Origin of the sequence: Metabacillus arenae, from assembly GCF_014773385.1 — a bacterium.
In the GTDB taxonomy this organism is placed as follows: Bacteria; Bacillota; Bacilli; order Bacillales; family Bacillaceae; genus Metabacillus_D; species Metabacillus_D arenae.
Genome location: NZ_JACXAI010000011.1, coordinates 1 through 115,343 on the forward strand (window position 1 = coordinate 1; position 115,343 = coordinate 115,343).

Consider the following 115,343-nt stretch of genomic DNA (forward strand, 5'->3'; position numbering starts at 1 on the left):
TATCCATTATAAAGGACTTTTTCTTTGCACAAAATAATAAAATTGAACATTTTGAGTATTCTTAATAGTGAAAATTAATTAATGCAACACTAGTGACGAAAAATATAAAAAGAAAAAGTTAATTTTTACAAAGGAAGTGATGGAAATGGTTGAAAATAACCGTGAGGAAATTGATCAAATTGAACAAAAAGCCAAAGAGGAAGATAACAATGCAAAGAATGCATCCGAAATTGTAAATCATTCAATCTCCAATATGAATCCACAAAGACAATATAATCAAGATAACTCTCAAAATAAACGTTAAAAAAAAATAATTTCATAAAAATAAGCAAGCACATACGCCCATCTAATAAGCTTGCTTATTTTTTTAATTGGTTTCATTTAAATGATTGAACAAAACAGAACGAGAAGTTCAGAGCGCTAGTCCTTTGGCAACACGCACAAGGCGAGTCAGCATGAAGGTTGTTCTTTAACCTTCTTGGGCGAATTGACCCTGAGACCTAAGGGTCGATGGCGCCCTGTGCTGGACAATGATATCACTCTTTATCACGTTAATACTTTAATTAACTTAGACTTTCTTAACTGGTAAAAAGTAGGCTGAACGAATTTATTCGCCCAGCCTTAACTTCCTATTGAATTCCTAGTGCAATTTTTGCATAACGAGACATTTTGTCTTTTGTCCATGGCGGATTCCATACGATGTTGACTTCTGTCTCTTTTACTTCTGGAATGTCAGATAGTGCAGTCTTTACTTGCTCAACAATTGTTCCTGCCAAAGGGCAGCCCATGGAAGTGAGTGTCATCGTCACCTCAGCTTTACCCTCTTCATCAAGTTTCACATCATAAACAAGACCTAAGTTCACGATGTCTACTCCAAGCTCAGGGTCAACAACCTGTTCTAAAGCACCCATGATGTTTTCTTTCAATACCTCTTCCATTCTTATCAGCTCCTAATGAGTTTGTCTGTTTCCTTAGTATAACTTATTCATTGTGCGATCTAAACCAATACACCTTACAGGTAGGCTGTAAACCACGCTATTGTCTCTTTAAGTCCTTCCCTTGAAACCTTGTGGTCTGCCTGTTCATCAACAATAAACTTTAATAGCTCAGGAGTTTGTTCATAGTCTGGCTTAATTTCTTGAAAAAATTGATATGTTGGCTGAAACGGAACAACAGGATCCTTTTTTCCATGCCAAAATAAAAGCGGCCTGCCACTTAGTTTTTCTCTATGTAAGCTTAAATCAAACATTCGTAAATGCTCAATTTGCTTTTCAATTTCTTCTTCAGTTATAGGAAGAATGAGACCTTTATTCTTCATATAATCGAGCTGGTTTCTTAAAAAACCTTCATAGTAAGGACTCCCCATCAGGCTGACTGCTGTCTTTATCCAATCATATTGAGTAAGGGCGCCTAGCGTTGTAATTCCGCCCATGGAGGTTCCGGCTGCTCCAATTCGATCTGGATCAATCAATTGTTGCTCGTCAAAATATTGTTTAATAATATTTAACTCCTGAATTTCATTAATAACAATTTTCCAAAAGTTAACATTCAAATTCATTATTAATGACATATTTTCTTCACGTTCGCCATGGTAAATCGCTTCAGGCAATACAACCCTGAATCCTTCCTCAGCCAGTAAATATGCATAATGCAGGTTATGCTCCTTAGCACTTGTAAAACCATGAATAAACAAAATAAAAGGAGTTTTTTCATTTTTAAGCTCATCTTTTACTACATGTAATAAAGGAATCTGGCTTACATTTAAATGTTCGACAATAACCATTGCATTAACTCCTCCTTTACATTTTCCCACGAAAATAAGTGTAACATGTAGACAATAAAGATGGAAAAAAGATACACTAAGAATACATCTTGTTAAATGGCTCTTTTCAAAGAATGTTGCTTTTGAAATATAGGGATGATTTAATAAAGGCAATCGGTGGATCGGTGATGGCTTCATGCCTCACATATAACCTTAGAAAAATTATAAGATGATTCCCTTTGTTTCAGATTGAAGCAACCATGGAAAACAGCCTAATCAATAACGACAAAAGGAGATCTTATGGAAAACAAACCTTATTTAATTGCTTTGGATTTAGATGGGACTCTTTTAAAAGATGACAAAACCATTTCCCCTTCCTCAAAGGAAGTCATTCAAAAGGCTAGGGATGCTGGTCACATCGTTTGTATCTCAACAGGAAGACCTTTCCGGTCAAGTTCAATGTATTATGAGGAAATCGGCTTAGATACACCAATTGTTAATTTTAATGGAGCGTTTGTGCACCATCCTAAGGATGACAGCTGGGGCGCATACCATACAACCCTCGACCTGAAAGTAGTAAAAGAAATAATCAACGTTTGTGATAAACACGAAGTACATAATATATTAGCCGAAGTTATTGATGACGTGTATTTTCATTACCATGACGAAAAGCTTCTTGATGTTTTTAGTATGGGAAATCCAACCATTAAGATCGGCGATATCCGCGAAAATTTGGGAGAAGATGTGACAAGTATTTTAATCCATGCGGCTGAAAACGAAGTGGAACAAATAAGAAGCTATTTATCTGATGTCCACGCTGAGGTTGTCGATCACCGCCGTTGGGCTGCCCCTTGGCATGTAATTGAGATCATCAAAAAAGGGATGAACAAGTCCGTAGGCCTAGAAAGGATCGCAAAACATTATGACATTCCAAAACACCGAATCATTGCATTTGGCGATGAAGATAACGACTACGAAATGATCGAATACGCAGGCGTCGGAGTTGCAATGGGAAACGCCATAAACGGCTTAAAAAGCAAAGCAAACCACATAACAAAAACAAACGAACAAGACGGAATAGCCCACTTCCTCAAGAACTACCTAGCCCTATAAACAGGTCAAGCACAAAGTTTCCCCACTAACGGTGCCTGGCACGCATTTCAGTGCCTGGCACCTTTTTGATCGTGTCTCCTACTAACTAGGTGCCTGGCACCATGTTGATCCTTCCTCCTACTAACGGTGCCTGGCACGCTTTTCAGTGCCTGGCACCTTTTCGATCCTTCCTCCTGCTAACTGGTGCCTTAACTGGTGCCTGGCACCCTTTTCGATCGTCTCACCTGCCAAACCCAGTGTGTGATCCTTTTTCGATCTTTCACCAAAATAATTTCCACCTATAATCCCATCCCATTCGGCAAAACTAAAATTGACACTGCAGAGTGTCATTAAATCTTTGAGGGGGCCTGCTTCGATGGGTAAACGAAATAAATCTAAACGATTTGTACAGCAAGGTAAAGACTCTGTTTCAAAGCATGATGAACGTATTCCATATCATATGACAATGTCTGAAGCAGAACAAATCGACCGCAAGGCTGAACAGGCTGAAAACACGTCGCTTGGGGGAATATAAATGGGAAACCAATTATTTCGGATCGCCCGGAACTCAGTTGACGAAGCGCTGCAAGCTGGCGGGAGTTCCCGACAAGAAGCTTTAATGAAAGCAAGAAATGCCTTATCTTCTGCCTATGCGAATTCAACTGATGCTGAAAGAGCCCAATTGCATAGTATGCAAGAAGAATTAAATCAGCTTCAAAATTCTAGAAGTTAGATGTCAGAGGCTAGAATCGATAAAATCGGCGCAAGAACCGATTTTTTGCCTTCCAAAGAACACCTAATTAGCTGATAAATAAAGGTAGTCATATTATCCTGATTCCACACCTCTCACAATTTTCAACCTTAGAAAAAGCCGTAAAAAAGTGCCGGGTTACCTTTAGCATTCCGGCACTTCTTCTAATTTAACACCTTTTTTATAAGCTTCTTTTGGGTTCTTTTCATTCAATAGTAAGATTAATGGCCGAGCGTTTTTCACTTTTACTTTGTCTAATTAAAAATAAAAAGGAACCCATTTATGTTTAACATCCTCAGGTGCTATACGTAAATTTTTTTGGTTGTTTTTACTTCACCAATATATTTCCTTAAATGTACATTTTTAAACGCAGGATGGGGTTTAGGGCACCTCAAAGGTGTCTTTTGCGGTTAATGTATTCATATTCACACCTTCTATTTTTCCCATAAATGTAGCTTGAACAGTGTAAGTTCCAGCCTGAACTCTTGAACCATTTTCTTGATTCTTATAATCCCATGCTTCTTTATATGTTTGTTTTTCACCGGGAGCAAGCTGTTGGTTTTGAATCGCCTGGGTAAACATTCTCCCTTTTGAGTAACGATAAACCTCCTTGCCGCTCTCATTTAATACTCTAATCTCATATTTTTGACCTGATCTAAATTCCATATTTATTTGCTCTTCTGTATTATTCAAAATCTTCATGTCAAAATCAACGTACTCTGAACTTTCTTTTGCATTAACCGAAAATTGCACTTCCTTTTTTGTCACGTCTCCTGACACCTCTTTCGCTTCTTCTTCACTTTGTCCACAGCCGAACAAGAACAAAAAGCTTGCAAACAAAAACCATTTTTTCATCCCAACACCTCTTTACTCTTTTCGGAAGAAACCGAATATCCCCGTTGTTTGGACGATATTAGTAAATGCCTTCGGATCGACTTCCTTAATGATTTTCTCTAAATCGTAAAGCTCATACCTGGTAATAACCATTATCATCATGTCTTTTTCTTCGTTTGTAAAAGCTCCTTTTGCCGGCATTAATGTAATACCTCTTACCAGTTTGGAATGAATGGCATATTTTAATTCATCCGCCTTTTTCGTCACGATCATAACGGTCAATTTCTCATGTCTTGTGTGAATGGCATCAATTACACGGGTAGAGGCATAAAGTGTAACAAGTGTGTATAAAGCTTTCTCCCAACCATACAAAATTCCTGCTGTTAAAATGATAATTGCGTTTAAAGTAAAAAAATAAGGGCCGATAGGTTTATCTTTCATACGTGATAAAACCATGGCGATTATATCCAACCCCCCTGTAGAAGCCCCCCATTTTAAAGTAAACCCTACTCCTATAGCTAAAATAACGCCTCCAAACACTGCGTTTAGTAAAATATCCTGTGATATATGACTCACAGGTAAAACAGCTAAAAAGATAGAGGTGAGGACGACACTTAAAAAACTATAAAGGGTAAATGATCTCCCAACTTTTTTCCATCCTAAATATGCTACTGGAATATTTAAAACGAATAATAATACACCAGTAGATAGGTAAAACGGGGTATATTCAGCAATCACACTAGATAACAACTGTGCAACTCCAGTAAATCCGCTTGAATAGACATTTGCCGGGATTAAAAATAAATTAAGCGCGATTGCATTCAGGAAAGCTCCCAGCAGGACGACTACTGTTTTCTTTGTTTGTTCTAAAACCATTCGATTCATTCCTCCGTTTAAAAAAATCCATTATTCATGGTTTACCCCGTTTCCGTCATTTTGAATACTTTTATTCTTTAAGAAACAAAACTAACATATATAAGGAGCCGTTTGACAATTGTTTTTGGGAAAAAAGAATCAGACTGTGATAAAATCAAGAGAAAGAACTAGGTATTTTAGTTTTAAAGGGGTGTTAAAATGACGGTTCAAATATTAGCTGACAGTGCCAGTGATCTCCCTAAAGAATATTTCGATGAGAAAAACATCATTCTTTTTCCGCTTAGAGTTCATTTAGAAAATCAAGATTTTGAAGATCAAGTTACCATTAGCTCGAAAAAAATTTTTGAGGCAATGCGGGATGGAAAATCTCCAAAGACATCTCAAGTTTCTCCGCAAACCTTTAAAGAGACATTTACTGAACTAGCTAAGCAAGAGAAATCATGCCTATACGTTGCCTTTTCATCCGAACTTTCCGGTACATACCAAACTGCAGTCATGATGGCAAACGAGGTAAAAGAGGAGTACCCAAATTTCCATCTTTCCATATTGGATTCAAAATGTGCTTCCTTAGGTTATGGACTGGCAGTTATGCAAGCAGTAAAATTAGCCAATAGCGGCAATGCATTACTGGAAATAGAAGAATCTGTAAAAGAGTATTCCAGCCATATTGAACATATTTTCACCGTTGATAATCTTGAATATTTAGCAAGAGGCGGCAGAATTAGTAAGGCATCCGCTTTTGTAGGCGGCCTTTTGAACATTAAGCCGCTACTTCATGTTGAAGATGGGAAGCTCATTCCTTTAGAAAAAATCCGCGGGAAAAAGAAAGTACACAAAAGAATTATTGAATTGATTGAAGAACGAAGCAAAGGGGTGCAGCATGAAATTATTGCCATAAGCCATGGCGATGATGAACAAACTGCAACGGTTATTAAAGAAATGATTCAAGAGAAATTCAATCCCAAGAATATCTACATGAATATGATCGGATCAGCGGTCGGTTCCCACTCAGGGCCAGGCACATTAGCGATCTTCTTTCTAAACAAACAAGACTAATACATACAGAATCGTCACTGCGGCATACTAAGCAAAATGGAAATTGGAAGGAGCTCTCTTATGCCCCATACTAGTGATAACGATAAAAAAGCAAAAGATAACAATGCAAAGCGCCACGAAAAAAACATGATGAGAGAAAAGAACCGCCAAAACGGAGAAAGACAATATTCTAAAAAAACAGACCATCAATGAACATGAGGTTAAAGGCGGAAATCGGTAATGAGCCGATTTCTTTTTTCTAACTCAAATAAAAGAAATACGGGATTTTATATTATCCGTTAATACTTGAGAACATAAAGCACAGAGTGCTAATCCTTCGGCGACAAGCACAAGGCGAGCCGCCCAAGAAGGTTGTTATTTAACCTTCTCGGGCGGAATTGACCCTGAGACCTAAGGGCCAATGGCGCTCCGCCGGCAAAGGCGTCACGTCCTTATGCCTGCCGGCACTAGGACGTCCTGTCCGCCTGTGCTGGACAATGATACCCCTCTTTATCACGTTAATACTATCATTTACTTAACCTTTAATCTCCTCTTTATGCTGGGCATTTGAGCCAGATTTGATGTTTACGTGCCAAATGATGTCCAGTTCTTCAAAAAATCCGTTTAAAAACGTTTGTCTCCATACGCAAAAATAGTACATTATTAAGGTTTGTAGCAGATCAAAATTTCATACTTTTCTTACAAATGAACGAAAAGCGCAAGGCGCCCGCCTATCGGCGACAAGCATAAGACGAGCCGGCATGAAGGTTGTTCTTTAACCTTCTTGACGGATTGGCTTATGACCTCGAGCCGATGGCGCCTGGAGCTAGACAACGACAACACTCTTTAACACGTTAATACTTTAATTAAATTAAACTTTCTGATCTTATCAAAAAACCGCCGAGTTTCCCCGGCGGCTCTAATACCCAATGTTCATTATTCTTCTTTTTTAAAATAGGTCCAGCCATTTTCTTGATAGACTTTTCCATGCTTCATTAAGTTACCGAGAGCACGCTTGAATGCTGCCTTACTTAAACCAAAGCGTTCTTTTATATCATCTGGGCTGCTTTTGTCCCAATAAGGCATGGCTCCTCCCCTCGACTCCATATATATTAAAATTTCTCTTGCGTCAGGTTCAATTGCTTCCTGTTTACGCGGCAGGAGGGAAACATTCAATGTTCCATCTTCCTTGACATCAATAACCCGTCCTTGAATTTTTTCCCCTAAACGGGGCTCTTGTTTACGCTCAGATTTGTGGATAAAGCCCTTATACCCATCTTCTGTGATTAAAAAGGAGCCTTCTACAATTAAGCGATAAACAGTACCTGTAATATCTTTGTTAAGCAGCGCCGGCTCTGCTTTGATCACAAGCTGCCTTACTTTTTCTTCTTTTAAAGGTTCTGCAAAATACTTGCCGTTTTTACTTATCCGCATTGTGCACAGGAGCTTGTCCCCCGGCTGCGGCCAGAGCTGACGAAACAATGGCAGATGATCAGAAGCGATCAGCGCATCCTTTGACAAGCCAATGTTCACAAAAGCACCCAAATGGTCTACTACTTCCACAACCTCGACCCAATTATGATGGTCTTCATCAATGATTGGCTTACGCATAGTGGCGGCCATGCGTTCTTCATGATCGATGTAAATGAATACATCCACTGTTTCGTTTCCTTCTATATTTTCTGTTACTTCACTATTGTGGAGCAAAATTCTATTTTCACCATCTGTTAAAAAATAGCCATAATCCGCTCTTTCATCAATCGTTAGCGTTTGAATCGTACCAACTTTCACAATATCGTTCCTTCCTGTCAGTTGACAAAAGTTGTTTGAATTAGTTAATTCTACTATAATCTATAATTAATATAAACAATTTGGAGGTTAATTATGGCTAAAGAAAGTTCATTTGATATTGTTTCCCAGGTTGACATGCCAGAGGTTCAAAACGCAGTTAGCATTGCTTTAAAAGAAATTCAAAACCGATATGATTTTAAAGGGAGCAAAAGCGGCATCACTCTTGATAAGGAAGAGCTTGTTCTCGTTTCCGATGACGAATATAAAATGGAGCAGCTCAAGGATGTTTTAGTCTCGAAATTAATCAAGCGAAATGTTCCTACAAAAAATATTCAGTACGGGAAGCTCGAAAATGCTTCAGGTGGAACGGTTCGTCAGCGAGGAAAGCTTGTTCAAGGTATTGATAAAGAAAATGCGAAAAAAATGAACACCATTATTAAAAACAGCGGCCTTAAAGTAAAAAGCCAGATTCAAGATGACCAGCTCCGTGTAACAGCAAAAAGCAAAGATGATTTGCAGAAAATAATGGCTGCCATTCATGAAGCAGACCTTTCGATTGATGTTCAATTCGTTAATTATCGGTGAAAAAATCTCAGGATGAGAGCTGACCCCTTGGACAGCTCTTTCTTATTTTGAAATAATGATTCTTCATCGCTCAACTAAATTGGGAGGATAACCCAATAAAATGCAAGAGTTATTAATTAAATTCATAGGCTGTAAAATCAATTTCACCCAATTATGACAAGCTTGTGAACTCATCTCCCTTGATTCTCATATAGTATAAATAGTATTTAATTAGTTTCGAACTTATCAATGAAACCTTAATTATCCGTTATATCATTTTTACCAATTTTATTTTACTGTTGAAACTTTTCTTAAAATTAGGTAAATTAGTACTAACACATTTTTTCAGAAGGAATTTCACATACAACATCATATCTCTTTCTTATCAAGAGAGGTGGAGGGAATTGGCCCTTTGAAGCCTCGGCAGCAGATTCTTAAGGTTCTTAGAGAAAACTGTGCCAAATCCAACGAGCTTTTCGCTTGATAGATAAGAAGAAAGACCAAGCGATCATAAAGTCTTCTTCTTAGAAGACTTTTTTCAATTAAGTGAAAAGCAAAGAGCAGCTTTTTATTTTTATAGAGGAAAAGACAAATGGATCAGGAGGATTTTTCAATGAATTTTCTAGAAGAAATTCAATCTCGTATTTTAATAGCTGACGGAGCAATGGGGACTTTATTATATTCACATGGGATTGACCGTTGCTTTGAGGAATTAAACCTCTCTCAGCCTGAACAAATAAAAAGTATTCATGAAGCGTATATTAAAGCGGGCAGCGATGTTATTCAAACGAATACGTATGGTGCAAATTATTTAAAGCTCTCTCGCTATGGCTTGGAAGATGACATTAAAAAGATCAATGAAACAGCTGTTCATTTAGCAAAACAAGCCGCTGCCGACAATAGGTTTGTCTTCGGGACAATTGGCGGTATTAGATCTTTCAAAAAGAGTGCCTATTCAATTGAAGATTTAAAAAGAAATTTTAGAGAACAGCTATATCTTCTTTTAAACTCAAATGTAGACGGCATTCTATTAGAAACCTATTACGACTTTGAAGAAATAACAAATGTCTTAAAGATTGCTAGAAAAGAAACGAACAAACCGATCATCGCGAACGTTTCCCTACATGAAACAGGCGTGCTTCAGGACGGAACTTCACTTAAAAGCGGTCTTGGACATTTGGCGGATTTGGGGGCAGATGTTGTTGGGATCAACTGCAGACTCGGTCCCTATCATATGATCCAATCTTTAGAAAAGGTGCCGCTGCTTGATAACGCCTATCTTTCAGTTTATCCTAATGGAAGCTTACCTGGTCTTGAAGAAGGTCAAGTCACATACGCGGCAGATGTATCCTATTTTACCCAAAGTGCACTTGAATTCAGAAAGCAAGGGGCAAGCTTAATTGGCGGGTGCTGCGGTACAACACCAAAGCATATTGAGGCCATTTCTAAAGCGGTCGCTCACCTTCCGCCAATAACAGAAAAGCAAGTGAAAAATGAACGGGAAGTCATCCCAGTCCTTGATAGAGAACAAAGAAAATACGAACCGCTCCAATCAATCGTAAAAGAAAAACGCTCTATTATCGTAGAATTAGATCCGCCAAAAAAATTAGGCATTAAAAAATTTATGCAAGGAGCAGAAGCGTTAAAAAACGTAGGAATAGATGCCTTAACTCTTGCTGATAATTCCCTTGCAAGTCCGCGTATCAGTAATGTTGCATGCGGGTCACTAGTAAAAGATAAAATAGACTTAAGAAGCTTAATTCATATCACATGCCGGGATCGAAATTTGATTGGCCTTCAATCCCATTTGATGGGCTTGCATACGCTTGGATTAACGGATGTACTAGCAGTTACAGGTGATCCTTCAAAGATCGGTGATTTTCCAGGAGCCACTTCTGTCTATGATTTGTCCTCCTTCGATTTAATTAGTTTGATTAAGCAATTCAATGAAGGGCTTTCCTATTCCGGCAAGCCTCTTGGTGAAAAAACTGACTTTTCAGTGGCTGCTGCTTTTAACCCAAATGTCAGACACTTGGACAAAGCGGTAAAAAGACTAGAGAAAAAAATTGCATGCGGAGCAGATTATTTTATTTCCCAGCCAATATATTCAGAAGAGCAAATCTATCAGGTATATAAAGAAACAAAAAATTTGGAGGCTCCTTTATATATCGGAATTATGCCGCTGACAGGCACCCGTAACGCTGAATTTATTCATAATGAAATACCAGGCATTAAGCTGTCTGACTCGATTAGAGCTGCCATGTTAAAAGCTGGAGAGGATAAAGAAAAGGCTCGCAGCGAAGGATTAGCCATTGCCAAAAGTTTGATTGATGCAGCCTATGATTTATTTAATGGAATTTATTTAATAACACCGTTTCTGCAGTATGAATTAACGGTTGAATTATCCACCTATATACAGCAAAAAGAGAGGAATGTCACACATGCATAACATTCATGAACAGCTCAAGAAAAGAATACTCATCATAGACGGCGCAATGGGGACGATGATTCAAGACGCTAATTTGACAGCAGAGGATTTCGGAGGAGAGGAATATGAAGGCTGTAACGAATATTTAAGCCTTACCTCTCCCCATACAATTGAACGGATTCATGAGGCATATTTGGAAGCAGACGCTGATATTATCGAAACAAATACTTTTGGGGCAACAAGCGTTGTTCTTGATGAATATGATCTGGGACATTTAGCACTGGAAATCAATATCGAATCTGCCAAACTAGCCAAAAAAGCAGTTGAGAAATTTTCCACACCTGAATGGCCTCGCTATGTAGCGGGCTCTATGGGTCCCACTACGAAAACACTGTCGGTCACAGGCGGAATGACCTTTGAGGAGCTTATTCAAAACTATGAAGAACAAGCAAGAGGCTTAATATTGGGTGGAGTGGACCTTCTCTTATTAGAAACCAGTCAGGATTTGCTTAATGTTAAAGCTGGATTTCTTGGAATCTCAAAAGCATTTGAAGCATTAGGCAAAAAGGTTCCGCTAATGGTGTCAGGAACAATTGAACCAATGGGAACGACTCTTGCTGGACAAGACATTGAATCCTTCTATATATCCTTGCAGCATATGAATCCTATTTCAGTCGGTCTTAACTGTGCTACAGGTCCTGAATTTATGACAGACCATATTCGTACACTATCAGGCCTAGCAAACAATGCTGTTAGCTGTTATCCGAATGCTGGCCTGCCTGATGAAGAAGGAAATTACCATGAATCCCCCCACTCTCTTGCTCAGAAAATTAAAGGATTTGCAGAGCAAGGATGGCTTAATATTGTAGGGGGCTGCTGCGGCACGACACCTGCTCATATTAAAGCCATGGCAGATACAATGAAAGAGATTACTCCCCGTTCATTAGAAGAAAAACAGCTGCCGCATACAGTATCAGGCATTGAGCCATTAATCTATGACGACAGCATGCGCCCTTTGTTTGTTGGAGAACGAACAAATGTTATTGGATCACGCAAATTTAAACGACTTATTGCCGAGCAAAAGTTTGAAGAAGCATCTGAAATTGCACGTGCTCAAGTAAAGAACGGAGCACACGTCATTGATATTTGTCTAGCAGATCCGGACCGTGATGAAGCAGAAGATATGGAGCTTTTCATTAAGGAAATTACGAAAAAAGTAAAAGCCCCCCTTGTCATTGACTCGACTGATGAAAAGGTAATAGAAATCGCGTTAAAATATTCCCAAGGGAAAGCGATCATCAATTCAATAAATCTTGAAGATGGGGAAGAACGGTTCGAGGCTGTAGTCCCGATTATTAAAAAATATGGAGCTGCGATCGTTGTAGGAACCATTGATGAAATTGGAATGGCCTTAACCGCTGAGAAGAAACTGGAAGTGGCTAAACGGTCGTACGATCTTTTGGTCAATAAATACGGTTTAAAAGGCAGTGATCTCATTTTTGATCCCCTTGTTTTTCCTGTTGGTACAGGTGATGAACAATATATCGGATCTGCCAACGAAACGGTTAAAGGAATTCAATTAATTAAAGAACACCTGCCTGAATGCTTGACAATACTAGGAATCAGTAATGTTTCATTCGGTCTTCCGCCTGTTGGCCGTGAAATTCTAAATGCTGTTTATTTATATCATTGCACTCAAGCCGGCCTAGATTATGCGATTGTTAATACAGAGAAATTGGAACGATTTGCTTCCATACCTCAGGAGGAAATAAAGCTTGCTGAAGAGCTTTTATTCAATACAAATGATCAAACGCTCGCACGGTTTACAGAGTTTTACCGCGGTAAGAAAAAGGAAAATAAAAAACCGGTTCAATCCTTGCCATTAGATGAAAGATTAGCCCAATATATTATCGAAGGAACAAAGGAAGGCTTGCTGCCTGACCTTGAAAAAGCATTAGCTAAATATCCTGACCCTCTTTCGGTCATTAATGGACCGCTCATGACAGGAATGGCAGAAGTAGGAAGACTTTTTAATGACAACCAGCTAATTGTTGCTGAGGTGCTGCAAAGTGCGGAAGTGATGAAAGCCTCTGTTTCCTTCTTAGAACAATATATGGAGAAAAAGGATGACGGAGGCAAAGGAAAAATCATCCTGGCAACAGTAAAAGGGGATGTACACGATATTGGGAAAAACCTAGTGGACATCATTCTTAGTAATAATGGGTTTAAAGTGGTTGATTTGGGAATCAAAGTCACGCCTCAGGATTTAATTACGGCTGTCCGGAAGGAAAAGCCTGATATTATTGGATTATCAGGTCTGCTCGTCAAGTCAGCCCAGCAAATGGTCATTACCGCACAAGACTTGCAGGATGCGGAAATATCAACACCCATAATGGTCGGCGGTGCAGCGTTATCAAGGAAATTTACAGATATGAAGATCTCTGCAAGCTACAAAGGAACAGTATTATATGCAAAGGATGCCATGGACGGCCTTTCCCTTGCAAACAAGCTGAGAACAGATCCTGCACAATTTGTGAAAGTTGAACGAAAGGTTACAGAGGCTGTTCCTAAAAAACAACCTTCCCAAGCAGCTGTTCAATTACTTGAAAAACGGGCAACGATAACAGAAGCCCCTATTTTCCAGCCGGAGGATTGTAAAAAGCACTATTTAAAAAATATTGATATTGCTCAAATCCTCCCTTATGTGAATTTACAAATGCTGCTGGGTCACCACCTTGGCTTAAAAGGGAAGATTAAAAAAATGCTTGCCGAAAAAAATGAGAAAGCAATCGCCCTTAAAGAAGTGATTGATTCCCTCATTGCAGAAGGAACAAAGAAACAATGGTTTCAGCCAGCTGCCGTTTATCAATTTTTCCCTGCCTACAGTGAGGGAGATAAGCTTCATATATTGGACCCGGAAAATCGAAATACGATTCTTGAAACGTTTGAGTTTCCAAGACAAAGTACTTTGCCTTACCGGTGTATTTCAGACTATGTTAGACCAAAGGGTGAGATTGATTATGTTTCATTCTTTGCCGTTACAGCTGGAAAACACGTCCGAAAGGTAGCGCAGGAATTTAAAGCTCAAGGAGACTATTTAAAAAGTCATGCTGTCCAGGCGTTAGCGCTTGAATTAGCAGAAGGGCTTGCTGAAAGAACGCATCAGTTAATCCGGGACCGCTGGGGCTTTCCAGACCCGGCTAACTTTACAATGGAGCAGCGATTCTCTGCCAAATATCAAGGACAGCGCTTTTCATTCGGGTATCCAGCTTGCCCGAATCTGGAGGATCAAGAACCATTATTCAATCTTATTCAGCCGGAATCAATCGGCATTCATTTAACAGACGGATTCATGATGGAGCCTGAAGCATCAGTGTCTGCGATCGTCGTGTCGCACCCTGAAGCAAGATATTTTAATGTGATGAACTGAAACTTTCATGTTTCGGTTCTTTTTTTTCGGGAAAACTCAAATTAGATAACACATAGAAAATTCCAAATTATTCATACTAACAAAATACGGAGGCGATACAAATGAGCAACCAAAAAAACAACCAAAATCAAACAATGCCGGCGCAGCATCAAAACCAACAGCCTGGCCATGAAAATGAAATGCATCCAAGACCTGATTTTGACGACAAAACTTATCAAGGAAGTGGAAAACTCACTGACAAAGTAGCCATTATCACCGGTGGAGACAGCGGAATTGGACGAGCTGTAGCCGTTTTCTATGCCAAAGAAGGAGCAGACGTTGTTATCTCTTATCTTGATGAGCATGAAGATGCGAATGAAACAAAACGGTTAATTGAAAAGGAAGGCAGACAATGCTTATTAATGGCGGGAGATATCGGAGAAGAATCATTTTGCGAACAAATTATCTCTGAAACGATAAATCGCTATGGAAAACTGGATATTCTAGTGAATAATGCGGCCGAACAGCATCCGCAAGATGGAATAGAAAAGATTTCAAAGGAACAGCTTGAACGAACATTTAAAACAAATATTTTCTCTTTCTTCTTTCTCACAAAAGCAGCAATGCCCCATTTAAAGCAAGGGTGCTCAATCATTAACACATCATCTGTTACGGCCTACGCTGGCAATGAACAGCTTATTGATTATTCTTCCACAAAGGGAGCCATAACGACATTCACACGCTCACTTTCAATGTCTCTTGCTAAAAAGGGGATTAGAGTTAATGGTGTAGCTCCAGGTCCTATCTGGACACCGCTCATTCCATCAACGTTTCCTGCGGACAAAGTGGCTACATTTGGCGCGGATACACCAATGGGCAGACCCGGACAACCAGAAGAGCTCGCCCCAAGCTATGTCTACTTGGCCAGCGATGATTCTTCCTATGTGACCGGCCAAATGATCCATGTTAACGGCGGGAAAATTGTCAACGGGTAAAGACATCGTTCATGAAGTTTAGGCATGAAAACGGCCTGATTATTAGCTGGAGTCATTTGAAAAGGGTTTTGCACATTCCGAAATAAAGTGATAGAAAATAGCACATTATATCTGTTTACTTCTTTTTTGTAAGTGAAATAGAGTATCTGATATAATGTGCTTTTTCAAATTAGCGTACCCAATTCAGCATCTGCGGCAACTTAACCCCCACCTACCTTTTGGATGCCGCTAAGACCTGGGTTTTAGAGAAAAATTATGCTCTAATATTAAAAGGAAGGCTGATCCGGAAAGTAGTCCCCTTATTCAGCCTGCTTTTTACGTTTATTTCTCCTTCTAATAATAAAACAAGGTGCTTGACAATTGATAAACCTAAACCTGTGCTTCCGATTCTATTCGACCGAGATTTATCTGCTTTATAAAATCTTTCAAATATGTATGGGAGGTCTTCTTTAGGTATGCCCATACCTGTATCTTCTATTAAAAAATGAACTTTATTCTTTTCTGCCCATCCTATTAGTTTTACATGTCCATTTACGTTGTTGAAACGAATAGCATTTTCTAATAGATTCATGATGATTTGTTCTAAACGACCTCCATCCGTATAAATGAAAGGGATATTGTGATCTAATTCCTTATGAAGATCGATTCCCTTCTGCTTTGCTTTTAATGCGGCTTTAGTTAGACAGTTTTCAACCAATTCATAAATATTAATCCATTTAAGTTGGAGGTCTACTTGGCCGCCTTCAATCTTTGATAACTCAAATAAGTCATTGATTAAAAAATTCATTTGGTTGGCTTCTTTAAGAATAATTGATAAATAGCTGTCTTTTTCTTTTTCATCCTTATATAATCTATCATGTAAAACCTGAGTATAGCCTTTTATATAGGATATAGGTGTTCTTAAATCATGAGAAACATTTGCAAAGAATTCCTTCTGTCGGTTTCTATATCTTTCCAGCTCTTGGCCTAAATCATTGATTGCTAGAGCCAAAGAACCCATTTCATCACTTGCAGATATGTTTACTTTACTAAAATACTTTCCTTGAGCAACATCCCTTGTTACTTTTTCCATTTGTAATAAAGGGGAAGCAAGCTTTTTAGACGCAATATACGTAATACCCAAAGCTATACATAATGCGCCAAGCATAGAGACCAAAAGCAATAGCTCAACATGGTGAACGGAATCCTTAATTTTTTTTTCATTAGTAAAGACTAATAACCTGCCATCCGCTATGGCAGATAAATTTAATGGTTTTGTTGAAACCAGATAATCACTATTGTTTATTGAACTATGATATTCGCTCTTAACGTTACTCTCTGAATTAATATTTTTTAATAGCTCGCTATCAATTTGAGTATCTTTACGGAATAGTTTTTCGCTGGAAGTAAATATAATTCTTCCATTTTGGTCAATTATACACATTTCAGTCTTTGTGATGTTTGCAACTGTCTTTAACGCATGAATATCCTCTTGATTAGATAAAACTGTAGAATATTTGGCGGCTATTTCATCAATTTGATGGTGAGCTTCACTTATGTAAAATCTCGCAAACAGTTGATCAATGGTATAAATTAATGGTAAGAGTATGCTTATTAAAATAATGAATATAGTAGCTCCTATTTTGAAAACAATGCTGTTCCATCTCATAGTTCCCCATCCACCGGATTAAATTTGTAGCCTACCCCCCATACTGTTTGAATTGGGTTATATGTAGGTACTTTCTCCTTTGCTTTGATCCGTAAGTTCTTAACATGTGAATCTACAGTCCTATGATCCCTCATTCCTTGTATTCCCCAAAGGACATCTAGCAATAAATCTCTTGTAAAAACACGTTGAGGCTGATTCGCCAGTAAATAAAGTAACTCATACTCCTTAGGAGTTAAATCTAATTTTTCTCCTTTTACCAGCACTCTTCTGCTTTCTGTTTCGATAATGATTAACTGGTCGCCAAACATAAGGACATTTTCTTTATGGTTATCATTCATTAGTGATCGCCTCAATAAGGCTTTAATTCGAGCAACTAGCTCTTCTGGCTCAAACGGCTTTCCTAAATAATCATCTGCTCCAATATCTAGTCCATAAATCTTATCTTTTACCTCATTGCGTGCCGTCAGCATTAGGATAGGAGTCTGCTTTTCTCTTCTAATCTCCTTGCAAATCTGCCACCCATCTTGACTCGGAAGCATAATGTCCAGAATAATTAAATCAAAATGGACAGAGGAGATGAATGATAAAGCTTGGCTGCCATTTTCCGCCTCCATAACTTGATATTCCTCCTCTAGATAAATCTTTAATAAGTTCCTCATCTTCCATTCATCATCAATCACTAGTATCTTCTTCCTCATTGATATCCCCCCAATGATGTTCTTTAGTTTCTCTTTTCTCATAACCAATGAGGCTGCCAATTTTTATTTCCTCTTTCTATCACTCTATATTTTAATTAAAAACATAGATTTTATTTTCTTCTCTACACTTTAAACTATTATTTTTCAAGAAAATATAGATAATGATATCTATTTTTGAAGTTATTAATTACTTTTTGAAAGTTAGGTAAAAAGAAGGAAAATTAGAAAACTGCACACTTTCTTCAAATTTAATCTTTAATTTGTTTACCAACAACAAATTAATCCATTTAGGGAGGAGAAGGTTGAATGAGTGCTCTTACAAAAATCATGAAGTATAATGAAGGCTTTGTTAATGAAGGGAATTATCAGGAATTTGAAACGACCAAATACCCCGATCAGAAAATTGTAATTCTTACGTGTATGGACACTCGTTTATTAGAGTTGCTTCAGAAGGCAATTGGCCTCAAAAACGGGGATGCAAAGATCATAAGAAACGCTGGGGCCGTGATTGCAAACCCTTTTGATAGTGTGATGCGAAGTATTCTAATCTCTATTCATGAATTTGAAACGAAGGAAGTATTTATCATTGGACATCATGAATGCGGTATGGCCAGCCTTCAAGCAGAAGCAATTCTTGAAAAGATTAAAGGTCAAGGAATTGATGAGAAATGTATTGACACAATTATTCAATCAGGGATTTCTCTATCGGATTGGCTCACAGGTTTTGGATGTGTTGAGAAAAGTGTCAGCCAAAGTGTCAATATTGTTAAAAATCACCCATTAGTCCCTAATAATGTAGTCGTTCACGGATTGGTCATCCATCCCCAGACAGGACAATTGGAGCTTGTGATCGATGGAAATGAGAATAAACAGGAATCTTCTATAGAGGAGGGTATCTATGTTTAGGACAAATCGTTACAAAAATTACAACTTAAATTATCTGCAGAAAGATATGGTTTCTGGATTAGTCGTCGGTATTGTAGCAATTCCTCTAGCAATGGCTTTTGCTATTGCTTCTGGGGTAAGACCAGAATATGGGCTTTACACTTCGATAATTGCTGGAGTTATTGTTTCCCTTTTAGGAGGGTCGAGGTTTCAAATTGCAGGTCCAACTGGAGCATTTGTTCCAGTCTTATTAGGGATCGTCATGCAGTTCGGCTATGAAAAGCTGCTGATTGCAGGCTTCATGGCAGGAATCATGATTCTCCTTATGGGTGTGTTCAAACTAGGGAGATTTATCAAATTTATTCCTCGTCCTGTTATGATTGGCTTTACTGCAGGAATAGCTGTCATTATTTTTTCTGGCCAGATAGCCAATTTCCTGGGACTCAGTAACTTAGAAAAAGAAGAAGCATTCCTTTTAAATATGAGAGAAATTTTACTGAATTTAAATACAGTAAATGGTTACAGTGTACTCGTAGCGGCTATAAGCTTAGCCATTGTTATATTGACGCCAAAGTATTTGCCAAAAATCCCCGGCGCCCTGCTAGGATTACTTGTGTCAACCTTAGTCGCAGCCTTTTTCTTTCCAAATCAAGTGGAAACAATTGGATCAGCTTATGGAGAGATTCCTCGTGAATTACCGTCCTTTGTGTTTCCCGAAATTACAGTGAGCCTGGTGATTGAACTCCTGCCTGCTGCTTTAGTTATCGCTATGCTTGGCGGAATTGAATCGTTACTATCTGCAATGGTCGCAGACGGAATGACGAAAACAAAGCATGAAAGCAATAAGGAACTGATTGGACAAGGAATAGCTAATATGGTCACACCATTATTCGGTGGAATTCCAGCTACAGGCGCTATTGCGAGGACGGCAACGAATATTAAAAACGGTGCTGTTTCCCCAATATCAGGTGTCATACATGGGCTTGTCGTATTACTAGTGTTAGTCATATTAGCGCCATATGCTTCAGCAATTCCTTTAGCTAGTATGGCTCCTATTCTTATGTTCGTCGCATGGAACATGAGTGAACGCAAGGAGTTTGCCCATATCTTTAAAACGAAAACGATGGATTCTCTCGTTTTAATCGTTACTTTCTCATTAACCGTTTTAATCGACCTGACAACAGGTGTGGGAGTCGGCTTGCTCTTAGCTGTACTGGCTTTTGTTATACGAATGAGCAGTACATTTAAAATTTCAATGGTTTTACCTGACCCAGCTGATAAATTAGTGAAACCAGAAATGGTACAGAAAGGATCTAACTGTCCACAGATTAAAATTTATACCGTTGAAGGACCTTTATTCTTCGGTTCAACTGAGCGGTTTGAAAAAGAGATCGAAAAAATTATTCGTTCTAAACCAAAGGTTCTCCTCTTAAGAATGGGGAATGTATCATTTATTGACACATCTGGTGAAGCATTATTAACAAGCATTGTGAAAGAGTTCAAGGATAAAAATCAAAAAGTAATCATTTCCGGTGCAAAGCAACAGCCAAAGGAATTTTTTGAAAACACCGGCTTCCATCAAATGCTGGGAAAGGAGAATTTCTTTTCTAAAACGGGTGATGCAATTAATCATGCCCTAATGGAATTAGATGTTGATCGCTGCATTGGGTGCAAACAGTTTGCTTTTGCTGAATGTGCAGCACTCTCACAAAAATCTCAAAAAACAGCAAAAATAAAAAGAAAACAGGAGCTGGGTCTGACTTAAAAAATAGAACATTTCTCCAATTTCTAGCTGGCTAATTAAAAGGTAAATATCGGAAATAAACAAGGTTGCCTTTTGGCAACCTTATTGTTTATGGTAAACTTTTCTCTGTTGGATTTACTGTTTAATTGATGTTTCAGGCAGCCGTTGGATGACTTCATGTCCTTGTGTGAGCAATCTTATGCACAGTCTCTCCTCTATGCACGAGTTCTGTTGGTCTATGCACGAGATTGCCCTCTCTATGAACGACTTTGGCGATTCTATGCCTAGCTCTCCTCTATGTATGAGGGTCTCCTCTCTATGAACGACTTTCCCGGTTCAATGCACCAGTTTCCTCACTCTATGATCGATTTTTCCACTTCTATGAACGACCTCCACTCTCCCCGCAAGTTCAAAAAAACCTGGCAGATTCGCCAGGCTCTTCCTTATTCATTTTCCTTTTTATATTCCGAAGACGATTGTCTTATGACGATTTTATGAGGAATGATAATTCGTTTTACAGGCTCGGGCGGTTCTTCAATTTTTAAAATCATGTGCTTTGCAGCCTCATAGCCCAGCTGGAAAATGTTAATGTCTACAGTAGTCAGCGGCGGGCGGGATATTTGCGATAATAATATATTATTAAAGGATACAACCGACACGTCACGAGGAACATGGATGTTCATGGCATCAAGCTTGTTTAGAACACCCAGTGCCATTAAATCATCTGTTACGAATAAAGCAGTTGGAGGTTCTTCTAAAGAAAATAATTCATTTACTGCTTCTTGTCCGCCTTCTTTCAGAAACTCCTCATGAATAACATAATCATCTCTAAAGTTCAATCCAGCATTGCGGATCGCTTTTTCATATCCTTGCAGGCGGTCAACCGTGACGGCTAGCTTTAGGCTTCCCCCAATAAATGCTATCCGCTTATGTCCTTGATTAATAAGATATTCTGTTACTTCTTTTGCCGCTTTGTAATTATCATTATCAACATGTGTAATTTCTTCTATTGCATTAAAAGGCTTTCCGACCATGACAAACGGGACCTTATTTTGTCTTAAATAATTTGTTAACATATCATCCACTCTTGAATACAGCAGAATCAGTCCGTCAACCCTCTTCCCTTCAATCATTTGAACAACACCTTCGAAGATTTCCTCTTCTGTGTCACCTGTTGACATATGAATACCATATTGCTTCTGATGTGCACCTTTGCTAATTCCTCTTATGACCTCCGGAAAGAAAGGATTCTGGAATGCTTTATCTGCTGAACTAGGCATCACGACACCAATCGTCTGGGTCGATTTATTTGCTAAACTTCTTGCAATAAAATTTGGGTGATAACAAAGCTCCTGCATGGCCTCTCTTACACGTTGTTTCGTTTTCTCACTAATACGAGGGTTATTGGCAATTACTCGTGAAACAGTTGATGGTGCCACTTTTGCCCGTTTAGCTACATCCTTAATCGTTGCCATTATCTTTCTCCCTCTTTCACACAGACTTTAGACGGTGATTTTCTATTTTGCCGTTAATCATGTTAATAATTTAATTTAATTAATCGGCGTTTAGCTGCTTATTCCTGAAGCTTTTTTCCTTTTTTATTTGCCAGATAAATAAATATAATGAATAAAATCGGGATTGTTATAAATACGCTTATTAATGGAATATTTAAGCCTGTTTTCTCGGAAATATTATATACATCTGCACTCTCACGATCTAGTACAATTTCATATTTCCCATTTGTTTCCTGCCAAATGTCACCACTTAACAACCCTGTTAATTGCTGCTTCTGGCCAATCTCGGCCGGATCCAGCTCTACTTTTTGTGATTTTGACGTATTGTTTATCGCGATAAACGTTGTTTCCTCTTCGAATTGTCTTTTGAAAACTGCCATTCCATCTTGATCATAGAGAAGCTCCATATTTCCATTCGTTAACGATTTAAAATTCCTTCGAATTTCGGAGAGCTTTTCAATGTGCTTTACTAAGACATCATCTGTTCTGAAGTTCATTAACCGGCGGTTGTCGGGATCTTCACCGCCATCGAGGGCAATTTCGGTTCCATAATAGACGATAGGTATTCCAGGTGCCGTGTATAAGTAGGTTAGGGCAAGCTTTAACCTCGTACCTGGATGCTGCTGGTTTTGGATTGCTTGCCTGGTAAACCTGACATTGTCATGGTTATCAAGAAACGTTCCCAAAAGATTTGGTGATTGATATAACGCTGCATTTCGATTCCACACATTATATAAGGATGTAAGCGGTCTGTCAGGCTCTGAAAAAACAGTGGTTAACTCTTCATAGAGTGGATAGTCTACAAAAGAATCAATGTTTGTTTTTTCATAGGATGCAATATAGCGCGGGTCTTTATCCCACACTTCTCCAATTAGAAAGAAATCTTCTTTAACAGATTTAACCTCTCGTGTAAACTCAGTCCAAAAATCTTTTGGCACATGTTTTACAGTATCAAGTCTGTATCCATCAATATCCGTTTCTTCAATCCACCATTTAGCCGTTTCTAAAAGGTACTCACGTACTTCTGGATTCCCTTGGTTCAAATCAGGTAAACCAGACAGCCGCCCATTTTCTACTTCTTCTTGATTGCTCCAGTTTTTAATCTCTTTTTGCGCATGAAACCAATCCTTTTTCGAGGGATCATTAAGCCATTCATGCTGATATCCAGTATGGTTTACCACAAAGTCCAAAATAACTTTCATATTACGTTTATGGGCTTCGTTTACAAGCTCTTTAAGATCCTTTAACGTGCCAAAGTGTTCTTCTATTTTTTTGAAATCGGAGATCCAATAACCGTGGTAGCCCTCTTGTTCATTTTCAAAAATAGGAGTTAGCCAAATTGTTGTAAAACCCATATCTTTTATATAATCAAGCTTTTTTGTTATCCCTTTTAAATCTCCACCTTGATAAGCCTTTGGATTATTAATATCCACTTCATAATCGTTGGAAGTGTCCCCATTGTTAAACCGGTCGACCATAATAAAGTAAATCATTTCATCCTGCCTATTTCGCTCTTCTTTTTCCACAGCACTTACAGGTAAGGCGTAAAAAAGAAGAAACGGGATTAGAAACAGTCTGAAAACAGCACGTCTCATCTCCGCTCCCCCTTTTGGCTATTTCAATCGCTCAAACAGCCAATCGTTGCTCATGCCTTTAAGATTACCCTTTTGTACCTCCAGCCGTCAATCCTGAAACAAAGAAACGCTGGAAGGATAGGAAAAGAATCGCGATTGGAATGGCAATTAATACTGAACCCGCCGCAAACGTTGTAAACTCTGCTCCGAATTGTTTTGCGACCATATTGTAAAGGCCAACTGCTAAGGTGTATTTCTGCTCTGTTCTTAATAGAATGCTTGCAATAATAAAATCTGCAAACGGTGCGATAAATGAGAACAAAGCTACAACCGCAATAATTGGTTTGGCAAGCGGCATAACAATTTGTATGAATATTCTCATATGGCCGGCACCATCAATTTTCGCAGATTCATCAAGCTCTTTCGGAATTGTATCAAGGTATCCTTTCATGAGCCATGTATTCATCGGAATTTGACCACCTACATAGACAAGAATCAGACCCAAATGTGTATCAATTAACCCTGTTAATAATGCAAGGATAAAAATCGCAATTAAAGCTGCAAAGTTAGGGATCATTTGTAAAATTAAGAACGTAAGCAAACCATTTTTTCGTCCGACAAATCGATAACGAGAAAAGGTGTATGCTGTAAAACTGACAAGGATGACGGTCAACGCCATTGTAGCTAAACTAATTTTCAATGAATTCCAATACCAATACAAATAATCACTTTGCTTTAAGTCGAACAATTCTTGATAGTGAGCAAGTGTGGCATTTTCAGGAATGATTTGAGAGCCGGATAAACTTTGCCCTGGGTTAAATGAGCTGCCAATTATCCATAATACAGGGTATAGAATGATCGCAAACATGATCGCAATAACTAAATAGGACAATGTTAAGCGGATGAGTTTCTGTCTTTTGATATTCATATTTACATCATATCCTCTTCTTGGAATGACTTCGTTCTCTTAAACTGCCAAAGTGCTACAGTTATAACGATGATAGAGAGCAGCAATGTGATAGCTGCCGCCTTTGAATACTGGGCAGATGTCATTGTTAAACGATAGATCCATGAGATCAAAATGTCAGTACCTCCAGCATTTTGATCAGCAATGGCAGGTCCGCCGCCATTGAATAAGTAAATGACATTAAAGTTATTAAAGTTAAACGTATACTGTGTAATGAGAATAGGGGCAGTTGCAAACAGAACAAGCGGCAATGTAATGCTTTTAAACTTTTGAAAAGCTGATGCACCGTCGACTGTCGCTGCTTCATAAAGCTCATTTGGTATAGACTGGAGAACACCGGTTGTCATCGCAAAAATGAAAGGGAATCCAAGCCAGGTTTGAATAAGAATTAAGGCAATTCGCGAATAAAGCGGATTTGTCATCCAGGGTATGTTATCAATTCCAAATGCCGCTAGTATATCCCGGTTTATTGCGCCAAACGACTCATTAAACATTCCTGCAAACACAAGAATCGAAACAAAAGCAGGTATTGCCCATGGTAAAATGAAAACCGTACGGATAATAGCTTTTCCTCTTATATCTTTTTGGTTAACAATGACCGCAAGAAAGATCCCTAAAGCAACCTGCAGGGTTGTTGCTCCAAATGTCCAAACTAGTGTCCAAGCAAGTACCGCAAAAAATGTATCACGCCATATATCAATCTTGAAGATATCAGTAAAGTTTTGAATGCCTACCCAGTCTACTAATTTTGCCGGTGGAGAATGGTATAGATCATAGTTTGTAAAAGCAAGTAAAATAACAAAGATAATCGGGAATATGACAACGAATACCAATAACATAAAACCTGGTGAAATCATTAAGTATGGAAAACCGTTATCCATTAAATTTTTATATTGGTCTTTTAAAGAGCTTAGTTCTAAACCTAGGTCACGCTGGACACCTGTTTTATAAGCGTCCCTTAAATTTAAAAGATAAAAACCGATGCCAAATACGAGCACAATCAAAGAAAGAATTCCATAAATAAGCAGGAAAATGGAGTGATCACGAGGCGTCTGTGTTCCTAGTGTAGCAAGTCCCCACAGCCCGATATCAAGCAAATCCCAGAATACATATAAAAAGGATACAGTAAATACTAGAAAGAAACCGCCTTTTAAGTATTGTTTGTTATAAAGCTGCCCTAAACCCGGAATAACGGATAGGGCAAGTGCTGTTTTTCGATGTTTGGATTGATAGGTTAAGTCTTCCATTTTATATTCCCCTTTCATAAAGGTAAAAGCTTGGAGGTAAGGAAGCGGGATTTCTAGTCACTTTAGGAAACTTGAGACAAGTTCTTATGAAGAATTAAACATTTAGCTATCAATGCTTCATAAAAGCTTGTCAGACTTCCAAAGACTAGTACATGAACAGTTTTTTAATCGATAAGAAAATGATAAGCAGCATCTGAGTATAAGATACTGCTTATCAGAAGTGATTATTTTCCGCCGTGGTTGGCTTCAATATTTTTGTTAATCGAATTGACAGCACTGTCAAGCGCAGACTTTGCATCGGCTTTCCCGGTCACTAATGTTTGTAAGCTGTCAGCCATTGGTTTCCAAACCTCGGCCATTTCTGGAATGTTCGGCATTGGAACTGCCACTTGGGATTGTTCAGCTACTGCTTTTGCTCCTTCGTTCTCAGCAATTGCCGGTTCCTCTACTAAAGCAACGTTTGTTGGAACCTCTGAAGTTTGTTCATAACGGTATAATGCATTTTCATCGTTTGTCATGTACTCAATAAATGTGGACGCCCATTCTTGATTTTTAGAAAAAGCTGATACATGCCATCCTTTTACACCCATGAATGTTTTCATCGGCTCTCCACTTTCAAATTTAGGAAGTGGGGCAACACCAATGTCAATACCTGCATCTTTATAAGGCTGAAATGCCCAAGGACCGTTCATGACATAAGCTACTTTCCCTTCATTAAATAAACCGTCTAAAGCAGAACCGCCATTTTCACCAATAATTCCTTTAGGGAATAATCCTTCTTCATACCATTTTTGAATGTATTCAGCACCCTTTACAGCGCCTTCGTTATTTAAACCAACATCCTTAGGATCTAACACGCCTTCGTTTTCCTGGAATACATATCCACCCATACCGCCGATTACAGAATGGGCGAAGTAATAGTTATCAAATAATGCTAAAAACCCGTATTGCTCCCCTGATGTAAGCTCTTTAGCTTTTTCATATAACTCCTCCATTGTTGCAGGCACTTCGTCTGCAAGAGCTTTGTTGTAGATGAGTACAGGAGTTTCAGAAGCCTTTGGTAAACCATATAATTTGCCATCGTAGGTTTCTGCTAAAATAGAAGATTCAGAGAAACGGTCCTTTACTTCTTGCTCAACGTTTAATTCAGCTATCAAACCTTCCGTTACAACCTGGCCAACCTGGTCATGCGGGAGTGTTACAATATCTGGTCCTGTTCCGGCAGGACCGTCTAAGCGAAGAGAATCACGCATTTTAGTAGCCATCTCTACTTCTTTCACTTCAATTTTAATTCCATGCTCTTTTTCAAAATCAGCTGCAACTTTATCTAACCAGCCTGCTTTCTTTTCATCTTCCCAAACAACTAATTTTTCAGGCTTAGCAGCCTCTTCCCCTTTTGTATCACCTTCGCTGCTTCCACCTGTTTCTTTTTGTGCGTCAGGACCGCATGCAGCAAGTACGCCTAAAACAAGAAGCAGCATCATAAACAGTGATAAGATTTTTTTCACATTGACCCCTCCTAAAATATGAATCTTGCTTATTCATTTGCACAAACGTTTGCACATTTAGTAAAAAATTTTTATTAAAGTTAAGCGATTACACTTAGAAGTGAAAACGATTGCACAACCTAATTTAATTATAGCGCCTATTTTTGTTTTGACAAGCATTTTTTGCAAACGCTTTAAACATCTTTAAATTAAGTATATTTTAATAGAATGAACAATATCCTTCTTTTTTTCGTATTAATTGCTAATTGACTTTAACAGCGCTTTCAAATAATCTTTAATAAGAATCATTTTTTAGAGCAAACGATTGCATTACTATAGGAGGAGAAAAAAGTGATAAAACAAGCAATCTACCACAGACCTAAAAATCAATACGCCTATGCCTATGATAAAGAAACATTGCACATTCAGCTTCGGACAGGGAGGAATGATGCAGAAGCTGTACAGCTCATTCATGGAGATCCTTATTTCTGGATTGAAAAAAGCTGGCAAGTTCAAAGAGCAGCAATGAAAAAAGTAGCGCAGGATGACCTGTTTGATTATTGGTTTATTGCAATAAAGCCTCCATTTCGGCGTCTTCGGTACGGATTTGAACTTTCAAACAAACAAGAAACAATTATTTATACAGAAAAAGGATTTTACGAGAAAGCACCTTTAGACGATACCGCTTATTATTTTTGTTTTCCTTTTATAAATGAAATGGATGTATTTGAGGCACCGGAATGGGTGAAAGATACAATTTGGTATCAAATCTTTCCTGAAAGGTTTGCAAATGGAAACAAGGACAATGATCCTGAAGGTGTTTTAGAATGGGGGACTGCAAAACCATCGAGCTCTAACTTTTTTGGAGGGGATCTTAAAGGTGTTATTGATCACCTTGATTACCTCTGTGATCTAGGGATTAGCGGCATTTATTTCACCCCTATTTTTAAAGCATATTCAAACCATAAATATGACACGATTGATTACATGGAGATTGATCCTCAGTTCGGCGATAAAAAAACATTTAAACGACTGGTGGAGGAATGTCATAAGCGTGGAATAAAAGTCATGCTGGATGCGGTATTTAATCACAGCGGGTATTTCTTCCCTCCTTTTCAAGATGTCTTAAAAAACCAAGAGAATTCCCGTTATAAAAATTGGTTTCATATTCGTGAATTCCCGATTGTAACAGAGCCTTATCCTAACTATGATACATTCGCATTTGCTAAAAGTATGCCTAAATTAAATACGGAAAACCATGAAGTTAAAGAGTATTTATTAGAGGTGGGGCGCTATTGGGTACGTGAATTCAATATAGATGGATGGCGGCTTGATGTAGCCAATGAAATCGACCATACTTTTTGGAGGGAATTTAGAAAAGCTGTAAAAGAAGTGAAAAAAGATGTCTATATATTAGGGGAAATTTGGCATGACTCCATGCCATGGCTGCATGGGGACCAATTTGATGCCGTTATGAATTATCCGTTCACTACCGGGGCTCTTCAATATTTTGCAAAAGATGAAATCAATGCTGAGGAATTTTCCCACATTATTCAAAAAGTCCTGCAATCCTATCCGAAAAATGTAAACGAAGTAGCTTTTAACTTGCTGGGAAGTCATGATACTCCGAGAATTTTAACGATTGCAAATGGGGAAAAACAAAAAATAAAACTGCTGCTCGCTTTTCAACTAAGCTTCATTGGTACCCCTTGTATATATTATGGAGATGAAATTGGTTTAACAGGAGATCAGGATCCAGAATGCCGGAAATGTATGGAATGGATTGAAGACAAACAAGACCGTGACCTGTATAACCATGTTCAAAAGCTTATTAGTTTAAGGAAAAATTTTCGTGTTTTTGGAAACCATGGACAATTTAACTTTGTTGAAGCAAACAAGGATACGAATCACATCGTTTATACAAAAGAGAATGCTGACCACCTATTCATTTCAGCCATGAATCATTCAGATCAAGAGATTGAAATTACACTTCCTTTTGAATTAAAAGACAAAACGATTAGGGATCTTTGGACAAATGAAGAATTTTCTGTGAAGGAAAGCAATCTTTCTATTACATTAGAAGCTTATGGATTTAGGTTTTTATTAATTCAAAAATAACCAATAAATAAACCTGAGGGTATTATCTGCCATCAGGTTATTTTCATTTAAAGGATTTTTCATAAATTTATTACAATTATTTATAAAAACTAGAATGTATAAAAGAAGTCACTGGATTTTTTGGGAACTTTCTGTTCATTTTATCGTATAGAAAATTAGAACTAACATTTAAGGAGTGAGTTCGATGATGCTTCCAGAGTGTACGAATTGCAAACAAAGCCTGAACTATAAAGAGACATTTCTAAACTCATTTAAACTAAAACCGAGATGTCGTAAGTGCGGCAGCAGACTGTACTTAACAACTAAATCCAGACAAAAGCAATCCTTTATTAGTGTTATTACACTGATAATGTGGGGCGTCATGACAGGTCTCTTTCCGCATAATCTTATATTTAATATTCTTTTCATCTTAATACTAGCTATTCTAATATTTCTAATAACGCCTTTTTATACCGAATACTCAAATGAAGAAGAGCCGATGTTTTAATGGTTGAAAAAGGTTTGTTAGAAGCAAACTTAATGTCATCTATAGAATATCACTTAAAATCTTCAGATAAATAAGTTCTGCCTCCTTCATGTTCTCCCCATAGTGAGTCAATCATTCTATTTTCTCGAATGTTATTTGCCCATGCAAAATAGCTTAATAGTATTTTTAATAGTGGTCAAATCCAAGCAAGCCCTAATTTAAAAATTTGGTTGATCTGCAGCAAGATCTGCTGCTTCCTAAATTCATCTCCTTTCTAGCTTTATAATTTTTAGAAAATTCATAAATATTATTGATTTTTCTCATAATCCATGGTTAAATGAAAGGGAAGTTAAGTGGTTGGGTCACTCAACCAAAGATCCGTTGGGAGGGATTTTTCATGAGTTATGACATGAATGTCGCAACGAAGTCAAACAGCGAAGATAGACAGAGCACTGCCGCTCACAAGTTTCTGATCCACAATAAAGGGGATCATGTAGGAGTTGCTACTTCTGACATGAAAGCCGGGGAAAGAGTTGTAGGCGTTTACATGGATGATGGGTCAACAGTGGAGGTAGTGTCTAAAGGTGATGTTCCATTAGGTCACAAAATTGCCTTGATCCAATTAGAGGAAAATGAACCTGTGTTCAAGTATGGCATACAAATAGGTTTGACGACTTGTAAATGGGAAATCGGGGATTATGTACACACTCACAACATTAAAACGGCGAGGTGGTAAACATGGAACAACAATTGTATGGTTATCGCAGAGAAAACGGTCAAGTTGGTATTCGTAATCATGTCATTATTTTACCTGTAGATGATATTTCAAATGCAGCGTGCGAAGCTGTAGCAAGCCATGTAAAAGGAACTCTCGCCCTTCCTCATGCGTATGGAAGACTTCAATACGGCGAGGATTTAGAATTGCATTTTCGAACAATGATTGGGACTGGAGCTAATGCAAATGTGGCTGCAGTAATCGTCATCGGAATTGAGGAGAATTGGTCGAAGAAGATTGCAGGTGGGATTGCCAAGACCGGCAAACCAGTCTCCTATTTCTCAATAGAAGGAAACGGAGATTTTGAAACAGTCCGCAAGGCTTCTTGGAAAGCGAAGGAATATGTTCAGTGGGCTTCAGAGCTGCAGAAGGAACCTGTAGACCTAAACGAATTGGTCATTAGCATTAAATGCGGAGAGTCTGATACAACGACAGGGCTTGGTTCATGCCCAACCGTTTCACAGGCAGTTGACCGTACAATCGAAGCCGGGGGAACGGTGTTCTTTGGTGAAACATCTGAATTGACTGGTGGAGAACATTTGATCATGGATCGCATGGCTACTCCTGAGCTAAAAGAGAAATTCACTGCAATTTACAACGACTATGTTGGTGAAATTGAATCAAAAGGCGTTGATTTGCTGGGAAGCCAGCCAACACAGGGAAATATTGCAGGAGGATTATCTACCATCGAGGAAAAAGCATTAGGCAATATCGCCAAGACAGGTACAAAAGAAGTGATTGGTGTACTAGACCCAGCAGAAGCGCCTGAAAATGGAAAAGGTCTATATTTTATGGATACATCTTCTGCTGCAGCTGAGTGTATTACATTAATGGCTGCGGGCGGGGCTGTTCTTCACCTCTTCCCTACAGGCCAAGGCAATATTATTGGAAATCCGATCGTACCGGTTATTAAAATCACTGCTAACCCTAACACAGCAAGTTCTATGAGTGAGCACATTGATGTAGATGTCAAAGGACTGCTTTCTCGCGAAATGAACTTAAAAGAAGCCGGTGATTCGTTAATGAATTACATATATCGGGTAGTTAATGGGAGACTAACATGTGCCGAAGCCCTTGGACACAGAGAGTTTGTCATGACTAAACTTTATCGGAGTGCTTAAAAATGGGCTGATTCAAGAGGAGAAAGGGCTTGTAAACCTGATCTGGCCGTAGTGAAGATTATGTTTAGCCGCCTATACTCCCTGAGTCAGCTCTCTTTCTTGATGAGAAAAGGAAGCAGAAAGACCCGAAGTAATTAGCCATTCACCGAATGATATGATTTGAACATCACTTATCAATCAAATACAGCAATCTATTTAAAAAGGATCTAAATCTATTTGGGTGAGGTGAACAATTTGAAAGTGCTGGTGACAGAAGTAATGTGGGAAAAAGGGCTGCAGGAATTAAAAGAGTTCGGCCTTGAAGTTGTCTATAATGAGAGCTTATGGAAAGATCGAGAAGAGCTGTTAAACACTCTTCACCTATATGATGGGTTAATTGTCAGAAATCAAACAAAAGTAGATCAGGAGCTTTTATCTGCAGCACTTCATTTAAAGGTAATTGGACGCTTGGGGGTTGGCCTTGACAATATTGATGTAAAAGCAGCAAAAAATCATGGAGCTAAGGTCGTCTATGCAAGAAACGCGAATGCTACCTCTGTTGCCGAATATGTGATGACAGCTATTTTATCGGCAAGCCGCCCACTGCTTTTAGCAGATCAGGATATTCGTGAGGGAGGTTGGGATCGAAAAAGATTTACAGGTGAGGAAATTTCCAATAAAACAATTGGTCTGATCGGATTGGGAGAAATCGCTCACCGTGTAGCAAAAAGAGCGAATTCCTTCGGTATGAAAGTGATTGGCTTTGATCCATTTATGACTGATTATGAACACATTATTTCTGAAACAGGAGTAGAAAAATATTCTTCATTAAAGGAAGTATTGCATCAATCCGATTTTATATCCATTCATGTCCCTTTAACGGCTGACACGAAGCATCTGATTTCACATAAGGAGCTTGATTCAATGAAAGCAAATTCCTATCTTCTTAACACATCAAGAGGAGGTATTATTGACGAATCAGCTTTAACCGATGCTTTGGTCGCAAATAAAATTGCCGGGGCTTATATAGATGTCTTGGAAGAAGAGCCGATAAATCCGTCTCACCCGCTTTTGCAATGCAAAAATGCCATTTTGACTCCGCATATTGCTGGTCTTACAAATGAGTCCCAAACAAGAACCTCGTTATTAATTGCACAAGAAGTAGGAAAATTATTAAAGGGCGGTCATTCCTTATGCTTAGTTTAAATTTCGATTTATTGCTGAGACCCTTTTAAAAAATAACGGCAATCGGTGAACCGCGATTGCTTCTAGTCTCGCCTTTAACCTCCCGCCTCGGGAAATACTGTAACATTTAAATGATAGACTTAAATTACAATAACAACTAATTAAGCAAAAATTCACAAAGTAAGAATGGAGCGAAGCAGCATGAAGCTTTCTTTTGATCGTAAAGGGATTTCAGAACAGGTAGCAGATCATATTAAACAAGTCATTCAAGACGGAAAATATAAAGTTGGAGAAAAAATTCCCGGCGAAAGAGAAATGGCTGCAGAACTTGAAGTAAGCCGCAATACTGTGAGAGAAGCATATAAAATTTTAGAAGCGTATGGCTATGTGATTGCAAGACACGGCACAGGAGTGTTTGTAGCATCTGAGGAAGAACAAATTCGGAAAATGACAGGTTCCTTTTTTGTCACTTCAGATCAAGTAAAGGATCTTTTTGCTGTCAGAAAAATTTTGGAGGACAGCACTGTAGAATGGGCCATTTTAAATTCGTCCGAGCAGGAAATTGAAGAGCTCAGCAGGATTGTTTTCCAGGCAAAAAACGCGGCAAATGCTGCAGTAGTGGATTTCCAGCAGCTCTCTGAACTTGACCATAAGTTTCATCTTGTCCTGGCAAAGATGGCTCAGAATTCGGTATTGAACCGGATTATGCATAACTTGATTGATTTGCTCGGCAAATCAAGAATGCAGTCCATTCAAATCCCTGGAAGAGCCATCCAATCAATTGAAGAGCATGAAGAGATTGTGAAAGCGATTAAAACGAAAAACATTTCAGACGCAAAAAAACATATGACTCATCACCTTGAGAGTGTGGAAGAATCCATCACAAACAGTTTAAAAAGAAAGGATGAGTAAAGCTTGAGAACATATCAAGCAAAAGATCTGAAAAAGTTTTGTACAAACATTCTCTTAAAAATGAACGTTCCCAAAGAAGATGCTGCTGTTACAGCAGAAGCATTAGTTCAAGCAAATCTTGAAGGAGTTGACAGCCACGGAATCAGCAGGCTGTCCATTTACTCGGAGCGGGTCATGGAGGGCAGGATTAACCCGAACCCCAGAATGGAAATAAAGCAAAAAAGCCACTCCGTATTAGTCGTAAATGGGGATAATGGATTAGGGCAGGCAGTAGCCTATCACTCTCTCAAAAAAGGGATTAAGCTAGCTAAAGACTCTGGAATTTGCGCCATCGGCATTAACAATAGTAACCATTTTGGAACCGCTTCTTACTATTGCCAGTTAGCATGCAAAGAAAATCTCGGTATGATTGGATTTACAAACTCCCCTCCAGGGATCGCACCGTGGGGCGGAAAAAAAGCTTTTTTTGGAACAAACCCGATTGCCTTTGGTTTTCCAAGAAAAGATCAGCCGCCAGTAGTGATTGACTTGTCAACTAGTATTGTAGCAAGAGGAAAGATAATTTTAGCCGCTAAGCAAGGGGAGGCGATTCCTGATGGCTGGGCTATGGACGAAAATGGAGAGGAAACAAATGATCCGGTGAAGGCTCTCAAAGGAGCCGTATTGCCATTAGGCGGAGCGAAGGGATCTGCTCTGGCCCTCGCTGTCGAAATATTAACAGGAGTATTGTCTGGTGCTGCTTTTGGTCCCCATATTCAAAACATTTATGATGATCAAGCTGACGCCCCAGCAAATGTAGGTCATTTTTTTATTCTGATAGATATTGAAAAATTTATGCCTTACGAGCAATTTGAGCATTATTTGAGTATGCTTCTTGATGAAATGAAACATATTGCGACTGTACCGGGCGTAGAAGAAATTCGGTATCCCGGTGAAAGAAGAGCTAGAGAATATAGCATTAAGAAGGAACAAGGAATTGCTCTTTCTTCTCAAGTTGAACAGGAGCTATCCTCTCTAGCAAATGAACTAGACGTCATCTTCCCTACCTCTAATCAACAAAATGAGTTTGCCTAAAAGAAAGATTACGATAAAAGTAGAAAGAGTTTATTCAAGTTTAAAATGAGGAAGTGTCTTCATGCAGGCTGAAAAAGTGAATAGTAATACTTCCTTTCCCCATCAAAAAGTAAAACTAGACGGCCTACCTAAATATAAAGGGTATCTTCAGGGTTTATTTTTAACAAGCATGATAGCCTTTATATCGACACAGCTTGTTCAATTTCCTGTTTTATCTGTTATGGGGTCAATGATCATTGCTATTTTAATCGGCATGGGTTGGAAGGTACTATTAAATTATGAAACGAGCGCCGAAAAAGGGATTACCTTCAGCAGTAAAATTCTGCTTAGGGCAGGAATTATTTTACTTGGCGTCCGGTTAGAATTAACTCAAATTATTAAAGAAGGACCAATGATTCTTTTGATAGATGTTTCTGTTGTGGCTATTACGATGGCAGTCATGCTGGGAATAGGAAAACTGTTAAAAATGGATCGACACCTCTCAGCTCTTATTTCTGTCGGAACAGCTGTTTGCGGAGCTGCTGCGATCATGGCTGTGGCCCCGGTCATTCATTGCAGAAAAGAATATAATGCCTTGGCCGTCGCTTATATTGCGATTTTTGGCACAATTGGAGCTTTACTCTATATCTTCTTCTTTCAGCTCACAGATGCCGATCCATACTTATACGGAATTTTCTCCGGGGCTACACTGCATGAGCTTGCTCACGTTATAGCTGCAAGTACCCCAGGAGGAAACATATCCATTGACTCAGCGATGATGGTCAAATTGGGAAGAGTAGCATTATTAGTCCCAGTAGCTCTCCTTTTAGGACATTTCTTTTCACCTATGAATAAAACAAAAAAATCATTCCGCGACCTCCCTATTCCATGGTTTATTTTCGGATTTTTGTTCATGAGTATCATTGGAACGGCAGGAGTGATTCCTTCCTTTTTAATCGAACCTATCACATACTTAAGTACATTTCTATTAACGATGGCAATGGCCGGACTTGGCTTAAGCACCAAATTCAGTGAATTTAAAAAGGCTGGCTGGAGACCTAGTATTCTTGGATTTATTGGGTTTAGTACACTGGTAGGACTAGGATTCATTTTGCTGTTGTTCCTATAGAATGATAACTTAAAGCAAAGCATTGTTGCTATACGAGCACAATGCTTTTTTGAATTTAACTGTGGAAAGTTAATTTAAATCCAACATTTAATAACTTATCCTTAAATAAAAAAGAGCCGTTAAATAGTCTCTAATTTTACTAGACTTTTTAATGGCTCTTTTAATGAATTAATTTAGATTTTCATAATACCACCAGTGCTGGCAGATGTAACAAGCTTAGAGTAACGAGCTAAATAGCCTGTTTTGATTTTTGGTTCAAAGCCTTTCCAGTTTGCTTTTCGTTGCTCCCATTCTTCCTCAGGAACTTTAACATCCATTGTCCGCTTTTCAATGTCAATAACAATATGATCCCCTTTTTGAACAAATGCAAGCGGTCCGCCTTCTGCTGCTTCTGGTGAGACATGACCGATAGATAGACCACGAGAAGCACCTGAGAAACGTCCGTCTGTTACAAGGGCTACCTTTGCTCCTAAGCCCATACCGACAATTTGGGAAGTTGGTGCTAACATTTCCGGCATACCAGGTCCGCCTTTTGGTCCCTCATAGCGAATGATGACAACATGTCCCTCTTTAATTTGTCCACCAGCAATACCTGCTAAAGCCTCATCTTGTGAATCAAAGACAATGGCTGGTCCCTCGTGGAAAGTAATTCCGTCTTGGCCCCCCCCTGTTTTAATAATTGCACCATCTGGGGCAATGTTACCAAATAATACTGCAAGTCCTCCCTTTTCTGAGAACGGATTATCGATTGAATGAATCACATTGTTGTCTTTCACATCGCAACCGGCGATGTTTTCCCCAAGTGTTTTTCCTGTCACTGTTATGACATCAAGATGAAGTGCATCCTCTTTTTTGGATAATTCATTTAATGCAGCGGATACTCCCCCAGCTTCATGCAAATCTTCAATATGAACGTCTGATGCTGGCGCAAGCTTTGAAAGATGCGGCACACGCGCTGCTACCTCATTGATTCGTTTAAGCGGATAGTCTATACCTGCTTCGTTTGCAAGGGCAAGCGTGTGTAAAACCGTATTCGTTGATCCACCGAGTGCCATATCAAGGGCAAATGCTTTATCAATTGCTTTCTCTGTCACGATATCACGCGGCTTTAAATCCAAATCAATTAATTTCATTAACTGACTAGCTGAGCGTTTAACAAATTCTTTACGCTCCGGTGCCACTGCTAAAATGGTTCCGTTTCCTGGCAGAGCTAGTCCAAGTGCCTCTGCCAAGCAGTTCATAGAGTTAGCAGTGAACATTCCGGAACAAGAGCCACATGTTGGACATCCAAACTGCTCAAGCTCTAGAAGACCTTCTCCATCAAGGTTTCCTGCCTGATAAGCACCTACTCCTTCAAATACAGAAGAAAGGGAGATTTTCCGGCCATCCTTTGTACGACCGGCTGCCATTGGACCACCACTAACAAAAACCGACGGAATATTTAAGCGCATAGCAGCCATCATCATACCCCTCAACAAGTATTTCTTTATACTACTATTTGACACCAACTAATTTCTATTTTACTCTCACTACAACCTTGTCAAAAACATAGATATCTCCGGAATATAAGTAATGATCATTAAATCAAAAGCCAGCAGAAAAATAAACGGGATAACAGCTTTGATAAGCTTATCAAATGAAACATTTGCCACTCCTTGTATGATAAACAAATCAAGTCCCACAGGTGGGGTGATTAGCCCTATCGCTAAATTGACTACCATGACAACTCCAAGAAACACAGGATCAATTCCCACGCTGACTGCTATTGGAAGAAGTAAAGGTGTCAGGATCGTGATGGCTGCAGAAGCGTTTAAAAAACATCCAGCTATAAATAAGATCACGTTAATCATGAGCAAAATGAGAATCTGGTTGTCCGTTATCCCGACAACAAGCGAGGTCAGCATTTGTGGAATTTGTTCAGCTGTAATAAACCAGCCGAACAGGTTAGCGGCAGCAATAATAAACATCACCATCGCTGTCATTTTTCCTGCTCTTAGGAAGGTGCCAGGCACCTCTTTCCAGTCAAGATCTTTATAGATAAACTTACTGACTAGAAAGGCGTAAGCTGCAGCTACTGCACCTGCTTCAGTCGGAGTAAAAATACCTCCTCTAATCCCGAAAATGATGATAAATGGTAAAAATAAGGCTAGAAGTCCTTCTTTAAATGCTTTTCGAAACGTAATCAGCTCGAACTTTGTACTTTTTTCACTATAGGCTTTTTTACTTGTCAGCCAATAATTCATGATCATAATTGAAATTCCTATAATGATTCCCGGTATGATCCCTGCAGTAAATAAATCTCCAATTGATACTCCTGCGGTAACTCCGTAAACAATCATCGGTATACTTGGCGGGATGACAACAGCAATTGTACCTGCTGTTGCAATTGTTGCGGCAGAAAAGCCTTTGTCATAGCCCTTTTCCTCCATCATCGGGATCATCATTTTCCCCACAGCGGCCGTATCAGCAGCACCTGAGCCTGATATGCCTGCAAAAAACATGCTTGTTAAAGTAGACACCTGGGCTAATCCTGATTTAATCCAGCCAACACACGCAAAAGCAAAAGCTGCAATCCTTTTTGCCATACTGCCCGCCATCATAAATTCGCCTGCAAGCATAAAAAATGGAATTGCCAATAGCGAAAAGGAATCAACAGCTGTGAATAACCGTTGAGGAACTACCTCTAATGGAATGAAGTAAATACTCGTCAAGATTCCCGCAATTGATGCAATTGACAGTGAAATAGCAATCGGAACTCCGATAATCATCAGAATAAGCAGAACAGAAAAAATAATTAAAATCATATTTTTCCTCCTTTTTATGTCGTCACATTTTTGGAAATCATTTTTTCTTCTGTTAACGGCTTAGGGACTTTATAATCGGAAACCCATGCTGCGAAATGGGCGGCTGAATGAACTAGACAAATAAGGGAACAAAAGAATATAGACATATAAACGGTTGTCATGTTGATATTCAAAGAAGGGGATACTTGTAAACTAGTAGTTTTTAATATAGCAGCACCAAGATATATGAGAAGGATAAAGAAAGAAGCATTGATACATTCAATGATAAAAATAAGCCGTTTTTGCCAAACCTTTGGCAAATAGAGTAACAATAACTCTACATGGGCATGGCCTTTTTCTTTATAAACTGTACCGATTCCAAGAAAGACGATCCATACAAATAAATACCTAATTAACTCTTCAATCCAAGTAAAATTAAATAATCCGAAATCTACTGCCGGGAGAACCTGCGCTAAAAAAGGACTGTTAATGATATACCTCGAGAACACCTGATAGACTGTAGCGAGAAATGCAACGATAAAAAAAGCGATCATCAAATAACAGGAAAACTTATTTATTGTTCGGCTCATCTTTTGAACAAAAATCAAATTAATCAGCCCCTTCGCTTTTATCTTTAATTCTTTCAATTAAATCCTTGCCAATTGATGCTTCGAATTGCTTATATACTGGTTCAACCGCTTTTTTAAATGATTTAATATCAGGATTTTCTTCTACTTGCATCCCAGCCTCTTTAAGGTCGTTTAAATATGTAGCCTCCTCTTTTTTGGAAAACTCACGCTCAAAGTCTGTCGCTTCACGTGAAGCTTCCAAGACAACGGTTTGCAAATCACCAGGCATTTTTTCAAAAATTGTTTTACTCATTAAAAATACAGCAGCATCATAATTATGTGCAGTCAAAGTAAGATATGGCTGCACTTCATCAAATTTGTTTAGTGATATTTGTGCAAGAGGATTTTCCTGCCCATCTACAACTCCCTGTTCTAAAGCTGTATACAACTCGCCAAAGGGAATAGGAACAGCATTTGAATCTAATGCTTTTACAAATGCCAAATAAGGCGGTGATTCCTGCACACGAATTTTCAAACCTTTCGCATCACTAGCTGTTTTTATCGGCCTAACGTTGTTTGTCATGTGCCTCCAGCCATTTTCCATGAAAGCGAGATTTATGATTCCTGCCTTATCCAAATCTTTGGAAATCTCTTCTCCTATCTCACCATCAAGAACTTTTATCGCGTGTTCCCTGCTTTCAAAAAGATAAGGCATATTCAATACGTTAAACTTCGGAGCAAAATTGGTAATCGGTGCAACTGAACCAATGTGAAAATGAATAGATCCTAATTGAATCCCTTCTACCTGATCCCGCCCATTTCCTAATTGACTGCTTGGAAAAATGTCTACGCGAATACTTCCATCTGATTCTTCTTCAACTAACTTTTTGAATTTTAACGCTCCTTGATGATAAGGATGTGTTTCCCCTTGCAGGTGTCCTAAACGCAGAACAAATTCTGCATCAGTTGCGGAAGTTATTTTACTTTCTGAAAGTTTTGCACAGCCGCTTACCACGAAAAGTACGAATGTGGATAAAATACATATCCACTTTTTCATGTACGCTCCCCCCTTAGATTTTTTGAAAGCCCTTTCATTTTATATTGGCCTAGTGACCCAACCACAAAGTGCTCAATAGTTATTAAACCATAAAATAAAGCGAAAATCAAACGAATTTTCAGATTATTGAAACTACTAAAACGTATAGTAAAATCCAATGCTGCCCCCTTTATAGCAAAAAGGTCCTTAACAGAAGTTAAGGACCTTTGGTTTTCCAATCGGTCAAATGAAATATAAGTATTGTATTCACTCATATTATACATTATTCCTATCATTTTACAAGGAATTATACTATAAAAAAGAGCAAACTAACTAATAACGATTTAACGGGTTCACTTGAACTGGATTTTTGACGAATCAGCCATCTAAAGCTGATGATCATAGAAATATATAAGAGCCCGGCAAAACCATACCAGCTATTTCTGCAAACTAGTTTGCAGAAACAGCTGAGACTGGAAGCAATCGGTGGTTACCGACTGCTTTTCATTTTGTTCATTGTATTCATCTCTTAGTTTAGAATTTTATTAAAAGATTTTGTCCCAAGCCTTTCCCACTCTTCTCTTAGAACCCCATACCTCATAGAATCATAATGTTTTCCCTGGTATAGTCGGCACTTTCTAAGCCTGCCTTCAAGTGTGAAACCAAGCTTTTCTGCACATTTCATCATCCTCGCGTTACCTGACCATGTTGTTAGGCCCACCCTGACAAGCGGCAGATTATCGAATAAATAAGAAATCCATAAAGTTAGTGCCTCTGTTCCATACCCTTCGCTCCAATAGGAGGGATCATATATCGCAATCCCCGACTCTAACCAATAGGATGGTTGGTGTTCCCAATAAAATGAGACGATACCAATTACCTTTCCTTTTACTTCTATGGCTGTTCTGCTAGGAATTTGATTAATCGGTTGAATATACATTTCATATTGATCACAAAAATCACGATAGCTTAGTTTGCCGAGCGGAAAATACGGAGCATCCCACTTTTTCCATTCAGGGTTCTCTACTCCATAAATATAGTGATAAAGGCCAGGTAAATCTTCCTTTTTGATTGAACGAATCGTTACCCTGTTTCCTGTTTTTATCATAATAAGCTCCTTTATCGATTTCTTCGATTAACTATTTTCCTATATTCTAACGGAGAAATTCCTTCAAGTCTCTTAAAGAGTTTTGAAAAATAAGTGGAATCTGAAATGCCTACCTCTGAAGAAATCGATGCCATCTTGTAATCAGTTGTAACTAAAAGGCGCTTTGATTGCGTAATCCTGTATTTATTTAAATAGGAATTTGGCGTCATTCCAATTGTTTTTTGCATACATCTCGTAATGTAGTCTTGATGAAAATGAAGCTCTCTTGCCAGGTCTTCCATTTTTATATCAGATTGATAGTTTTTGCGAATGTAATTAATAGTGGCCTCTACTACTTTTTCTGCAGCAGATGGAATTTGGAGGGCTTCTTTCTGAATATGCAGCAGGAGCTCTTCAAAGTCCATTTGTTGTCTCAAAGGCGCATCAGGGGTCTGTTGAGAGATATACACTAGATTTTCAAGCAATTTTTCAAAAAACTCTACATGTTTAATCTCTCCAAATCGTGGGATTTTGAATTGGAATACAGTCGGACTTTCAAACGTCCCTTCCCTGATTTTCACATCACCCCAATGTTCATTTCCTTCTTCAACTAATTGATAATCCTTTTGAATTGAAAAATGAAGCCAAAATGTTTCCGTATTTTCCTTGGATTCATTATGTCCATAATGTTCTAACCCTGGAACTAAAATGATATATTGACCTGCTTTAACCGAATAGGGTACTTTATTTTCTGTCATAAACAATTCACCTGATCGGACATAAAGCATATCAAAAACGGTAAATGTCCGCTTAAAATGTCTGGTTCCTTTTTTATGCACATATTCTCCAGCTTTAATATAGGCTGGAAAAGGCGGAATATTAAATGAAATATAACCCATTTTTCTCCCCTATCTTTCAAGTCGTATTTTTCCAAAAATAATCGGATTCTTCTCTTTTTATTCTATAGCAATCATTATACACTAATAGACGTTTGAATTGACTTTATGTGAAGGGGCGAGAAAAATGAAGAAAGACATTTCAAATCGTAAATTGACATTATTCGCTCTTACTTGGCCTATTTTTATCGAACTATTTCTTCATATGTTAATGGGAAATGCGGATACATTAATGTTAAGCCAATACTCAGATGACTCGGTAGCAGCTGTAGGGGTAGCAAATCAGATTCTGAATTTAATCATTGTCATGTTTGGTTTTATTGCAACAGGAACAACTATTTTAATTGCACAAAGTCTTGGTGCGAATCAAAAGAAAGAAGCGATTGAAATTTCCTATATGTCCATTGCTGCAAACTTTATAAGCGGATTATTTATAGGGATAATCGTATTTTTATCTAGTAATCAAATTCTGAAAATGATGGATCTTCCAATTGAATTAATACCAGATGGATCCATTTATTTAAAAATTGTCGGAGGCCTTTCTGTTGTTCAGGCATTAATTATGACGATTGGTGCCGTTATAAGAAGCTATGGATTTACAAGGGATACGATGTACGTCACAATAGGAATGAATATTATAAATGTGATTGGTAATTATCTATTTATTTTTGGTCCATTTGGTTTTCCGGTATTAGGGGTACAAGGAGTGGCTATTTCTACAGTCGTTTCAAGGGTTATCGGTTTAATCGTGATCACGCTGATCTTAGTAAAAAGAGTAGACCTGTCCTTAAGGTTAAAAAAGCTATTTACTGTCCCGATCTATCATTTGAAAAACTTATTAAAGATTGGTATTCCCTCTGCTGGAGAACACCTTTCATATAATACTTCACAAATGGTCATTACATTTTTTGTAACAATGCTTGGTGCAGAAGCTCTCACGACAAAAGTTTACGCCCAAAATTTAATGATGTTTATCTTTTTGTTCAGTATGGCAATAAGTCAGGGAACCCAAATCTTAATTGGCCACCACATTGGAGCCAGAGATTATGACAGTGCTTATAAGAGATGTATGAGAAGCCTTTATTTCGCCATTGCACTCTCAATTGGAATGGGCATTGTTTTTAGCTTCTTTTCCGAACAGCTCTTCTCTATTTTCACAGATAGCCAAAGTATTATTTCAGTAGGCTCCATATTAATTCTGCTGACTATTATTCTTGAGCCTGGCCGTGCATTCAATATGGTGATTATAAATTCTTTACGGGCAGCAGGGGATGTAAAGTTTCCTGTCTATGTAGGAATATTATCAATGTGGGGTGTAGGTGTGCCAATCGCCTATTATTTTGGCATACATTTAGGCTATGGCCTGGTCGGAGTGTGGCTCTCTTTTATTGCAGATGAGTGGTTAAGAGGCATTCTCATGTATTTTCGCTGGAAATCAAAGGTTTGGGTAAATAAAGGATTTGTCCATGCAAAATCTCAGGCTTCAATAGAAAAACGCAAGACATCTCTACAAGCATAAAGCAAACCGGCTGCTACTAAAACATTACTATATAAATCACATGAACTAAAATTACAACGAAAGGTCTGAATCTACTTTAAGATTCAGACCTTTTCATTTATTCATCAATATCGATTCTGTATGTTTCAAACCAAACATGAATTTGAGCTAAATGGGCAAGTAGTTGCGGTCCATTCATGAGCTGACCAAACCATGGTACCTGAAAGGCACTGCCATCCGTTGCTAGCAGCTCATCAAGCTCTTTTTTATTCAGAAAAGTATGCAAAGCAGAATCCTTTTGCCGAAGAAGGGTTTGCAGCCATTGTTTTACAAGCTTTGTATATTCAGGGTTGTGTGTCTTTGGATATGGACTTTTTTTACGGTACAAAACGTCATTTGGAAGAACCTTTTCAAGGGCTTTACGCAAAATCCCCTTCTCCCTGTTATTATGCATTTTCATTTCCCATGGAATATTCCACACATATTCTACTAATCGATGATCTGCAAAAGGAACCCTTACCTCAAGACTTGCTCCCATGCTCATTCTGTCCTTTCGATCAAGCAATGTTGTCATAAACCAAATCATATTTAAATAGAATAATTGTCTTCTTCTTGTTTCTGTTTCTGATTCTCCATCTAATAAGGGAGTTTCCTGAATCGTTTCCAGATATCGAGATTTCACATACTCTTTAAGATTTAATTTCTTTTGCCACTCTTCTGTTAAAAGACCAATTCTGGCATCTGTTGACCTCATCCATGGAAAGGCCTCGGCTGCAAGGTCTTCAGGACGATGGAACCATGGATAGCCTCCAAATATTTCGTCGGCACACTCACCTGAGAGTCCAACTACAAAATCCCTTTTAATTTCCCGGCAAAACCATAGCAAAGAAGAATCAATGTCTGCCATTCCAGGCAAATCACGAACATGGACGGCTTCAGTCAAATAATCAGCTAGATTCTTTTGAGAGATAACCGAACGATGATGGATGGTGCCGAACGTATCGCTCATTAAATTGATGAAATAGCCATCAGAGTTAGGTTGAAATTCATTTTCTTTGAAAAACTTATCATTATCCTCATAGTCGATGGAAAATGTATAAAGAGGGCCTTTTCCTTGCTTATCGAATTCTTTTGAAGCGATGGCAGTTATCGCACTTGAATCTACCCCTCCGGACAAAAATGTACAGACCGGAACATCTGAAACAAGCTGGCGGATAACTGCATCCTCGAATAAGAAACGAACCTTTTCAACTGTCTCATCAAACGTATCCTGATGATTTTCACTCTTTACATTCCAATATCTCCAGATCTTTGTTCCTTCTTTCGAAAACTTCATGCCATGTGAAGGCCTTAATTCTTTTAATCCTTTAAAAACTCCTGTACCAGGGGTTCTGGATGGTCCTAGACCAAAAATTTCTGCTAATCCCTCTCGATTAACAACGGCCTCTGTTTCAGGATGCTTTAGGATCGCTTTTAGCTCTGAAGCAAAAAGGAGAGATCCATTTTCCTCCATGAAAAATAAGGGTTTTACTCCTAGCCGGTCACGCGCAAGAAATAGGGTTTCTTTCTTTGAATCCCAAATTCCAAAAGCGAAAATTCCATTTAAATAGTCTAGACACCCCTCTCCCCACTCCATATAGGAACTAAGCAGAACCTCTGTATCAGAATGTCCTTGGAAAGAGTATCCGCGCTTTAACAGCTCTTTCCGAATATCTTCTGTATTGTAAAGCTCTCCATTGTAACAAATGGTGTATTGTGCACCGCTTTTTGTCCTGGACATTGGCTGCTTTCCACAGACAGGATCTACCACTACCAACCGCTTATGGCCAAATAAGACATTCCCTTCTCCCCACACGTTCGTATCATCAGGCCCGCGTTTCGAGAGAGTTTCTGTCATATCTTTCATGATGTCCATCTCGTTTTGCAAGTTCTTCTTAAAATCGACCCAGCCTGCAATCCCACACATGAATGATCAACCCCTTTTATTATTTAATCGGACTTCCAAGGCAATCTCACACCAGCAATTTGCAATTGACCAGTCCTGCTAATGATTGGAGCGATTCAGTCCATTCATTCTAAAAATTCTCCTCTGTATCCTGCCAATTTCCGTGCTAATTCAACCAATTCTCAGGTTTATCCAGCCAATTTCTGTACTAATTCAACCAATTCTCCAGTTTATCCGGCCAATCCCTGTGTTAATTCACCCAAGCTCCCCAGTTTATACGGCCAATTCCTGTTCTAATTCACCAAAGCCCCCAGTTTATCCGGTCTATTCTGCTAATCCTCCAGCTTCGCCTTCAAGTCATTCTTCTTTGTAAGCTGTATCTATTGTATGCAAGCTTCAAAAATAGTTGTTATGTCCATCTGCATAAAGTAGGCTCGATTTGGTTAAAACGAAGACTACAACCAGTTTGAGGAGGAGCATTATGCAATCACAGATACGCAAAAAGGTTTTACAAGATCAAGAACGCAGCTATCAAGCTGGAAAGGTTTTGCATAAAGATAATCAATATTTGTTTTATGATGATGTACTAGATGATGTTCAATTATTGGAGTATGTTGTTGAAGAAGAAATGGAGATCCTCGTTAATTTAGAGTGGCAAAAGGGGATGTGGAAGGGTGCTGGTAAGGTTCATCTTCCTTTTGGGAACTATGATCTTAAAGAGGGAGATTTCATTCGCTTAAAAAAAGACCTTCCTTATGCTTTGAATAAAATGCTTGAAGCCATTCCTGATGAGACCTTTTTAAAATTGGTGCAGCAGCTAAACTCATGGGGGTTTTCAGTATATGACTGTATTTACAACTACAATCAACTTCTTTTTATGGAGAAAAAAACGTTCAAAAAAGGAGTATCATTTTACCAGTTTGACAATGAAGAAAGTGTTTGTGCTCTGCAGCACCATTTTGAACGAGGCATGAGGAATAAGGACCGTTTTGAATTTACGACGAGTCGCGGCAAACAATCGGTCATTTCAGTTTTTTACTGAATTAGGTGGTACCAGGTAATTTCGGTACCTGGTACCGTTCAAAAATTAAAAAAATTGGAAACCTAACGGCAATCTAAAGCCAAGTAAGAGCGTCAATATTAGAACGATAACAAATTGGATCCAGAAAGCTTTCGTAGACTTTCCTTTTTTGTTGCGAACAAGTATCAATTCCATCATCACAACAGTCCACAAGCCGAAAACGATTTTACCAATATATTCTCCACTGATTTGAAACAAACCAAGGACAATCTGAACGCCTGTGACAATGATTAAAATATATAGGACTCTTAAAATCATGTGCAAAATTTTAGCAGGCTTTTCTTTACCGGCATTCATCATGGCATTTGTTACAAAAAATAAGATGATCGCAAGCAGCCAAGAGGTAATATGGGCATGTGTCATTCGAAAATTTCCTCCTCTATCAGTCAGTGATTGACAACCCTATCTTACCATGATTTATTTGGAAGCAGAAATGAAAAAACTGTGTCTATTGTATTCTTTTCACTTGTAAGCTATTATTGTAGTATTTAGATTGAAAATTATTAATACTTTTACTCTTTCTATGGAGGGATACGATGACAAAGACAGCATCTATTATTAAACAAACTGAGAAATTTGGAGCGAATAACTATCATCCGCTGCCAATTGTCATTTCAAAAGCAGAAGGTGTTTGGGTAGAGGACCCTGAAGGCAATCGATTCATGGATATGCTAAGTAGCTATTCAGCCGTTAACCAAGGCCACAGACATCCTAAAATTATTGCAGCTTTAAAGGAACAAGCGGACAGGATCACATTAACATCCAGAGCGTTTCATAATGACCAGCTGGGACCTTGGTATGAAAGGGTAGCAAAGCTTACTGGAAAAGATATGGTTCTTCCGATGAATACAGGAGCCGAAGCAGTCGAAACGGCTGTTAAAACCGTGCGCCGCTGGGCATACCAAGTAAAAGGTGTACCTGAAAATCAAGCAGAAATTATCGTTTGTGAAGATAATTTTCACGGCCGGACTATGACAGCGGTTTCCATGTCCTCAAGCGATGAATACAAAGAGGGTTTCGGTCCGATGCTCCCTGGCATTAAAGTGATTTCATTCGGAGATCTTCAAGCACTAAAGGACGCCATTACACCTAACACTGCTGCTTTTATCTTTGAGCCGATTCAAGGAGAAGCTGGAATTAATATACCTTATGATGGATTCCTGCAAGAAGCCTACGATTTGTGTAAGGAACAAAACGTCCTCTATGTTGCTGATGAAATTCAAGCAGGGCTTGGCCGCTCAGGAAAATTGTTTGCCTGTGACTGGGAAAACGTCTCCCCTGATATGTACATTTTAGGGAAAGCACTTGGAGGCGGTGTATTTCCAATTTCATGCGTTGCGGCAAACAAAGACATCCTTGGCGTATTCACCCCAGGTTCTCACGGCTCTACGTTCGGCGGAAATCCATTAGCATGTGCAGTGTCCATTGCAGCTTTAGACGTCCTTCTCGACGAAAAGCTTTCAGAACGATCATTAGAGCTAGGCAATTACATGCAAGAACGACTTCGTGAAATCAATAACCCTGTCATTAAAGAAGTCCGCGGAAAAGGGCTATTCATTGGAGTAGAGCTTCAGGAGTCAGCCCGCTCTTATTGTGAAAAACTGAAAGAAGAAGGACTGCTTTGCAAAGAAACACACGAAACCGTCATTCGTTTTGCCCCACCACTAGTTATTTCTAAAGAGGATTTAGATTGGGCAATTGACAAAGTGAAAAAAGTTTTATCTTAAAAAAGAAAAGGTTATCCCTATAAACGGCGATAACCTTTTTAATTTAATTTGCCCGCAGTTTGAGATGTAAAATTTATGGGTTTTCCGCTAGTTTTGTTCTTCTCCATATTAGCGGTTTATCATATCTTGAACGTCCCGCAATTTTTGGCCTTCCTGCCGTCTGTTCGGGTAATCCCTACTCTCCAACATAATTCCGCAGAGTGCCAATTGGTTCAATTGTTATTTCTACTACATCCCCAGTGCGTAAGTATTTTGGTGGTTTAAATCCTTTTCCAACACCCGCTGGGGTACCTGTTGCGATAATGTCCCCCGGTTCCAGAGTGGTTCCTTGCGAAATGGTTGAAATAATTTCGGGTATGGAAAAAATCATTTGTTTTCCTTGCCCTCTTTGTCTGACTTCCCCGTTAACTTTTGTTTCGATTTCAAAATCTAGGTGAGCAAAGCTTGATTGGTGAACAATGACTGGTCCCATTGGACAAGAGGTATCAAGACTTTTTCCTAACAAAAATTGTTTATGCCTTGCTTGTAAATCCCTTGCAGTAATGTCATTTACTATTGTGTAACCGAATACATAATCCAGCGCATCTTCTTTATTTATTTGCTTGCCTTTTTTGCCTATCACAACTGCCAGCTCTCCTTCGTAGTCGAGCTCAGTAGTTAAATGCAGGTGCGGATCAATTTTTTCCTCATGGCCGATGACACTTGTTGGTGTTTTCGAAAAAAGCATCACATGCTCTGGAATATCTGCCTCTGTTCCGAGCTCAAGCGCATGGTCACGGTAGTTTTTCCCCACGCAATAAATATTTTTAGCGGGTCTTGGGATTGGAGCTAGTAATAGCACTTCCTTTAATGTGTATAAATAAGACTCTGTCTCCTCTTCCTTTCTAGCCCACTGTTCAAGTTGTTTAACATGATTTATAAATTTTTCTCCCAATTGGATGCATTGCACAAGATCTCCTGGAACAGTCTCTAGTTCGAACAATTTTTTTTCTGCTCTCAGTATATCTAATATCCGCCCATCCTCCAGCAATAATCCGACAAATGTTCGACCGTGAATCGATGCAGTTGCAAATTTCATGTTTAACCCCCATTTGTTTACATCCCTTCAATTAATTGGCGATGTTTTACTTTTATATTGCGAAGTAATATGATTATTCGCTTTCTAGCAACAAAATTCCTTTATTATTTAGGCTGTTTTCTCAAACTTTGTTGCTTTTGTGACAAAATAGTCACTTTTTTGATACCCTTAAAACCCCTTATATTTCGAAATATATCATCATAAGAGGATCATGATGCCCTGTCATCGGAAAAAAAGTAATTGAGCGCCATCGTAGCCCAATGACATCTTAAATAGCGAAATATAGGTCATTAAAAAAGGTCATTAGGCACCGAAATTTTTCTTGTATGATAAGCAACAATTTCTTAGAAAAGAGCCATTATTTAAAAAGAAGTTGAGTAAGGGCTATCATCCTTATTTTCCTAGCATAGCAATATGAATGTCAATAGCCACAGAGGAATCTGTTACCTATCCGGTTTTTTAACCTTCATGTAGAATCCTGTAACATTTATTGTTATTTTATCGAAAACATAAACTAATCTAAATTACGTAGTATAATAAGCGTACCCTCTTAGACAAGCTAAGCGGAAAATTATTTTACGGAAAGATGGAGAATGGATTATGGTTATTTATGAAATTGAGAAAAAAAGGAAAATTCTTATTGAGGCAGCAAGACAATATGGTTTAAGCTCCCCAATTACGTTAAAACGTTCACAAGAACTTGATGCTCTTTTATTTCAGCAGCAAAAGGAAACTCATTCCTCTCTACAAAATAGAGATATTAAACTTCCTATCTTAAATAGATAAACTTTCTCCATAACCATTCTGCTGGTCCTGATTTGAATTTAGAAAACCATAGATTGCTAATGAGGATCTGTCCAGCAAAAATAATTAGTGTTAAAGCCATTCCTACTATAGTTGAAATTTGATTATACAATCCAATTCCATAAGAATAAAAAAGCATTGTGCATATGATCGATTGCAGCAGATAGTTACTTAACGAGGCTTTACCGACCGCAGCAAAAAAACGCAATGCTTTCTGAACCTTCCCATTTCGATAAAGTACTAGAAAACCTGCTACATAAAAAACGGTTAAAACTGGTCCTCCAACGGAAAGCTGCAGTTGTTCTGTAAGAGCGTTTTGAACGGTTATGTAAGGTATTCCTTTTAAGAGGACCGCTAATCCGCCGGTAATTATCAATACCCACTTTGTATGTATCTTTTTCATCCCTTCTTTGTCAAACCATCCTGATCTAAATGCATAAGCACCAAACAAAAACATTGGCAAGATTGATAGAATTAAAAACGGCGCTGAAAAAAGATTGTTTACATACAGCCAGTCATGAATTCTTTGATTCGCAACCTCCCAGTAGCTCCCCTGCTGGTAGCTTGCAATTGCTTGACTTATTTCCTCTTCATTTGCAAAAACAGAGAGACTGCTTGGATCTATAAGCATCGTTAAAAATAAGAGAGCATTAAAGATAAGATTTGGGACGAGAAACAATCCAATTGACCAACCTAATAGAGCCAGGGGTGAACTTTTTAAAAAGAAAAACATAAATAATCCTGTTACGGCATAAGTTATTAAAATATCGCCATGCCATATAAAGAAGGCATGAATCATTCCAAAGAACCCCAGCCCGAGCAGCCTTCTTAAATAAAGCGGTCCAAAGGCGATCTCTTTTTCCTTTGCCCGTTCATAAAAGATTATTGTCCCTGCTCCAAATAAAAAAGCAAACAAAGGATAAAAACTTGCTTGAACAAATAATGTAAGTGCCTTCTCGACAAAATTATTTAATGGGTCCAGGCTAACGACCATTTTACCCATATAGAGAAGAGGCCCTGAAAAGTCTCTCATGTTAACAAATAATATTCCAAGCAATGCTAACCCTCTTAAGACATCTAATGATGATATTCTTTTGCTGCTAGTAATTTGTTCAAATTTCTCCATAAGGTCCCCCTTTTTTTTCAAGCCATTTCGTTATTTCTTTTATCATATTCTTTATAGCTTTTTTCAAATAAAGTCTATTGGAGTATCCCACCAGCTCCAATTCTCGCCCACACCTCAAGGGGATTGCTTAAATTTCGAAGTGGTTGCCTTTGTTTCAATAGTAACAAAATATAAAAACACAACCTAATGAATAGAGAAGAAGAGTGATTTTTTTTCACAAAATTCCGCGTTTGTCATAGGATATAAGAAAAGCTCAGGGCACGCTTTTAGCTACTTATGGACTTTACTGTAGCCATGCAGGAAAAATTGAAAGCTCCATCTAGTTGGCGGCTCCCCTAATCGGATCTTTACGGTATCCTCCGACTTTCTTTGTTTCTCTGAAATTTAAGCAGGAGGATTATAGCATGAGCGAAGGGAATATGTCCACTGGTCTCTGGGTGGTAGAGCAGGACACGAAAACAATCGAAAAGAACAGAGCGCTAGTCCCTTCTGCGACAAGCACAAGGCGTGCAGAGATGAAGGTTGTTCTTTAACCTACTTGTCAGATTGACCCTGAGACCTTGAGCTGATGGCGCCCTGCGCTGGACAATAATATCATTCTCTATCACATTCATACTTTAATTAATTTAAACTTTCTTAACTAATAAAAAGCTTATTCACTTATCTTTTTTACAAAGAAAAACTAATGCCATTAAACATATGGCAGCGAAGGATGTAATGAAATGCCGGCTATTGTTGGTGCATTTAAAGTGAACGGTGTTGGTTCAAGCAGTGTCATTCATGTAGGCGATGTGATTACAATTTCTCCTTATAGTGAAGTCAAAACCTTTGCTGGTGCAGGTTCTTTTAACTCAGGAGATGGTTTAAATATTTATAATTATAATAGTGTAACGAATACGTATGATATGGACTTAATTGATCAACCAATGGTAGGGAATGCTTAGGAGTGAAGATAAATGAATTTTTACATTAATCAAACAATCCAGATTAATTATCTTCGGGTCGGTGGTGTTAATAACTCCTCTGTTCTCCAAATAGGTAGTGCCGGAATTATTAAGCCGCTATCAAACTTATATAACACCGGGGGTTACACAGAACCAGCTCCAGAAGCCGAAGCCGCAGGAACTGACCTTAATGCAACAAGCATTGTACCGTTGCAGGCTCCTACAACTTAAGCCTTCTCTCATACGTAAGAACTTTAATTAGAAACGTACATGTTAAAGACCTGTTGCAACGCCTGCTTGATCTGCTGGTGCAGGCAACAGGCATTTCAGGTGGCTGGAAATGAATTTTAACACTAAAGACTTATCATCCCCAAACTTTCTTACAGATTTGATGAAATCGGCAAAAAAGCTCATTTTCATCCATAAATACGTTAGCAAACTTAAACTTTATTTTTTACAAAAAATTGAGGTGAGAGAATGTACTATCAAGACCAAGCTAATCAATATATGAAACAATTATACTCCTATGTACAGTCTCAAGACCGAAAAATAAAACAGCTTGAAAAACAGGTACTTGAATTACAATTAGCTGTCTCTAAACTAAAAGACCGTTCCCCAACAAATATAGAACGAATTGAATATAAGTTTGATCAATTAAAAATTGAAACATTAGAAGGCACTTTAAATATAGGTTTAAACCCGATGGATACGGATCAAGTTGAAAATTTTGAAGTCATGCAAAAGGGAATGAAGGTCGGGCATGTCCAAAAAGAATTAGAAAAACAAGCATTTTCTTTAACTAAAGAACAGCTTGACTCCTTCCTTTCCAATGACTGCTTGCACTATTTAGAAAGCCTTGAAGACCAGTACCAAGACAAGTTAGATGATCAGCACAAATTTATGATTATTGATGATATCCGCAGACAAATGGATAGCAGAATACAGTATTATCTAGCAAAAAATAATCAAATTGACGATGAAAACTCTCTTCAAGATGCAGTCGATCAAACGGTGCAAAAGGTGAAAACGGATGTAGAAAATTCGATTATTCACTTTCTTCAGCATATGCCATCTAATATAAAAGGAGGGGATCCTTCATGAATTTTACCGTTGTAAATAAGGAATTAAATATTGGCGGTATTCGTGTCTTCGGTGTATCCAGTTCGTCTGTCTTTATTGTCGGAGACGCCCAGACAATCACCCAATCTTCAATATTCGATACACCACCAGAATCATTAATTATCGGACCATTCGTCCCGCTCGCTCCGGAATAATATGCTGAATCGATTATCGGCAGTTGATCAAATTTCTGTTAATTCAGTAGGGCTCAGCAGCATCTTTCAAATAGGTGATTCTGTTAGGATAACCCCTAGTCTTAAAGTATTAGCGGTACAAAGGGAATCGAATCTTTTTTTTGCCAGAGAAGGGAACTTTAAAAATGATCAAGCATTTTTTCAAGAATTACCTATACCATTAATAACTGAAAATATTCAGACAGGTTTTTTTCATGATAAACCTGTCATAAAAGTCCATTCTATAAAAGTTATGGCCGTTTCCTCTTCTTCTGTTTTCCATGTGGGATCTACTGATCGAATCCAAACCGAGTCAAGAATTCGCCATATCCGTCAGCTTCTTCCGGATAAAAACCGCAAGTAAGAACACCTAGATAACTACTGCATAAACTAACAGCAACAGCCCTGAAAGAAAAGGATGTTTTTTATGCCAGCCATTATCGGACCTCTTTGTATTAATTCCATTAGTGGGGGAGTCGTCAATTTCGGTGATTCTTTCTATCTTTCTCCGAAAAGCACGTCAAAATCTGCTACGGGATCAGGTGGAGGGAATACTGGAGATTTTTTAATTGTGAATAATGGAATAAGTGCGACAAACTTAATAGATCCAGATGTGAATGATCAGAATATTACAGGCAATAATTAAGGGTAGTCTCTTATTGACTACCCTTTTTTTGTAGGTTCAGAAATTAAAGTATTAACATGTTAAAGAGAATTATTGTTGTCCAGCTCCAGCGCCTAACCCGCCTGAGTGCTTGTCGGGGTTGGACAAGACGCTTGCGCTTTTTTTAGTTTAACTGACTGTATTTGTCAGTGTATATTTTATATACTTATGAACCAAACCCTATTGCAAGGAGGAATGTTCATGAAGGACAATAATTATTATCAAACATTTATTACGGTGGCGCCAGACTGCCCAGTATTGGAAGGGCTAATTCCGCCGGCTAGGAAGAAAGGTCCTACCAAACCTCTCATTGAATATGAATTACTATCAAAGAGCCCCTATACATATACTCAGGAGGATCTTCTTTTCGAAGTGTATATCCGTCACAAAGCTATCCCTGAAGAGGAACTAGAGGCCCGAGGTGCCCAAATCAAGGATGAGTTTTTCCAAAAACCTCAAGCATGCCTGCGAGCTTCGATGCTTCCGAAAAAATATGGCTGGGGCCTCCATTTTGACGAAGCTGGTAAAATCGCTCTTTACAGTGTAAATTCTCCAGAGTACCAAGGCTTTCAAAAGAACAAAGACGATAAATTGAGTGTGCTTTCTGCGATGCGTAGCAGCCGCAAGCATTCTTAAGAACACCGCCTGAAACGTATAAAAAAGGTTAGTTTACACTAGACCAAAGAAAGGGTTTGGAGCATAATCATAAGAGCTGCAGGAGAGACAGACTCTGCAGCAGTTTACCTATTCTCTCTAGACTGTATCCCTTTCTTTTAGGTTCATGCAGAGGTAAACTAGCAAAAACCAAGGCAAACTGCTTTTTCATAAAGTTTCCAGTTTCACTGTAGTACCTTTCCCTGAAGACTCTGCAGGGGTTACAACCAATCGTTTCGGCAAGCGTGCACGCAGCTCCTGCACATGGCTAATCACTCCAACGGATAATTCTTCTGATTGTAATTTTTCAAGCGCTGTTATGACTGTATCGAGCAGTTCGGAATCAAGTGTTCCAAAGCCTTCATCAAGGAAGAAGAATTGGAGAGGATACTCTCCTCTCAGCTGGATATGAGTAGAAAGCGATATAGCTAATGCCAAGGAAGTCAGAAATGTTTCACCGCCTGACAGAGTCGATACTGGCCTTTTAACTCCCCCGTTTGCATCATCGCGCATCATAAAGCCCCCTTGTGAATCGACTTCAATTGCATAGCGCTGTCTTGTAAGCTCACTAAGGCGCATAGACGCATGTCTGCTGACAATTTCCAACTGTTCCTCTGCCATATATTCAACAAAGCTATTACCTTTTAATACGGTTTGTAATTTTTCAAGCCTGCCGATTCTTAGTTCAATTTCTTGTTTTTGTGATTCTATTTCAGCAAACCTTTTATGTTTTAGCTTTACTGATTCTAGTGCATTGTTTGCTGCTCCTCTTGCTTCTGCTGCTTGATGGAGAAGGTACTCAAGGTTTTCCTTGCTTTTGTTTATTTCTTCCCACTTTTCTTGAGATACCCTTTTGTCTGCAAGCTTCTCAGATATTCTATTTAAATCTTTAAGACATTGCTTCTTCTTATCTGTGTATCTCTCGATTTCCTGCTTTAGTTGATTTATTACCGATTCATCTAAAATGGCTTGCAGTGCTTCTTCAGCTGATTGAAAGCTTCCTTTTGATGACAGGTCCAGCCATTCTTTTTCAGCCTGGGAAAACTGGCCAACTGCTGTTTCATAAGATTTTTCAATAGCTGATAGCTGACTTTTCAGCTCTGTTAGCTGGTTTGAGCGATTCTGCCATTCATCATAAGCCTGTTTTTCCTGCTCTGCAAGCTTTGTCAATTTATCCGTTACATTTAAAAGCAAAGCAGAAGGATTGCTTTCACCATTTGTTTCGATTCTTATTTTTTCCTCCTTTTCTTTTATTTGCTGTTCTATATTTTTCAGATCATATGTTACTTGTAAAAGCTGGGTAGATAGCTCCTGTTCATTCGTTTGGAGAACCTTGAGGCTTTTTTCTGTTTCCTCCATAAAAGTTATGCTCTTTTGAATTCTTGCTTCCAATTGTTCGTTTTGCTTGTCTTTTCTCTGTATTTCCTGCTGGATCCTTCCAAGCTCCTCTTTGGGAAGTTTAGGGAAGCGGCTTTTCCAATCGGATCCAAGCTGAAAAAGACGCTCTCTCATTTTCTCATGCTTTTGAACTTGTTCATTTAGATCCTGCTGAAGCGCACCTATTCCTTGTTCATATTGCTGAATTTGATTCATGACATCCTTCATAGTTAAGCCGGTTCTTTTGCTCGCGCTTTTAATTGATAAAAAATCTTGATAAAGAGCCTTAACCTCAGTGGAAAGCTGTTCTTTCCTTTCTTTTATCTCGTCTGCTCGTGAATAATCATCAAGTAATAACGATTCCTTTTCCTGATCTGTGAGGATCCTTGTTTCTTGCAGGAAAGAGTGTTCATTGATATAGTGATCCGCTTGCTCTTCAAGGCGCAGCTTCAACGTATAAAGCTGCTGCTTGTCTTGTTCACTTTCGGAAAGCAAAGCTTCCAAAGGTTTTATGCCTGTTGTCTCCTCAGTTTGCATATGATTACTTGTCTCTGAGGATGTGAGTTCATGGTTAGAGGAGCCGCACACAGGGCATGGCTCTCCAGCCTCTAATTGCTTACGGAGCGTAACTGCTAAATGATCCATCCGTTCTTTTTCTTGTTTGTGTTTTAGCTCATTGATTTCTGCTTCGACATTTTCGGTTATCTTTATGTAGTCACGCTCGCGCTCACATACTTTACTATATAGCTGCTGCAGATTTTCGAAATGGTGAGTAATTGACTTTTCTTGGTTTTCTTTTGTGGCTGCAGCTTCTTTCATAGCTTGGGCAGCTTCGTTTAGCTGGTGCTGTTTTTTCTTCACTGTATTCTCTATTTCTTCTGCTTGTTCCTGTAGATGTTCGTATGTTAGCTTCAGTTGAAGGGCTTGCTGTACATTTTCTCTTATTTGTGCACTTATAACTGTTCCAGATAGCTCTTCTTTGAGTTGTTTTTGCTTTGTTTGCGCCTTTTGAAGCAGGGAAGCAGATTTTTCATACTCCACCTTTTTATTTTTAAGGTTCTCGTCTGCTTGATTTCTTTTTTCTTCAAGCTGCTTTGCCTTTTTTTGCAATTGCTTTAGGTCTTCCTCAATCTCTATTAACAAGTTCAGTTTTTCTTTTTTTGCTGCAAGCTGTGGTTCTTCTTTTGCTTTCAGAGACCTTACCTTTTCATAATAGGTCAATGCTTTTTCATATGCCTTTTCATGGCGTTCATAGGCTGTTTTCTTTTCAAGGAGTTCCTCTGAATACTGTTTCTTATCAAATTGTGCTTGTTTTAATCTCATTGCATAAGGTTTTATTTGGATTGCATCTTGTGCCTTCTGCAAATCCTTTCTCTGCTGCTCATAATGGTCATTTTGTTTTTCAAGATTGGATAACTGGACTTCATATTCTTTCTGTTCCTTTTGCAAACTCCAGACCTCTTGCATTTGAGCAAATTTCTTCTGCACCTCGTTATATTCTGATTTCCGTTTGTTTACTATAGTCACTGCCTCTTTGTACTCAACTTCAGCCTGCTTCAGTGCCTCGTCTGAAGCTTCACCTAAGCCAGTTTGCTCGGCAATAAATTCTGCTTGCTGTCCTTTAGCAGATTGCAGGTGCCGTTTCAGCTTTTTGGAAAGCTCATCACCGTATTGTTCAAGGTTAAACAGCCGTTGCAGCATTTGTCTGCGTTCAGCACCTTTAAGGGAAAGAAATTCTGCAAATTTTCCCTGCGGCAACACAACTGCACGAGTAAAATCATCAATTGTTAAGCCAAGAAGAGCTTCGATTTTGGCATTTACTTCGTTCGTTTTATCGGCGAGGACCACTTGTTCATCTCGATGTTCAATAAACCGGCAAACAGTCGTTTTTACTCTATATTCATCTGTTCGTTTCAACACACGCTCAATCGTGTACCGAATTTGTTCAGACCTATTAGTTAATTCGAATGTAAACGCAACATTCACTTGGTTTTCGGCATGGTTTAATATGCCATATGTATTGTTTGCAGCTCTTTCGACCTTTCCATACAAAGCAAGAGTCATGGCATCAAGAATAGAGGATTTCCCGCTTCCTGTCGGGCCAAAAATTCCGAACACTCCGCCATTACATAAAGATTCAAAATCAATTGTTTGTTTTTCTCTGAAGCTGTGTAAGCCTGAAATTGTTAATTCAATCGGTCTCACCTTGTTCCCTCCTTCAAAGAGCTGTCCTCATTGATCAACTCAAGGAAAAGGGAAGTCAGTTCTTGGTCAGGCTGAGCACCACCGGTTTGTTTCTCATAAAATCGTCGGAACATTTCATCGATTGGAAGATTCGCTTCTCTTTTCCGTTCAAGCTCAGAATGGGATCTCTCAAATATCGGACGAATATGAATGATGCCAGGATGCTCCTTCCTTAATCGATGAATTTGCTCTAATGACAAATTATCTGTTAAATAGACTTCAAGATCTACCCAAGCCTGGTTATCTCGACCTTCATCAAGCCATTGATAGACCTCTTCAATTCCTCCTTTTGCCCGAATGCGGACAAGCGGTTTTCCGCTGGAGAGCGGGAGCTCGGTAAGCTCTGGTGTTTCTTGTGGTTTTACATCAAGAATGGTAACCGATTTCGTATAACCGATTTCTGAAAAGCTGTATGCTAAAGGGGAACCAGAATAGCGGGCCATTGTGTTTGCCCGTTTAACGTCTTGAGGTCTATGCAAGTGCCCTAATGCTACATACTGGGCAGCTTCCGGCAAACTGTCTGCTCCTACTGTGTAGGCTCCGCCTACTTCAATCGGTCTCTCAGAATCGGTTGTGCTTCCGCCTGCTACATAAATATGGCTCATTGCCATATTTACACTATCCTTACGAAACGGAAGGCACATTCGGGAAAACAAATTCTTGATTTTATCATTATATTTATCTCGCATTTGAGTTTCATCAGAGTCTGCTGACAAAACTTCCTGTAATCGAGCTTCTGAAGGATAAGCAAGTGCAGCGACCATCAGTCTTTCATCCGCATGCGGTACTTCAATATTCAGCAAATCAAAGGTTGGATAGCCGATTAAATGAATCCCTTGATAGCCTGCAAGCGGAGTTGCAGCTGCAAGCCTGTCAGGGTTATCGTGATTTCCTGCGATCACCACCGTAGGCCTCCTTCCTTTATCCGATAACCTTGTAATCGCCTCGTAAAACAGCTGTTCAGCTGCAGCAGGGGGATTTACTGTATCGAACGCATCCCCTGCCATTAACACTGCATCAATGTTTTGGTCTTCAACTATTCCAATCAATTCATCTATAAATTCTTCTTGTTCCGGAAGTCTGCTTCTGCCTTCCAAAGTTTTTCCTAAATGCCAATCGGCTGTATGGAGAATTCTCATGAGATTTCCTCCTTTAATAATGATAAACGACGGTACCTGGTACCGAAAAAAACAAAAACTATAAAGAGAGCAAATGCCCTCCGTCAAAAAAGTAAAGATATTTGCTTGCTAAAGGTTTTTTGTATATTTGCTCCACGGCTTTTGAGTATAAAGCTATTTGCGCTTCATAGCGTAGTAATAAAACCGGCTTTGCTTCTTCAAATCCACCCGGGAATTTTCCGTATATTCGATCTGTTTTATAATCAAGAAGGACCAGGCCGTCTTCATCTTCAAACAAGCAGTCAATAATCCCCTGGACAAGAACTACTTCTTTTTGTTCCTCATTCATTTCATTTAATTCGGAAACGGGAACAGCTAAGCTGAAAGGGATTTCTCTTTCCACCTGGTTAGATTGAGTCAATCTTTTGCCAGCAGAAGTCTCAAAGAAGTGAAACAGCCTGCTGATTGAGAGGGCATCGGCTTGTTCTTCTGTTAAAATTTCTTTGCTGACTAACAAATTCACTGTGTTGTGCAAGGAATCTTTTGTGACCGGATTTGATAGGTTAATATGCTGCATAACCGTGTGCATAGCTGTCCCTTTTTCGGCTGCTGTTAACGAGTTTTTCTGCATAAATGAAGGCCTTCTATATAGAATCGGTGATCCCTCTGTTTTAACAAGGGATTGATCACTGTATTCATCCTCTTCAAGAGCCTTTTGCCGCTTCAGTTCAGAAACAGACTGCTTGGATCGGAGTTTGGATAAGAATAAATGTGGATAATTCCAATTTAATCTGTTTTGAACCTCTTGCTTGTAAGCACCTTCTACTTTTACCTTTTTTCCTTCTGCAAGAGCGTCCATCATTTCTTCATCCGCCTCTTTTTCATCGGCACTTGCCGCAAGGAGAGTTGATTCTTTCATAAGAGTAATCTTCCATTTTGAAGGATGTTTATAAATTTCATCTAAAAATGTAGAACCGTTTTCTCTTAACAATTCACTATCTCTATGTCTGATTAAGGCAGGACCAATCCAATCCAAATAGCTTTTTGCCTGCATCCTGAGCAAATCTGGTAAAAGCCATTCTTCATGAGACGCGGACGCTTGCCATTGATTCAACGTTTTTTCGGCATCTTTTAACGTTCCGAGTAAATAAAGCTTTTCCTTTGCCCGTGTTAGAGCTACATATAACACGCGAAGCTCTTCCGACAACAGCTCTATCTTCATCTTTTTCTTAATCGCAATAAGTGGAAGCGTTGGGTAGCTTATTCGCAATCTGGGATCTATTAGCTTTGTCCCAAACCCTAACTCTTTATCAAGTAAATATTTTTTATTTAAATCCATCATATTAAATTGGCGGGATAGTCCCGCTGCAAAGACAACCGGAAATTCAAGACCTTTGCTGCTGTGAATGGTCATGAGCCGAACAACATCCTCTTTTTCACCGAGGGCCCTTGCTGCTCCAAGATCATCCCCGCGATCCTGCATTCGTTCAATAAACCTCAGGAATCGGAACACTCCCCTAAAGGAGGTGGATTCATATTGTCTTGCCCGATCATATAACGCCCTTAAGTTTGCTTGTCTTTGTTTACCGCCAGGCATACCGCAGACATAATCATTAAATTTTGTATCTCGGTAGATCTGCCAAATCAAATCAGATACAGACCCTTTTCTGGCAAAATCACGCCACTTTTGCAGCATTTGATAAAAGTGGTTTACCTTTTCTTGCACGTTTTTATGTGATCCGCTTTGCAGAAAAGCTTTTAATGCAGCATAGTAGGTTCCTTTCTTATCAAAAGTCCTAATGACAGCAAGCTCATTTTCATTCAAGCCAATCAAAGGAGATCGGAGGACAGAAGCCAGCGGGATATCTTGATAAGGGTTGTCAATCACTTTTAACACAGACATCATAATCGCTACTTCTGTTGCTTCAAAATACCCGCTAGAAAGATTAGCATAAACAGGTATCCCCTGTTTCTTAAGCTCTTCCATAATTTGTGGAGCCCAAGGCATGGACCTTAATAAAATAACGATATCCCGATATTGAATATTGCGAGTTTGTCCAGTTTTACCATCATAAATCGGAAATGGCTGCGCGATTAGCTCCCGGATTTTTTGTGCCATGACCCGTGCTTCCAGCTGAACGGTTTCCAATTCTTCCAGATTAAACTCTAAATGATCTTCCTCAGCTATATCCTTCTGCCGCTCTACCATCAATAGCTCCGTCTTCATCTGTTCATCATCAGGATATGAAGCCCCCAGCTTTAATTCGGCATCTTGATCATAGGAAATTTCACCGACCTTTTCCCCCATCAGCTGCTTAAACAAATAATTGGTTCCATCTAAAACTTCACTGCGGCTCCGAAAGTTTTTTGATAAATCAATCCGAAGACCTGAATTTTCCCCGCTTTGTTTAAACCTTTTATATTTTTCAAGAAACAGCATCGGTTCAGCCAGCCGGAAACGATAGATGGATTGTTTTACGTCTCCAACCATAAAAAGGTTGCCTGTTTCTTCCCCATCCTTTGTTACAAGCTGCAGAATGGATTCCTGGACAAGGTTTGTATCTTGATATTCATCAACTAATACCTCTACAAACTGTGAACGATAATAACGGGCTGCATCACTTGAATCATCACTTAAAATTTGCAGGCAAAAATGCTCAAGATCAGAAAAATCAACTATGCCCTTTTCTTTTTTTACCGTTTCGAAGCGTTCGCCAAATTCCTTTACAAGCTTAATAAGCGTCTGAATTGGAGATTTCAGCTCTTTTAAATCCTGTATATATTGCCGTTCATTTCTTGAAAAAAGCTCGTCTCTCAGCTTCTGAACCTGATCCTTTACAAAATTTCTAAGCTCTGTTACTTGATTTATTAAAGCTTTATCATATTCCTCTCCCTTACATGCTTTTAAACGGGTTGGCGTAAAAGCACTTATCCGTTTCCCGAGCTCGGACCAGGAGCCACTAGCTTCAAGTAATTGGTTGATTTGCATGAGATCATCTTCCAGGTTAACGGCTCTTGGGGCTGGACCTCCAGGTTTTCTCGTAAGCTCTAAAGCTTGTACAATTTTTTCCCGGCAGCCAAGAAGCTGAAGCTCAATATCATTCATCACATATTGAAAAAACGGCAATTCATAAAGCTCTGTACCCTCTTTTACATCGTAAGATTCAACGAGGCCCTCGAGCCAGGTAGCTGGCTTTGGGTGTGATTTTGAAAAATCATAGATAGCTCTTACAAGGGTTTGCAAATCATGATCGCTTCGGTCAGATGTATAACGATCTACCAAATCAAAAAAGCATTCATTATTTTCTTTTGCATATTCTTCTTCAAATAAATCTTCGAGTACTTCATCAATTAACAGCTGAGCTTCGGTTTGATCAGCAATTCGAAACACAGGATCAATGTCAATCATGTAATAATATTTCTTAACAACATTTAAGCAAAAAGAATGAAGCGTTGAAATAGAAGCTCTGTTCAAAAGAGTCAGCTGCCTTCTTAAATGCAGAGACGCAGGGTTTGCCTTCAGCGCCTTCTCCAAAGCTTCCCCAATACGATGCTTCATTTCAGCTGCTGAAGCATTTGTAAAGGTGACTATAAGCAGCCGGTCCACATCTGTCGGGTTTTCTTTTGAGATGATTTTACGAATAATTCGTTCGACAAGTACCGCTGTCTTACCTGAGCCTGCAGCCGCAGCAACTAAAATATCCTGGCCGTTTGAGGCAATAGCTTTCCATTGGTCATCTGTCCACTGGCTGTTTATCGGTTTAGATAAGGTCGTTTCCATTTATTTTGCCTCCTCCCTGAGCCGGTTTAATATGTCTTGGCCTTTTTCATCTTTTAAAACTCTATATTCATTTTCTTCAAGTGACTGGTCAAATTGACAAACTGACTTGAAATCGCAAAACGTACAAGGAACCTTCTCCTTTATTTTATATGGGGCAATATCTACTACACCGTTTGTTATGTCGGTACCGATTTGCTTGAAAACATCCCTGATATGGGTTCTTAAAAGGCTAAATTCCTCTTTACTAGCAATCGCAGAATCAGACCGGAAGCTGCCGTCTTTTTTTAATCCAGCAGAGACAATGTTTGAACGTCCGCTGTCAAGTGAAGAATCCATTAAACGGACAGCCTCTTCATCTCCAAGCAGAAGTCCTTTCATTTTAAACTTTTTAAATATTTCTTCCTCAACTAAGTCTTCTGAAAGCTTTGTATTCGTTTGAATCATTGGGTCATGGACATGAAAATACAAAACCCCTGCTGGAGAAGACTTAACTCCAAGCCAATCCTTTGAATATGAAATAATAACATCTAAGTATGTCAGCATTTGCAGAGCAATCCCGTAATAAACCTCTGATAAGTTCAGTGACTTGTCACTAGACTTATAGTCAATAACTCTTAGCAGCAATCCGTTCGAGCTTTCAGCCTTGTCTACCCGGTCAATTCTGCCGATTAACTCCATTTCACAGCCATTGTCCAGTTTAAATTGGATTGGAGGAAGCGGACCGTTTTTGCCAAATCCAAGCTCAAGCCCCACTGGTGTAAATCCGCTCGCTTTTGCGTGCTCACTTAATATGGCCGAGGCTCTCATGATGATCTTTTGAAGCTTTCTTTTTAAATAATGGTGACGGTTAGAGCTTAATAAAATTTCCCTTTGCAGCCTTGGAGCCAGTCGTTCGACTGCATCATAGGAAAGTCGTTCACATTGCTGCTTCGTCAAGTCCTTCCAATCCATCTTCAGCGTATAGAGCCTGTCAGATATTAATTTCAATGCAGCGTGAAACAACTGCCCTACATCTGGTGCTTCCAAGCGGAACATTTGTCTTTCCTTTAATTTCAACCCATGAGAAGCGAAGTGAGAAAATGGGCAGGCCTTGAACATTTCCATCCTCGACACACTTCCTAAAATCGTTTCACCGTATAGCTCACGACTGACAGGCTCTTCAAGAGAAGCTGCTTCATTCTTATAAAATAAACTGCTAATTAATTTCCTTGAAGTCCATTTCCACTCCTGATCATCCAGCAAAAGGTTGTAAGAATCCCACCACAAATCATCAATCGAATAGTGATTTTTCCATGATTGAAGCTGGCCTGTCAAATATGAAAGAGTAACAGAAGGATTTACAAGGTAATCTAACTGCTCTTCTGCTGAAAACTGCTGGGGTTCATTTGTATAAAAAATCAGTTGAATGTTTGGATACATTTCATTCAGCCGCTTTATCACGATCGACGGCAAAAGTGAGCGTCCTTCTTCATCTGACATCGGATAGGAAACTGTCAGCTTTTCAGAGGCACTTGACAACGCCATATAAATAAGAAAATTTTCATCCAAAAGCTGCTGTCTTGCCGTTGGAGCAAGTTCAATCCCTTGATGAAACAAGACTTCCCTTTCATCTTCCGTTAGGATTCCCTCTTCTGACGGTTTTGCCGGGAGAACTCCATCATTTACACCTACTAAAAAAGTGCACTTTATATTAAAAAACCTTGACCGCTCTAAATTCGCAACAAGCACTTGATCAATAGCAGGCGGTACTAATGCAAACTTCATTGTTTCAAGCCCAGTATCGATCATTTCCTGAAACAGTGTAAATGTCATTGACCTGTCTTGAAGCATCTCTACAAACTCGTCCAGCAAATCGATAACAGCATTCCATACTTGATCGTGCTCTCTCGCTTCTATTAAGTGACCGTTCACTTCTGCTTCTGTTTTTAAAAGGTTGATTTTCGATGGAATATCTAAGTCTTCCAAGTACTGATAGAGAGCCTCAGCATAGTCTGTTCCAGTTTTCGCTTTTTTCATGGAAAGCTGGAGAGTCCTAAGCGGTGGAGAAATCAGCTCTTTCAGCCGATTAACTAAATCCTCCATTTCTCTCTCTTGATCCGTTTTAACATAATCATCATCAAGAGAATAATAGCGGCGATATGTCCAGCGGTCATCAGAAAACCATTTTTCTCCTTTGATTCCATAGGCAAGCACATAGTTTTCAAGCTGATCGAGTTCTTCCCGAATCTCTCTTCGATCCTCTGTCACAGGCAATAGCAGATCTGTTTTTATACAGCGAAAAACAGCTTCATAGCGCCAATTCCCTTTAATAACCTCGAGACTTGAGCGAATAAATTCTATCAATGGATGATGCAGCATGGCTCTTTTTTCATCAGCAAAAAAAGGAATCTCATAATCTAAAAAGATCTGTTCTACTAAATCCCGATAATCTGATAAATTGCGAATAAGAATCGCTGTATCTTGATAACAGTATCCTTTCTCACGAACGAGCTTTTGAATACTGCGAGCTATTCCTTCTATTTCTGCTCTCCTGTTCGCCGCTTGGACGATGTTAATATCTGCTTCATTAAAATAGGGCTGCGCCGGTCTTGCATCATAATTCTTCTCCAAATGGGAAAGCGATGCAGAACCGGCATATCTTTGACCGCTGCTCAGCACCTCTTCACTGCAATCAATGTGATGTTCCTTCGCTTTTTCTGTCAATTTATGATAGGTCATGCCTGTCATTCTAAACAGATGAAGCTCATGAGGCAAATGTTCATGAAATGGTTTATCAGCTGTTAATGAAAACGTCATGTTTATGCAATGCTTCATCAGTGCTTCTATCACCATAAACTCCTGCGGGGTAAAACTGTGGAAACCATCTACAAAAATTTCTGCTTCATTTAAATAGGAGGATTCAGGAATTTTTTCAGCAAGCATTTGCAAATAATCTTCTGAATCGATGTATTGATTGCTTAATTCCCTTTCAAGCTCTTTATATAGAAGAACCAGGTCATGAAGCTTGTCCGCTAATGCCCTTTCAGACGGGTTTTGGGCAAGTGTAAGGTGCTTTATTTGTTGTTCTAATTCGTCTGGTGATAAACAGTAGCGTTTAAATTCTGTTGTCATTTGCTCAATGTGACTTACAAATCCGCTTTTATCACTTGCTTTGCTATATACTTTAAAATCCTGCTTCCGTTCTTCAATGATTTTTCGAATCATCATTTGAATTCCTGTACTTGAGAGATGACGGCGGTTTATTCCACCCTCTTCCTGGAGAATACGCCATGCAAGCCTTGTAAAGCTGAATGCTTGGGCACGGATGATCCCCCCTAGTTCAAGAGTTTTGATTAATTCATATTCCATCGCAAATGTCATCTGATCAGGTACCAGTAAAATAATCGGCTTGCCTTGAGGCCGATCCGCTAATTTGGAGCGGATCTCAGATAGGATGGCTGCCGTTTTACCGCTTCCTGACCGTCCTAATAAAAAATGCACAGCCATTTTATAAACCCCTTTCCAAGGTCATTCTATGTATAATCATCGGTGTATGTAATTCTTTTAATTTTGGTAATCTCTATATTGTCAAAGATATTTTAATAATCTCCATATAATAATAAAGGTGACAATTAAACTTTTTCTTTAGAGGCAGCCGCACTGCTTGAAGCCAGCCTGGATTGATAATGTACTATCCCTTATTGTATCGAAAACTTAGGAATCTGACCATTTGTACAGCCTGCCAAGTTTTAGACTTAGTGACCGTCTTTTCCCTTTTGTTATTAATTCCATTTATCGAAGAAAAAGTGAATGATGTACGCACTATGGCAGCTTTCCTGTAGTCTGTCACTTTTTTAACAGGTGCATCCTTCTGTCCATTAATTGCTCACATCTTTCCCCATTGCTGGATTCCATTTTATGTTTTCTAGCAGGATCCACTCTTTCCTTTATCCAACAATTTACAGCATAAAAATTTTCACTTGAAAGACGGCAGACTTTTGATTTAGACTATGGAAAAGACTGAGAGCTCTCCTGCTTTTAATGAGGTGTATCAATTGACATGGATTGATAAAGGGTTAATTCACTATGTGAAAATTGTCAGTAAAAATCCAAATGATCCAGTAGAGGTAACAAATGTTCCAAATGAATGGCAGCTTATCGGCCGCGGAAATTATGCAGCCGTTTTTATTCATCCATCAATTCCTGACAAAGTAGTTAAGGTCTACGCAGAAAACCGTAAAGGATTGGCTGAAGAAGTTCAGGCTTATCAAATACTAGGGAAACACCCCTCTTATTCCGAGCTGTTTGAATTTGGAGAGCGATATTTAGTCTTAAAGAAATTGAATGGAATAACCTTGTACGAGGCACTTAGGAAAGGGATGTTTATTCCTAAGTCTGTTATTAAGGATGTTGATCAAGCAATTAAGTATGCAAAATCAAAAGGGTTAAACCCTGCTGATATCCACGGAAAAAATGTCATGATGAAGGGTGGAAGAGGCTATATCTTGGACATCTCAGACTTTCTCATGTCATATGATTGTCCGAGATGGAGGGATTTCAAAAGAGCCTTTTATGTTTTCTATTATCCGATATTCAGCCGTTCATCCTTCTCAATTCCAGTATGGCTGTTAGAGCGAGTCAGAAAAGGATATCAGGTTTACATAAAGGCCAGAGGCTTACGGCAAAAACAAGGTTAGATGATTTCGTCGTAATTTGTGTAATCATAATGCTTTCTTTCTAATCATGCAGGAACATGTTGATGTTTGTAGATTTATTTTTGCTTATTACAGGCAGGAAAAACGGCTTTTTCCTCAAAAATAATAGAGAGGACAAAACATAGTCCCACAAACGAAAGGAAAGGTGGTTCTTGTTCGTGAGCAGAGACCTGACGCTACAACAAATCGTCGAAGGAATTCCAAAGTCCATGTTAAATGCTTCAGATAAAGACTTAGAAGGCTTCCAAAAAATTGTTGACGAAACAATCAAACTAAGAGAAGGACACCGCAACCTACAAAAACTCATTCAAAATTACTCCAGTTCTGTCATTCAACGTTCCTAATTTATACAAGCTGTTGAAGTATCAACGGCTTTTTCTTTTTGTTTAACTGTTTAACGGAATTTTATTTATTTGAGCCATTTCATTTTATGTTTGCAAGAGAACGAACTTTTTAAGCCAGAGCGGGCATTAATATGGAGTTGTTAGGTTCCCCTATGCACGAGTGCCCCCCCTACCATCCACGAGTTTACATCCTAAGTACGTCGATTAATAAAACAGAAGATCATCTACTTTTTTGATTTGACCTTCCCGATTACCCGGTCCTCCTTAATAAATCCGAAGTGACGGCTGTCATAGCTTTTCAACCTGTTGTCGCCAATAACGAACAAGTGATCCTTTGGTACGTGGGTTTTTCCGGTTGTTTCTTGGAGTGTAAAGTTGCCTGTTAGTTTGCTGCCTTCTATTTGTTTTTCTTTAATGGATTTCAAGAACGGTTCTTTAACCCTCTCTCCATTCACAAAAAGCTGATCATCTTTGTAGACAATCTCATCACCAGGTACACCAATTACGCGTTTTACAACCGATTCCTTTTTTTCAGGTGAGTAAAATACAACGATATCAAATCGCTCAATCGGGTTTAAACGGTGGCTTAATCTATTGATACGCAGTTCTTTTCCCTCTTTGATGGTCGGCTGCATGGATACACCGTCAACTGTATATTGAACAAAGATTAAGTTTTTCACTGTAATGACCAGTACAAGCCCACAAACAGCAGAAATCAACCAAGGCAGCTTCTTCATTCCTCTTCCCCCGATCTACTGGTGTTTTTTTGTTTTTCAATCATTTTAGCATTCATCCGTTTCTCGATCTGTTTACCTGCAATCCACATAACTAAAATAATGATAATGGCAAAGGCTGAGCGTTCGGGCTGATCTATAAGTGATCTAATGTCATGGCCGATAAAGCTGATTAAAAAAATCATGACAAGCTTTCCGGTAAATACAGCCAGCATAAATTGCCAAATACTAATTTTTGACAGACCCGCTACAATATTGACGGCTGCTGAAGGAGTGAACGGAAAACAAAGCAAAAGGAACAAAGGACCAAATCCGTGGCGCTCTACCCAAAGCATCAACCGTTTTACGGTCTTGTTTCTTCTGACCACTCCCATAAACTTTCGGTCACCAAGCCAGCGGATAAACAAAAAGACAACAATCGCGCCAGAAGACGCACCGATCCAAGAAAATAAAAATCCAAGCCACAATCCAAAAGCGTTCGCATTGGCCACTACAAATACTACAAGCGGCAAAAATGGAAATAAAGCTTCCAGAAAGGGCAATAATATACCAAACAAAGGGCCAAGCGTCCTGAATTGCTGCAGTAGTTCCATTAAATTTTCTTCTGTAAACCAGCTAAGCATTGCTTCCAAGTCGGGCTCCTTTACCTTATTAGACTTATCCTTATTTTACACATTTTCTGTAAAAGATTAAATATATTGTCTTTACACGTGATATTATTGCAATTCGAAATAAAATTTAGTATCATTAAAATACGAACAAATGTTCTATTCCCTGCAGAAAGAAGGACGGACGCATGACACGTATACCGGGAGACATCAGAGATCTCATCGAAGAGGCTATCTACCTTCCCATGACCATTTCGATTTTAAACAGGGATCTTACCGTGATAGAAAGCAGCCCCTTCAAACTTAGGCAGCCATATTTACATCTTGTTGAAGAATCATTAAAACTCGCCCAGAAAGACTATGCAAACGTCAAACAACAGCTTAGAAAACAAAACATTAAAGTCAGCCAGGTGAATAGGGATGAAGCCTTTACAATGTACTCTTTCCTGTATAAAGGATACGAAGAACAGCACAATTATTTCAACCCGCGGATTCGGAACAAAGTGAATGAGCTGCTCGAAAACTATTTGTTTCAACCCGAAAAGAAATAACCATTTTTTCGAACAAATGATTCATACTATAAAAATTCAAACTGAAGTGTTGGCTAAAATTGATTAATCAGAAACATGTCTAGTAAATTAACTTCATTGGTATTATAACAAACTGTAATTGGTAATAAATGAAGATGTCACCTTGATTTATAATTAGATTGGAGTCAGTATTAAATGAAAGTTATGTATTTAACAATCGAGCTTATTATCGGGTTTTTTCTTCTTTTTATTATCGTGAAGTTTGTAGGAAAGAAAATCATCAACCAATTTACCCCCTTCACTTTTATTGCTTCTATCGTGTTAGGAGAATTACTAGGAAATGCGTTATATGACCAGCAAATCGGTGTTCTTTATGTGATATATTCCATGACATTATGGGGCATTTTACTCTTTATTGTCGAATATCTTGGACAAAAGTATTTATCATTTCGCGGTATTTTTGAAGGAAAACCGTCTGCTCTTATTAAAAATGGGGTCATTGACCGGGAAGAGCTGAGGAAAAATAGAATGAATATTAATCAGCTGCAAAGCTTGCTTCGGCAAAGCGAAACCTTTTCAATTCGAGAAGTTGCCTATTGTTATTTAGAGGCAAACGGCTCGATAAGCATATTAAAAAAGACAAAATATCAGAAAACTACCCAGGAGGATTTCAATATGCCTGTAAAATCCGTTTATGTACCAGTCACATTTATCCGCGATGGCGAAGTTTTATGGGATGAACTAGACGATTTGGGCTATGATGAGTCTTGGTTAAAAACACAGCTATCATCCAAAGGAATTATTGGTGATTACAAGGATATTTTTATAGCCGAATGGCTTGAAGGAGAAGGTCTGTTCGTCCAAACTTATTAACAAACCGCCTCCATGAATGACACGCGGAAACATTCTCAATAAATTAAAAATCCTCATATTTTTGAAATTCTACAATATAATTCAAAGCTCTCAGGTCGTTTATTACTCATGGAGCTGAAATGAAGGATTACATCGACTCATTCTGTAATACCTCTATCCCATCCCATAACAATAGCAAAATAACACCAATCTTATTAACCTACTTGGAAATTAATCTTTACAAAAGAATTATTACTCCTTTGATAGTTAATCATTTCTTTTGCTACAATAGATTCATCCCTAATTTGAGGTGATGATTATGTGCGGCCGCTATACTTTATTTGCTGAATTTGGAGATATTATGGATCGGTTTGCAATTGAAGCAGCCATACAAGAGGAGCTTTTCAATCCGAGCTATAATGTTGCTCCCTCCCATTCTGTCATATCTGTAATCAATGACGGCAGCAGAAACAGACTTGGCTATTTACGCTGGGGATTAATTCCTCCTTGGGCAAAAGATGAAAAAATCGGCTATAAAATGATTAACGCCAGAGCTGAAACATTAACGGAAAAGCCCAGCTTCCGCAATGCTTATAAGAATAAGCGCTGCTTAATCATAGCCGACAGTTTCTATGAATGGAAACGTCATCCTGACAAAACCAAAACACCGATGCGCATTAAACTTAAAACCGGTGGGCTGTTTGCTATGGCAGGATTATGGGAGCAATGGAGGTCTCCAAAAGGAGAATCTATATACTCCTGTACAGTGATTACTACCTCAGCAAATACATTTATGAAAGAGATCCATGATCGCATGCCAGTCATTTTGATGCCAAACGATGAAAAAGTTTGGTTAGACCCATCAATTCATGATCCCAATTATTTAGATGGTTTTTTAAAGCCTCTTCCTGAAGAATTAATGGAAGCTTATCAAGTTTCGAGTTTAGTTAACTCACCTAAGAATAATTCACCTAATTTAATTGAAAAGATTTGTTAAGAAAGAGAATTAAAATAAGAAAGCACATGGACACCAATTCCATGTACTCCCTTTAGTTATCTTTAAGATTTGTTACTAAATACTAGAGCCTTGCGGAGATTTTTCAATGTCCCTGAACTTCCGTACATGAATACTCCACCGCGATACACGCGCGCTCCGAACATTGCACATAAAAGAATTGTGACGGCTAAGAGCACAATGGCTGTAACTAATTCCCATGTTGCTACATTTGTCATTCCGACCCTTAAAAACATGATAATAGGAGTAAATGGCGGAATATAAGAACTAACGGTTACATACATGGCTTCGGGGGTTCCGAGACCGAAGGCAGAAATGAAAAATCCAATCATTAAAAGGTAATTGATAGGCATGATCGCTTGGTTTGTTTCTTCAGCTCTACTGACAAGGCATCCTAGGGTAGCTGCCAATGTCGCGTATAATAGATAACCTAAGAAGAAAAATATGACCGCATAGACAATCGTTTCAACCGGAATGTTAGTTAACCCAAGCATTTGGAAAAGAGCTGGTAAGCTTTCTTCTCCACTGCTTTTCACTCTGTACAAAATCGTTAAACCGCTCACTCCTCCCATGAGCCCAAGCTGGACAATCCCTAGGAGGGCAATACCTGTAATTTTGGCAAACATTTGTGTAACAGGGGACACACTTGAAATAAGCAGTTCAATGACTCGTGAAGATTTTTCGGTTGCCACCTCTGTTGCAATCATGTTCCCGTATAAAATGAAAGAGAAATAAAGAACAAATAAAAGGACATAGACAAGCCAGCGGGTTTGTTCCTGAGCCTCTTCACTTTTTGCACTAGCTAGAATTGTCTTAGTTTCAAAGCTCACTGGACTTTCCACAGAACTATACTGCTGGGCTGAAATGCCTAATGACTGCAATGCTTCCTCTTCCTTTACATTTTGAAGTGCATTTTCCACTGATGCTGCAAGACTGTAATCATTACTTCCTTCAATATAAAAAGTACCTTTGGGCATACCATTTTCATCTTTAAATAGGTGCAGATATCCAGCTAAATCCCCATCCTCTACTGCTTTCTTAGCCTCTGATTCAGTACCGGTAAAGTTTGTTAACTTTATTTCATTATCAATCATGGAGACTTGGGTACTTAATTTCATAAATAAATTGTTCTGACTTTCATCAATGACCGCAACAGGTGCTTGTTCCTGGTCATTAAAAAGGTTGATAATCTTGTCAATATTTATCACTGCCACAATCAACAAGATACTTACAGCAGTAGAAATGAAGAACCCTTTTTTTGCAGCATGCTTCTTAAAGGTATACCAAACAATCGTCCAATAGTTATGCACTGGCTTTTCCCACCTTTTCTATAAAAATATCATTTAATGTTGGTTCTTCTACCTCGAATTTGTTAACAAAACCTTTTTGGGCAACCTGTTGAAAAATTTGTTTTGCGACCGTTTCATCAGCAACCTGGATACGAGTGGAATCGACTGTTTCCTTATAATGAATGACTCCAGGCACACTTTTTAAAAAGCTGGTTTCAAAATCTGCATGAATGACAATATGTTTTACCTTATGGCTTCGTTTAATATCTTTTAGCTTCCCTAATACAACTGGAGAACCATGGTGCATAATACATAATTTTTCACATAATTCTTCGACATGCTCCATCCGGTGACTTGAAAAAACAATTGTCGTACCTGCTTCTTTAAGCTTTGTAACTTCATCCTTTAAAAGGTTCACATTTACAGGATCAAGACCGCTGAATGGTTCGTCTAATATCAAAAGCTCAGGTTTATGAAGAACAGAGGCAATAAATTGGATTTTTTGCTGATTTCCTTTTGATAATTCTTCAATTGCTTTATTACGATAGTCGGAAATCTGGAATTTTTCTAACCAATCCTCGATCTCCTTACGTATTTCTTTTTTCTTCATACCACGGAGTCTGCCGAAAAAGTGCAGCTGATCAGCGACTTTTAATTTTGGATAGAGACCACGCTCCTCAGGCAGGTATCCAACAAGAGAGCTATTTTTATAACCAAGTTTTTTTCCTTTCCATGTAATCTCGCCTTCACTCGGTGTCAATAATCCGAGAGTCATGCGAAAAGTCGTTGTCTTTCCTGCTCCATTTGCTCCAAGCATTCCAAACATTTGCCCTTCTTCAACTGTAAGCGATAGATTATTAACCGCCGTGAAATTTCCAAATCGCTTTGATACATCTTGTATGACCAGACTCATATCAACTTTTCTCCCTTCTCTTCCTTTTTTAAGAGTTCTGTAAGAATTTCACGCAAATCCATTGGTTGAGTGTGAAGAACTTCTATTCCTTTCTTTTTTAAAGACTCTAAAGTTTGCGAATTGTTTTTCGTAATAAGCGAGCCATCTGCTTGATTGACGCTTATAAGTCCGGGGGTATCATTTTTAATGGCAAGGCTGTCTTTTATCCAAACTCTTCGCCAGTTTTGTTGTAGTTCATCTTTTTCAAAAATGCCTATATGTCTTCCTTGATGGACAAGCCAAATGTAATCGGCTATCCGCTTGATTTCATCTCCGGAATGGGATGCAAACAATACAGTCTGGTTTTCACTCCTTTCCATATATTTGATAATTTCTTCATCCAGCATTTCTTGTCCGGCAAAATCAAGACCTGCATATGGTTCATCAAGGAGAAGCAGACTTGAGCTCCTGCTTAATTGGATCGCTAAAAAGGCTTTCTTCTGTATGCCGCCTGACATTTTATCCAACCGTTTGTTGAGAGGGATTCCGAACTTTTGAACATACTCTTGAAAAATGGTTTCTGACCAATCTGCAAACGCCAATTTATTTAAGTCGGCAAGCTGCCTCATCGTAAATTTCCCTTGGACAACTAAACTTTGGGGCAAATAGGCTGTGCTTTTTTTCATTTCCGGTTCACCGGCATTTACATTCATAACTTTAATGCTGCCTTCATCATGTTTTACTAATCCCATTATCATTTGAAATAGCGTAGATTTTCCTGACCCGTTACTTCCAACCAATGCCACTACACTTCCAGGTTCAATCTCTGTATTTAATGGACCAAGGACAAAGTCTTTGTCAATTTTTTTTTGAAGATTATTAATCTCAAGTGTGTTCAAGCTTCTCTCTCCTTCTCTTGCAAAATTTCTGCAAACATCGACTCTATCTCTTTTATGGAATAATCATGTTTTAAAGCAGTGTCTATAGCAGTTTTCAGTGCATTTTGAACGGTTGAACGCTTTGTCATTGCAATTTTTGCTTCATCCACTTTTGCAACAAATGTTCCCTTTCCTTGTGTTGTTTTAATATAACCGCTAAGTTCAAGATTTTGATAAGCCCGACGCGTTGTAATGACACTGCAAGCCAAATCTTTTGCTAGAACTCGTATGGATGGAAGCGGGTTTCCAGCTGGCAGGTGCCCGGACACAATTAAAGCCTTTAACTGGGCCTCGATTTGATGATAGATTGGTTCTCTGGAATCTTCTCGTATTGTGATAGGCAGCTTCATGCTTTGTCTCTCCTTCCTGCCAATTTATACATGATAGTCAGCTTTCCTAACATAACCCTTTGCTTGTATATATCCGGTATAAAAGCTAACTCCCGCTAGAAGAAGAGCGGCAAGAACAGTCAAAAAAGGTGTGCTTTTGGAAAAGTTGATCGTCCAGCTGACTAAGCTGTCTCCAGTAACCCAGCTAATAATAAAGAAAGCAAGTAACACTATTGAGTAAAAGATGATATTGACTACCGCAATTTTTACTTTAGAAAAAGAAGAACCAACATCAGCCGAGACAAATTGAAAATTAACAGTCAACGTAATAAACATCCATACAATCAGAAATATGATAAATTCACTAGGTTTAAACACTGATTGAAATGTACCCGGATATAAATACACACAGATAAAGGAAACCGCAGATGAAACAGCCGCGAGCAAGCCTTTAAAAATAAAGCGGCTAAGGAGCAAAACATCTTGTTTAATCGGAAGCTGTGTAGCATAGACATAAAAGCTTGTAGCATACAGGTCTCCTTTAATATTTTCTGTTCTAAATGGTGCAAGTCTAAACAAAAGCGGATACATCGTTACGATAAAAACTAAAAAGGCATCCATAAAAAAGAATTTATAGTCACTTCCATGTTCTTGTATTAATTCGATAAACATTTCAATAATGAACGATGTGACGATTATGCAAAGCAATTGCATAAGACCTTGCTTTATCGGGGCCACTTTGAGCTCGAACCACACTAATTTCCAAATTTGATTTTGATTGGACATATTCTTTCCTCCAAACTGTTTTACTGTTCATGTGTTTATATCTATATATACAGTAAAACAATTTGTTGCCAATTTCAAGACTTTTAATGAAAAAATTCCCACTTTTTTTGAAAGTTTTTGGGTGAGCAGTTAGTAAATGTATTCAGCTTAGGGGATTACTAAAAAAAGATTTATCTTGCTCCTATGATGGATCTTGAAAAACCCTGTAACTAAGCAGTCCGAAAAGAAATGTAATATTGCCTGATGGGAAGGAAAACTTAACGATGGTTGGTAAGTATAGAATTAGGAAAAAAACTCTTGGAGAAGGGAAAACTAATGTTACCATGCGGTTTTTGGGGAAAGGATAAGGGATTTATGCCATAACTTTAATGACCATAAAAATGGACTTTAAAACGTCAATTGCAAAATGGATGACCAAGCAGGTAGTCTATATCCTTTAAGAAATAGACTACCAAGATTGCAGAAATCGTATCACTTTTTAAAAGCTTCATTTTTATTGTACAGTGAATAGAGCTGTTGCACGCGAGCAAGTCTTAATCCCAAATATTTGCTCTCGGAACATTTGCGGTTCTTAAATAATCTAGTATTTGCCCTGTATGTATGGATTCATGATAGCCGATACGTAAGAGCATATCTCCTAAATCTCGAACATATCCAACATCTGAGCGGTCGATTTTGATGCGAGATAAATCATCTTCGGTAAAAGATTTGATTGTACTTAAAAACTCCTTTCTATATGGCTTAGCAAAGTCTAATTCCTTTTTTACAGAAATTAACGGTTGGTTTTGGAAGGGGGATTCATACTGGGTTAAACTACCTTTGTTTTTTATTGCTAAATGGTAATAGTGTTCACTTTCTAAAACATGTCGGATCATTTCTAAACAAGTCATAGCCTTTTCATCTGGCTTCCAATTTAAAATGCTCTCTGGTATCTCAGACCACACTTTAACGCTTCTTCGCCTTACTTCTTCAAGATTTAAAATAACTAGCTTAATAGAATTCAAGATATCACCTCTTCTTTAGTATATCTATTACTTTATACGAATGGGTGTTCGTTATCATTGAATTAAAAATTATGTTCCTAGAGGAAACTTTTCCTCCTCCTTAAAAATAGATGGTGCGTTATATGGATAAGAGCACAATAATCAGCATAATTGCGCTGTTATAGAAATATTTTTTTCTATCTAACTCTTTTCGACTTAGGATCAATTAAATTATTTATCTTCAAAAGAATATTCCCTCTCAACTTTACAAATGCGGACTTTGAAATCCTCATACCATGTTTCTTTACCTTTTCTTTGTGCAGCTTGGTGGGCAGTATTTTCTTTCCATTCTTGAATAGCTTCTAAAGATTCCCAATAAGAAACAGTAATACCATAGCCTTTACTATCTCTAGCACTCTCAACATCAATAAATCCTGGTTGTTTGCTAGCTAATTCCACCATTTTATCTGCCATCATTTCATATTCACTTGATTCCTGATCAGTTCTTATAGAAGTAAATATAACTGCATAATATGTACTCATCATTTCTCCTCGGATTAACTATTTTTGTAAATATTTGCGGCTTCCTTACTTGGAATTATTTTATTAAATTTAATTCCACTATTATGTAAATGACTTTTGAGAACCTTGTTCTAAAATTCCTTCTAATTTTTGTTTTACAGATGCCCAATCACTTTCTATAATACTGTAAAAAACGGAATTACGGAAAGATCCATCTTTTCGTATCATGTGATTTCTTAAAATTCCTTCCTTTACTCCTCCTATTCGTTCAATTGCTTTTTGTGATCGTACGTTTTTTTCATCTGTTTTAAATTGAACGCGTATCACTTCCATGGATTCAAAACAGTATTTTAATAATAAGTATTTACACTCTGTGTTTATTTGCGATCCCCATACAGTAGGAGTTAACCAGGTCCATCCAATTTCTAAGCTATTGTTTTTATTAGAAATTTCAAGAAAACGTGTAGTACCAATTATTTTATCGCTCTCACGAAGTATAATAACAAACGGAAATTCTTTTCCACTTTTTTTGTTTTCTAAAGCCTCTTCTACAAAGGACTCCATATCATTTGGTGTTTGCATGATTTTGGGTAAATGTATCCATATGTTTCCATTATTTCCAATGTCATATAAGCCTTGAATATGACTCTTTTCCATAGGAACAATTTGAACACGCTCTCCTGTCAATTCATCAAGTAAAATTTTCATTTTACCAACATCCTCTTCTCATGGCATTCTGTCAAATTTTTATAAAAACCGTATCCACCATGTTCCATCATCCATTTGATAGGTTCATTAATTCATATAGCTAATCCTCCGCTGATAATCTTTTATTCAGCGGAGGTTTCAATTTTAATAATACCCATTCACCAAGCTTTAGTCGATTGTTAGAACAACTTTTCCACGGCCGTGTCCTCTTTCGATCTCTCGATGGGCGTCTGCGGCTTGGTGCAGCGGAAATGCCTTCCTAATGTGGATTTTTAATTTCCCTTGTGCGTAGAAATCTACTAGCTCAGCAAGTCGATCAACGGATCGTTGGCTGAGAATAGCACGAACACCGAGTTTTTCCACGAGATCAAATGCAACAATCGTGCCGATGCGATCCTTGTTTTCCACAAGCTCAACCGAGGGGAGCAGAGCGTCATCTCCGGCGGCATCTAAAGATGCATCCACACCATTCGGTGCGAGAGAACGAACTCTGCCGACAAGTCCGTCTCCATATGTGACTGGAATTGCACCGAGTGAGCAAAGGTAGTCGTGATTACTGTCACTAGCTGTACCAATAACGGTAGCTCCCCAGGCGTGAGCAAGCTGAACTGCGATTGTACCAACCCCGCCTGCTGCGGCATGTATTAACACAGTGTCACCTTTTCCTGCACCAATCTCCTTAAGAGCAGTGTGGGCGGTTTGTCCAGAAGCTGTTATGGCACCAGCCTCCTCCCAAGGCATGCTCTGTGGTTTGTGAATAATCTGGTCGACACTGACCACCACATATTCTGCATAACAGGCCATCATAGCCCAGCCAAGGACTTCACTGCCGACTGAGAAGTCAGTAACCTCGTCCCCTACTTGATCAACAATTCCTGCGAATTCGTTGCCGAGAATCTGTGGAAACCTCACCTCCAAACCGGGGGGAGTCCAGCCACTTTTACGAACCGCACAGTCGAACGGCTGAATTCCGGCAGCTTTGACACGGACCCGGACTTGTCCGGCTCCCGCCTGAGGATCATCAAATTCTATCGCTTGTAAAACATCTGGAGGTCCAAAAACAGAAAATGCCGCGGCTCTCATAACATATCCCTCTTTTCTAATTCCCAGTTAATAATTTGACAGACTTCTAGTTCAATAGAAGTATGATAAACTCCCCTAAAGAATCTTCCTTTCTGTGTTTTAAAACCCCACTTCGATTAAATTCAAAATCCTCATCATTCTGATGTGCGGGGTTCCAATGAAGACTGGATCCCAGATCATTCACCTTGCTGTAAACTCCTGCGGAAATGGCACCGCAAATAAAGTTTAGCATGGACAATATTATTAAAGGTCTGTAGACTCCAGAATCGGTTTCACTGTCCAATGCTTTTTAACCGACCTTCTTTTTAGTTTAGTTACATGTTTTATTCTATAATTGATAAATAATAAATAAAAATACATATTAATATATTTATATATATACTTGAGTATATGAATAAAGGAGTGCCAACATGGAATTACTGCAACTGCATTATTTTCGGACAGTCGCTAAGTTGGAGCATATGACGAAAGCTGCCCAAGAGCTTCGTATCGCGCAGCCGGCTCTAAGCAAAACCATCGCCAGGTTGGAAGAGGATTTAGGTGTACCATTATTTGATCGTCATGGAAGGAATATTCAACTCAACTCATTCGGAAAAGCGTTTTTAAAAAAAGCGGAAATGGCCCTAATGCTGCTTGAAGAGGGGCGTAGAGAAGTTGAAGATCTCGCAGGAATGGAAAGAGGGCGTGTTTTTCTAGCAACAACAACTCATAAATGCTTTTCAGACGTAATTGGTTCTTTTATAACCTTGCATCCAGATGTCAGACTTCAAATTACCCAAGCTTCAGGGGAAGAAAAGGTGCAACAGCTTCAGAACGGAGAAATCGACTTATGTATCACTTTCCCACCCATTGAGCAGAAAGGAATAGAGGGATTATCCTTTCTCACTGAAGAAATTTTACTAGCTGTGCCTCATACACATCGATTTGCTAATCGGAGTAATATAGATTTAAGCGAAGCAGCTGGAGATCCTTTTATTTGTATAAAAAAAGGAAATCCGTTCCGAGAGATGACGGATGAGTTTTGTCAACTAGCTGGATTCACTCCGAATATAATATGTGAAGTTGATGAACATTCTGCAATAGGTCATTTCATCCGGCTGGGAATCGGTGTTGCGTTTTTACCGGAAACGTTAATAGAACATTTTGAAACATCATTACATTTAGTTCATATCAATCATCCTATTTGTCAGCGCACCTACCAAATAGCATGGCTTGAAGGGCGCTATATGTCCGTGGCTGCTCGTAAGTTTCGGGAATTTGTCGTTCAGAGCTTTACCGCATTGTAATGAAAACAACCAGGTTTCTTTTTTACTGTTTTCATCATTCAAACATACCTTAAAGTGGACTAGTAAAAACAATAATAACTTTTTAGGATGGTAGAATTTATGATTAGTATAGGTACAACAAAGAGAGATATGTATAAATGGCTCGTTCTGTTAATTGCAACTATTTCTCAAACATTTGCTACGTTCGTTACATATGGAGTTGGACCGTTAGCTTCCTTATGGCAGCAAGAATACCACTTATCACAGTTTCAAACAGGTTTGCTCGTATCAGCTGTAAACATCGGACCTATCTGCTCTATGTTGGTTTTTGGGGACCTTATGGATCGATATGGAGAAAGGTGGATTGTTGGATTAGGGTCTGTTTTTCTTGGAGCTAGTATGTTATTTGCATATCAAGTGACTAATTATATTTATTTATTTGTCATTTTACTGTTTGCAGGGGTCTGGTATGGGACAGCTCAACCTGGGGGAAGTAAGGCTGTTGTAAAGTGATTTCCCACGAATCGAAGAGGGCTTGCAATGGGAATTCGGCAAACTGGTATACCCATTGGAGGAGCTTTAGCTTCTCTTACACTCCCTGTCGTTTTCTATAAATATGGATTACCTTCTGTTATTCTAGTTCAAGCTTTAACTGCCATTGCAGGAAGCATTCTATTTATTACCTTTTATCGAGATTATGAAGTTCAGAAGGAGAAAGTAAAAAAGGTGACATTTATTGAGAAACTAGGAAAAATAAAGAGCAATCATTCTTTATATCCCGTATTTTTAATTGGTGTAACGATGATTTCTTTGCAAATGGTCGTAGTGGCACATTTAATGGGCTACCTTTCTAATGAATTGAAAATGAATTTACACGATGCCGGAATCCTGCTAAGTATTTCCCTGATAGGCGGTATGATTGGAAGAATTCTACTCGCATGGGCAAGTGATAAACTATTTAAAGGAAACCGTTCTGCCCCTTTAATAATAACAATTGGAATAAGTGTATTCCTAATCCTATGTACAAGTTATCTCATCCCTCATTTGCCAATATGGGTACTTTATATGGTTTGTTTTTTTCTTGGTTTTTTTGGAATTGGATGGTTTAGCTTATTTATTGTATTAGTGTCTGAAAAGGCAAATCCGCGCCTTATCGGATTAACAGTTAGTTTTGCTTTAACCTTAAACCAACTATCTATTGTTATTGCTCCTGCACTTTTTGGAATAGCAGTAGACTATTTTCACAACTATGCTATCCCGTTTAGCACCCTAGCTGCTCTTATTGGACTTGGAGGCATATGGTTAATGATTGGTGAACATCGTAATAAGCAGGTCCATATTCGAGATAATAGGAATTAACAATTAGAAAAATGATCTACTTAAAGCCGAATTTCCTTACACTATGGATGAATCGCCCTCATTTTTTTTACGAATTCCCACAATAATCATCATGCCAAAATGATTTTCTTGTTCTGGATTAAATGTGCTTTCAATACGTTCTGCTTCTATCTGTTAAAGATGGATTGATTATATCCGTTACGGCCCGATATATATTTTCAGGATGCAAAGGCACTTATTTCAAAATAATAGAAACGCCAACATTCACTTTTCCTGGCTTTATACTGATACATAGATTCCAAAATGATTTTTTCTTTTTTGTACAATGTTTTTTAAGAGAGCCCTGTTATTGCTAATGTGCTTGGAACAATCGTAATGATCAAGAAAACAAAAGAAGTTGGTCCCTTCTATGGAACCAACCATCTGAATCAATCATCTCTTCTATTCTCATCACCGATATCTTGTGGATCTTCTATTGGATCTTCAGGATCTGGTTTTTTATCTTTTTCGTCATCTTGATTTATTGTATCATCTTCATCGACTCCAGGTACATTTTCGTCCATATTATTCATATCTTCATTATTAGGAGCTTGTTCCTCATTCTGCCCATTTTCTGGAGGCGCCGGGTCTTGATCGTCATTTACTGCACAACCTGTGATCAGCGTGACAGCAAATAGTGTACTTAATGTTTTAATTAGCCAGTCCTTCATTGTACTACCCCTTTCTTATTAAGTTATACTTGAATATCTTTTGTAATTTATCCTTTTTTATTCAATTAAATATTTTTTTTAGAAGATTATTTATAATTTTTCACTCTTCTTTGAAATAAATACTATCCAATATATGGTGTAGTACCAACATTTTTACATAAAGTTTTAGTAAGGTTTAAGTCTCTATTTTGCACTTTACTCTGCCATTCATGATCATTTCATTAGGTTCATTGCTGCCTGAGTTTGGGATTCTTGCTGACTTTGTACTTGGTTATTTTGTTGCATTTGTTGATCTTGTAGTTGGTTGCTTTGTGGCATTTGTTGACCTTGGCCACTCATTCCGGCAATAAGTGGTACATATTGCTGCACCGTTTTTCCCAGACCTTGTCCTCGTGTCATGCTGTAGTAAGCAGCTGCTCCTATACCTGCAGAAGCTAGTAAAGGTAACCAGACTTGTTGTTTTTGCAATGTATACACCCCCTTTATTCATCCCTTTTATTTTGGTGTGCGTATTAAAAATCATGTAAGTGAACCATTTCCACCCATAAGATTTCTGCTGGAAGTCTGATTTTCTATATTACCTATCCTGATTAAGTACGTTGATTATAAGGTTTATTTGATTGTATAGATGCTCTTTGGTAAATGGTTCCGCACACTTAGAAAATTCTGCAATTAAACGGACAATCTCCCTTTTGAATAAGAAAATTTCATGATCATTAAGCATAACTATCCCCCTTAAATCATTTCCTTTTTTAATACCCTTCAAATAGAGAAGTCATCCCATATAAATAAAAGAAATACCTCAGAAGGCAGAAAAAGATTTCAGTCTGTTCAACTATACATATTTAACTTTCTAACTAACCAATTTTGAATGAAAGAAGTGAATTAAAATGACCGTAGTAAATCAAGTCAAGACGACGCTGGCAGGATTAAAAAGTGCACAAGCCAGCTTCGAAACCTTTGCACTTGGTACTGATAATGAACAAGCCAAGCAGCTTTATCAACAAGCAGCTAAGCAAACTCAAGCTATTGTTGACAGTATCAGTCCACGTCTTCAGCAAATTGAACAAGAAGAACCTCAATACAAAGAATAAAAGGTTGGTTGATTCAATCAACCTTTTTTATACTTCGATTTATGGATAGAGGGTGATTCCATGAAAAATTGGCTGAAAGGATTAAACATTAGTCTTTTCTTAATAGCGATTATCGGACTTTACACTGGATGTGCGGGAAATCAGAATCAGTTTGCTGACAACACCGATAATGCAAACATCGTAAAGGTACATACAAGTAAACCAATCGATCAAACTGTTGCTAATAAAGCAAAAGAAAAGGTAATAAAAGGAGAAGAAATTTCAGGTGTTAAAGCGGTGAATACAGATAAGGAGCTGTTTTTGGCGCTAAAGATCGATCAATTTGATCGGTTTCGACTCAAAAATATCGAAAAGAAAGTGAAAACAGACTTAGAAAAAACATATCCTGATCATAAAATCCTCGTCTCTACCGATTCAAAAATGTATCTGGAACTGGGCCAATTAGAAGTAAAATTACAAAAAGATAACACAAAGATGAAAACATTAAAAAAAGAGTTCAACAGAATCAAAAGCCTTATGAAGGAAAAAACGTGACGGAAAAGGGGAACAGGCATGTCAAATAATCAAAAGAAAAAACTAACACCCGTCCAACAGGAATACCAAGCCCTCGAAGATAAACTCGAAACAAAAAGACCTATATTTACAAATTGTATAAAAGCTTTTATAACAGGCGGTATCATTTGCCTGATCGGACAGGCTATTCAAATGTTTTATATCTATTATTTTGATTTTACAGACCAAACCGCCGGCAATCCAACGGTTGGAACCTTGATTTTCATCTCTATGCTTCTTACAGGTTTTGGAGTCTATGATCGAATCGCACAATTTGGAGGGGCAGGTTCTGCTGTTCCGGTTACTGGATTTGGAAATGCCGTCATATCAGCTGCCATTGAACATCGAACCGAAGGGTTTGTGTTAGGTGTGGGCGGTAATATGTTTAAATTGGCGGGTTCTGTGATTTTGTTTGGTGTTTTTTCTGCATTTGTGATTGCTATGATTAAAACAATTCTTATACAGTGGGGCGGGTTGTGATGTTAACGGGGCATCGTACATGGGTTTTTGATCAAAAGCCGGTTATACTCTCCACCGGAACTGTAGGCGGACCCTTTGAAGCAGATGGGTTACTTACTGAAGACTTTGATATCCTCCATTCCGATTTATGGTTATCACAATATGAGAAAGCCCATAAAGTTCTTATTGAAGAAGCCTGTCAAAAAGCTATCGAAAAAGCCGGCCTTCAAAAGGAACAAATCCAATTTTTTCTTGGAGGAGACCTTATTAATCAGATTACACCAACAAGCTTTGCTTCACGTACATTGGGAACTCCTTATCTTGGATTGTTTGGTGCTTGTTCGACCTCAATGGAAGGACTTGCTCTTGGTGCCTATCTTGTTAACACGAAAGGGGCCAACTATTTGTTAACAGGGGCCTCTAGTCATAATACTGCTGTAGAAAAACAGTTCCGCTACCCGACGGAGTATGGGGGTCAGAAACCACCTACTGCCCAATGGACGGTCACAGGTGCTGGAGTCGCATTGTTAAGTAATTCTGGAGAGGGACCATGTGTTACATCAGCTACGATTGGTCGAGTCATTGATATGGGAATGACAGATCCGTTTAATATGGGAGGAGCGATGGCTCCCGCGGCAGTTGATACGATTGAAGCTCATTTAACAGAACGAAAACTTGACCCTTCGTATTATGATTTAATTGTAACCGGAGATCTGGGTCAAATTGGCCACGAAGTTTCACTTGATTTATTTAAAAAACATGGAACCCTAATCGATGAAGAAAACTACCAGGACTGTGGGTTGATGATTTACCGAGAAGAGCAGCCGGTCTTAGCTGGAGCAAGTGGACCGGGTTGTTCAGCGACGGTTGTTTATGGTCATTTGTTAAATCGCATGAAAAAAGGGGAACTCAAACGAATATTGGTTGTAGCAACAGGAGCTTTATTGTCGCCGTTAAGTTTTCAGCAAAATGAAACGATTCCTTGCATCGCACATGCGGTGTCGATTGAATACGGAGGTGAATAACGAGCATGATTTTCTTTTGGGCTTTTGTTGTAGGTGGATTGATTTGCGTCGTCGGTCAAATTATGTTTGATGTGTTTAAACTCACTCCAGCCCACACATTAAGTACGTTCGTTGTCATCGGTGCCCTTCTTGATGGGTTTGGTTTATATGAACCATTTATTGATTTTGCTGGAGCTGGAGCTACCATTCCCATTACAAGTTTCGGAAATTCCCTCGTTCACGGAGCAATGGAAGAAGCAGAAAAACACGGGTTAGTCGGTGTGATATCGGGAATGTTTGAAGTGACAAGTGCCGGTATATCAGCTGCGATAATTTTCGGTATGATCGGCGCCTTGCTTTTTAAACCTAAAGGATAAGGTGGATGTAAAATGACTGTTTCATCACAGGTTAAGCAAACTCTTGCCAGCCTCAAAGGTATCGAAGCTGATTTATCCAGTTTAGCATTACGGACTCAAGATCATGACTCAAAGCGCAAGTTGCATGAAACCATGATGGAGGTGCATGAGGTAGCGACAGATTTAAAACAACGAGTTGGAGAATTGGAAAGAGAGGAATTTCAGTACAAAGGTTTTTGATAAAAACTGATTCATTTACAGGAGGTGTCAAGCAGTGCCTGAATGGCTAGAGGTAGTCGTGCGGTCGTTAATATTTGTTATTGTTCTATTTTTCATCACAAAATGGTTAGGAAAAAAACAACTTTCTGAGCTTTCTTTCTTTGAATATGTCACCGGGATTACGATTGGAAGTATAGGAGCAGAAGTTGTCATGGGATTTGAACGAAACATTTTTAACGGGATCATTGGAATTATGATCTTTGCAGCAATACCCTTTTTAGCAGGTTTGCTTTCCTTAAAAAGTAAGGCTTTTCGTAATTTTATAGAAGGGAGAGCAACTGTTTTAATAAAAGATGGGAAAATTATGGAGGATAATTTAAAATAGGAAAAATACACAACCGATGAACTATTAGAATTACTTCGAAAAAAAGATGTCTTTAAGACGGCTGATGTCGAATTTGCTTTATTAGAGCCAACAGGTGATTTAAGCGTAATGCTTAAGAAAGAGAACCAACCATTGACTCCGAAAGATGTAAACTTAAACGTTGCTTCTGTTAAGGAACCGCAGGCCGTTATCATGGATGGGAAGATCTTGGATGAGCCTCTGTCGACGATTGGTCGAAATCGGAGATGGTTAAAAACCGAATTGGAAAAACAAGGGGTTACGATTGAAAATGTATTTCTTGGACAAGTGGATTCTGATGGCCAATTAACAATCGACCTTTTTGACGATAAACTTCAAGTCCCGGCTCCTCAAGAAAAGCGATTAATCCTTTCGACTATGAAGAAATGTCAAGCAGACTTGGAGTTGTTTGCGCTTGGAACAGAAGCAAAGGAAGCCAAACATATGTATAGTGAAAATAGTAAAAAGTTACAAGAAGCCATTAATAAAGTTACACCCATTTTAAAAGGCTAATGGTTGTTAAAATTACATTGAGATAAAGTATATAAAATAGTCACAGCTTATTTCTTATTTTAGGATTTCTTTTTTGAAAAAGCACCTTTCTTATGGAAAAACATAAATTACTTTTATGATTGAAATCTTAGCCTAAAACCTATAGAGGTTTAAATGTTGAAAACTCCTTTTATACGCTTATCTTAACTACAAAGGTGAGAGACCATTTGTGGCTTGTTTTATGTCTGCTTTTTTAATTTGTCTTTTTTGATGGGATAACAAATTTTATAGAAGACTGCCTATTTCTAAGACAGTCTTCCTTATTAACATACTAACTTCTTTTACCTTCAAGTTGATCAATATAAAATCTCTGTTAAATGTAAACTATTCATACTTACAGTTTGATTCTCTTCTTGATCACAAAAATCTCAGTTTTGGTTACGCCAATTTCTCATCATTTGCTCATAAATCATACTCATCGACTGGGGAGAGCTAGGAGGCATAAATACCATGTTCATCCTGCGCTGTTCTTCCTCTATTCGAGAGTCCATTACCGTTTTTAAATGTCCTGTACGATAAAGTTGATTTTTAAAGGAAGGAAGAGAAACGGGTATGGTTATCTTCTTATTATTGGTAAATGTAACGATTGTTTGATCAGATTCATTTGAAACATATTTATATACATGCTTATGTGAAATCCAAACACATTGAGGATTATTTGCAGATTGTGTCGGAAAAAAGTAAATAACTTGGACAGGATCTACGATGATTGGTGGCTTATGGGTAATATCTATTAACTCTCTTGTACCAATTTTTCTTCCCTCGTAACTAGCAGAGTAGTATTTGCAGCTATAATCGATTAATTCTAATGGCCGCTGATCGATAATCAATTCCTTTTCTTCTTCTATTACTTTCGACATAAGTTTCTTTTCTTGAGGATGGGGAAAGATGGCCATTGTTTCTGGTTTTACAAAATAACGAACTTCATTTTTTACTTTCGTTTTCATTTGAACACACCTCATTTTATAGGAATTTATTACTACAAACAGATTACCATGTCTTTTTCTGTTTTTCTACAAATTTACATAAAATATACAAAATCGTGACATTTTTACATTTTGTTAAAATTACATAAACCTTTTATTTACAAGACTTATTGCAACTTTTTCAAAACATTTGTTTGTTTTTTTGTTAATTAGCTTTAAAAAAGGGTAAAATATTTTAACATTTTATTTAGTTCAAATTATCTAGTTTAGTATAAACAAGAGCTATTCCTACTAGTAAAAATATACCTAAGTATCATATATGCATTTTTACAAAATAGAATTTTTAAATTGTTACCATAATAAAAACCACCTAACATAATGGTTTTAGGTGGTTTAAACTGCTGGCTCTGCTTCCTGCTCCAATTCAACTATGTGTTTTTCTGAAATTGTCTCTAATGTTAAATCGTGAATCGTGATTTCAGGCCGGCTTCCTACACGAATATTTATTCCGGTTTGCCCTAACCCTTCACTTATATAGAACGGCTTACCATTAAAATGATGTAAACCCTTTACCATCTTCATCTTAATTAATTTCCCCATTTTCACTAAGTGATACGGCTTTGGCCAATGAATTTGCCCTCCATGAAAATGACCAGAAAGCAAGTAATCAAAAGAAAAGTCTTTCATATCAAGCACGATATTTGGATCATGTGTCAAAACAAGATTGTAGCCTTTCTCAAGTCCATAATAAGATTTGAATATATCACTTCGCTTCGTACTGAAGTCATCGATCCCTATAATATTTACTCTTTTGCCGTTAATCATAATAGTATCATTTTGATTTTGCATTGTTTTACATCCAAATTCATCTAATGTCTGTTTTAATTTATTAAAGTTTGGATGACTCAGCACATAATCATGATTTCCGAATACTGCATATATTCCGTACTTTGGATTTAATTCATTTAACACTTTTAAATAAGGAATTAGCCTTGGGATGCTCCGTTTCCTGTCTAAGAAGTCACCTGTTAAAGCGATCAAGTCTATTGAATGGTTTTGGAGCCTATCATAAAGCTTGGCTGGAGAAATAGAAATGTTTTCTAAATGCATATCTGAAATTTGCAATAAACGGATCTTGTTCGTTTGTTCAGAAGTAATAGCATTATCTATTGAAACATGGTTGATTACAATGTCTTGTGTATTTTTATATCCTTTATAAAAGAAGAAAAATAATAATAATCCTGCCAGAATCGTTAATAAAAGGATCAATAAAATCCCCTCCTCCTATACAATTATAGGAAATTTGAGGGGATATTGGTACCTGTAATTATTGGAGATTCTTCCAACCAATTAATTACCTTATAATACTAATCTTCACTTTTGTTATACTTTACCGTATTTCCCTAATAATGATTTCGTTGACATAAATAAGTAATTTGGAGATTTATTTTTTTGCCTGGCCGGATTTGATGAAGATATAAGAAAAATTGGAAAAAGAGCTAATTGTTTGAACCATATATACAGGCGGCTTGTTATTGAAAATGATTCAAACCCTAAACGCTCAGACCCCCTGTTTAACATTGTTATACCAATAATACCTTTAATTTGTTCCTTTTTTTTATGCTGCTCTACATATGAAGCCAAATAGGGTAAGGACTCTTTTATTTTTTTGTATACTACCACTGCTCTTTTTATATCATTGTTAATATTATAAAGCTCTTTTAATAACTGAACATTGTGGAGATGGATTTTAACAAGAGTATCATTTTTTTTAATGATTGTACCATCAGAAAGAACAACCTCTCTCCCTTTATAACGAGTCAGCCGCACTCGAAATATCGTCTTCTTCTTTTCTGTTTGTTTAAGGTATTGAAGACGAGTAAATGTATAATATACAGGATCTAAAATACTCCAGGCAGAGATAATGTAAAGTTTCATTTTCATAATTATTCTCCTTGAAATCTTTCTTAAGCCTTTATCACACTCTTTACGGGCAGTAAAACCTCGAACTTCAATCCTTCTGATTAAAAGTTTCACTTTATTATTTTGACAAGAAAACTTAAAAATATGGATGGAAATTGCAGGGTTTGTTGAATGATATTTCATGAACAGCACAAACTATTTTAAGAAAAGCGGAAGTGCCTTGATCAGCCAAGGATAGCACTAAGACTAGCTTCAAAGAAAGGCGTTTTTTCCTTTCTTTGAAGCTTGGCTTGTAACCTGAGGGTGGATAGGCGCGGAAGCTGGACTACGAGAACATACTTAAATACGTTCATCATTTATTGGACTTAAAAATTTTGGAATATACTAAAAAAAGAACGAGGTAATTGTCATGAAAAGCATATTATTTATGCCTTTTTTGCAAATTTCTTCAGGACACCATCATGTAGCGGATGGGATAATGGAAGGGCTTCAGGAAATAGATGATTCATTTCAGTGTGAAAAGGTAGATATTTTATCTTATAGCTACGGCAAAACCGAAGCGTTTGTATCAGCCGTTTATTTAAAATGGATTCATATTTTCCCTAGTTTTTACAGCTGGATTTACCGAAAATCTGTATTTGAAAATAAGGTCAATGACAAGCGCTTCCGTTTATATGAGCTCTTATTTTTATTTTGGATGAAAAAATTGATAGAGGAAAAAAATCCTCGCCTGATTATTTGCACCCATGCCCTGCCTTCCTACATGCTTAGTCAAATAAAACAAAGGACAAAGCAAAGCACTCCTGTAATCAATGTTTACACCGATTATTTTATTAATCATATTTGGGGAATTAAGGAGATTGATTACCATTTTGTTCCCAGCAGTATGATGAAGGATTATTTAATTGATCGGGGGATTGAATCCAATCGGATTCATGTAACCGGTATTCCTATCCATCCAAAATTAAAGGAAAACATAAAGGAGAACATAAAGAAAACAAAAAAACGAAACAAATACTCCATCCTCTTATCTGGAGGTAACCTGGGTACTGGCGAATTAAAAAAATTTGTTCAAAAGCTGCAACCAAAAGGACATATTCAATACAAAGTATTATGTGGAAAAAACGCGAAGCTTTTTCAATTTATTAAAGAGCTTGAAAACCCGTGGATTATCCCCTTGTCCTATATTTCATCTAAAGAAGAAATGAATCTGCTGTATCACGAATCAGATGCAATTATTACTAAACCAGGGGGGGTAACCATTAGTGAATGCTTATTTAAGAAACTCCCTATATTTGTGTATCATTCATTGCCTGGTCAAGAGGAACTCAATTTACGTTTTCTGAAAAAAGAGGGCCTTGTCTTTCATTTAGAGGGCTGGAGAAGGCAATCAAATCTGGAAGAACAAATTCAAAATACTTTAGATTCCAAACAACAGAATAAAGGATTAAGTGACAGTCTGAATGCCTATCATGAGGAATTAGCGAATGAAGATATCTCAGAGGCTATCAATCAAATTTTAATACGTTATGGATAAGATTCTCTATACAATGTCAATATGTTTGAGTCTTTATATTCTCCAATTTAAGGTGTGAAAATATTGGAATTAAAGATTATGACCTACAATATTCACCATGGCAAGGGCGTAGATAAACAATTGTGCCTTGATCGAATCTTACATGTAATAAAAAACAGCGAGGCAGATATTATAGGTTTAAATGAAGTTGATAGGCATTTTTCAAAAAGAAGTAATTATGAGGACCAGATAACGTCGCTTGCAAAACAATTAAACATGTATCACTCTTTCAGCCCCTCTATCTCTTTTATATCTAAAGAATTATCACCTGAGAGGCATTATGGAAATGCATTACTGTCTCGATATCCAATACTAACTGAAAAAAACCATCCATTTCATTATAAGTCACGACTGATCGAAGGAAGATCAGTCCTTGAAGCAACGGTTAAGTTAAATAGAACTATTGTTCGAATTTTTGTTAGTCATTTAAGTCTTAATCTCTTTTTACAACGAAAACAAACAGAATTTATTATGAATCAAAAACAAATAAGCCCCTTTCCTATGATTATAATGGGCGATTGGAACATGAAACCTCGTTCATGGGGATGGAGAAAAATGACAAGTGCTTTCCAAGACGTATGGGAGTATGCCGGCATTGGAGAAGGATATACTTACCCCTCTCTTCGCCCAAGATCAAGGTTAGATTACCTATTCGTCAGTAAAGATTTTCAGATTTTAGATGCTGAAGTAGTAAAAAGTATTCCAGAAGCTTCTGATCATCTGCCATTAAAAGCTACAATTCAAATAAAAGAATGAATTTTAAAGCTTCCTAACCAAAGGAGAATTCATGATGACTTCAACCTCAAACCAGAAAAAAAGAATCATCTTGCTTATGATTGATACATTTATGGATTCAGCCTTACAAGCTGCCTTAAAAGCTGGAAGAGCTCCAGCCTTAAAATTTCTTATGGAAAACGGGCGATACTTTTCAGATGTAGTGAGTCCCTTTCCAACAATGTCAGTAACTGTTGATAGTACGTTATTAATGGGTGTAAACAGTGATAAACACAAAATCCCTGGTCTTGTTTGGTATAACCAGCATGAAAAAAGACTGATTAACTATGGAAGCCATATTAGAGAACTTTATAAACTGGGCTTAAAGCAATCAACGGAAGATATTTTTTACAATTTAAATCACGAGCATTTAAGTAAGCAATATAAAACCATTCATGAAATCTTACATGAAAAAGGCATTCAAACCGCCTCAATAAATGCCCTTTTGTACCGTGGAAATACCCCTTCATTTTTAAAAATACCCTTTCTACTATCGATGTTCTCAGGTTTGAATTCTCAAATGAAGTCGTATTCCCCAGACTTTTTTTCATACGGTTTAATGCATAAACTAAACCCTTTAAAGAAGTATTCTTTCTTTTGGAAAAAATATGGATTTAATGATAAATTTTCAAGAAATGAATTAACATATCTAATTAACAAAAATAAGTTGCCGCCCTTTTCAATTGTTTATTTTCCTGATTTAGATCAAAGTGTACATAAAAATGGAAGAGAGGATGTAACTGGTATTGAAAAAGTCGATCAACAGCTTCAAAAAATTTTAAATCAATATCCTTCTTGGGAAGTTGCTTTAACAGACAATATTTGGATCCTTCTCGGTGATAATGGCCAAGCGTGGATAAAAAATGATCGTAAGAAAGCCTTGATTGATTTAAAGAAAATTCTATGCAATTTTAATATTGTAAAGCTAAAGAAGGGAGTAACCTCCCAAGACGAAATCGTTCTAGGTGTGAATGAAAGGATGGCTTTTATTTACAGCCTAGACGTTAAAAAGGTCCCATTAGAAAAATTAGCAAGTCCTTTGGAAAAAGATGATCGAATTGATATTATTGCACGAAAAAAAGAAAAGACAGTAACAGTTACATCAGGACTGCACAGTGGACACCTTCATTTTTATCCTGGCAGTGACTTTACTGATGAATATGGACAATCTTGGTCTATAGATGGGAATAAAGAAATTCTAAACATAGAAATTAAAGATAATAAAATCATTTATGGAGACTACCCAGACGCATTAGCAAGATTATACACATCCCTTTTTTCTCATAAAGGTGAATACATGATCGTCAGTGCAAGACCAGGCTATGAATTTATAGGAGAGGGTTCTCCTACGCATGTTGGTGGAGCGAGTCATGGAGGCTTGCATCGTCAAGACTCCTTAGTATCCATGATCATTTGCGGCACAGATTCATCTCCAAACTATTTACGGTTGATAGACATGAAGGATTGGTTATTAACATTAATTACTTAAGTTACCATCTGCTTACTCATAAATAGAGGCTTCCTTAAATGTTAAAGGTTCCAGCCAATTTTTTAAGGTAAGCCTCAGGTTGTTATTTGCTTTCCAACAAGCATTCAAACATGGTCAAGCTAAGTCCTTACTCTTTAGGAAACGAAAGGTTTTATCGGTCAATATGCTAACAAAGCTCCCAATAAATGCACTTCCTATTATATCAATTGGATAATGATGACCTAACCATATACGGGAAAACCCAGTTAACATCGATAATCCCCACATGATAGATCCAATGAACCGCTCATAAAGGAAAACAGATGTAGATATAGAAAAAACTAGCAGAGTATGTTTACTTGGAAATGAAGAGTCTGTCTTTGAAGGAATGAGTATCCCTATACGTCGTTTCATAAAAGGACGCGGTTTAAAATAAACAGACTTAATCAACCGATTAATAATCAAGGAAAATAGGGAAGAGATCACCGCCTTTTTAGCTGCTTTTTTGTATGAAGAGTTAATCCACATGAAAAGCAATACAAAAAGAAATACATATCGCATTTTTTTCGATATTAGGATCATGAATAGATCAATTGGAGTACCGGGCTGCAATTTCTTATCATTCATAAAGATAGCTCCTTACGTTGAAGATACAAGTATAATTCCCCTATTAGGATGTAATAAATCAGCCTAATGATTTCCATCATAATCAAATTGCTGTTTGTAAAAATTAAATGGTGAAGGGTACAAAAATCCCTAAAAAATTATATTTGTAAGGAAGTGTTAAAATTTGAATAATTATAAGTGGATGAATAATCTGAATAATCTCATAAATAAAGGAGGAAGACTGCCCTTATTTAACATGTTTGGCAGAAGAAGACGAAGAAATAGAGGAATGGTTTGGACGTCTATTCTGGGCTTAGGAATCAGTGCGGTTGTAATGGGTTTAAGAGGAAATCAAAACAAAAATTTCATGCGTCCCTTTAGAAATTTCCTAACTAATTTTCAGACAAAAAATAATCAAAATCCTGTTGGAATGCAAAACAGAAATGCTTTTGCTGAATTTTCGAATGAACTATCACCAAATATGAATTCAGATAAAACAAATAAAAATTAAAGAGGATAACTAAGAAAACAACCTTATTGAAATAAATAAGGTTGTTTTCTATAATAACTCAAAGCCGTAATATCTGGTCAAACCAATCCCCAATGATAACAATATGGGGATAGTACTGAGCGAACCGTTTTCGTTAACTTAAAAATACTCATTTAACTCCCATGATTCTACTATTTGATGTGCAGTTTGTGGATTAAATCCTTTTCCGAGCAAATATGCGATAGCAGCTATTTCTTCTAAAGCATGCTTATACGACGTATATTTCGCTTCCTGCAATCCGTAGTTTACAAATGGCCTGACTGCATTTAATGTTGGATTTTTTAATTGCGGGTATAACATTGCAGGCATTTGATGAGCGATAATCTCAGAAGTTGGGTACTGTCTATAATTGTTGACTGGATAATAATATGGCTGATAACCATTCATTGGCCTAGACATCCTCTCTCATTCATTCGATTTCATTTTATGTTTCAAGTAAAAATTAGGTGATTTGTCCCCATTATGATTTTATTTGGAAGGGTAAAGGTGGTCTATAAATGTCTTTGCCAGATTAATATCCTTATTCTACCTAGTAAGGTGTGAAGAGAAATATACGCAAATTTATGGTTTGTTATCAAATGTTTGAACGTAAAAAATAGTAATAGCAGCAACAAACTGCTGCGGTCCTCTTTATTTTTTTCTTTTCTTATATGGTATGTTTAGATTTAGTATGAATGAATTTTGATCCAATCAAAGTGTATGTTCTGATCCTGAGATGGACCATAACGGTCAGGATCACTGCCTCCGTGGAAGGCGGTCATATGAAGCGTATCTACTTTAGTTCCATCCGTTACGTATTTAATGTTCGTCTTCGTGAACTTTGGTGTACTCATGTCATTGACATAAATCTTTAGAACGCCATCATAGTTACTGCCGCTATTGATCTTGACCAAGATTTTAACTGTATACCAGGTATTGCTCGAGAGAATAACGTCCTTTAACGGTTGATGATTCATATCTGCCCCGAAACCATCTCCCCATGTTTCTGTCATTCCCGCATGATAGACATAAGGAATCAAATGTCCATCAGGTTTGAACATCAGTCTGACGCTAAATCCGTCACCGTTAGTGGCATCACCGCCCCCAGTATAGTTTTTGCCGCCTCCAAGACCAGGAAGCTTTCCCCCTTCTGTCCAATCATAGGTACCGCTAGTCGGGGCGAATTTCACTCGATATTCCAATTTGTAAGTGTCCTTCCCTTGCAATCGGGACAAAATTTGACCGCCGCTTCCAGATGTTCCCACTCCACCTTCTGGCATATGAAAAACTAGATGTCCGGCACTATTGATAGTAATTCGATCGGTTTGAGTTTTCGAAATGATGTTTCCGAAATCTTCAATTGCTTGTTGATCTGAATATACACCTGTCTCACTAGAAAAAAACACATCACGATCTGCAAAATACGCTGAGAAAGCGCTTACAGTTGACAATAAGAAAATTAAACCCACTAGTCCAAAAGATACAACACTGCGCTTATTCAACCACCTCATTCAAATCCCTCCTTGTATTGTTGTCATCATATTAAAATGGCGGGAATGTCATTGAACCTGCCGTTTATCATATTGTAACGGCAGGTTCTCGTTGCTATTGGACAAATTTGACGTCTACTTCATTAATACGGGCAATCGTGTCTTTCCAAGATGGACTGACAAATTTGAACCTTATAGAAGTTGTCATGATCGGATCAAATTCCAGCAGTGTGAATTGCTCCTTGAAGGCATCCTTGTCGTTATTCCTTACTACCTGCAGCGTCTTCCATTCCGAACCATCCAAATATTCCAGATCGAAATCCTTGACATGCCAGCCTGCAGAGCCGGTAACAGGCACGTGCCCGCTCCATAGCTTCACTTGATTGATCGTCTGTGCGGATGTCCAATCCAACTTAAGAAAAGGGGGCTGTGTTCCGCTGGACAACCAACGCGTAGATAAATTTCCGTCTACCACTCTTTCTTTTACGTTGGTGCCAAGTGTGGAATCAACCGACAATTGGGCTGTAATCGCCAGGTTATTCGTCACGATCAACATGATTGTACCGCTCTTCGTCACTCCATCCAATGTAGCTGTTACCTTAATCACAGCATTACCTTCCTTTAATGCTGTGACTTCCCCGCTTGAGTCCACAGAAGCAAGCTCTGGAGTCAGACTCTCATAGACAATCTCGGCATCTTCTAAAGAAGTATCAGAGCCCGTGTTCATTTTACCTGATGCATGTAAGAGGGTAGAAGTATTCGGTGCAAGTTGAGTTTTATCCGCAGTTACTGTTACACTAGCCAATTCGACAACGGGATAAGTTTCCACCCTTAGGTATGGGCGCTTATCGCTGCCTTCACCATTGTACAGTTGAGTAAGGTAACCGGTCAGCTCCGGATTTTGTGCGATGGCAAGTGATGCCGTCTTATCGCCCGCCAATTGATCTTTTACAAACAAGGTAACGTCGAATACATACCACGCATCAACCCCGTCATCCTTAACCTTTATTGTAGACAAATGATCGCCGAGTGCAGGCGGGGCATCGTTGGAATCCCACATCAAATCGTTTACGTTCCATGAATCATCCTCGACACCATACAAGGAATTAGCTACTGTCGTTTTCTCATTTTTGCTTTCCAATGCTCTTCCATACACGTACAGCCTCGCCGTAGCAATCTTTCCGCTCAGTTGACTCAAATCATATTTCAGATAGGTTCGAATCGTACTGTCATCATCGCCGCCTTTGACAAGCAAATCAGATGCCTCCAGGGGGGCTGATGCATTTTTTTGAACGCTTGCAGCTTCAATCCCAGACAGCTGTTTAGGGATAGCCACACTGTTTACATAATCTGTCTCAGTATTAGCACTTATCTTATTGCCCGACAACAAAATATTGGTCCCATACGATATGTTGACACCATTGGTGTTGCCTGTTACACGATTGTTCTGAATGACGATGTCCTTTGGAATTCCTGCTCCATTACCCGCGTTCCCCGGATCTCCTTTATCTTCTAATGCAATAATACCCCAGAACTCATTCGCTTTATTGTCATAGATCTTATTGTTTTTTACAATGGTTCCAGGTGCATTCTTCAGACGAATCCCCTGACTGCCCGCTTTGGTGAAATGGATGATCGTATTGTTCTCGATAACGGTTTTGGGAGAGCCAAGATATACTTGAATGCCGTATCGATCCACATTCTTGATCACATTATTATGAATATAGTTGCCCGGTCCTGCTGCATCATGCGTTGCACCAGGATTGCCTACACCGATAGCCGCTTCACCGCCGCCGACGATATGGTTGAACCGAACCTCATTCATATATTCGTCTTCTCCATGAAAGTCAATCGAATCTAACGCAATGTTCTTATACTTATTGTTTTCAATGAGATTATTATGGGTGTAGAATTGCATAAGTGTTCCATGACGCAAATAAGGACCGATAAAACGATTGTGGCGAACAACATTGAAGTAGGAATCGTCTTCTCTGCCCAGCCGGCTTTCTTTGGGCTTTCCTTCTATTGAAACGCCGTAGCCGCTCCCTCCTTCTGCAACATCCGTTGCGTTCCTGAATAAGGAGTTTTCTACGATCACATCGTGACTATTAATAATAGCTACACCGATGCGCTGGAATTTTTCAACTGTTAGACGATCAAGAGTAATATTATAAGAAGGCTTCCCGCCAGACGATGTAATGTAAATCGCTTGTTTAGGCCCTCCTCTGTCAGGGTTGGCAACCCGGGTGTCTGTGGAATAATTCAAGTTCCAACTCGAGGTTATCGTCATATTACTGATTTTGATATTGTTTTGCGCTGCAATCCGGATAACAATCCCATAATTTGTGGCATGTTCTCCGAATTCGTTCGCATGATCTGAAACCAGGAGCACGCCATCCTGAGTTTCTCCGCGCAGCTGGACACCGGACTTCATTGTCAAGTGGGAGACGCCATCGTTAGACATGCTGGATAATTGATAGTGACCATTAGGAAGATAGACTATGTCACCAGGTTTTGCTTTATTCAGAGCCTCACGGATGGCTTTGGCATCATCCTCGCCGTTATTGGAAGGATTCGCTCCAAAAGCAACGGCATTAAGTTTTCTTCCCTTAACCGCTTGCGGTTCATGCGGTTTGTGGGGCTTACCGTCCGCGTAGTAAAGACCAGGCTTGGTTGGAATCGGCGCATCCGGATCCGGTCCGGTCGGCGGTATTTCCAAATCGTTTAATACGAACCCATCCGGATGAGGCGGGTACAGATGAATTTCGGTAATGCTGGTCCATTCGTTCTCACCGCGTCCTACTACTCGAACATAACGGGCTGTCACAGTTTCGAAGCCGAATGCCTCCAATTGAATCGTCGTACCACTGCTGGTACCGCTGTATACCTTGGTCCAGGTCGTTTGATCGTTGGATACTTCGATATCAATCGCTTTAGCACGATTATCACCTCTGTAGAATGCGACGCCCAGGTACGAGACCTCCTTTTGTGAACCCAGGTCTAGTTCAATCCATTGTCCGTCACCAAAGACTGACCAACGGGAGGTGATATCACCGTCGATCGCATACTCCGGTATATTGGAATCGCTGCCGCTGGCACGGTATTCCTCAATCGGCAGCTGATTTACTTGGTCATCGGTGCTGGCGGCTGCCTCATCCTCGGCATCCTCGGACACATTCGGGTTTTCCACCGCCTGGACCTGTTCTGCCCTTACACTAATGAAACTCGTGATCAGTATACATAAGATCAAGATAAAGGATATTGGTCTCTTGACACGATTTCTCATGATCAGTAGTCACTCCCTCAATAAATAATAACTTAACTATTGTGAATTTATCCCAAATTGCTCTTAAGGGCATACGGGTAGTGTGATGATAAACCTGGACTATGGCAGCTTGCTTGTCCGCAAAAATAATTGTGAGTTTGGTAGATTTACTACTATATAATCATTACACTAAGAAAAAAAAGTGTTAAAATAAAAGTTCAAAAGCTTCTAAATTCTGAAGACCTTACGTATACAAGGTGTACTTATATCCACTCCATCATTTTCATAAAGAAAAGCTTGCAAACTTATTTTTTAAATAATTCAAGCTAATTTCAACACTTTCAAAAGGGTGGCGCTTACACTGATCTTGTTCTACTATCCACCACTCTACCTTAGATGCTTTTCCTTGATTAAGTACTGCATCAAGATCAACCCCTCCAGTACCTAACTCTGCAAAGAATTGATCGCCATCTGTTGTCATATCTTTAAGGTGAACCAGAGGTGTTCTATTTTGATAGCGTTTCAACCATTCAACTGGATCTTCACCAGCCCGGGTTAACCAATAAACATCAAATTCTGCTTTTACCCATTCCGGATTTGTTTCATCTAGGATTGTTTCGAGCGCAGTACGTCCGTCAGCAAGAGGCTGCAGTTCAAAGTCATGGTTGTGATAGCATAGTGTAATTCCTTCTTTTTGACACGTTTTCCCAATACTATTTAAACTATTAATAAACTGAAGATAATCTTCTTCTGTTCTTCTATCATGCGGCAAGAAAGGGCAAACAATTTTAGAACTGCCTAATGAATGTTGATAATGAACGATCTCAAATAAATTTTCTTCTAAAGACTCGAGCGGAATATGACATGAGGCAGCACGTAAACCAAGATCATCAAGAATCTTTCTTAAATCTTTAGAAGCCAAATTTCCAAACCCGGCAAACTCAACCCCCTGATAACCTAGCTCTGCTACTTTTTCTAACGTGCCGACAAAGTTTTTCTAACTTTCATTTCGCAATGTATACATTTGAAGTGCAACAGGAATATTCGACAATTCTCTTCTCTCCCTTTTAAATAAGTAAACTAATTAACTACCCTTTTAGATGCATTTATCTCTAAATAAGCTCCCTGTTCTTGTAAGGTATCCTGTAATTTTCTAATGTTAAGTTCTTGAACCTTTACGCTGTCTCTTGCTGCCATTGCAGCTGCAACTCCTCCTGCATGACCAATTGCTCCGGCAGTAGGCGTTGTTCTTACGCCAGCCTGGGCTTCAAAAGTGGCAGAGAGACATCTTCCTACAACAATTAAATTGTCTATTTCATTGGAGACTAAAGATCTATAAGGGATTCCATAAATCCCTCCCCATTCTAGTTTCCTATGTGAAGTGCCTTCTCCATCCGGACTATGAATATCGATTGGATAACCAGAATGAGCAATGACATCATCAAATATTCGTTGATCTAATAAATCTTCTGCTGTTAAAGTATATAATCCCTTAATTTGCCTCGAACTTCGAACACCAATGGAAGGACCCGTTGAGACGACTACAGCATTTTCAAAACCAATCAGATAATTTTTCATAAAATACTCAAGTTCCCGGCATTGTTTTCTGCCTTCAATTTCAGCCTTACTTAAGCTCCAAGGGTCTGTACTGTCAAATCCTAATATTCTTGTCGTGTTAAAGATTACTTCCCCAGGGTTATTTGTTTCAAAAAACAAGACATCCTCTCTTTTTATTGTGATGTCTCCATTTTCTTTAGCTTCTTTGAACTCTTTTAAAAAGCCTACAACTGACAGACGCTCAACTTTATTAAAATCTTCTAAGTTTTCTGGTACTCTAGTAAAATTATCAGGGTTTTCCTTAATATATTGTTTAACTCGGTTAATATCTACGTTTCTTACTTTCATTTTCAATGTCATAGGCTGCGATGCACCATCAGTTTCTCTTCCTTTGGTAAACTTGACACCTGACCATGCAGCTAAATCTCCGTCACCAGAGGCATCTATAAAAATTTTACCGCTAAGTTCGGAAAGACCAGCTTTATTACAGACTCTTAACTTTGTTATTTTATTTCCTTCTTTCATTACTTCAGCTAATACTGTGTGGTATAAGATTTCAGCACCACTTTCAATTATCATCATTTCTAATTCATGTTTCATTGCTTCTGAATCAAATGGAGTGATTGAATAGGTGTAATTTGTTAAATCCTTTATATGACCAACAGATTTACCTATTTTTTTCAATCGTTGAATGATTTCATCGGTTATTCCTTGAATAGCTTGTTTCTTTCCTGCATGAAAAGTCATCATGGGACCTACTCCTGCAGCTGTTAACATCCCCCCTAAAAAACCGTGAGATTCAATAATTAAAGTTTTGGCCCCTAACCTTGAAGACGCTATTCCTGCTACTGCACCAGAAATGCCCCCACCTAAAATGATCACGTCAAATTCTCTCATTAAAACACTCCTCAAGATAAAATATATACTGCTTAAAATGTAAATTACTTACAGCAAGCCGTGGGCGATAACAAACATATTTTTTATGTCAGAAATTGTCTGTATACCGTTCTATTATGTCTTCCCTCATTTGCTCCTTGCTGTCATCAAGGTGTGATTTTCCTTGTTCTCAATCGCTAAATTGGCGATCCACATGAGGGCAAACGCAAGGTAGCTAAAGCTAAAGAAAGGAAGGAGGCCCGGAATAGCTTGCATGAGTAATGTAAAACAAAATAAAATAAAGGCCATTGAAATCACGTGAAATGGATAAGAGATCGCCATCATAAACGAAGCCTTAAATGATTGAATGACCTTTAGATCATAATGAACAAAAACAGGGGCAATAAAAAACAAAGTCATCAAATATAAGAAGCAGACAGCAAACATGAGAAAAAAGAACACCAACGAAGCCGCTCCGCTCTGTGATTGGAAGAAACGCAAGTAAAAGTAAGAAATAAAACCTACAGCAACTGCAATTCCTCCAACAGCATTTGCTTTTTGAAAATCTTTTTTATACAGCTGCTTAAAAGTAGGAAAAAGGTCAATGTCAGTCTGCCCGCGAACCCACTTTCTTGTTACAGCAAACATTGCAAATGTCGCTGGAAAAAAACCAAACCCGATCAAACCAACTACAGTAAAAATTGCCCATAAGAATTGTAAATACACGAAGCGTGAAATCCACTCCATTATTGTGTAAATGCCTCCGAACATACCTTTGTCAGCCATATTCTTCTCTCCTAATAAATATAAAGTGGAACCATAACATGTAGGCTCACTCACGATTTTCCATTATAAAAGATTATTTTAAGATAGACTTATTAATAGCATGAATAACCTTTAACTCTCCTGGTCCCTGTTATGAAAATGTCTGCCTCATAGAGTCTAGAATAATTTGAGGCAGACATTTGTTATTACCAGTACATTTTCCAATCCTTAAGTAATCGAACGAGCGCTTCCATGTAATAGTAGTCACCCCAAATGCAGCTTTCATTAACACCTGTATTTCTAGGTTTATGGTAGACTGCGTGTTTTAAAACACCATTCGCATGGGGTTCATCTTTTGTCGTGTAGTGTTCAGCTAGCGAATGAACAATGTGGAGCGCACTATTTTCATAATACCCTTTCACACCATCAGTAAGAGGCAGTCTTTTACTCATTTCAAGTAAGCCGCAGACGGCAATGGCAGCAGCAGAACTATCTTTTTCTTCTTCGCCTTGTGTGAAAATTAAATCCCAATAACAGACATGATCCTCAGGGAGGCGGTTAAGAAAGTAGTTTGCTAGTTTTTTGCTTAGTTCGATAAATTTTTCATCACCTGTATAGTGATAACTTAGGGGAAATCCGTACATTCCCCATGCCTGTCCTCTTGCCCAGCAGGATTCATCTGAATATCCTTGATGAGTGTTGCCGTATAGAGGCTTTCCTGTCTCGGGATCCATATAAAATGTATGATAAGTTGAAGAATCCAAACGAACAATATATTTAGCTGACTGCTTTGCATGCTGATAAGCAATTTGATGATAGGTTTGATCACCTGTTACTTCACTTGCCCAGTAAAGAAGGGGCAAGTTCATCATACAATCAATAATCATCCTTCCTCTTTGCTTAGGATCTGCTAATTCTCCCCACGCTTGAATGATTCCTGCTTTTTCAAAGTAGCGGGTAAGAAGTAATTCAGCTGCTTCTAATGCTACTTCCTTTGCTCGATTCTCTCCCGTTAATTTATATGCACTGACAGAAGAGAGGGTGTACAAGAACCCCAGATCATGATGATTCACGACAATTCTGTTCTTGATTCTATCTTGAAAACTCATAACATGCTTCTCAGCCACTCGTCTGTATTTTTCTTCTCCGGTATGCTCATAAGCGAGCCAGAGCATTCCTGTCCAGAAACCTGTCGTCCATTCGACATTGTCTACCGGTTGATAAACTGAATTTTGGCTGCTGGCACTAGGAAATTTAGAGGTAAAAGCCTCCAGGTTCTGATCGATTTTAAAAAGCACATAATCTAGTGCCTTTTCAATAAAAGCACGATCTACAGGTGGTCTTGTTGAAAACCTTTCTTTTCTTAAGAGGCTTTCATCTATTATTTGTTCGGTCTCTTGCATCTTTGTTACCTCCAATCATGGTATGCTATCATTTCTCAATCGATCGATTATACGCTTTTTGATGGAGGTCAATATATTCCTCGACACCAAGATTTTTTAGTTGATTTTTAAATTTTTTATAATCTATTTTTTCTGCACCCATTACCCATTTTTGCATCATTTCATCCCGATAGGTTTTTAAGTCTGCTCCAATTTCAATAATTTTCTTTTCTTCTTCTTCAGTAAAAGAGAAAGGAGGCAGCGGCTCTGCAAAATAGTTATTAGCAGTGTATTCTTCAATCCCTTTTAAGGCAATTGGGTTTAACCATTGTTTCTCATACTCAAAATCCTGATGATAAGAAAACAGAGTTTGGACCCCATACTCATGCAATGTTGTTGGAACATCTGGAGAGCTCAAAATTTCTTCTTTAAATACAGGCTTTCCATCGACTAAATCATAAGTTTCTCCTTCTACTCCATAGTTCATCAAGCGACGTCCTTCTTCTGTGTAAAAGAAATCAAGATATTTGATTGCTTTTACTGGATCTTTTGTTGAATACCCAATCGCTATTCCTGCTTTGTCTCCATATGGATCACGGACGGTAGTTTCGACTTTTTCCCCATCCGTATTTTGAGGAGGAGCAAATGTTTCAAATTTAAACCCTTCCACTTGATCCTTTAATAAATTGTTATAACCTGCCGTGCTTCCAAACCAATCGTGTGTCATTCCTCCCTGATTGTTCCCTAGCAAGATATCTCTAGCTTTTGCACCTCTTGTAAAAATTTCTGGATCAATTAATTTTTCTTCATACCATTTAGCTAATCCTGAAAGGGCAGTACCATATTTTTCTTCATATGGTCCGTATTGAATTTTATCTCCATCAAGATAGAGGTCATTACGAGCCCCCCATAAAATCGTAAGGTCACCCAAACTTTCCGAAATTCTTGAAAAATAAGGAATCTCATCTTGTTTGCCGTTTCCATTTGGATCTTTTTCTTTAAATGCCTTTAACACTTCATATGTTTCTTCTATTGTTTGCGGTGCTTTAAGACCAAGCTTATCCAGCCAGTCTTGTCTGACAAACCATCCTTTCTGCGCCTCCCCATCTGCTATAAAAGGAATAAAATAAAGGTTTCCATCTGAAGCTGTAACAAATTCTTCTAATCCTTCCATCTCTTCAAGGTATTTCTTTATATTAGGAGCATGCTCCTCAATCAAATCATCCAGTGGAAGAAACGCCCCTTCTTTTCCATACTTAGTTAAATCAGCCTTTGTACCTTGAACAAGATCCGGAATATCACCTGATGCAATCATCAAGTTAAAGGCTTCCTGACTGTCTGTTGATGTTTTGGGAGCTACTCCTTTCAAGTTCACATTTGTTAGCTCAGCTGCCTTCTTAAACGTCGCCCAATCATCATTGAAAATAACCTGGCCATCAAAATGATGAAGGTGAATCTTCATATCAACAGGTTCCTTGGATACCTGAAATCCCGTAAGACCCTCTTCACTTTCTAGGTTTTTATTTGCATTCTTATCACTTGAAGCACTATTATTCGAACATCCTCCAACAATTAGCAGGAAAATGGAAAAAAAGATTAAAGCGAATTTTTTCAAGTTAACTCCCCCTCGACTTAGTTCGTAACTATTTATCTAGTATGATTTTGTGAAAACTGATTTTCGTACACCAAATGTTTGATTCCAATAGAAACAATAAATCTGTTTTTAGAACAAAACCAAAACATTATTTCTCAAACGTTACAGTTATAATCCTCTACTCTTTAATCCCGCCGATTATCGTTCCTTTTACAAAATACTTTTGCAAATACGGATAGACTAATACGATCGGAATAATCGAAACAATGATTGTTGCATAAATGACAGTTTCTGCGGAGTATTGAGAGGTTGTATCAAGTGAATTGGCCATTTGTTCCTTTACACTCATATCAACCACCAATTTTTTTAACAGCACCTGCAGCGGAATTTTACTTTCATCATTTAACACAATCATTGACCAGAAGTAACCGTTCCATCTGCTAACCGCATAAAAGAGTCCTACTGTTATAAGCGCTGGTTTTGATAAAGGCAAGAAAATTTTCCACAATATCTGAAGATCATTTGCCCCATCCACTTTTGCCGACTCTTCCAAAGAATCAGGTACTGATTGAAAAAAGCTTCTCATAATGAAGACTAAAAACGTTGAAACTGCAAAGCCTACAATGATCGCTGTCCGGGTATCCAGTAATCCCAGGTCTTTTAAATTCAAGTAGGTTGGGATGATTCCGGCATTGAACCACATTGTGAATGCGATGAAAAAAGCGAAAAAGCTGCGACCTTTTAGCCGTTTTTTTGAAAGCGGATAGGCACCGCAAATTGTAACAAACATGCTAAACAGTGTTCCAACAACCGTGTAAAAAATTGTATTTCCATATGCTATCCAAATTCCCGGCTCCTCAATGACCCGTTTGTATGCTTCAAATGTTATATCTTTCGGAAATAAGAGCACATCTCCCCTAAGAACGGCATCAGATGAACTGATAGAAGCAGATAGCACATAAATGAACGGGTAAATGCAGATAATGGCAATTAATCCGACAAGAACATAGATAATGAAATCGGCTGTTTTACTTCCAAAACTCTTCATTTACCATAAACCTCCGCTCTCACTGAATTTTTTCGTAATTTTGTTCGCTGTAAACACTAGCACTAAACCAACAACAGCGTTGAATAAGCCAGCTGCTGCTCCGAGCTCATAGTTTGCTCCTTGCAAGCCGGCCCGGTAGACAAATGTGTTTATGACATCAGCCGTCTCATAGGTTGCGGGCTGGTAGAGCAGGATAATCGCTTCATACCCAATTTCCAGGAAATTTCCGATGTTCAAAATAAATAAGATCAAGATCGTCGGGATAATCCCCGGCAAGGTGACATGCCACATTTGTTTCCATCGGTTCGCACCGTCCATTTTGGCTGCTTCATACAACTGCGGATTGATCCCGCTGATCGCAGCAATATAGATAATCGCGTTGAACCCGACATCCTTCCAAATGTTCATCCCGATAAAGATGGATCGGAAGTATTCTGGATTGGTTAAAAAATAAATTTTTTCTCCGCCTAATTTGTCAATGATAATGTTGACAAGGCCGTTTGATGGCGAAAGAAAGTTGGTTACAAGCCCTGCTACAACAACAATTGAAATAAAATAAGGAAGATATGTCGCCGTCTGGGTCAACTTTCTATAAGTTGCCGATTTAATTTCATTAAAAAGAAGTGCCAAAATAATCGGTGCCGGAAAGGCAAATATCAAGGTGTATAAACTAATAAGGATGGTGTTTTTTAAAGTTCTAATAAAGTAATCGCTTTCAAAGAACTGTACGAAATTTTGAAATCCAACCCATGGACTAGCTTCAATCCCCTGAAAAATACTGTAATCTTTAAAAGCAATCTGAAGTCCATACATTGGGCGGTACAAGAAGATAATGTACCATGCAATAAACGGGATCAGCAGTAAGTACAAATATTTATCACGACTGATTGTTTTTTTGATTCTTTGAATTCGCGAAAGACCTGTCTTATGGGTAATTGTCGTGATATGGTTTTTCACTTCAGATTGAATTTGACCATTCATACCTTTCCTCCTTTCTTTTTTTGTAATCTCGATGACTGTTTAAACTGGTTATCCTGACTTTACTCGATCATAAACCAGCATACTATCACCAGTTTTTTGTTTTCATCACCGTTTTTAATTACAATCAAAAGAAATGAAGATGATCAAAAAAAGTGTAGATACCTTTTTCCCTTAAGAGGATTTTTCATATTGACCTGGGGATAGGCCGACATATTTTTTGAATATTCTAATAAATGTATTGACATTATTGAATCCGACCATGCTCGCTACCTGACTAATTTTCACCTCTTGTACAGATAAAATCTCCTTTGCTTTTTTTACTCGATACATATTTAAATATTCTTTAAAGTTATCCCCTGTTTGTTCTTTAAAGACTGTGCTCACGTAGCTTGAGGATAAATTAAAATGTTCGGCTAAATCTGTTAGAGAAAGATCCCTGTGAAAATTTTCATGAATAAAGTTCAACAGTTGATCAGCCACTGACAAATCTGTCTTTTTTGTTTGTGATTGAATGTTTTCCAGAAGTTCCTTGAAAATACTGGTAATTGTCTGTTCAAGCTCTTCTTTTCCGCGAATCATTTGAAGCCTTTGGTAGACCGTTTCATCTTCACCAAAGATTGTCCTTTCTGCCTGATTAGTCTGAGATAAAATTCGATGAATGGTAGCAAGTACTTCAAATACCAAGCTTCGGAGTGCAGATTCATCAAGCTGTCTAACATAAAGATTATCATTTAGCAGATTTTTCAAAATGGACATGGCCTTTTCCTTCTGACCTCTACAACTAAAATTAATCAAATCTTTCTCCATCTCGAGTGGGTAATAGTAGCTCTTTTGCTCAAACCTTTCAATATCTTCTGTTGTCACAATGTTTTTTCGTTCAATCGCATACCTGTATTCAAGCAAGTTTCTTGCCTGTTTATACCCTTTTTCAAATTCAGAAAGGGCTGCAACTGGTTCACTTATCGCAATGAACATTGTTGCATGAAGTCGTTCATTCAACCCCGCGTTAAACGAATTCAACCAATCGCGAATTATCTGTAAATTGGTTTCACTTGTCAGGATTGCGAGTTTCTCTACTTCCATTTCAATCATTTCGTAAGAGATTTTCTTTTCTATATGTTCTTTTAAATAGGTTAGCAACTGAAGCTTGATCGTCAGAATCCCTTCACGTGTGAGCGATTCTTCCCACTCCTTATAGTGGGTGAATTCAAAAAGGATGACCCTTCCTTGGGTCAACTTGGCAAGACCGTATTGCTCCGATTTCTCCTTTACTTCCTCTTTCTCTACTAATCCAAGAAGCAAATCTTTCATAAATTTTTGTTTCAGAGACAGCTGGTGGTGATCTATGGTAGAAAGCAGTCTTTCGTTCATTTTTTTCATATTGGTCGTTATTTGCTGGATAATGGCAAACTCATCTCCATCGATACTCTCTTGTCTATCTTTCAATACATGAAGAACTTTTTTTACAGGCTGATACGTATAATTCACAAACAAAACTTGAACCACAAGTCCAGCTAATAAAAATAGAAGATAAACAGGCAGTGAATCCATTAGAAGCCCGGCAAACGATGTTTCGGTAACTTGTTTCGGCGTAATATAAAGATACTGCCAATCTTTTAAAACTTCTGAGGATAAGGATTTAATCTGAAAGCCCGAAGCCTTTATTTTTTGATAGGGAACTGGTTCTTCTTTAGAATATTCCAGCTGTTTTAATCGGTCTCGGGTCAAGATGTCAGCAATCGAAAGATTATGGAAAGTTGTTTGATGACTTGTAATACGGTCCCCTTCTACAATAGCAAACCCTCCCTGATCAACTGGATTTAAAGCTGGGTACAGGTTTTTAGTATAGAAGGAAAGAAAAAAAACAATGTTATTCCCTTCAGATATCCGTTCTTTTTTCAAAAGTGTAATATACACGTTATCTTTCTTTTGATTCATGAGCGAAAATAATTTATACTGCCCAAAGCTATTGTTTTTTTCCTTTAAATAGTCAGCCACCTGTTGATTCTCTTCTTTATTAAGACCAAGCTGTTGAAAATAACGTTCCTGATTAATTGTCATATCAGGTGTCACAATCAAATCTTCATCTGCTTTCATCACACCCAGCTTATACTCAAACTGGCTGAAAGCATTCGAATTTTTCTGAAGCTCCTTATACAACTCATTAACAAAGAAATATTCTAGCTTTTCATTCGTATTTTGACTATAATTCACAAACGCTTCCGTTGACTTAAGCTGGTTAATCCCGCTCAACGCCACCTGCAACCGTTGGTCCACTTTTTCCTTCGTCTGTTTCAAAAGCTCCTTCTGACTCTGTTCCAGCTCAAAATTCGTAAACTCCCGATTCTTTAAATAATAAACAAACGACAACGCAGCAGTATATATAAAAATAACCCCCATCATGCATACAAATAACTTCCAAAAAAACTTTCTCTTTCTCACAGCTTCTCCCCCTAATTAGCAGTAATAGGTTTTCTAATAATTTCCAGTTGATCCAACTCCCCTATACAGGTGTTTTTTATCTATCCCCCGAAAAGGTTCACTAACGAAATAGCAACCCTTGCAGTAAGGCTAGTACAAAGGTTGCTTTAAATTAAAAATACTTTAATAATTTTGTGATGAAGTAACTTTTCTAGATCTAAAACTTTGGATTTGAACAGGAACCTCCTGTCCTTTTATTGTAAAGGTTTTTTTGGTTGTATGAACAAGTAATTTTGAAGATTACCACTATTTCGAACCATCTGATTTAATTCATGCAACGCTAGTCTGATTTTGAAGCTCTTTGACATGTAAAATTCGCACAAAAACGAAAAGCCCACGTCTTAAACAATGGGCGTTAAAAAGTGAACAACATCTAACGTACAACCAAATGTACCTCGTCTTTTCATTTTTGTGCCGCTATGCAGCATAGGAATTGTAACTTTGAATTCGTCCTCTAACCGATAATAAAAAAATTCAGAGCAGTGAATATCATTTAAACTCTCAAAATCAGTCATCTTTTCTCTTTATCCAAGGAGATCATTTATAGGAACCTGATTCCAATTTACTGTATGTCGTAAATTAAATTTGAGCCATATTGTCTTTGTTCATTTCCAAACATTCTTAAGTTTCAAATTATTCATTAGTAGTCAGTTTAGCAGCGTTTAAATATCCATTTCCTTGGACGTTAGGAGGCAGCCCCAAATCATCACATGCAGAAGCGAGCCGCTGCTTGACTTGATCAGGTGATAGATTGGGTTCTTTTTGAAGGAGCTGCGCTACAATTCCAGCGCATATTGGTGTGGCCATTGATGTTCCTGATAATGAGAAATAATTTGCATCCACACGTCCCTTTGCATTTGTTTTATCAAGAAAAGAGTTCGGTGCTCTTAATGAAATAATATTGACTCCAGGAGTTAAAAGGTCTGGTTTGGTCAGACCATCAATTGTTGGGCCGCGGCTTGAGAAATCTGCTGCTATATCATCAGAACGATCAATTGTGTTTAGATCGTCTGCAGCCCCAACTGTAATTATTTTTGGGCTGATTCCAGGACTTCCAATTGTTTCCTTTGAAGGGCCTGAGTTGCCAGCAGCAGCACATACAACTAATCCCTTATCCCACGCCTTTTCAACAGCTTTCACAACAGGATCATCTTCGAAAGATTGTTGTGCAGAAGCACCAAGAGATAATGAAAGAATGTCGATGTTGTAATGGGATTGGTTTTGAATACACCACTCAATACCGGCTATAACAGTTGAAAGTGATCCAGATCCCATTTTATCCAGCACCTTAACCCCCACTAAATTTGCTTCAGGAGCTGGCCCTTGATACTTTCCACCAGATGAAATTCCATTACCTGCTGCATCTCCTGCACAATGAGTCCCATGACCGTTATCATCATATGGATCCGTTTTGTTATTAATAAAATCTTTAAAAGCAATGATCCTTTCTTTTAAATCGCTATGAGGATAGATACCTGTGTCAATGACTGCGATCGTCACATCTTTTCCTGTTAAGCCGGATTGAATTAATTGGTCAGAATGAGTAGATGGAGTTGCGGCATCTAGGAGAGCTGTCACTTTTCTGTCATAGTAGATTTTTTTGATGTGAGAACAATTTTCAAGCAATTTCTCTATTTTCTCTATCGACAAGTTAGTCGAACAGCAGGAAATCGAGGGGAATTGCTTAAGAGCCTTGCATTTAGCCGCCTTCATATCATTAAGTCCATGATCAAAGGCATCTTGCTCAAACTCAATCACGACCGGCAGCTTCTTCGTTTTTTTACCAAAATGCTCTAAAGGGCGATGGAGAAAACATGGAATGGAACGAAATGGGTGATAGTGCTGAACCATTTCCCGGCGAATGTTGCTATCGAGTTTATGCCCCATTCTTCGAACAAGTTGAATAATTGAAAACCCTAACATTAAAACTCATTCCTCTCTAGTAATTCATGTAACAAGATATATTACGTGAATTGCTAGAAGAACGAATAATTAATTCGTATAACCTTTGAGAAAAAAGGCAAAAAACTAGAGAAATAATAGAATTAAGTTCTTATCTCTTGAAGGATTCCCTCTAGTTTTACCAAAGCAAATTCAACCATTCTTTCATATATATTTAAAATCGCTTCCCCGTAATTGGTGCCTGGCACCGCCCATTTTCCGTTTAAAGCAGTCCAGGTTGGGGCGGATCCTCTCGTTACAAGGTTAAACCGAGGATCTATTAGTGGATACTTATCTGGCAGTTGTTCAGTTGATGCATATGCAAATAAATGCTGAAAATGAGCAAGTACTCCTTCACTTGGTGTTTGAAAGCTGGCACCCGGATTATCCGGTCCTGTTGCTCCTAATCCGCAAAAGTTGTTTTGCTCAGGTTTTACGACTCCTGTAAATCGAAAAAAATTGGTTTCATGCAAAGCTTGGGCAAAGGCAATATCTCCCCGTATTCCATAATCCTGTCCAAAAGTTAAATAAAAATGACCAAGCTCTGGTGTGTTTGGGTTTATACTTTTAGCAAATTGGTTCATTTGTTCTGGAGAAAGGAAAGTCCTGCCTGCTATTGAATAGCCGCCAGCTTCATTCGAGTCCCTTTTTTCCGCTGCAATGAACGCATCGTCAATACCTGCATTTTTGACTTCAACTAACCGCTTTTCTGCATTTTCCCGAGTTGAAAAAGCTCCCGCTTGAACTCTATACCAAACTTCCCCAGATATATTTCTTGAATCAACAAAAGCCTCAATTCCTTTTGTGTCCAAATATGAGACTCGTTCTTCCGCATTTTCTCTAGATTTAAAAGAGCCTGCGATTACCTTGTAAATTGTTCCAGAATTATCTGGTTTTTTTTGTAGTTTAAAAGTTTTTGCTACACCATTAGCATGACCTTGGGCTACTTTTTGCCGCCATGCAGCATTCTTCATTAGGGCAGCATCGCGGCCGTTATCGATAAATCCATTTTCCGTAAGAAGGGCTGGCATAGCTGATTCACGTAACACATGAAAATTAGCTTTTTTCTTTCCGCGATCCACAAGCTCATTTTCTTTTATTATTTCTGCATGGATAATATTTTGGTAGTTTGCTGTTAAAGATGAGTCAGATAAGCTGCTGTGAATATAGTCTTCATATCCTTGAGCGGAACCATTAAAGGCATTGCAATGGATGGACAAATAATAATCTGCTCCCCATGAATTAGCCTCATTTGTTCGTGCACTTAGACTCTTAGCTGTATCACTTGTTCGGCTCATTCTCACTTCCACGTTTTCATAATCATTTAGTAAGATTGTTCGGATTCTAAGTGCAATATCTAAGGTAATATCTTTTTCATTTAACCCGTTGCCTTGGGCACCTGGGTCAGATCCGCCATGACCTGGATCTAAATATAACTTCACTATATTACCACCTTTTCTGTTTAATAAAGAACTAACACTAATATTTTATGGAAAATAATAAAATTTGAGATAGACGAACGTTCTTTTTCTATCAATTTGGAGAGAACGCCAAGATAAATTCTTTTACTAAAAAAATACACCTTGATCTATTAATTTTTTCACAGTTGAAATTTAATTTTATCTTTTTAATTTTTACCGCTTCAATAATAAGACAAAACCGTGATCACTTATATATTTGAAAAGTGTCACGGTTCTATTTCGTCCTTTGATGTTGACAGCGTCTTATTTGTTACTAATGGTGTGTATTCCTCAGCAGTTTCCTCTAAATAAGGAATATAGGGATTTAACGGGGTTTCTTCTAACTCAATCGATTTCTTTGATTTTTTATTCTTCTCTGACATAAAATCACTTCCTTAAAACTATCTTTTACTAATAGATGCTAAATTATGCATAAATAAATTATCTAAAAATTTTAAAGATTTGGTTGATTTCTTCACCTAATATCCATATAATATAAAAAAGGCATCAGGGGTGATCTTTCATGAAAAATAAGAAAACGTACACTGAGATCATGAAGTCCCGTAACACTCAAAAAAAGGCGGTCAATGAATTTTCTGTGCTTGATCTTTACATCCAGATGATCTTGGACGAAGCAATGTTTAAACGGCAGATGGAGACGCTTGAGGAGCAGCTTGAAGCCGCGCTAGTAACGCGCGA

Annotated in this window: 104 protein-coding genes, 5 pseudogenes and 1 riboswitch (1 of these 110 running past the window's edge); of the genes and pseudogenes, 51 read left to right on the top strand and 58 right to left on the bottom strand. The window is 38.3% G+C overall.

What is annotated here, in order from left to right:
• Positions 1-145 precede the first annotated feature (145 nt).
• Positions 146-304: a hypothetical protein gene (locus IC621_RS10055; RefSeq protein WP_191158172.1), complete on the top strand. Its 159-nt coding sequence runs from the start codon at positions 146-148 to the stop codon at positions 302-304.
• 325 nt (positions 305-629) lie between these two features.
• Here the strand turns inward: IC621_RS10055 and IC621_RS10060 are convergent, their stop codons facing one another.
• Positions 630-938, bottom strand: coding sequence for a metal-sulfur cluster assembly factor (locus IC621_RS10060; protein ID WP_191158173.1), 309 nt, complete (start codon positions 936-938; stop codon positions 630-632).
• 74 nt (positions 939-1,012) lie between these two features.
• Complete coding sequence (locus IC621_RS10065; RefSeq protein ID WP_191158174.1) at positions 1,013-1,783, bottom strand: prolyl oligopeptidase family serine peptidase; 771 nt, start codon at positions 1,781-1,783, stop codon at positions 1,013-1,015.
• A gap of 279 nt (positions 1,784-2,062) precedes the next feature.
• On the opposite strand from IC621_RS10065, the gene IC621_RS10070 reads away from it, so the two are divergent.
• The 3 genes from IC621_RS10070 to IC621_RS10080 all read left to right on the top strand — a co-directional run bounded on the left by IC621_RS10070 (position 2,063) and on the right by IC621_RS10080 (position 3,587).
• Positions 2,063-2,875, top strand: a complete 813-nt coding sequence (locus IC621_RS10070) for a Cof-type HAD-IIB family hydrolase (RefSeq protein ID WP_191158175.1) — start codon at positions 2,063-2,065, stop codon at positions 2,873-2,875.
• Between the two features lie 355 nt (positions 2,876-3,230).
• On the top strand, positions 3,231-3,389 hold the full coding sequence (locus IC621_RS10075) for a hypothetical protein (RefSeq protein ID WP_191158176.1): 159 nt from the start codon (positions 3,231-3,233) through the stop codon (positions 3,387-3,389).
• On the top strand, positions 3,390-3,587 hold the full coding sequence (locus tag IC621_RS10080) for a DUF3813 domain-containing protein (RefSeq protein WP_191158177.1): 198 nt from the start codon (positions 3,390-3,392) through the stop codon (positions 3,585-3,587).
• Positions 3,588-3,986: 399 nt separating this feature from the next.
• Here the strand turns inward: IC621_RS10080 and IC621_RS10085 are convergent, their stop codons facing one another.
• Positions 3,987-4,460 (bottom strand): BsuPI-related putative proteinase inhibitor, encoded by a 474-nt coding sequence (locus IC621_RS10085; protein ID WP_191158178.1) that lies wholly within the window; start codon positions 4,458-4,460, stop codon positions 3,987-3,989.
• A gap of 12 nt (positions 4,461-4,472) precedes the next feature.
• On the bottom strand, positions 4,473-5,315 hold the full coding sequence (locus IC621_RS10090; protein WP_191158179.1) for a YitT family protein: 843 nt from the start codon (positions 5,313-5,315) through the stop codon (positions 4,473-4,475).
• A 198-nt stretch (positions 5,316-5,513) separates the two neighbouring features.
• Between IC621_RS10090 and IC621_RS10095 the strand changes: the two genes are divergently transcribed.
• Entirely contained in the window at positions 5,514-6,371 is an 858-nt protein-coding gene (locus IC621_RS10095; protein ID WP_191158180.1) for a DegV family protein, read from the top strand.
• Positions 6,372-6,431: 60 nt separating this feature from the next.
• Positions 6,432-6,563 carry a DUF3941 domain-containing protein gene (locus IC621_RS10100; protein WP_191158181.1) on the top strand — a complete coding sequence of 44 codons (132 nt, stop codon included), beginning with the start codon at positions 6,432-6,434 and terminating at the stop codon, positions 6,561-6,563.
• A 723-nt stretch (positions 6,564-7,286) separates the two neighbouring features.
• Here the strand turns inward: IC621_RS10100 and IC621_RS10105 are convergent.
• The gene (locus IC621_RS10105) at positions 7,287-8,141 is read right to left on the bottom strand and encodes a CvfB family protein (RefSeq protein WP_318153024.1); all 855 of its coding nucleotides are present in this window, start codon (positions 8,139-8,141) and stop codon (positions 7,287-7,289) included.
• Positions 8,142-8,234: 93 nt separating this feature from the next.
• Between IC621_RS10105 and IC621_RS10110 the strand changes: the two genes are divergently transcribed.
• The 4 genes from IC621_RS10110 (at position 8,235) to IC621_RS10125 (ending at position 15,537) form a co-directional block, all read left to right on the top strand.
• Positions 8,235-8,726, top strand: coding sequence for a YajQ family cyclic di-GMP-binding protein (locus tag IC621_RS10110; RefSeq protein WP_191158182.1), 492 nt, complete (start codon positions 8,235-8,237; stop codon positions 8,724-8,726).
• A gap of 358 nt (positions 8,727-9,084) precedes the next feature.
• Positions 9,085-9,199: riboswitch (SAM riboswitch) on the top strand.
• 119 nt (positions 9,200-9,318) lie between these two features.
• Positions 9,319-11,154: a bifunctional homocysteine S-methyltransferase/methylenetetrahydrofolate reductase gene (locus IC621_RS10115; RefSeq protein ID WP_191158183.1), complete on the top strand. Its 1,836-nt coding sequence runs from the start codon at positions 9,319-9,321 to the stop codon at positions 11,152-11,154.
• Positions 11,147-14,563: a methionine synthase gene (gene metH, locus IC621_RS10120; RefSeq protein WP_191158184.1), complete on the top strand. Its 3,417-nt coding sequence runs from the start codon at positions 11,147-11,149 to the stop codon at positions 14,561-14,563. The genes IC621_RS10115 and metH overlap by 8 nt, the downstream gene beginning before the upstream one ends.
• Positions 14,564-14,664: 101 nt before the next feature.
• The gene (locus IC621_RS10125) at positions 14,665-15,537 is read left to right on the top strand and encodes an SDR family oxidoreductase (RefSeq protein WP_191158185.1); all 873 of its coding nucleotides are present in this window, start codon (positions 14,665-14,667) and stop codon (positions 15,535-15,537) included.
• Between the two features lie 253 nt (positions 15,538-15,790).
• On the opposite strand, the gene IC621_RS10130 is transcribed toward IC621_RS10125, so the two are convergent.
• Positions 15,791-17,185: a HAMP domain-containing sensor histidine kinase gene (locus IC621_RS10130; RefSeq protein ID WP_191158186.1), complete on the bottom strand. Its 1,395-nt coding sequence runs from the start codon at positions 17,183-17,185 to the stop codon at positions 15,791-15,793.
• Positions 17,182-17,883: a response regulator transcription factor gene (locus IC621_RS10135; RefSeq protein WP_191158187.1), complete on the bottom strand. Its 702-nt coding sequence runs from the start codon at positions 17,881-17,883 to the stop codon at positions 17,182-17,184. The genes IC621_RS10130 and IC621_RS10135 overlap by 4 nt, the downstream gene beginning before the upstream one ends.
• A gap of 306 nt (positions 17,884-18,189) precedes the next feature.
• On the opposite strand from IC621_RS10135, the gene IC621_RS10140 reads away from it, so the two are divergent.
• Both IC621_RS10140 and IC621_RS10145 read left to right on the top strand, forming a co-directional pair.
• Positions 18,190-18,789: a beta-class carbonic anhydrase gene (locus IC621_RS10140; protein ID WP_191158188.1), complete on the top strand. Its 600-nt coding sequence runs from the start codon at positions 18,190-18,192 to the stop codon at positions 18,787-18,789.
• On the top strand, positions 18,782-20,533 hold the full coding sequence (locus tag IC621_RS10145; protein WP_191158189.1) for a SulP family inorganic anion transporter: 1,752 nt from the start codon (positions 18,782-18,784) through the stop codon (positions 20,531-20,533). Before IC621_RS10140 ends, IC621_RS10145 begins: the two co-directional genes overlap by 8 nt.
• A gap of 422 nt (positions 20,534-20,955) precedes the next feature.
• On the opposite strand, the gene IC621_RS10150 is transcribed toward IC621_RS10145, so the two are convergent.
• The 5 genes from IC621_RS10150 to IC621_RS10170 all read right to left on the bottom strand — a co-directional run bounded on the left by IC621_RS10150 (position 20,956) and on the right by IC621_RS10170 (position 27,322).
• Positions 20,956-21,990 (bottom strand): LacI family DNA-binding transcriptional regulator, encoded by a 1,035-nt coding sequence (locus IC621_RS10150; protein ID WP_191158314.1) that lies wholly within the window; start codon positions 21,988-21,990, stop codon positions 20,956-20,958.
• 95 nt (positions 21,991-22,085) lie between these two features.
• Positions 22,086-23,621 carry an alpha-amylase family glycosyl hydrolase gene (locus IC621_RS10155; protein WP_191158190.1) on the bottom strand — a complete coding sequence of 512 codons (1,536 nt, stop codon included), beginning with the start codon at positions 23,619-23,621 and terminating at the stop codon, positions 22,086-22,088.
• Positions 23,622-23,685: 64 nt separating this feature from the next.
• Complete coding sequence (locus IC621_RS10160; RefSeq protein ID WP_191158191.1) at positions 23,686-24,528, bottom strand: sugar ABC transporter permease; 843 nt, start codon at positions 24,526-24,528, stop codon at positions 23,686-23,688.
• Between the two features lie 2 nt (positions 24,529-24,530).
• Complete coding sequence (locus IC621_RS10165) at positions 24,531-25,814, bottom strand: sugar ABC transporter permease (protein WP_191158192.1); 1,284 nt, start codon at positions 25,812-25,814, stop codon at positions 24,531-24,533.
• 224 nt (positions 25,815-26,038) lie between these two features.
• Positions 26,039-27,322: an extracellular solute-binding protein gene (locus tag IC621_RS10170; RefSeq protein ID WP_318153025.1), complete on the bottom strand. Its 1,284-nt coding sequence runs from the start codon at positions 27,320-27,322 to the stop codon at positions 26,039-26,041.
• 330 nt (positions 27,323-27,652) lie between these two features.
• Here IC621_RS10170 and IC621_RS10175 point away from each other — a divergent pair, with 330 nt between their 5' ends.
• The 8 genes from IC621_RS10175 to IC621_RS10210 all read left to right on the top strand — a co-directional run bounded on the left by IC621_RS10175 (position 27,653) and on the right by IC621_RS10210 (position 36,039).
• Positions 27,653-29,419, top strand: a complete 1,767-nt coding sequence (locus IC621_RS10175) for an alpha-glycosidase (RefSeq protein WP_191158193.1) — start codon at positions 27,653-27,655, stop codon at positions 29,417-29,419.
• A gap of 184 nt (positions 29,420-29,603) precedes the next feature.
• Positions 29,604-29,906, top strand: a complete 303-nt coding sequence (locus IC621_RS10180) for a TIGR04104 family putative zinc finger protein (protein ID WP_191158194.1) — start codon at positions 29,604-29,606, stop codon at positions 29,904-29,906.
• A gap of 376 nt (positions 29,907-30,282) precedes the next feature.
• Positions 30,283-30,621: a UxaA family hydrolase gene (locus IC621_RS10185; protein WP_224752448.1), complete on the top strand. Its 339-nt coding sequence runs from the start codon at positions 30,283-30,285 to the stop codon at positions 30,619-30,621.
• A gap of 2 nt (positions 30,622-30,623) precedes the next feature.
• Complete coding sequence (locus IC621_RS10190; protein WP_191158195.1) at positions 30,624-31,781, top strand: UxaA family hydrolase; 1,158 nt, start codon at positions 30,624-30,626, stop codon at positions 31,779-31,781.
• A 240-nt stretch (positions 31,782-32,021) separates the two neighbouring features.
• Positions 32,022-32,966 (top strand): hydroxyacid dehydrogenase, encoded by a 945-nt coding sequence (locus IC621_RS10195; protein ID WP_318153029.1) that lies wholly within the window; start codon positions 32,022-32,024, stop codon positions 32,964-32,966.
• Between the two features lie 180 nt (positions 32,967-33,146).
• Entirely contained in the window at positions 33,147-33,857 is a 711-nt protein-coding gene (locus tag IC621_RS10200) for a FadR/GntR family transcriptional regulator (protein WP_191158197.1), read from the top strand.
• 3 nt (positions 33,858-33,860) lie between these two features.
• Positions 33,861-34,931, top strand: coding sequence for an Ldh family oxidoreductase (locus tag IC621_RS10205; protein WP_191158198.1), 1,071 nt, complete (start codon positions 33,861-33,863; stop codon positions 34,929-34,931).
• Positions 34,932-34,992: 61 nt separating this feature from the next.
• Entirely contained in the window at positions 34,993-36,039 is a 1,047-nt protein-coding gene (locus IC621_RS10210; RefSeq protein ID WP_191158199.1) for a YeiH family protein, read from the top strand.
• A 173-nt stretch (positions 36,040-36,212) separates the two neighbouring features.
• On the opposite strand, the pseudogene ilvD reads toward IC621_RS10210, so the two are convergent.
• From ilvD to IC621_RS10240, 6 genes and pseudogenes are all read right to left on the bottom strand, one after another.
• A pseudogene (ilvD, locus tag IC621_RS10215) lies at positions 36,213-37,508 on the bottom strand (dihydroxy-acid dehydratase); the annotation flags it as partial.
• A 60-nt stretch (positions 37,509-37,568) separates the two neighbouring features.
• Positions 37,569-38,843 (bottom strand): TRAP transporter large permease, encoded by a 1,275-nt coding sequence (locus IC621_RS10220; RefSeq protein ID WP_191158200.1) that lies wholly within the window; start codon positions 38,841-38,843, stop codon positions 37,569-37,571.
• A 14-nt stretch (positions 38,844-38,857) separates the two neighbouring features.
• Complete coding sequence (locus IC621_RS10225; RefSeq protein ID WP_191158201.1) at positions 38,858-39,430, bottom strand: TRAP transporter small permease; 573 nt, start codon at positions 39,428-39,430, stop codon at positions 38,858-38,860.
• 1 nt (position 39,431) lies between these two features.
• Complete coding sequence (locus IC621_RS10230) at positions 39,432-40,448, bottom strand: TRAP transporter substrate-binding protein (protein ID WP_191158202.1); 1,017 nt, start codon at positions 40,446-40,448, stop codon at positions 39,432-39,434.
• A 508-nt stretch (positions 40,449-40,956) separates the two neighbouring features.
• Positions 40,957-41,535, bottom strand: coding sequence for a GNAT family N-acetyltransferase (locus IC621_RS10235; RefSeq protein WP_191158203.1), 579 nt, complete (start codon positions 41,533-41,535; stop codon positions 40,957-40,959).
• Between the two features lie 11 nt (positions 41,536-41,546).
• The gene (locus IC621_RS10240) at positions 41,547-42,413 is read right to left on the bottom strand and encodes a helix-turn-helix transcriptional regulator (protein WP_191158204.1); all 867 of its coding nucleotides are present in this window, start codon (positions 42,411-42,413) and stop codon (positions 41,547-41,549) included.
• Positions 42,414-42,537: 124 nt separating this feature from the next.
• Between IC621_RS10240 and IC621_RS10245 the strand changes: the two genes are divergently transcribed.
• A complete protein-coding gene (locus IC621_RS10245) occupies positions 42,538-43,929 on the top strand; it encodes an MATE family efflux transporter (RefSeq protein WP_191158205.1) in 1,392 nt (463 codons plus the stop codon).
• 97 nt (positions 43,930-44,026) lie between these two features.
• On the opposite strand, the gene asnB is transcribed toward IC621_RS10245, so the two are convergent.
• Positions 44,027-45,874 carry an asparagine synthase (glutamine-hydrolyzing) gene (gene asnB / locus IC621_RS10250; RefSeq protein ID WP_191158206.1) on the bottom strand — a complete coding sequence of 616 codons (1,848 nt, stop codon included), beginning with the start codon at positions 45,872-45,874 and terminating at the stop codon, positions 44,027-44,029.
• Between the two features lie 460 nt (positions 45,875-46,334).
• Here asnB and IC621_RS10255 point away from each other — a divergent pair, with 460 nt between their 5' ends.
• On the top strand, positions 46,335-46,895 hold the full coding sequence (locus tag IC621_RS10255; protein ID WP_191158207.1) for a DUF2777 family protein: 561 nt from the start codon (positions 46,335-46,337) through the stop codon (positions 46,893-46,895).
• A gap of 45 nt (positions 46,896-46,940) precedes the next feature.
• Here the strand turns inward: IC621_RS10255 and IC621_RS10260 are convergent, their stop codons facing one another.
• Positions 46,941-47,297 (bottom strand): YisL family protein, encoded by a 357-nt coding sequence (locus tag IC621_RS10260; RefSeq protein ID WP_191158208.1) that lies wholly within the window; start codon positions 47,295-47,297, stop codon positions 46,941-46,943.
• A gap of 173 nt (positions 47,298-47,470) precedes the next feature.
• Here IC621_RS10260 and IC621_RS10265 point away from each other — a divergent pair, with 173 nt between their 5' ends.
• Positions 47,471-48,661, top strand: coding sequence for an ornithine--oxo-acid transaminase (locus tag IC621_RS10265; protein WP_191158209.1), 1,191 nt, complete (start codon positions 47,471-47,473; stop codon positions 48,659-48,661).
• 175 nt (positions 48,662-48,836) lie between these two features.
• Here IC621_RS10265 and IC621_RS10270 read toward each other — a convergent pair whose 3' ends face one another.
• Positions 48,837-49,739 carry a fumarylacetoacetate hydrolase family protein gene (locus IC621_RS10270; protein ID WP_191158210.1) on the bottom strand — a complete coding sequence of 301 codons (903 nt, stop codon included), beginning with the start codon at positions 49,737-49,739 and terminating at the stop codon, positions 48,837-48,839.
• A gap of 600 nt (positions 49,740-50,339) precedes the next feature.
• Between IC621_RS10270 and IC621_RS10275 the strand changes: the two genes are divergently transcribed.
• Complete coding sequence (locus tag IC621_RS10275; RefSeq protein WP_191158211.1) at positions 50,340-50,525, top strand: aspartyl-phosphate phosphatase Spo0E family protein; 186 nt, start codon at positions 50,340-50,342, stop codon at positions 50,523-50,525.
• Here the strand turns inward: IC621_RS10275 and IC621_RS10280 are convergent.
• Positions 50,509-51,669, bottom strand: coding sequence for a DUF418 domain-containing protein (locus tag IC621_RS10280; protein WP_191158212.1), 1,161 nt, complete (start codon positions 51,667-51,669; stop codon positions 50,509-50,511). The genes IC621_RS10275 and IC621_RS10280 overlap by 17 nt on opposite strands.
• A 404-nt stretch (positions 51,670-52,073) precedes the next feature.
• On the opposite strand from IC621_RS10280, the gene IC621_RS26850 reads away from it, so the two are divergent.
• The 8 genes from IC621_RS26850 to IC621_RS10315 all read left to right on the top strand — a co-directional run bounded on the left by IC621_RS26850 (position 52,074) and on the right by IC621_RS10315 (position 55,205).
• Entirely contained in the window at positions 52,074-52,202 is a 129-nt protein-coding gene (locus IC621_RS26850) for a hypothetical protein (RefSeq protein ID WP_263575987.1), read from the top strand.
• Positions 52,203-52,391: 189 nt separating this feature from the next.
• Positions 52,392-52,613, top strand: coding sequence for a spore germination protein (locus tag IC621_RS10285; RefSeq protein ID WP_191158213.1), 222 nt, complete (start codon positions 52,392-52,394; stop codon positions 52,611-52,613).
• Between the two features lie 12 nt (positions 52,614-52,625).
• Positions 52,626-52,844, top strand: a complete 219-nt coding sequence (locus IC621_RS10290; RefSeq protein ID WP_191158214.1) for a spore germination protein GerPB — start codon at positions 52,626-52,628, stop codon at positions 52,842-52,844.
• 246 nt (positions 52,845-53,090) lie between these two features.
• On the top strand, positions 53,091-53,714 hold the full coding sequence (gerPC, locus tag IC621_RS10295) for a spore germination protein GerPC (RefSeq protein WP_191158215.1): 624 nt from the start codon (positions 53,091-53,093) through the stop codon (positions 53,712-53,714).
• Entirely contained in the window at positions 53,711-53,887 is a 177-nt protein-coding gene (locus IC621_RS10300; RefSeq protein ID WP_191158216.1) for a spore gernimation protein GerPD, read from the top strand. Before gerPC ends, IC621_RS10300 begins: the two co-directional genes overlap by 4 nt.
• Position 53,888: 1 nt before the next feature.
• Positions 53,889-54,269 (top strand): spore germination protein GerPE, encoded by a 381-nt coding sequence (locus tag IC621_RS10305; protein WP_191158217.1) that lies wholly within the window; start codon positions 53,889-53,891, stop codon positions 54,267-54,269.
• Between the two features lie 63 nt (positions 54,270-54,332).
• The gene (locus IC621_RS10310) at positions 54,333-54,551 is read left to right on the top strand and encodes a spore germination protein (RefSeq protein ID WP_191158218.1); all 219 of its coding nucleotides are present in this window, start codon (positions 54,333-54,335) and stop codon (positions 54,549-54,551) included.
• A 219-nt stretch (positions 54,552-54,770) separates the two neighbouring features.
• Positions 54,771-55,205: a DUF6157 family protein gene (locus IC621_RS10315; RefSeq protein WP_191158219.1), complete on the top strand. Its 435-nt coding sequence runs from the start codon at positions 54,771-54,773 to the stop codon at positions 55,203-55,205.
• Positions 55,206-55,391: 186 nt separating this feature from the next.
• On the opposite strand, the gene IC621_RS26990 is transcribed toward IC621_RS10315, so the two are convergent.
• The 4 genes from IC621_RS26990 to addB are packed head-to-tail and all read right to left on the bottom strand — an operon-like array spanning position 55,392 to position 67,229.
• On the bottom strand, positions 55,392-58,805 hold the full coding sequence (locus tag IC621_RS26990; RefSeq protein ID WP_191158220.1) for an AAA family ATPase: 3,414 nt from the start codon (positions 58,803-58,805) through the stop codon (positions 55,392-55,394).
• Positions 58,802-59,983, bottom strand: coding sequence for an exonuclease SbcCD subunit D (locus IC621_RS10325; RefSeq protein WP_191158221.1), 1,182 nt, complete (start codon positions 59,981-59,983; stop codon positions 58,802-58,804). The genes IC621_RS26990 and IC621_RS10325 overlap by 4 nt, the downstream gene beginning before the upstream one ends.
• 58 nt (positions 59,984-60,041) lie before the next feature.
• Positions 60,042-63,743 (bottom strand): helicase-exonuclease AddAB subunit AddA, encoded by a 3,702-nt coding sequence (gene addA / locus IC621_RS10330; RefSeq protein WP_191158222.1) that lies wholly within the window; start codon positions 63,741-63,743, stop codon positions 60,042-60,044.
• Positions 63,744-67,229, bottom strand: coding sequence for a helicase-exonuclease AddAB subunit AddB (addB, locus tag IC621_RS10335; protein ID WP_191158223.1), 3,486 nt, complete (start codon positions 67,227-67,229; stop codon positions 63,744-63,746).
• Between the two features lie 548 nt (positions 67,230-67,777).
• On the opposite strand from addB, the gene IC621_RS10340 reads away from it, so the two are divergent.
• The gene (locus IC621_RS10340; RefSeq protein WP_224752449.1) at positions 67,778-68,419 is read left to right on the top strand and encodes a serine/threonine protein kinase; all 642 of its coding nucleotides are present in this window, start codon (positions 67,778-67,780) and stop codon (positions 68,417-68,419) included.
• A gap of 176 nt (positions 68,420-68,595) precedes the next feature.
• On the top strand, positions 68,596-68,781 hold the full coding sequence (locus IC621_RS10345; RefSeq protein WP_191158224.1) for a hypothetical protein: 186 nt from the start codon (positions 68,596-68,598) through the stop codon (positions 68,779-68,781).
• A 224-nt stretch (positions 68,782-69,005) separates the two neighbouring features.
• Here the strand turns inward: IC621_RS10345 and lepB are convergent, their stop codons facing one another.
• Together lepB and IC621_RS10355 are read right to left on the bottom strand one after the other, a co-directional pair.
• Positions 69,006-69,518, bottom strand: a complete 513-nt coding sequence (gene lepB / locus IC621_RS10350; protein WP_191158225.1) for a signal peptidase I — start codon at positions 69,516-69,518, stop codon at positions 69,006-69,008.
• Positions 69,515-70,138 (bottom strand): TVP38/TMEM64 family protein, encoded by a 624-nt coding sequence (locus tag IC621_RS10355; protein ID WP_191158318.1) that lies wholly within the window; start codon positions 70,136-70,138, stop codon positions 69,515-69,517. The genes lepB and IC621_RS10355 overlap by 4 nt, the downstream gene beginning before the upstream one ends.
• A gap of 173 nt (positions 70,139-70,311) precedes the next feature.
• Between IC621_RS10355 and IC621_RS10360 the strand changes: the two genes are divergently transcribed.
• From IC621_RS10360 to IC621_RS10370, 3 genes are all read left to right on the top strand, one after another.
• Positions 70,312-70,674 (top strand): hypothetical protein, encoded by a 363-nt coding sequence (locus IC621_RS10360; protein ID WP_191158226.1) that lies wholly within the window; start codon positions 70,312-70,314, stop codon positions 70,672-70,674.
• 174 nt (positions 70,675-70,848) lie between these two features.
• Positions 70,849-71,526 carry a DUF421 domain-containing protein gene (locus IC621_RS10365; RefSeq protein WP_191158227.1) on the top strand — a complete coding sequence of 226 codons (678 nt, stop codon included), beginning with the start codon at positions 70,849-70,851 and terminating at the stop codon, positions 71,524-71,526.
• 298 nt (positions 71,527-71,824) lie between these two features.
• Positions 71,825-72,502: an SOS response-associated peptidase gene (locus IC621_RS10370; protein WP_191158228.1), complete on the top strand. Its 678-nt coding sequence runs from the start codon at positions 71,825-71,827 to the stop codon at positions 72,500-72,502.
• A gap of 62 nt (positions 72,503-72,564) precedes the next feature.
• Here IC621_RS10370 and IC621_RS10375 read toward each other — a convergent pair whose 3' ends face one another.
• From IC621_RS10375 to IC621_RS10415, 9 genes are all read right to left on the bottom strand, one after another.
• Positions 72,565-73,830 (bottom strand): ABC transporter permease, encoded by a 1,266-nt coding sequence (locus IC621_RS10375; protein ID WP_191158229.1) that lies wholly within the window; start codon positions 73,828-73,830, stop codon positions 72,565-72,567.
• Positions 73,823-74,722, bottom strand: coding sequence for an ABC transporter ATP-binding protein (locus IC621_RS10380; protein WP_191158230.1), 900 nt, complete (start codon positions 74,720-74,722; stop codon positions 73,823-73,825). Before IC621_RS10380 ends, IC621_RS10375 begins: the two co-directional genes overlap by 8 nt.
• A complete protein-coding gene (locus IC621_RS10385) occupies positions 74,719-75,600 on the bottom strand; it encodes an ATP-binding cassette domain-containing protein (protein WP_191158231.1) in 882 nt (293 codons plus the stop codon). Before IC621_RS10385 ends, IC621_RS10380 begins: the two co-directional genes overlap by 4 nt.
• Positions 75,597-75,989: a GntR family transcriptional regulator gene (locus IC621_RS10390; protein ID WP_191158232.1), complete on the bottom strand. Its 393-nt coding sequence runs from the start codon at positions 75,987-75,989 to the stop codon at positions 75,597-75,599. The genes IC621_RS10385 and IC621_RS10390 overlap by 4 nt, the downstream gene beginning before the upstream one ends.
• A 24-nt stretch (positions 75,990-76,013) precedes the next feature.
• The gene (locus IC621_RS10395) at positions 76,014-76,754 is read right to left on the bottom strand and encodes a hypothetical protein (protein WP_191158233.1); all 741 of its coding nucleotides are present in this window, start codon (positions 76,752-76,754) and stop codon (positions 76,014-76,016) included.
• 533 nt (positions 76,755-77,287) lie between these two features.
• The gene (locus IC621_RS10400) at positions 77,288-77,758 is read right to left on the bottom strand and encodes a DinB family protein (protein WP_191158234.1); all 471 of its coding nucleotides are present in this window, start codon (positions 77,756-77,758) and stop codon (positions 77,288-77,290) included.
• Positions 77,759-77,968: 210 nt separating this feature from the next.
• Complete coding sequence (locus tag IC621_RS10405; protein WP_191158235.1) at positions 77,969-78,283, bottom strand: antibiotic biosynthesis monooxygenase family protein; 315 nt, start codon at positions 78,281-78,283, stop codon at positions 77,969-77,971.
• Between the two features lie 78 nt (positions 78,284-78,361).
• Complete coding sequence (locus IC621_RS10410) at positions 78,362-78,967, bottom strand: GNAT family N-acetyltransferase (RefSeq protein WP_191158236.1); 606 nt, start codon at positions 78,965-78,967, stop codon at positions 78,362-78,364.
• Between the two features lie 168 nt (positions 78,968-79,135).
• A complete protein-coding gene (locus tag IC621_RS10415; RefSeq protein ID WP_191158237.1) occupies positions 79,136-80,050 on the bottom strand; it encodes an NADP-dependent oxidoreductase in 915 nt (304 codons plus the stop codon).
• A 410-nt stretch (positions 80,051-80,460) separates the two neighbouring features.
• Here IC621_RS10415 and IC621_RS10420 point away from each other — a divergent pair, with 410 nt between their 5' ends.
• Positions 80,461-81,336 (top strand): LysR family transcriptional regulator, encoded by an 876-nt coding sequence (locus tag IC621_RS10420; RefSeq protein WP_191158238.1) that lies wholly within the window; start codon positions 80,461-80,463, stop codon positions 81,334-81,336.
• 99 nt (positions 81,337-81,435) lie between these two features.
• Positions 81,436-82,674, top strand: a pseudogene (locus IC621_RS10425) (MFS transporter).
• 407 nt (positions 82,675-83,081) lie between these two features.
• On the opposite strand, the gene IC621_RS10430 reads toward IC621_RS10425, so the two are convergent.
• Both IC621_RS10430 and IC621_RS10435 read right to left on the bottom strand, forming a co-directional pair.
• Entirely contained in the window at positions 83,082-83,363 is a 282-nt protein-coding gene (locus IC621_RS10430; RefSeq protein WP_191158239.1) for a hypothetical protein, read from the bottom strand.
• Positions 83,364-83,576: 213 nt separating this feature from the next.
• Positions 83,577-83,831, bottom strand: coding sequence for a hypothetical protein (locus IC621_RS10435; protein ID WP_191158240.1), 255 nt, complete (start codon positions 83,829-83,831; stop codon positions 83,577-83,579).
• A 422-nt stretch (positions 83,832-84,253) separates the two neighbouring features.
• Here IC621_RS10435 and IC621_RS10440 point away from each other — a divergent pair, with 422 nt between their 5' ends.
• The 7 genes and pseudogenes from IC621_RS10440 (at position 84,254) to IC621_RS10470 (ending at position 87,963) form a co-directional block, all read left to right on the top strand.
• On the top strand, positions 84,254-84,457 hold the full coding sequence (locus IC621_RS10440; RefSeq protein WP_191158241.1) for a DUF1657 domain-containing protein: 204 nt from the start codon (positions 84,254-84,256) through the stop codon (positions 84,455-84,457).
• Between the two features lie 60 nt (positions 84,458-84,517).
• A complete protein-coding gene (locus IC621_RS10445; RefSeq protein ID WP_191158242.1) occupies positions 84,518-84,991 on the top strand; it encodes a YhcN/YlaJ family sporulation lipoprotein in 474 nt (157 codons plus the stop codon).
• An 18-nt stretch (positions 84,992-85,009) separates the two neighbouring features.
• Entirely contained in the window at positions 85,010-85,489 is a 480-nt protein-coding gene (gene spoVAC, locus IC621_RS10450) for a stage V sporulation protein AC (RefSeq protein ID WP_191158243.1), read from the top strand.
• Positions 85,489-86,493: a stage V sporulation protein AD gene (spoVAD, locus tag IC621_RS10455; protein WP_191158244.1), complete on the top strand. Its 1,005-nt coding sequence runs from the start codon at positions 85,489-85,491 to the stop codon at positions 86,491-86,493. The genes spoVAC and spoVAD overlap by 1 nt, the downstream gene beginning before the upstream one ends.
• 5 nt (positions 86,494-86,498) lie before the next feature.
• Positions 86,499-86,849: a stage V sporulation protein AE gene (gene spoVAE / locus IC621_RS10460; RefSeq protein ID WP_191158245.1), complete on the top strand. Its 351-nt coding sequence runs from the start codon at positions 86,499-86,501 to the stop codon at positions 86,847-86,849.
• Positions 86,850-86,861: 12 nt separating this feature from the next.
• The gene (locus IC621_RS10465; protein ID WP_191158246.1) at positions 86,862-87,068 is read left to right on the top strand and encodes a DUF1657 domain-containing protein; all 207 of its coding nucleotides are present in this window, start codon (positions 86,862-86,864) and stop codon (positions 87,066-87,068) included.
• Between the two features lie 34 nt (positions 87,069-87,102).
• Positions 87,103-87,963, top strand: a pseudogene (locus IC621_RS10470) (DUF421 domain-containing protein).
• A gap of 407 nt (positions 87,964-88,370) precedes the next feature.
• Here IC621_RS10470 and IC621_RS10475 read toward each other — a convergent pair.
• From IC621_RS10475 to IC621_RS10485, 3 genes are all read right to left on the bottom strand, one after another.
• Positions 88,371-88,949, bottom strand: coding sequence for a competence protein ComK (locus IC621_RS10475; RefSeq protein ID WP_191158247.1), 579 nt, complete (start codon positions 88,947-88,949; stop codon positions 88,371-88,373).
• A 372-nt stretch (positions 88,950-89,321) separates the two neighbouring features.
• A complete protein-coding gene (locus IC621_RS10480; RefSeq protein WP_191158319.1) occupies positions 89,322-90,203 on the bottom strand; it encodes a metallophosphoesterase in 882 nt (293 codons plus the stop codon).
• 108 nt (positions 90,204-90,311) lie between these two features.
• Positions 90,312-90,872: a YkoP family protein gene (locus IC621_RS10485; protein ID WP_318153026.1), complete on the bottom strand. Its 561-nt coding sequence runs from the start codon at positions 90,870-90,872 to the stop codon at positions 90,312-90,314.
• A gap of 388 nt (positions 90,873-91,260) precedes the next feature.
• Between IC621_RS10485 and IC621_RS10490 the strand changes: the two genes are divergently transcribed.
• The 3 genes from IC621_RS10490 to IC621_RS10500 are packed head-to-tail and all read left to right on the top strand — an operon-like array spanning position 91,261 to position 94,690.
• The gene (locus IC621_RS10490) at positions 91,261-92,388 is read left to right on the top strand and encodes an MGDG synthase family glycosyltransferase (protein WP_191158248.1); all 1,128 of its coding nucleotides are present in this window, start codon (positions 91,261-91,263) and stop codon (positions 92,386-92,388) included.
• A gap of 54 nt (positions 92,389-92,442) precedes the next feature.
• Positions 92,443-93,183, top strand: a complete 741-nt coding sequence (locus IC621_RS10495; protein ID WP_318153027.1) for an endonuclease/exonuclease/phosphatase family protein — start codon at positions 92,443-92,445, stop codon at positions 93,181-93,183.
• 34 nt (positions 93,184-93,217) lie between these two features.
• On the top strand, positions 93,218-94,690 hold the full coding sequence (locus tag IC621_RS10500) for an alkaline phosphatase family protein (RefSeq protein ID WP_191158249.1): 1,473 nt from the start codon (positions 93,218-93,220) through the stop codon (positions 94,688-94,690).
• 114 nt (positions 94,691-94,804) lie between these two features.
• Here the strand turns inward: IC621_RS10500 and IC621_RS10505 are convergent, their stop codons facing one another.
• Complete coding sequence (locus IC621_RS10505) at positions 94,805-95,296, bottom strand: undecaprenyl-diphosphatase (protein ID WP_191158250.1); 492 nt, start codon at positions 95,294-95,296, stop codon at positions 94,805-94,807.
• A 163-nt stretch (positions 95,297-95,459) separates the two neighbouring features.
• Here IC621_RS10505 and IC621_RS10510 point away from each other — a divergent pair, with 163 nt between their 5' ends.
• Entirely contained in the window at positions 95,460-95,786 is a 327-nt protein-coding gene (locus IC621_RS10510) for a hypothetical protein (protein ID WP_191158251.1), read from the top strand.
• A gap of 138 nt (positions 95,787-95,924) precedes the next feature.
• Here the strand turns inward: IC621_RS10510 and IC621_RS10515 are convergent.
• The 15 genes and pseudogenes from IC621_RS10515 to IC621_RS10585 form a co-directional block, all read right to left on the bottom strand.
• A pseudogene (locus tag IC621_RS10515) lies at positions 95,925-96,110 on the bottom strand (hypothetical protein); the annotation flags it as partial.
• Positions 96,111-96,490: 380 nt separating this feature from the next.
• Entirely contained in the window at positions 96,491-97,315 is an 825-nt protein-coding gene (locus tag IC621_RS10520) for a polysaccharide lyase (RefSeq protein WP_191158253.1), read from the bottom strand.
• 94 nt (positions 97,316-97,409) lie between these two features.
• On the bottom strand, positions 97,410-100,580 hold the full coding sequence (locus IC621_RS10525) for a discoidin domain-containing protein (protein ID WP_191158254.1): 3,171 nt from the start codon (positions 100,578-100,580) through the stop codon (positions 97,410-97,412).
• Positions 100,581-100,842: 262 nt separating this feature from the next.
• Positions 100,843-101,610, bottom strand: a pseudogene (locus IC621_RS10530) (sugar phosphate isomerase/epimerase family protein).
• 29 nt (positions 101,611-101,639) lie between these two features.
• Positions 101,640-103,013 (bottom strand): FAD-dependent oxidoreductase, encoded by a 1,374-nt coding sequence (locus IC621_RS10535; protein WP_191158255.1) that lies wholly within the window; start codon positions 103,011-103,013, stop codon positions 101,640-101,642.
• A gap of 126 nt (positions 103,014-103,139) precedes the next feature.
• On the bottom strand, positions 103,140-103,778 hold the full coding sequence (locus IC621_RS10540; RefSeq protein WP_191158256.1) for a YesL family protein: 639 nt from the start codon (positions 103,776-103,778) through the stop codon (positions 103,140-103,142).
• A 185-nt stretch (positions 103,779-103,963) separates the two neighbouring features.
• Positions 103,964-105,160, bottom strand: a complete 1,197-nt coding sequence (locus tag IC621_RS10545; protein WP_191158257.1) for a glycoside hydrolase family 88 protein — start codon at positions 105,158-105,160, stop codon at positions 103,964-103,966.
• Between the two features lie 28 nt (positions 105,161-105,188).
• Positions 105,189-106,754, bottom strand: coding sequence for an extracellular solute-binding protein (locus IC621_RS10550; RefSeq protein ID WP_191158258.1), 1,566 nt, complete (start codon positions 106,752-106,754; stop codon positions 105,189-105,191).
• 157 nt (positions 106,755-106,911) lie between these two features.
• Entirely contained in the window at positions 106,912-107,781 is an 870-nt protein-coding gene (locus tag IC621_RS10555; protein ID WP_191158259.1) for a carbohydrate ABC transporter permease, read from the bottom strand.
• Entirely contained in the window at positions 107,782-108,762 is a 981-nt protein-coding gene (locus IC621_RS10560) for an ABC transporter permease (RefSeq protein WP_191158260.1), read from the bottom strand. It lies immediately after the preceding gene.
• Positions 108,763-108,933: 171 nt separating this feature from the next.
• The gene (locus IC621_RS26995) at positions 108,934-111,204 is read right to left on the bottom strand and encodes an AraC family transcriptional regulator (protein WP_191158261.1); all 2,271 of its coding nucleotides are present in this window, start codon (positions 111,202-111,204) and stop codon (positions 108,934-108,936) included.
• Positions 111,205-111,584: 380 nt separating this feature from the next.
• Positions 111,585-111,758: a hypothetical protein gene (locus IC621_RS10570; RefSeq protein WP_191158262.1), complete on the bottom strand. Its 174-nt coding sequence runs from the start codon at positions 111,756-111,758 to the stop codon at positions 111,585-111,587.
• A gap of 118 nt (positions 111,759-111,876) precedes the next feature.
• Positions 111,877-113,166 carry a S8 family peptidase gene (locus tag IC621_RS10575; RefSeq protein WP_191158263.1) on the bottom strand — a complete coding sequence of 430 codons (1,290 nt, stop codon included), beginning with the start codon at positions 113,164-113,166 and terminating at the stop codon, positions 111,877-111,879.
• Positions 113,167-113,288: 122 nt separating this feature from the next.
• Positions 113,289-114,626, bottom strand: coding sequence for an N-acetylmuramoyl-L-alanine amidase (locus tag IC621_RS27000; protein ID WP_318153028.1), 1,338 nt, complete (start codon positions 114,624-114,626; stop codon positions 113,289-113,291).
• Positions 114,627-114,871: 245 nt separating this feature from the next.
• Positions 114,872-115,027, bottom strand: a complete 156-nt coding sequence (locus IC621_RS10585; protein ID WP_191158264.1) for a hypothetical protein — start codon at positions 115,025-115,027, stop codon at positions 114,872-114,874.
• Positions 115,028-115,167: 140 nt separating this feature from the next.
• Here IC621_RS10585 and IC621_RS10590 point away from each other — a divergent pair, with 140 nt between their 5' ends.
• Positions 115,168-115,343, top strand: partial view of an IDEAL domain-containing protein gene (locus IC621_RS10590; protein WP_191158265.1) — the 5' portion only. Its footprint extends 58 nt past the window's final position; only the first 176 of its 234 coding nucleotides appear in the window; its start codon is at positions 115,168-115,170; the stop codon falls past the right edge of the window.

Coding starts and splice junctions, on each gene's coding strand:
- addB (WP_191158223.1), bottom strand. CDS start 67,229: ATGGCTGTGCATTTTTTATTAGGACGGTCAGGAAGCGGTAAAACGGCA.
- spoVAD (WP_191158244.1), top strand. CDS start 85,489: ATGTTAACGGGGCATCGTACATGGGTTTTTGATCAAAAGCCGGTTATA.
- IC621_RS10285 (WP_191158213.1), top strand. CDS start 52,392: ATGCCGGCTATTGTTGGTGCATTTAAAGTGAACGGTGTTGGTTCAAGC.
- IC621_RS10395 (WP_191158233.1), bottom strand. CDS start 76,754: ATGTCCAATCAAAATCAAATTTGGAAATTAGTGTGGTTCGAGCTCAAA.
- IC621_RS10265 (WP_191158209.1), top strand. CDS start 47,471: ATGACAAAGACAGCATCTATTATTAAACAAACTGAGAAATTTGGAGCG.
- IC621_RS10360 (WP_191158226.1), top strand. CDS start 70,312: ATGACACGTATACCGGGAGACATCAGAGATCTCATCGAAGAGGCTATC.
- IC621_RS10200 (WP_191158197.1), top strand. CDS start 33,147: ATGAAGCTTTCTTTTGATCGTAAAGGGATTTCAGAACAGGTAGCAGAT.
- IC621_RS10370 (WP_191158228.1), top strand. CDS start 71,825: ATGTGCGGCCGCTATACTTTATTTGCTGAATTTGGAGATATTATGGAT.
- IC621_RS10485 (WP_318153026.1), bottom strand. CDS start 90,872: ATGAAAATGAAACTTTACATTATCTCTGCCTGGAGTATTTTAGATCCT.
- IC621_RS10445 (WP_191158242.1), top strand. CDS start 84,518: ATGAAAAATTGGCTGAAAGGATTAAACATTAGTCTTTTCTTAATAGCG.
- IC621_RS10060 (WP_191158173.1), bottom strand. CDS start 938: ATGGAAGAGGTATTGAAAGAAAACATCATGGGTGCTTTAGAACAGGTT.
- IC621_RS10270 (WP_191158210.1), bottom strand. CDS start 49,739: ATGAAATTTGCAACTGCATCGATTCACGGTCGAACATTTGTCGGATTA.
- IC621_RS10240 (WP_191158204.1), bottom strand. CDS start 42,413: ATGGGTTATATTTCATTTAATATTCCGCCTTTTCCAGCCTATATTAAA.
- addA (WP_191158222.1), bottom strand. CDS start 63,743: ATGGAAACGACCTTATCTAAACCGATAAACAGCCAGTGGACAGATGAC.
- IC621_RS10235 (WP_191158203.1), bottom strand. CDS start 41,535: ATGATAAAAACAGGAAACAGGGTAACGATTCGTTCAATCAAAAAGGAA.
- IC621_RS10540 (WP_191158256.1), bottom strand. CDS start 103,778: ATGGCTGACAAAGGTATGTTCGGAGGCATTTACACAATAATGGAGTGG.
- IC621_RS10415 (WP_191158237.1), bottom strand. CDS start 80,050: ATGAGAGCCGCGGCATTTTCTGTTTTTGGACCTCCAGATGTTTTACAA.
- IC621_RS10380 (WP_191158230.1), bottom strand. CDS start 74,722: ATGAGTCTGGTCATACAAGATGTATCAAAGCGATTTGGAAATTTCACG.
- IC621_RS10420 (WP_191158238.1), top strand. CDS start 80,461: ATGGAATTACTGCAACTGCATTATTTTCGGACAGTCGCTAAGTTGGAG.
- IC621_RS10220 (WP_191158200.1), bottom strand. CDS start 38,843: ATGATTTTAATTATTTTTTCTGTTCTGCTTATTCTGATGATTATCGGA.
- IC621_RS10255 (WP_191158207.1), top strand. CDS start 46,335: ATGCAATCACAGATACGCAAAAAGGTTTTACAAGATCAAGAACGCAGC.
- IC621_RS10100 (WP_191158181.1), top strand. CDS start 6,432: ATGCCCCATACTAGTGATAACGATAAAAAAGCAAAAGATAACAATGCA.
- IC621_RS10070 (WP_191158175.1), top strand. CDS start 2,063: ATGGAAAACAAACCTTATTTAATTGCTTTGGATTTAGATGGGACTCTT.
- IC621_RS10315 (WP_191158219.1), top strand. CDS start 54,771: ATGAAGGACAATAATTATTATCAAACATTTATTACGGTGGCGCCAGAC.
- IC621_RS10065 (WP_191158174.1), bottom strand. CDS start 1,783: ATGGTTATTGTCGAACATTTAAATGTAAGCCAGATTCCTTTATTACAT.
- IC621_RS10125 (WP_191158185.1), top strand. CDS start 14,665: ATGAGCAACCAAAAAAACAACCAAAATCAAACAATGCCGGCGCAGCAT.
- IC621_RS10055 (WP_191158172.1), top strand. CDS start 146: ATGGTTGAAAATAACCGTGAGGAAATTGATCAAATTGAACAAAAAGCC.
- IC621_RS10115 (WP_191158183.1), top strand. CDS start 9,319: ATGAATTTTCTAGAAGAAATTCAATCTCGTATTTTAATAGCTGACGGA.
- IC621_RS10130 (WP_191158186.1), bottom strand. CDS start 17,185: ATGAGATGGAACAGCATTGTTTTCAAAATAGGAGCTACTATATTCATT.
- IC621_RS10110 (WP_191158182.1), top strand. CDS start 8,235: ATGGCTAAAGAAAGTTCATTTGATATTGTTTCCCAGGTTGACATGCCA.
- IC621_RS10440 (WP_191158241.1), top strand. CDS start 84,254: ATGACCGTAGTAAATCAAGTCAAGACGACGCTGGCAGGATTAAAAAGT.
- IC621_RS10500 (WP_191158249.1), top strand. CDS start 93,218: ATGACTTCAACCTCAAACCAGAAAAAAAGAATCATCTTGCTTATGATT.
- IC621_RS10165 (WP_191158192.1), bottom strand. CDS start 25,814: ATGGAAGACTTAACCTATCAATCCAAACATCGAAAAACAGCACTTGCC.
- IC621_RS10085 (WP_191158178.1), bottom strand. CDS start 4,460: ATGAAAAAATGGTTTTTGTTTGCAAGCTTTTTGTTCTTGTTCGGCTGT.
- IC621_RS10520 (WP_191158253.1), bottom strand. CDS start 97,315: ATGAGGTGGTTGAATAAGCGCAGTGTTGTATCTTTTGGACTAGTGGGT.
- IC621_RS10365 (WP_191158227.1), top strand. CDS start 70,849: ATGAAAGTTATGTATTTAACAATCGAGCTTATTATCGGGTTTTTTCTT.
- IC621_RS10245 (WP_191158205.1), top strand. CDS start 42,538: ATGAAGAAAGACATTTCAAATCGTAAATTGACATTATTCGCTCTTACT.
- IC621_RS10140 (WP_191158188.1), top strand. CDS start 18,190: ATGAGTGCTCTTACAAAAATCATGAAGTATAATGAAGGCTTTGTTAAT.
- gerPC (WP_191158215.1), top strand. CDS start 53,091: ATGTACTATCAAGACCAAGCTAATCAATATATGAAACAATTATACTCC.
- IC621_RS10505 (WP_191158250.1), bottom strand. CDS start 95,296: ATGAATGATAAGAAATTGCAGCCCGGTACTCCAATTGATCTATTCATG.
- spoVAE (WP_191158245.1), top strand. CDS start 86,499: ATGATTTTCTTTTGGGCTTTTGTTGTAGGTGGATTGATTTGCGTCGTC.
- IC621_RS10575 (WP_191158263.1), bottom strand. CDS start 113,166: ATGTTAGGGTTTTCAATTATTCAACTTGTTCGAAGAATGGGGCATAAA.
- IC621_RS10135 (WP_191158187.1), bottom strand. CDS start 17,883: ATGAGGAAGAAGATACTAGTGATTGATGATGAATGGAAGATGAGGAAC.
- IC621_RS10090 (WP_191158179.1), bottom strand. CDS start 5,315: ATGGTTTTAGAACAAACAAAGAAAACAGTAGTCGTCCTGCTGGGAGCT.
- IC621_RS10325 (WP_191158221.1), bottom strand. CDS start 59,983: ATGAGAATTCTCCATACAGCCGATTGGCATTTAGGAAAAACTTTGGAA.
- IC621_RS10290 (WP_191158214.1), top strand. CDS start 52,626: ATGAATTTTTACATTAATCAAACAATCCAGATTAATTATCTTCGGGTC.
- IC621_RS10260 (WP_191158208.1), bottom strand. CDS start 47,297: ATGACACATGCCCATATTACCTCTTGGCTGCTTGCGATCATCTTATTT.
- IC621_RS10080 (WP_191158177.1), top strand. CDS start 3,390: ATGGGAAACCAATTATTTCGGATCGCCCGGAACTCAGTTGACGAAGCG.
- lepB (WP_191158225.1), bottom strand. CDS start 69,518: ATGAAGAAGCTGCCTTGGTTGATTTCTGCTGTTTGTGGGCTTGTACTG.
- IC621_RS10210 (WP_191158199.1), top strand. CDS start 34,993: ATGCAGGCTGAAAAAGTGAATAGTAATACTTCCTTTCCCCATCAAAAA.
- IC621_RS10185 (WP_224752448.1), top strand. CDS start 30,283: ATGAGTTATGACATGAATGTCGCAACGAAGTCAAACAGCGAAGATAGA.
- IC621_RS10570 (WP_191158262.1), bottom strand. CDS start 111,758: ATGACTGATTTTGAGAGTTTAAATGATATTCACTGCTCTGAATTTTTT.
- IC621_RS10535 (WP_191158255.1), bottom strand. CDS start 103,013: ATGAGAGAATTTGACGTGATCATTTTAGGTGGGGGCATTTCTGGTGCA.
- IC621_RS10355 (WP_191158318.1), bottom strand. CDS start 70,138: ATGCTTAGCTGGTTTACAGAAGAAAATTTAATGGAACTACTGCAGCAA.
- IC621_RS10095 (WP_191158180.1), top strand. CDS start 5,514: ATGACGGTTCAAATATTAGCTGACAGTGCCAGTGATCTCCCTAAAGAA.
- IC621_RS10585 (WP_191158264.1), bottom strand. CDS start 115,027: ATGTCAGAGAAGAATAAAAAATCAAAGAAATCGATTGAGTTAGAAGAA.
- IC621_RS10230 (WP_191158202.1), bottom strand. CDS start 40,448: ATGAAAAAGTGGATATGTATTTTATCCACATTCGTACTTTTCGTGGTA.
- metH (WP_191158184.1), top strand. CDS start 11,147: ATGCATAACATTCATGAACAGCTCAAGAAAAGAATACTCATCATAGAC.
- IC621_RS10545 (WP_191158257.1), bottom strand. CDS start 105,160: ATGCAAGAGACCGAACAAATAATAGATGAAAGCCTCTTAAGAAAAGAA.
- IC621_RS10190 (WP_191158195.1), top strand. CDS start 30,624: ATGGAACAACAATTGTATGGTTATCGCAGAGAAAACGGTCAAGTTGGT.
- IC621_RS10305 (WP_191158217.1), top strand. CDS start 53,889: ATGCTGAATCGATTATCGGCAGTTGATCAAATTTCTGTTAATTCAGTA.
- IC621_RS10160 (WP_191158191.1), bottom strand. CDS start 24,528: ATGAATATCAAAAGACAGAAACTCATCCGCTTAACATTGTCCTATTTA.
- IC621_RS10390 (WP_191158232.1), bottom strand. CDS start 75,989: ATGAAGCTGCCTATCACAATACGAGAAGATTCCAGAGAACCAATCTAT.
- IC621_RS10155 (WP_191158190.1), bottom strand. CDS start 23,621: ATGAGACGTGCTGTTTTCAGACTGTTTCTAATCCCGTTTCTTCTTTTT.
- IC621_RS10490 (WP_191158248.1), top strand. CDS start 91,261: ATGAAAAGCATATTATTTATGCCTTTTTTGCAAATTTCTTCAGGACAC.
- IC621_RS10180 (WP_191158194.1), top strand. CDS start 29,604: ATGATGCTTCCAGAGTGTACGAATTGCAAACAAAGCCTGAACTATAAA.
- IC621_RS10075 (WP_191158176.1), top strand. CDS start 3,231: ATGGGTAAACGAAATAAATCTAAACGATTTGTACAGCAAGGTAAAGAC.
- IC621_RS10275 (WP_191158211.1), top strand. CDS start 50,340: ATGGTTATTTATGAAATTGAGAAAAAAAGGAAAATTCTTATTGAGGCA.
- IC621_RS10300 (WP_191158216.1), top strand. CDS start 53,711: ATGAATTTTACCGTTGTAAATAAGGAATTAAATATTGGCGGTATTCGT.
- asnB (WP_191158206.1), bottom strand. CDS start 45,874: ATGTGTGGGATTGCAGGCTGGGTCGATTTTAAGAAGAACTTGCAAAAC.
- IC621_RS10555 (WP_191158259.1), bottom strand. CDS start 107,781: ATGAAGAGTTTTGGAAGTAAAACAGCCGATTTCATTATCTATGTTCTT.
- IC621_RS10280 (WP_191158212.1), bottom strand. CDS start 51,669: ATGGAGAAATTTGAACAAATTACTAGCAGCAAAAGAATATCATCATTA.
- IC621_RS10310 (WP_191158218.1), top strand. CDS start 54,333: ATGCCAGCCATTATCGGACCTCTTTGTATTAATTCCATTAGTGGGGGA.
- spoVAC (WP_191158243.1), top strand. CDS start 85,010: ATGTCAAATAATCAAAAGAAAAAACTAACACCCGTCCAACAGGAATAC.
- IC621_RS10405 (WP_191158235.1), bottom strand. CDS start 78,283: ATGATGAGTACATATTATGCAGTTATATTTACTTCTATAAGAACTGAT.
- IC621_RS10475 (WP_191158247.1), bottom strand. CDS start 88,949: ATGAAAACGAAAGTAAAAAATGAAGTTCGTTATTTTGTAAAACCAGAA.
- IC621_RS10525 (WP_191158254.1), bottom strand. CDS start 100,580: ATGAGAAATCGTGTCAAGAGACCAATATCCTTTATCTTGATCTTATGT.
- IC621_RS10465 (WP_191158246.1), top strand. CDS start 86,862: ATGACTGTTTCATCACAGGTTAAGCAAACTCTTGCCAGCCTCAAAGGT.
- IC621_RS26850 (WP_263575987.1), top strand. CDS start 52,074: ATGAGCGAAGGGAATATGTCCACTGGTCTCTGGGTGGTAGAGCAGGAC.
- IC621_RS10430 (WP_191158239.1), bottom strand. CDS start 83,363: ATGAAGGACTGGCTAATTAAAACATTAAGTACACTATTTGCTGTCACG.
- IC621_RS10560 (WP_191158260.1), bottom strand. CDS start 108,762: ATGAATGGTCAAATTCAATCTGAAGTGAAAAACCATATCACGACAATT.
- IC621_RS10410 (WP_191158236.1), bottom strand. CDS start 78,967: ATGAAAATTTTACTTGATGAATTGACAGGAGAGCGTGTTCAAATTGTT.
- IC621_RS10145 (WP_191158189.1), top strand. CDS start 18,782: ATGTTTAGGACAAATCGTTACAAAAATTACAACTTAAATTATCTGCAG.